A 113,217-nucleotide genomic window follows, 5' to 3' on the forward strand; every position below is an offset into this window, starting at 1 on the left:
ACAAGATAATTCAAGAATGATTATGTGCGTATCGTTAGCTCAAGAAATTAATCGAGTTTCTTGATGTGGGGAATAGCACCTAGTGACTGAGTGGCATCTACAAGCAACAGGGGCCCATTCTCTCTGCATATCCTTCCTAAAGCTTTGATATCCAGGCAATAACCTGTCTGATACTGTACATGACTCACTGCTACCACCTTGATCTTTTCCTTTCTGATCATAGCAGCTGTCTTTTCCAAATTGAGGCTTCCATCTTTCTCCCAACCCTGATAGTATAGTTTATATTCGTGTAACTGCCAGGGTAAGCACAATGAAGGATAATCATGATCAAGTAGCAGCACCCTATCCAGAGAAGTAAGCATTTGAACAACGTAATTCATGCCTACCGAAAAACTGGTAACCAGTGCAATTTCATCATGAGCTGCATTGATAAATTCGGCGAGCTTTTCTTTCAGGCTTATTATCTTGCAATACCAATCACGCCGTTCCTGCCCTCCGTGCTGTAAAAAAATTTGATAATATTGCTGCGCGCATTCAGCAGTTGCTTTGGAAATTAATCCGCAGCTTGGAGTATTTAAATAAGTATATTTTTGGGTGGCAGGATATTGCTCTTTAATGGATGACCAGTTTGTCATTATTCAAAAAACTTCTGCAAAAAAGATATTAAGGCACATAAAAAAAGCAGGCCAAATGGCCTGCTTCTGATGCGATGATCTATAGTGAATTAATAACGTTGATTGCTAAATCTACGACCACCACCGCCGTTTCCTCCTTCAGTCTTAGGACGAGCTTTGTTTACTTTGATAGCTCTTCCCTGAACTTCTGCTCCGTCAAGTTCCTCAATAGCAGTAAGCGCATCGTTTTCGTCAGGCATTTCTACAAAGCCAAAACCTCTTGATTGACCAGTTTCGCGGTCACTGATAACTTTGGCAGAAGATACCTCACCGTACTCTTCAAATAATTCTCTTAGATTTTCGTCTTGAACCTTATAGTTTAGGTTCGCTACATAAATGTTCATGATACTGAAATTAATAAATAAGCACTATTAGACAGGAAGTACAGAGGGTGAATAAAATCTGATTTGATCATACACAACACAGCCATAAGTCCTGGCTAAAACAAATGTAAGTCTTTTTCTCAGACTTTTATCAAGTAAGTCAAATATTTTTATGATATTTTTTACATGTCAAATACCGCTCAATCTCTATAAAATCTCATATATGGATATAAAGTCAAATTAAAATACATTTCATTTTTTATATTTTTACCTGAATGAATCAGAAAATAGGTAAAGCCACAAACACCTTTACCCCTTAAATTATAATGGTACTACCTTTATCCGGTAAGGTGATGAATGGCAAAAAAATGTGCTGAGCTATTGTTCAAGCACTTGGTTTTTGATATCACATTTTTTGAAAGCTTTAAGCCCTTGGGTGTTGGTTGTGCAATCGTTTTCAGTGATTTCAATTTACAAATATCATTTTTTTTATTATCGCCTTATCAACAGTTCTGTAAAATCAAGGATTTATTGATTCAAGTAGCTGACAATTTGACGTTTAAGACTGCTCATAATTTAATTCTTGAAAGTAAATATTTTAAGCTGATAAAATTACAGTTGGGGTTTATCTTTCAGATTATCCTGGCAATATTAGTAAAGTCTGTTCGTTCGAAATCGTAAAAAAAGGAACCCAAGGGCTCCTTTAATACATTGTTTTACTTTTAAGGTTTCTTCATAGAAAAGGGAAAGTCTTCCGCATCTGTACCTCTATCTTTAGCTGGCTGCTCACTCATCTCCAGCTCAAGTGTACCGCCTTTCAGAATCTTCTCATGTTCTATATAGTTATGCGTATAAATTTGTCCATTTAGGCTAGCCTCCTCAATGTAGGGCGTATCCATTTCATTACCCTCAGCATCAATCATGAACGTTTTGCCATTGGGCAAGTGCAAAGTGACTTTCTCAAATATAGGACTTCCCAAGACATATTGCTGTGTACCAGGTGTAACCGGATAGAATCCCATAGCTGAAAATACATACCAGGCTGAGGTTTGTCCATTATCCTCATCGCCACAGTAACCATCAGGATGTGGAGTATACAACTTATTCATTATGTTACGCACATGGTACTGGGTTTTCCAGGGCTGCCCTGCATAGTTATAAAGATACACCATATGCTGGATGGGCTGGTTGCCATGTGCATACTGCCCCATATTGACAATCTGCATTTCACGAATTTCGTGAATCGGAAAGCCATAATATGAATCATCAAAAATTGGGGGAAGGGTAAAGACAGAATCCAGCTTTTTCACAAGAGCATCATGACCTCCCATCAGTTGACTCAGGCCTTCAATGTCCTGAAAGACCGACCAGCTATAGTGCCAGCTGTTTCCTTCAGTAAATGCGTCACCCCATTTAAAGGGATTAAAAGGCTGCTGGAAAGTGCCATCTTCATTTTTACCCCGCATCAACCCGGTTTCCTCATCAAAAAGCTTGTGGTAGTTTTGGGCCCTTTTTTCGTATAACCCTATCTCTTTTTTGGGTTTACCCAAAGCTTTAGCCAGTTCAGCGATGTTAAAATCAGCAAAAGCATACTCAAGAGTACGGGCGGCATTTTCATTGATACCTACATCATAGGGTACATAGCCTAACTCATTGTAGTAATCAGCGCCATAGCGGCCTACTGAATGAATAGGTCCTACACTTTTGGTATTCTTGATCATGGCTTCGTACAAAGTCTCAATATCATAACCGCGAATACCTTTCAGATAGGAGTCAGCGATATTCACAGCAGAGTTAGAGCCAATCATACTACCTCGGTGGCCGGGGCTTGCCCACTCAGGAAGCCAGCCGCTCTCTTGGTAGGTGTTGACCAGGCCCCGCATCACTTGGCTGTTGAACTCAGGGTACATAAGGGTAAAGAAAGGAAATACTGCACGAAAGGTATCCCAGAAGCCATTATCCGTGAACATGTATCCCGGAAGCACTTCTCCATTATAGGGGCTATAATGCACCATCTCATCCTGTGAATTGAACTCGTAAAACTTGCGGGGGAACAATAAAATCCGATACAGGCAAGAGTAAAAAGTAGCTTTCTGTTCTCTAGTACCTCCTTCTACTTCTATCCTGCTCAGTTCATTGTTCCAGCGATCCTCTGCCCTGCTCAATATGGTATCAAAGTCAGCATCTCCAACTTCGCGATCAAGATTCAGTGCTGCTTGTTCAGGACTGATGAATGAAGAAGCTACTTTCACGGTGACTACTTCACCTTTGGTGGTAGAAAAGCCAACAAAACCTCCGGTATGATTTCCTTCCGCAGAAGTACTGTTTTCCTGCATTACACTATCTTCCCAGGTGTGTGTGAAATCAAAGTCTTTGCTAAACTCCGCTACAAAATAATTATGAAAATTATCAGGCACACCTCCCGAATTATTTCTGCAGTAGCCGGTAATCTTTCTTCCTGCTTTATCAATATTCACTTTTGAACCTTTATTAAAAGCATCCAGCAAGATGTAAGAAGTATCGCTTTCAGGAAAAGTAAAGCGGAATACTGCTGCTCTTTCAGTAGGAGTTACTTCTACCATCACGTCATAGTCAGCCAGATAAATACTGTAGTAGTGAGGCTTGGCGACTTCAGCTTTGTGAGAAAACCAACTTCCTCTCTCCTCTTCATCAAAAATAGGCTGCCCGGTCATGGCCATTAATGCAAAGGCGGCATAATCATTGATCCAGGGACTGGGCTGATGCGTCTGCTTAATTCCTCTGATCTGGTAATCGTCATATTTATAGCCCCAGCCATCCCCCATATCACTGGTTTGTGGTGTCCAGAAGTTCATCCCCCAGGGCAGGGCAACTGCCGGATAGGTATTGCCATTGGAAAGCTTAAATTCAGAATCAGTACCCATCAAAGTATTGACATAATCAAGCGGCTGTTCACTCTGCTGCGCCTGCGCTGCAGTAAACAGACATAGAATTGTAAACAGAAAAGCAGTGTATGTAGAAAATTTGAGGATGTATTTCATGCGTGTTTATATTTGAAGATTAAGCGCTTTGTCATTCATTAATCAAATACGCTGAAAGTATCTTTTCAGATCATTAAGGTCTAAATTAAGGACACGGTACACTTTAGTTTGATCCTATTAAATTAAGTGGCATGAATGAGCCACCTATAGCCTCACATAATGTAGCAGAACGACTGGGTATGAAATTTTTGAACTACTTATGGAAGATGGTAAGCCTACTGTTTTCTACAAGATTGATAAAAACCCAAAAACCTAACAGCTTGGTACAGTAAACAAAATACCGCCACCCTGATCAGGATGACGGTATCTAACATAAAGTGGTATGTGCTTATTCAGTGTATCCTTCGTTTTGTTCAAGCTGAGGATTTCTTTGCAGCTCTCTCTGAGGAATAGGCAATAACATATGCTTCTCCTCATAGGTCTGACCCCAGGTATTTTCGTGTCCTACTAATGGCGCAAATTCAATTTCACCATTAGCTTCTTGGGCTGTCTCAGGATAAGTTCTGGTTCTGATCATGTCAAACCACAATTTGAAGTCAAAAACCAGTTCGCGATAACGCTCTTCCCATACTTCTTCTACAAACTCATCAACTGAAAGACCGGTCAATTCATCTCTGATCTCACTGATATCCTGCTTCCAGTAAGCTCTGCTTCTCACCTGAGCCAGGTAATCAATTGCTTCGGCATTTACACCCTCCGAAAGGGCAATTGACTCAGCCGCTGTTAGCAGTACTTCAGAATAACTCAATGCTCTGGCATCTTTTCCGGAAGTAGCAGTTTGGAAAAGCGCCTCATCATCGTGCCAGATATAGGGTGTGGGAGGGAAAGTTGAAGTTGATCCATCTCCGTGCGTAAAAGTTGTATGGAAATACTGCTTGTTCTGAGCACGTAAGTCATTCTCCTGATCATAGCCCCACATGAATTCATCCACGGGCTGGTAAGCACCGTTGGTGATGGCATACTCTACATCGCTGGCATAAGCTACCGGATAAGACCACTGAGGATAAGTAGAGGTCTCAATACCTACCAGATATTCAACGAGGTAGATGTATTCTTCAGCCAAAGCTTCTTCTCGTCTGATCTTGTTATAAGCAGAGTTTTCAAAGTCAATTTCTCCCTCTACCATATCATTTTGTACCAGTGAATATGTTCCGCTATTGATGACCATACGCGCCATTTCAGCGGCATCGGCGTAATGATCTTCCTGCAATGGATATCCACTCATGGTAAGATAAACTTCTGAGAGTAAAGTCGCCGCTGCTCCCTGAGTTACCCGGAAAGCATTGTTCACCATGGCTGCCTCTGAAAGTCCACCTTCATTTACAGCAAACTCCAAATCACTTACGATCAGGTCATAAACGTCAGCAATAGGGCTGCCAGGTACGTAGATGTCTTCAATAGCTTCGTAAGGCTCTACTATCAAAGGTACTTCACCGTAAAAGCGTACCAGGTAAAAGTAAGCGAAAGCACGAAAGAAACGAGCTTCTGCCATCAGCCTGTTTGCATCGCTATCAGATAAGCCGGGAGTTTCGGGGATATACTTGATCGCATTATTTGCTCTGGCAATAGCCAGGTATAGGTCTGACCATATACCATTTGAAAAACCGTCTATGTTGGTTCCGTTCAATGTAAGCTGCTGAGCAAACTGGATATAAGGCTCCTGTCCTTTATACTCATTATCAAAGAAGCCTGATAAATATGGTCCGTACATTCCTCGTTTACCGGAATATACTCCTCCGGTAGAGTACATTTGAGGAGCACCTACCCGGTACAATGCATTCACCGCATTTTCAGCGTGTGCAGGTTCAGTGAAAAACTGGTTTAAGCTTATCTCATCTCTGGGAACTTCCTCCAGAAAATCGTCGCAGGAATAGAAAAGCGTCCCCGCGATCATTAGCATGAATACTTTAGATATATATTTCATGTGTCTGTAATTTATTTATTGAAGCCACATGAAATGAGCATTTTCCTTTCATAATCCATTGCTTCATCTATGCTCATTTCATGCCTGTTCATTGTGTTGATTAGAACTGAAAGTTTACGCCCACAGTATAAGTTCTGGGACGAGGGTACTGGAAAAAGAACATGTTCTGTCCCCATTGATTACCTCCCCAAGATGTAGCCTCAGGATCAAGTCCCTGGAAATCATCAGAACTGATTACAAAGGCATTCTGAACGCTGGCGTATACTCTCATGTTTCCAATATTTAATCGCTCCATCATGGCATTATCAAAGTTGTAACCGAGTGTAATCAGGTTTCCTCTCAGGTAAGAACCATCTGCTACCCAGCGGCTATCCACCTGGCTGTTCTGACCAGCATAAGCCTGATTTCTGATTTCCTGTACCATAGTATTCTGGTTTTCAGGAGTCCATCCTTCGGTAAGGATTGTTCTCAGACCGTTGGCAATTCCTGAACGGTCTTCAGTAGAGTGATAGAACTGCTGAAGGATATCAACATCGTATACAAACTGAAGATCTACTGTGAAGTCAAAGTTGCCGTATCTGAAGTTGTTTATGAAGCTACCTGTCCATTTTGGCAAACCATTTCCAATGATTTTCTGCTCAGCAGAACGCTTGGCTTCACCGGGAACAGCACCTACAGCTTCAGCCTCATCAGCCTCATCAAGGTTCCAGGTGCCTAATCTTTCGTATCCCCAGAAAGAGCTCAATGGCTCACCAACTCTCAGGATGGTCTGGCTACCAGATACCCAGTTAGGACCAGGGAAGATATCCTCATCATTTTCACCCAGCTTTTCAATGCGGTTCTGGTTGTAGTTAAAGTTGAGCGTGGTATTCCAGCTAAACTGATTGTTCTCAAAATTGGTGGTATTCAGCATTACTTCTATACCACGGTTAGATACAGATCCTATATTATCAAATACAGAAGCAAATCCGGTAGTCTGAGGTAAAGGTCTGTTGAGCAACAAATCAGTAGTAAGCTTATAGTAGTAGTCAAACTCCAGTGAAACTTTGTAGTTAAACATTGACAAGTTGAAACCGATGTCAAACTGTTCAGTTTTTTCCCATTCCAGATTAGGATTTGAAAGTCTGTTTACCACACTTGATGTAGCACGCTGTCCGTTGAGTAATACTGTTCCTGAAGAAACTGTAGCCAGTGACTGGTAAATAGGAATCTCAGTATTACCGGTGATACCGTAGCTAGATCTCAGTTTTAACTGACTGATAAAGTCTAAATTTTCCAGGAAGGATTCTTCAGAAAGCATCCAGCCTACCCCTACTGAAGGGAAGAAACCGTACTTGTTGTTTTGTCCAAAACGAGAAGAACCGTCTATTCTACCCGTTAGTGTCAGCATGTACTTATCTGCATAGGTATAGCCACCTCTTAAGAAGTAAGAATTCAATGTCCATTCGTCATAGTAAGAAGTAGGAGCATCGGGCTGACTGGCCGCTCCCATATTATAGTACCTGAAGAAGTCGTCAGCAAAACCGCGAGTAGTGATGCCAAAACCTTCTTCTATACGCTGCTGCCAGCTGAGACCCAGCACCCCATTGATACGGTGTTGTCCAAAGTCTTTGTTATAATTAAGGAAAGTCTCTTCCTGCCAGTACATTACTCTTTCATTGGCCTGATTAGCTGTACCTAATGGATCAGAAATATTGATCAGATCTGTAGGGCTATAGTTTTGGAACAATCTGTCGTGCTTGTCAAAACCAAATTGAGTTCTGAGGTCAAGTCCATCCGCGATATGGAATACGAAATATGTGTTTCCAAATAGCTGAGTACGCTTTCTGATTCTATCCTGTGTTTCCAGCACATGAACCGGATTAGCCATTGCCTCCAGGTTGTAAGGATCAGAAATCATCTGGCTATTACTGTAGGTGCCGTCAGGAAATCTTACCGGGAAGATAGGAGGCATCTCAATCATGGTACGGCGTGGCATCTGGTATCCACCACCTTCGTCAAATTCGTTTTCTTTGGTGTAGTTTGCCAAGAGGTTGAAACCGAACGTAAACCAATCTTTAGGTTTTCCTTCGTAAGCAATTTTACCATATACACGATCCAGGTAATTGTTCAGCATGGTACCCTCCATACGAGAGTAGTTCAGGAAAGCACCGTATGAAGACTTTTCGCTTTTCTGACGGATAGAAAACTGATGGTTGTGCGAAACTGCAGTACGCGTAGCTTCTTCCTGCCAATCCGTATCGTATAACGGATTTCCGTTCTCATCAAAAAGATCAGGATCATTGGTAGTGAAAACCGGATTGCTATCAGGACGATATTTAGGGGTATTTTCCATACCGATTCTTACCACATCCAGCCATTCTTCAGCATTCAGCAGGTCCATTTTCTTTCTTAATGTACCTACACTGACATAGCCATCATAACCTACGATCAAGCCTTCGGTATTTGCTCCTCTTTTGGTAGTAACCAAGATCACTCCATTGGCACCTCTTGAACCGTAGATCGCAGTGGCAGAAGCATCTTTTAATACTTCCATGCTCTGGATATCATTAGGATTTAGGAACTGAATATCTTCCATAACAACTCCATCTACTACGTAAAGCGGAGAAGAATTAGCATTGATGGTTCCTAAACCACGGATAAGTACGCGAGGGCTGCTGGTAGGTGAGCCTGAGTTCAGGAAAACATTCACACCAGCTACCTTTCCCTGTAGTCCTTGTAAAGCATTATTAACCGGAGCTTTAAGCAACTCTTCAGAGCTTACCATTCCTATCGCACCAGTTACATCAGACTTTTTCTGAGTACCATAACCCACTACCACTACTTCACTGAGTGATTGGATGTCTGGCATCAATTCCAGGTTGATAGTAGTACGGTTGTTAATAGCAACTTCTTCTGTTGTATAACCGATAGAAGAAAAAACCAGCGTAGTCACATCATCGGCTACACTTAGTCGGTATTCACCATTCATATTGGTGACTGTACCCGTAGTAGTGCCCTGAGCAAGAATGCTTACACCGGGAAGCGGATCTCCGGTTTCACCGTCGGTAACTACACCACTGATAGTCTGTTGCATCATGATAGGTGCAATATTAGCATTCATGGAAGTCAGAAAAGCGGGAGCTTTCGGCTTCTCTACTACGTCAGACTTGGTCTCAATCCTATTGATATTCTGTTCCTGTGCCTTTTGAATGATATAATGTTTGTCGCTAACCCTTTTATATTTCAGTTTAAGCGGAGTCAAAGCATCATCCAGCACCTTTTCCAGGTTCTCTTCATTCTCGCTGTTTAAATTTACCTGTTTGTCCTTCACCAGATTACCATCGTAGGCAAAGCTGATTGCATATTCTTTTTCCAATTTAGATAAAAAGCTATCCAAGGAAACCGGATTGTTTTGCTGATCATCATCAGCATCTCGGTTGCCTTCCACCATGTCCATTGCAGCCAACTTATAAGAAGGAGCAACATCTATTGCATTCACTTCCGTGGCCGATGCCCAACCCTGGGCTTGTACTAAAGGCGGGGCAAAAAAATGTAGCATCATTAAAAATGCCCCTGTAACTCTGGTAAGTTTGGGTTTCATAACAAATAATTTAATTAGAATATGATAGTAGTGGCCCACATCTTTATGCAGGCTTAAATAGGTCCTTTGTTAATACTTATTTTTTACAATCAACACTTCTCCTTCCTTTTCAATTTTTAGCTGGAATGCTTCCTCAATCAAGGTTTGCAGTAGAGGCAGGTTTTCGCGAGAAACTTCGGCTGTAAAAATGTAATCGCGCATCTCAACTTCTTCAAACTCAATCTTAATACCATAGTACTGATAGATTTCCTCGGCTATCTTGCCCAGGCTCTCATTTTCAAAAATGAAGAAGTTATCCTGCCAGGCCAGTTCTTTAGATTCTTTGGCCAACTCCTTTCTGATCTTTCCTTCTTTCTCATTCAACTCCACAGCTTCACCGGGGGCCATGAGCAAATTTTCACGAGTATTAACATTGGCTACTTTCACCGAACCTTCTTCCAACATCACTCGGGTATTGCCATCACGACTTTTCACATTAAAATGTGTTCCCAAAACCTGCACATCCAGGTTTGGCGTATGTACGATAAATGTACTAGCCTCCTCATCCAGTTTGAGTTTGTTGACCTTAAAAAAAGCTTCACCTTCCAACCAAACCTCTCTTACATCATTGTTATGAAGGTTTCGCTGTACTTTAAGACTGGAATTTGCGTTAAGTAAGACCTCAGTACCATCTGCCAGCTGAAAAGTCTGATTTTCCTGATAGGCAGTCTCATAGTGATCAAAGGGCATGACAATAAATAGATAGTAGAGCAGCCCACTCAAAACCATTAGCGCAGTGAAAGAAGCAGCAAACTTCCACCTGACAGTGAAGAAATTAGGTTTTATAACTTTGGCTTCATCGGCTCTCTGATCTACCTTGAGGTAGATTGCTGCCAGGCAATTTTCTTTTTCAGTATCTGAAAGCTTCTTCTCGGGAACACTTAACGCTCCTGTCATCAGGAGAGCTTCATTAAAAACATCTTTCTTTTCAGGATATAGCTCTAAAAAATGATCCCAGAATCGGTCATTACCTCCCTGAACCCAGGCCTGGAAGCTTTCATCCAGGATGAAATCGTTGAGTTGGTAAGTTTCGTAGTTTTCTTTATTCATGAGTCTGTTGCTGTAATAAGTAGTTACAGCAATGCTCCATTGTGCCCCATGACAAGACGAAAAAATTTATTTTTTACATTATGATCAACGAAAAGAACTTATTGTTAAAAATTACGCAATGATTAATAAAAATCATTAACAAATCAACCATAAAAACAGCAATTGCAAGGCGGGTGAATAAGGAGAAATTTGCTCTTTCAGCAGGTCAATAGCCCGATAAGCAAGTTTATACACTGTACGGGTTTGCACAGACATTACCTCAGCAATTTCATGAAAGCTTAGTTGATTGTAAAAACGTAAATAGATTACCTCTTTTTGCTTTTCTGTGAGCTTGCCAAAGGCAGTGGTAATTTGCTGTACCTGTTCTTCTGCTAAAGTTTCATTGGCTTCTGTTACCTTTAGCAAGTGCATCTCAAAAAAACTGCTATACTCCTCTGTGTCATAAACATATTCGCGATCGCTGTAAATCTTTCGCAGTAGTTTTCGGCGCAATCCACCCAATAGATAAGACCGGAGAGAAAGTATGGTATCCAGTTCTTGCCTTTTTTCCCATAAGTCAGCAAAGAGGTCCTGGATACAGTCTTCTACAAGTTCGCGATTGGCATTAAACTTCGTACCGTAATTATGGAGTGCATCAATATGCTGATGGTATACTTCTTCAAACTGCCGCATATCACTGGAAGAAGATTGATTAGTATATTGCTGTATATGTTTTCTATCCACTCTCACAAATTTTCCTAAATCTATAAAATACTGCCGACTATCTATAATTTACTAAATTTTTAGCAGTAAACTTAGTTGATTTTACTCTTTTATCAATAGTACTTTTACAAAAGTATTTTGTGCATCTATCAATAATTCAAAACAATAAATATAGCAGTAAACCTTAGAAAGAGGTTAGAATATTGGCATTCGTATTTATTTCGCTTTAATCTTTCATTTCTTTTCTGACTATAATTTTACAGACTACTTTATCAATCTTCGTTAAAATTGATTTACAAAAAAATTTACTGCTACATATTAATGTGCGATAAAATTCCAATAAAAAAAAGGGTGGCTTATTTTAACTCTTATTCTTATCCTGACAATCATGTCTATCATTATGATTCCTTTTTATCAATCAAACTATACTGCGGCATATTTTCTGATATTGGGCTGTTGGGCCTCGGCGGTCTCCACAAACCGGAAATGTATTATGCAATTAAACTCAAATACTTATTACCTTCTTTAGTGAAGTAAAAAAATTAGGGTTTCCGCACCAAAATATGGGATTGACCTTTTCTAGCTCAGAAACAAAGATTTTAATTTTTGTCTCTATTGAGAAGCAGATTCAAAAACTGCGTTTATTGCTTGTATAGCTAATCTGCGAAATTTGGTGCGGAAGCCCTATAAAAAAATCTATTCTTTTCATAGACGCATGTCCTTTTTCTATTTTTGTTAAGGCAAAATTCTTTAAATCAAAGCTTTATGGAAAAATTCAAGCTATCACCATTTGAGGCCATATCTTCTTTACACGAAAGTGGTCAGGTATTTACCAAACTTTTTGAACATGGTAGCCTCTCTGTTGAAATCTATAAACCTGATCAAACCGATCAACAAAAACCTCATACGCGCGATGAAATCTACGTGATCATATCCGGCAGTGGAAAATTTATGCTGGAAAATGAGACTGTCAACTTTGCCCCCGGTGACTTCCTCTTTGTTCCTGCCAGAAAAGCCCATCACTTCTTTGAATTTAGTGATGACTTCTCCACCTGGGTGTTTTTTTATGGCCCTGAGGGAGGTGAATCTCCTTCTCACTGATCAGAAATACTATTCTTATCAATTCTTCTTACTCTGATTGAGACGATAATTAAGTGTAAGATTGATCTGACGGGGGCTACGCAGTGAATTACGTCTGGTATAGAAAATGTCACCTTCAGTAATACTTCGGTCACGATTGCTCCTGAATACATCCACAACATTTAGCGTCAGTGTACCATTATTATTGAATACATCTCGGGTAATAGCAAGGTCAAGAAAAGCAATCGCCAGTTGTCTTCCCTGAGGGGTTTGCTGCGGAGCCTCGTAGCTGGCTCGTAATTGCAAATCAGTATTGCCCCATAAGGTAAAGCGAGAGTTGAGTCTACCAAACCAGGTGTAGGTATCACTTTCAAAAGACTGGTCCAGGTTGGTACCGTCTATGATGGAGCGATAAAAATTCAGATTCAGGTCCATCTTCCACCAGCCTATTGGCTGATAGGAAGTAATAAATTCTGCCCCGTAGGCATCTTCCATGACCAAATTAAAGGGACGGGTAGTAGAATTCCCTTCTTCATCTACTTCACGAATTCGCAGTATCTTATCATCCGTATGCCGGTAATAAATTGCAGAGCTAATAGACGCGGTTTCAAAATACTTAATATGCCCCGCCTCAATAGAATGTGTATACTCAGGATTCAGGTCAGGGTTACCACTGAAAAAATTACGGTTATCAAAAAAAGTGACGAAAGGCGTTAGGTCATTGTAGGTAGGACGGTGAAGACGTCGGCTGTAGCTAAGTTGTAAAGCGTGCTCATTAGGTAAATCATAGGTAAAATGAGCTGATGGAAAGAGGTTAAAATAGTCTCTTTTGTTGACTTCATCTGTTTGCAACAATTCGGTAGCCAAATCTGTATACTCCCCTCTCAATCCTAGCTGATACCCTATTTTATTAGTTTTGTTGCCCACGATCATGTAAGCAGCATAGATATTTTCATCGTAGTAAAAATCATTGTCCAGCCCTTCTAGCGGTATCCACTCATTATCACGCAACTCAGTAACCAGGTAATCATTGGTAATATCTCTAAGTGTATTTCGAATTCCGGTTTCAAGTTTGCCTTCTACGCCAAAAGGATAAACATAATCTGCCTGCAATAAGAGTTGCTTTTCAGTTTCGTAATTTATAGACTGCTGAAACTCATCAGGTTCACCACTGGGCGTATTGTCAGACAAAAAAGACTTCTGGGTATACAACTGGTCCGAATCCTCCCAATTGTCTATATACGTTAAGATAGCGGTAAGCTCATGGTCCTCCTTGCCAAAATTCCGCTTGTAGTTGAGCGAATATTCCAGGTTGGGCTCAATTTCATCTTCATCCTGATACCTGCGGGTAATGGATTGCAAGTTTTCATTAGTGAAAAAATAGTCCATATATTCTATTTCCGTATTTCTTGTACCCTTGGCATGGCGATAGGTAAAAGAGGTCGTTAGAATATTATTCTCATTGAAAAAGTAGTCAGCACCAAACTGTATATTATTGTTCAGCACAGTCTGACGACTGATATTATTCTGCCGGGTGATAAAAGTAGTGTCTACTGTATAAACTTCCTGATAGAGGCTGTTGTAGGGGTTTTCAATATTACGGTAGATCAAGCCGTAATTAATGAAGAAATTGAGGTTTTCACGACGGTAGTTAAGATTAATCGCCGCACCATAATTATCAGGCTGCCCTACCGTAAAATCAAAAGAACCATTGATTCCTTCACTCTGCTCTTTTTTGAGCACAATATTGATAATGCCAGCCATCCCTTCTGCCTGATAGCGTGCTGATGGATTAGTAATGATCTCTACATTATCAACCAGACCTCCCTGTAGTTGTCTTAACCCCTCAGCACCATCAAAACTCAATAAGCCAGACGGTTTACCATCTATCAGAATTTGCACATTATTGCTTCCTCTCAGACTCACGTTCCCCTCCCCATCTACCGTAATTGAGGGTAGGTTACCCAGAATATCGGCAGCGGTTCGGCCGGCATTGATTGGGTCCTGACTTACGTTGAACACTTTCTTATCCAGGGCCAGTTCAACCAGATCTTTTTCTCCCTCTACGATCACTTCCTCTAGGTCAGTTGATTGCGCCTCTATGGGTATTTCTCCCAGATTCATAGGCCCCTGGCCTGCTTTAAGGGTGAGGTCATTCAGGCGCTTAGCAGCATAACCCATAAAATTGACGGTAGCATAATAATCACCAGCACTAGCTTCCAGGCTAAAAGCACCATTTTGATCAGTTATTCCTCCACTAATCAGACTGCTATCCTGCAAATGAAACAGACTTACGGTAGCATAAGGAAGAGCTTCCTGAGTGTCAGCGTCCACCACTTTACCCCGAATGGCTATTTTTGTCCCTTGGTCCTGGGCCCATAGCGGAGTAGAAAAAAACAATCCATTGCTAAAAAAGAGAACAAGAAATAAGACTTTAAGATAAATATGTCCTTGCCCGGCTGAAGTCTGCATACTGATAAAGAGTAGGTTTAGGTTGTCTGCTTTTACCACGCAAAATAGCATATGATGTTGAGAAAAGTAGATTTTAAGCCTAAGTATCCTAAAAATTAGATTAAACCTCTTTGGCAGTAGACAAAAAAATATGAGTAAGAAGCATTTTAAAAACCCTGAGAATCATTTGCGATACAGCAGTGCTAACTGTCAAACGCATTTCTTACTTAAGTGGAAAAGTAACAGTAATAAGCCTGTAGTGTAATTTTAAAAAATGCTTCATTAGTATGCTGAGAAAAATAGCAAAAAAAATCCTCAGCATCTGTTGGTGCTGAGGACATCGGTTTGAAGGAGTAGTTGGTAAAACCTTTAATTACGCTGATTGAGCATACTTAGCATTGTTGATTTCATTCAGCCATTGTATTGCATCTTCCCGCTTATCAAAATACTGCATACTCAAGTGTGACTTTTCAACATGTTTGCGAACACTGTCCACATAATATTTTTTGAACACATCTTTTGAAACCAGTACTGCAATATTTCGCAATCCTTTTTGTACAGCAGTAGGGATCATTTGAGACTCTAACCATTTTCTATCTTCCGGTGAAACCAGTCCCTGGTCAGTAGTATCAGAAAGCCAGTTAGAAATTTTGTGTTTTTCTAAAGCTTCCACCCCTTTAGTAAAAATATCACGATACATCTGGCTACTAGTACGCTGTTTCCAGATCAGTTCAATTGTTTTTACATCTTCCAGATAGTTGATCTGTGCAAATTCATTTTTAAAATATTCCATTTTACTCTTTTTGCTGCCAAAGTAAGGCAGTCAAAATATGAATTACTTTGACAAAATACATCTTTACTTTCCCCGGTAAGATTTTGAGTAATTATGGTGTTAGGGGTAATAGTGATATCAAATATGTTTACTAAATGATATTGAAACTTCAAACCATAACACTTTTCATCACCTTCACTCTCCGGCTATATTCCCTAAAGCATTATTGTCAAACGTATTATCTGTCGCATCCAATGCGTTTCCATTATTAACAAAATCTATACCCCAGCCTCCACTATCTATGATTACACAATTTTCAACTTTAAGGGTGGCCTCACATTGCATCACGATATTACCCTGACCACCAGCATTGTACATCTGCCCCGCTCCTCCGCCAGAGATTTCACAGAATTCCAGGTGATTGAGCGAAGTACTGGAATTGATGCCTATACCCTGCCAGGTGCCCTGCCCTTCACTCACTCCTTTGAATATGATAGGGTTTTCAGCTGTTCCCACTGCATTAAACGAACCTGTATTATCAACACAATCAGCACCCGGATTACCAAGTTTGATTCCCGAAGAAGTTTCAAACTCCATCACTACACCCGGCTCAATAGTAAGCGCTCTTTCTACATAAGGAATACGTCCGTTATTGGCTACACTGATGCGATAAGGTACCTCCAGAGCGGCAACTGTCATATCGTTATCTGCCAGTACGCTTCCGGTAACATCTATGTAAGGATTGGCATTTCCTTCTTCAAATAGTGTAGTAGCATCCAGTTGATCAAGCTGATGAAAGTACAATGCTACAGGCGCAGCATTATTATCTGTTAATATATTATTTGTGAATTCTTCCAGCTCTGCGTCTTCATCGTGAATCACAATGCCATGATTACCACTCTGAGAGATAGTAGTATTCTGAATTTTAACCCTGCTTTCACACTGCAAAACTACGTTGGCAGGCTCATGACTGGCATTATATATTTTGGCAGCACCCGCACCACTGATATTACAATAAATCAATTGGTTATTAGGACTGGATGAGTTAAAACCAATGCCCAGCCAGCTTCCACTGCCCTCAGTAACTCCCCGGAAAGTAATGGGAGCATTTTCTGTACCTACGGCCTTCAAAGATGCGGTAGTAAGGCTACAATCAGCGCCTTGTTCACCTAATCTTAAAGCTGCGCCGGATGCAAACTCCAGAATCGCCCCTTCCTCAATAGTCAGTGAACTTTGTACGTAATAAGCATTATTTTCTACAAATCTATAGGGTACTTCCAAACTAGATATTGTACCATCGGTATCAAATACATTTCTTCTTACTTCTATATATTCCTGACCATTATCAGGAGAATATGTGGAAGTAGCATCCAGTAAGCTCAACTGACCAAAGTAGATACCAACCGGGGAAAGCTCATTGTCTGTAATTATATTTTCACTAAACTCTTCCAGGTCACTATCTTCTGTGATGAAAACACCATATCCATCATTATCTTCTATTCTGCAATTGACGATACTGGCACGTGATTCATCTTCGCGACTAAGCTGTACTGCTGCTTTTTCATCAGATTGGGCAGAAGCAGTTCTTCCCGCGTGCATGACTTCCACAAATTCCAGCCGGTTTTCAGGATGAGTTGACCCAAAATAGACTCCTTTCCAGACTCCTTTTTGCGCAGTGGTTCCAATAAATTTAATCGGATTTTCTTCACTCCCCACAGCTTTCAAACCGCCTCCATCACTGGTAAATAAACCGCTCTCTTCTCCTTCAAAAGCGATAATTACGCCTGGTTCAATGGTTAGCAACGCATCATTAGTGATAGAAATGGCACACTGTATCACGTAATCAACTTCATCTCCCTCTGCCACATCTTCCCAGGTAATTGAAGCGGTAATCTCGTTTTCATCGCAGTTATAAATATTATCCGGTACTTCCTCTTCTACTGTAAACGTAGGACCGGTGGCTGTCATATTATTTACTGTCACACTAACTACTCCGGTGGTGGCACCGTTGGGCACGTCAACAATTAACTCAGTAGAAGTAGCTGATTTGGCAGTAGCGCTTGAATTATTGAATTGTATTTGATTTTCAGAAATGGTCTCACTAAAATTTCTACCGCTTATACTTACTTCTGTACCAATCGTACCACTAGTAGGATTGATAGCTGTAATTACCGGAGGTTCTGGATCTGGTGTAGGATCATCATTCCCATCATCATTGCATTGAATGAAGAGAAAGAAAAATAGCAAAAGAAATAATGTCTTGCTTAGGGGCTGTTGCGAGTTCAGAAGTATCATGGCACATAATGTGTTTGGTTGAGTACATCTTAAAGTTACATCAGGCCTTATAGACCTTACCTTTGTACCTGAGCATTGTGCATGCTTACCCCGAAAGCCATGATGTAGTCACATCTATCTTCCCGCTGAATTGATTAACAACTTATCTGCATACTTCTTTGGGTTAGACGAATGACCAGTTTGTGTACTTATAAGTTAGTATTTTTTGGCGTAAGAATTGTAACCTGAGGATGAGAAATAATTTTAGCAAAGGGAAAAATGGGTGGAAGTAGACTATTGCTAATTATTTCAGCTATACATTTTGCATAAAAAAACCGGAAAACAGTGAAATCACCATCTTCCGGCATATAAGCTGAACTCACTTTATTGCTTAATTCGTATTAAACGGCTTATATCTTGCTTTTACAATCTGGAATACGCCATAACCGGCCAGACCAATCGCTACTACTCCCATCAGCCAGGGCCCGCCCGTGGAACTTAAAAAGCTGAAGACTTGGTCTGTACCGCCTGCTTGAGAAGAACTTGCAGTGATGGCAGCCCTGAAAAAGAAAAATGCTATAATGGAAAATACAACACCTCTAGCTATATATCCTGCCTTACCTAGTTTCATATATAAGTTTTTGATCTCTCTATTTACACCTCCATCTCTCACATCATCACCAAACTTATCTGCCCAACCTTTGTAAATTTGATATATTCCGTAAGCAAACGCTAATAAAGCCAATATACCTACCAGCCATTGTCCGGCAGGCTGTGCCAATAATTTAGCCGCGAGAGTCTGTTCTCCACCGCCTCCACTACTTCCTCCGGATCCAGCGATCATTTTAAAAGCTTGAAAAGCAAGGAAACCATGGATTACTCCACTTAATACATACCCTACTCTTTTAACAATACCTTCAGTATCATTTCCCTTATGTTCAGCATCTTTGACAGCTGCCACAAATCGCCAGATAGCGTAGCCTACAAAGCCTACAGCAACAATTCCCAAAAGAATTTTTCCAAAGGGTTGCGAAAGAATTTCCTGAAAAATTCCTGTCGTACCTGAAGTCTGCCCTCCAGCGCCAAAAGCTGCCATAGCAGCTAAAACCCCTATAAGTATGTAAATTGTACCTTTGGAAGCATAGCCAAAACGGGCAAGTTTCTCAACCCATTTTTCTGTTTCCGGAAGATTACCTTGAGCTTTCCTGCCAGCAGATTTGGCAGCTGTGGTAATATCATTCATGGTTAAAAAGTTTAGTTAGTAAAAATTAAAAAATGTCAATATTACTGTGATAACTAGTAATACTTGCTTAGTAGACAAATTGTTTTAGAATTTTTTGCTTTTCTTTATGGATTAGGGCTTCCGCATCAAATTTCGCAGATTAGCTATACAAGCAATAAACGCAGTTTTTGAATCTGCTTCTCAATAGAGACAAAAATTAAAATCTTTGTTTCTGCGCTAGAAAAGGTCAATCCCATATTTTTGTGCGGAAACCCTATATATAGATAGCCTTCCAGTTCTTTTTAACCTGGTTTTACAAATATTTTTGATCAGAGCTTCATGATATGCTCCGCCCATTGATCAATATCTTTCTGATAATGTGTCACCAGTATCAAAGTTTTTTCTTCATCCAGATATTGCTGCATATACCTGCTTACCAGCGCTTTTTGTTTAGGGTCCAGAAACTGAAACGGTTCATCCAGCAGCAAAAGCTCTTTTTCGTCCAGAAAGCATTGAATAAGTAATATAAGTTGCAACTGCCCCGATGACAATTGATGAACTGGCTTATTGACAAAGGAGTCTGACTGAAAGAAAGAAATGATATGTTTTAATTTCTCTTCATTATACGTTTTATAGTTCTGCTTAATATAGTCTAAAGCTTTACTTCTGATTCCTTGAGGATTCATAAAGCTGATCAGCTCCGGCCCCAGGTAGTTGATTCTTCTTTTGATATCCCAGATAGATTCTCCGCTTCCTCTTCGTTTACCGAAGAGGTAAATCTGCTGACTGTAAGCCAGCGGATGATCAGCGTAAATCAGACTGAAAAGAGTAGTTTTGCCTGAGCCATTCTTGCCCACCAGTGCCCACCTTTCTCCCTGATGAACGCTCCAGTTGAAGTCTTTCAGGATAACTTTCTCACCATACTGAATACGCAAGTCTTTCATTTCTACCACTGGGCTATCTGCTTTTGAGTGGATAGGTTTGTCTCGCTTTTGCGTGCTTACTTTTTCAGCAGGAGCAGAATAAAATCCCTGAGTCTCTATCTTATAATCATTGATTACTAATCTGCGATTGATTACTTCCGGTAATTCATGATAATGATCGCTAAGAATGACCTGCAGTTGCTGGGTAAGGGCTATATGGTCAATAAACGTACTGAGATGCTCTCTGCTCTCGTGATCTAAACCTTCAAAAGGATAATCCAGTAGCAAAAGGCGCGTATCTCCCTCCAACAGATAGAGGATGATCAGCACTTTTTTAAATTGGCCGTTGGATAGGCGGGTCAAAGGTAATTCCAGCAGATTTTTGATGCTAAAGCTACCCGGAAGCTCAAGGGCATCTACAAGCTTCAGCTTATCTTCAAAAACATCTTTCACCAGAGGAATACCTTCGTTAAAAGAACCGTAGTATCGCTGCTGATAAAAGAGCCCTTGATATTTTTTTAAGAGAGCATGAGCTGCATGAGCAGGAATATATCTTATCCTGCTGCGAAGTGCGTCAAAATATGCATTCCAGTCTTTTTCCTGTATAAAATCATAGATTACTTTTCCTTCAGAAACTTGTGCTTTGCCTGCCAAAAGTTCCAGCAGCAAAGTTTTGCCACTCCCGTTGTTTCCGCTGATAACCCAGTGCTCCCCCTCTTCAATCTTCCAGTTAAGACGATCAAATGTTTTCTTTCCTTGTTTAACTACGCTTACGTTTTGTACTTCTACCATTGTGCAAAGATAAACCTTCGTAGTAAAACCATAGTAAGCAGACAACTTACTGATCTATCAATTATGAAAGCGTGGGCAAATACCATTTATACCTTACGGCGAGTACGCGTAAAAGAATCACAAATACCATAGATCCCAGTGTACAGATCAGCTCGTCAATACCCAGGTACTGTAGTAATAGAAATAATAAGCCTCCTGAGATACAAGCGGTGGCATAAATTTCATTTCTAAAAATTAATGGAATACGATTAGAAAAGATATCTCTGAAAACGCCCCCGAATACGGCTGAGACAGTACCCATCATCACTGCCACAAGAGGAGAAAGTCCTGCCGCCAGCGTTTTTTGCAGGCCCAATAAGGTAAATAGTCCTATGCCAATGGCATCAAACAAAAACATGGTCTTGTGTAACTTCATAATCTGCTTCTTCAGAAAAAAAGTAAGCAGTATTCCTGCGAAGATGGCGTAGAGATAATGGAGATTCAACATCCAGCCTACGGGTATGCTTCCAATCAGTACGTCACGGATAGTGCCACCTCCTACTGCGGTAACAAATGCGATTACCGCCGCACCAAAGGGGTCCATCTTTCTTTCACTGGCAGCGATGGTGCCACTTACTGCAAATACTAAAGTACCTACAATATCCAGTATATACAGAAGGTTAGTCATAGGGGCGCAAGTTTAAGCATTCAAGTGCATTTTTGACGAGCAGAACAATAAAAAATTATCAGCAGCGGTCTTAATTCTATCTTTTTTCTTTCATCTTTATGCCAATTAAATTTGCCTAATCTTTATTTAAGCTATCCAGGTTATGAATAAGTACTGCTATAAAATTATTGCCATATCTTTCTGCTTTCTCTTCTTTGCTTATGCTTCCACTGTACAAGCACAACAAGCTGCCAGAAAAGTAATCATTGACGCGGATACCGGTAATGAGATGGATGATCTCTACGCTATTGTGATGGCGATCTTATCGGATGAAATGGAAGTGATAGGACTTAGCTCGGCGCATTTTAATAATGCCCAATTGCTCACCGATAGTCTGTGGCATATCTACCCAACTAAAAATATTAACACACTGGAGATCAGTCAGCAGCTGAATGAAGAGTTATTGCGGGCCTTAGGGAGGGAAGACATACCTCATCCCCGCGGAGCCAATCGTATGCTGGGCTATGCCTGGGGATATTATGAAGGTGCTCCCATTCCTTCTTCTCCTGCCTCTGACTTTATCATTGAACAGGCTACTAAAGTAGCTGAAGGAGAAAAATTAGCGGTGCTTTGTCTGGGTGCAGTTACCAATGTGGCTACTGCGCTGGAATTGGCTCCTGAAATCACTGATAAAATCACTGTTCACCTGCTGGGTATGCAATACAATGCTGAGGAAGGCATATGGAACAAGAATGAATTCAATGTGCGCAATGACCTTAATGGTTTGGACCGCCTACTTGCCAATGAAGCGCTTGAACTCCATGTGATGCCTGCTAGCATCAGTAGTACTTTGAAGTTCAGACATGAAAAGACTTTGGAAAAACTGGCAAATATTTATCATCCGCTTAGTGAGATCCTCTCCCGGCGCTGGGCAGAAGTGAGTGCCGGTCCACAATGGACGATGTGGGACCTTGCACTGGTGGAAGCGATGATTTATCCTGATGCTGCCGAACTGGAAGAGCGGCTGGCTCCTACCGAAAATGGCGGACGTCCGATACAGACTTATGTTTCCATCAAACCTAAAGTAATGGAAACACATTTTTGGGATTTATTAGAAAATAAGCTGGGCAAATAATTATTTGCTAGCGGGCGTGCTCACCCCACTATCTTTAGTTTGCGTTTGCAAGGCTTTACAGGTACTTTAGAAACCGTAATTTGTTTTGTGTTAATACTTATAGGTAAAATGTAGTTGATCAACGCTTCAGAATAATTGATCCAGCTGAATTTGATCCAGATACCTCGTGAGGTTGGCATGCTTCATTGTGGGATTGATGCTTGCTATTTTTTGAGTCTTTTTATTGTAAATCAGCTCTACAAAAAAACCATCAACGGCATATAAGTGATAACTGTAATCTTCCTCAATGCAGCTTATCAGTAATTTTCCGTGCAGCCAGGTATATTGGGTCCGGTAGCTTTCCGACTGATGGCAGAACCTGCTTAATTTTAATTTTATCTCTTCCATATCGCTGTCAAATTAGGAGTTTCAATACATTAGCTGGCTACATTTGCCAGCTTTATTGGTGAAAAGCCTATCAATACTTCCTGCATAATCATTTGTAAGTCGTATTGTTTAAAGCTTAGTATGAGTTTATGCAAAAATGTAACCATTATCCGTTCTTCTGTTATTGATTTGTACATTTTGCTTAGAGTCTTTCAGAAACTTAGCTTCTTTGCCGGGTAATTTTCAGCTATAAAGCTTTTACAGTAGTTTATCCCGCACTTACGTCGTTACTTGTTACTGGTTTTCCAGGCTTTTTCTTTACTGAGGAGACTTTGATGCCGTAAGTTTCCAGCGCCTGTGGAGTATCTTTGAATGCAATACGGGCGATCTTACGAAAATCCCCATACCATGCTCTTAATGCTTTGATCGCTCTATCACGTTCTTCAGTGCTATTCTCCGCATCCCCCTTTTTCTTCAGGCGTTCAGCCTTCAGCGCCAACAATGCCCCTATTGCTTCCTTGTTCTGCTGAAACAAGGCTGCGCTGACACCAAATTGCTCCAGTTTCTCCATATGTAGCTCAGCCTTAGCGTAAAAATCTTTCGCCTGCAGTACCCATTTCCATTTGCTGGTGGCCACTTTAGTCACTTTAAGCTCCTGAATGATGTAAGGTGCTTTGCGAAATGCGGTTTTGGCAATGGCCACATGCTCTCTGAAGGCTTCCAGCGCAGCCGCACAATCCTTACTGATCTGTAAAGTAAGATAACGTGCCGTATTGTAGTGTGACTCCTGTGTGCTATAATGCATACGGGCATATTCTAATAAGGCATTGCCTTCCTGCATGCGCTTTGGGGTGTATCCAAATATTACCAGACGCTTTTGCATGTCTTCGTACGCCTGCGTATTGTATATTGCCAGGTGTACCGCTTCAAAAAGCCCGTGAATTGACGTAGTTTTCATACAATCTTGAGTGTTTTACTTTGTGTACATCAAAAATAAGTTGTTATTGTTGAGTGTTGGCTACAGGAAATAAAATTCGCATTACACGTGTAATTTGTGAAGCACTTAAACATACATTTCCTGTAGGGAATCAATTCATTAAAGAAAATGCCATACATCATCATGGCAAAATGACAACAAAAGAGCAGTTCAGGGATGTCTGATTATTTGCTAAGATGCAGGATCATCTCATATTATTTTCCTGAAGGCTATTGAGTATTACGATCATGTACATTTCAGCACGCAAGAGAAACGCTTGCGCTGGGTTTTGTTTTTTGAAGTTCTTTATAACACTTAATTGCAAATAGGCTTGACTGAAATACACTGCATTAGTTTAGGTGGTACAATTTACCCGCACAAGCGAGACGCTTGCGCTGGGTTGTTGCAAATAGGCGCAAATGTTCTGCACACACTTGCGCAAGCGTCCTGCTTGTGCATTATACCCACTTGCACTGTATATTTTCTATTCAATAATAACAATAGCTATCTCACTCTTTCCTGTTCCCCAATAATCCTTAGCACTACTATAAGTCCACATTTCCGGACTTTCCACAAAACCAGCTTTCACAGGATTCATGTGAATATAATTTAGCTTTTGATCCATCAATTGATTGGAACTCAGCTCTATGGGGTGGTTGTGTTGCCGCCAAAACTGGAAATCCTTGTTATTACTATTCTTCTGTCCCGCCTGTTTCATCATCACAAGCATCCAGTCCCTTCTACTCTCAATATTATTCCTGTCTTCCAGTAATTTACGAATACTTCGGGAAGTAAAGCTTTTCAGATCTCTAAGAATATCTTCAATATTCATCGTTCCATTGCTGCCAATAATGAGATGGATATGATTAGTCATCATGCAGTAGGCATACACCTCTAATCCCTTGTTTTCCTGACAATATTTTACACTTTTGATACAGACATCTCTGTAAGACTGACGAGTAAATACATCTATCCAGTTGACAACAGTAAGCGTTACGAAATATAATTTTGTCTGATCGCGTATTTTATATTTTCGGCTCATGGATTCAAATTAGTGAATGGAAAGGAAAAAGAAGTACGGAACATGCAGACATTTAAGCGCACAAGCGAGACGCTTGCGCTGGGTTTGTGTGTATTATAGGAATTGAGAGGAATATTAATCTTTGCGTTTCCACTTAGCAGTGATTCCATGACCCCAGTGAATTTGTAATGTGTCTGCCGGACCAATTTCCAGATTTCCTTCGTACGCTTGGACCAGAGTATCCATCAATGTTTCATCTATAAGTGCGTCTGCGTAGACTATAGCCTCCCCACCTTTTAATTTCACCTGAAGCGCCTGCCCAATAAGAAAATCTGTGCTGTCCGCATTGCGAATATAAGCAGTAGAGTCATTTTCAAAGCGGAGAGTAGTATAAAAAGGGTGAGGTTCTGCGGCGATTATGCTATTTTCTTTTACGACAGTAAATTTCCATATACCACTATCGGTCACTACATCATAAGCATGGGTATCCATTGATATGATGCTATCACTTTCAAAGAAATATACTTTAAGCGTATCCTGTTGCAGCTTAGTATCTTTCCAGTATCCCAAAAATTCCCAGCGGCCCTCTAAATGCTTTCTTGTTAATTCCTTTTCTACCGGTGTACAGCATAGTAATCCTTCCAGGAAAGCCATACCGCAGATAAATATTGTTATTCTCATGCATTAAAATATCATGTGGCCGTGTATTTACATCAAAAGCTAGCTTGAAAACAAACGTTTGTGCCATTAACGGCATTAGCATTACAATATCCACGGTGACAACACACTCGGGTTACCATCTTCAGCCGGATAATAATAAATTCCAATCAGCCACTTTCTACCGACTTCTTCACTTGTCTTCTGACTTGTAAATTTATATGCAGAGCTTTCTAAAAGCTTGATCAGTTTTTCATCAATATTTGCTTCAAAGCCATTTATCAAATTCACTGATTGAACATTTAGTTTTTTGTCTAATACTAATTCAAAAATTGCGATGTCATTACTCAGTGTAATTCCATGATAGGCTTCAAGTTGTTCAGATAGATCAGCATTGGATAGATGAAGTTGCTCATAAGGATAAGTATAATCAAGCTTGTATCTTTTTAGTATTTTTAACTGCCGAATCTTCCTATCCATATAAGCCTTATGGTTTTCCAAAGTTACTTTAGAAGAAGGGAAGGTGGAATGTTGATATTTATCTATCTGCTCTGAGTCTGAACAATAATTGATCTGAAAAACGCCCTCTTCTGTTTGCTTAGCATAAATAAGCCAGTGCGTATCCTTTTTTATGGTTTTGACGCACATGCCACCTCCGGTAACTTTCAAAGAATCAGGTGTTTTCCCTTTAAATACTTCTGTGGGACTGATTTTTATCCAATATTCAGGCATATTGAAATCAGTAATGCCCAGTGTATCCTTAAAGCCTTCAACAACTATAGCGGTAGCAACAAAATCACTATGCATATAGTCATTAAGTTCATATTCAATGCTACATTCACATGCTATGCTCTCAAAAACTGTAAGGACTAATAATAGGCTTATAATAGAATGCTTCATAGAATGAAAAATAAAGTAAATTTGACTGAAATACACTACAATAGATTAGTTTATGCAATTAGCCACGCACAAGCGAGACGCTTGCGCCAAGTGTTTGTATTAGGTTTACTAGAACCAAAGCAGCAATCCCGCGCAAGCGTCTCGCTTGTGCCAGCCATTAACTGACAACAGTTCCCTTATTCTGCCGGAAAATAATATATTCAGACTAACTATATCTACTCACTTCATCACTTGGCTTTTTCCCTCATTCGCACCTAATATCCCGTATTGCTTAAAACCATATTATCATCTTATAAACTAGTGCAAGCGTCTCGCTTGTGCCGCATTTGTACCTATCTACTGCTTCATATTTCACAATATCTTTCCTCAAAATAACATTTTTTCCTATATGCTAGCGGATTAATCATTATTAACGAATGGTAGGTGTTGATTTATCAACACAATGCTGACATAAGCGAGACGCTTACGTTAGTTTGTGCAATTTAGCCGCTTTAGCCGCACAAGCGGGACGCTTGCGCTGGTTCAGTGCTTGCTATGGATTTCTATGTAATTGTATTTATTGAAACGTACTTGAAAGCCTGCATCCTAACATTTATTAAAGAAAAAATGATGATGTGATGTAACATCCTTGCTTTTGCCAATGAAAAAATGAGAAAGTGACGTGATTTTCTGATTTTTTAGTTAAACAAAATGAGCATGTGAGGGCATTTCCTGACTTTTCAGTACTTAAAAATGAAGATGTAACGTGACATTCTCACTTTTGCCAGGGCAAAAATGAAGATTCGTCCTTACATCAAGACTTTTATCAAGCAAAAAACAAAAATGAGACGTTCTATGCTGCGCAAACGAAATACTTGTGCCAGATTTTGAGGACTTTTCTACTGTGTAATGGTGATCAAATCAGCATTATCCAGCTCTTCTCCATTGAGAAAGGTTTGGGTAGAGTAAGTTCTCATCCCACAACATCTTTCGCTTTTTTGTTGTGCCAACGCAAAGCGTAGTGTGTCTACACTGCCATCTTCTAATTGAAGATAATACTCCGAATACTCCCTTTCTAAAATAAATTGTACCGTGCCTGAAGTCTCATCACTTTCCAGCGGGAGGTACTGCTGATCAGAAACGAGCAATTGCGCACTTTCAGGATTATAGATAGCCTCCTCGCCAAACCAAAGATTGTTTCCCGATTCATCCTGCAACAGTATGCGCTTACTACTGGCATCAAGACAATCATCACATTCATTACAAGCGGCAAATAATACTATCATTATGGAAGTCAGTACGGCTGTTTTCATTACCCTTAGTTTCATAGCAACTTAGTTTTATGATCAATACTTGTTTGGAAATATTATTTCTTTGCTTGCCTGATGCAAGTATACTGTAATTCAGGTTTATCGTGCTTCCTTAAGTACTCTATATGGTAAATTTACCAACAGCATGTGGCTGATGGGAGAATAATGGAGGTTTGATCTATGCTAATCCTAAGTTAGGTAACTGTTTTACCCGGTGATATGTTAGCGCCGCACGGATGCATTTTTTTAATGCTTCTTCCGGTAGTGTGTCGTTCTGCTGAAAAACAATAGCACGATTCCCTTCATAGCGGAACAAGTCCTGATACACTTTTTTGAAAGTGGAGACCAGTTTGCTGGTGCACTTGAAGTAGAGGGCATATTGCTCAGGTGTTTTCGGCTTCCAGTCCATGCGTAGCGTACTTCCTTTCTTGACTACATAGCTGGGTTCTCCCCATTTCAGACATTCTTCTACCTGGGTGATCCCTTCTGTCTCTTCTGCAGTTGATAGTACAAGCTTACGAAGCTTAAGCATTTTCTCTCGCACCACATCAGGATAGTTGTTGAATACCGCTTCTACTTCAGGACTGCTTTTGAGTTGTATATTTTTCACCGGAGGATTATTAAGACTTTGCGAGGGCATAGGATAATGGTATTTGAAGATTAACTTATGTTTTGAAGCATTGTCATCAAACAAAGGCTTCTTTAAGCTTTCCTTTACAGAATCACTTTTCAAAATAAATATTTTTGGCGGCTCTACCTCATCATAGACCAGAAAGCTCATCCTAAGTTTCCTCATAATCTGTGCAAGCGTCTCGCTTGTGCATTATTTGCACCCTTTCCAATTCTCGCTTATGCCTATTCCCACACCGCTACTACTATGCTCAACTTAGATAAGGGATAAGATGCCTGACTACATGTACATGACCTGATACAGGAAAACAAAAACTATATTTGTATTTTATCAGTCTGAAATAATATCAAAAACATAAACATTCACCCATGACAAAGGAAGAAGCACTGGTACTGAAGCAAAAGCTCCGTCAGGCTTGTGTAGACAGTCTGGAAAAACGATTAAAAGACATCAAAACTGCTTTGGAAGAAGCGCAGGAGGCGGCTAATCAGGAAACCAAGAGCAGCGCGGGTGATAAACACGAAACCGGCAGGGCAATGATGCAACTTGAAACTGAAAAGCTCAGCCGACAACTACAGGAAGTGTTGAATGAACAGCAAGCACTCCAGATGATCCGCGCAGATCAACCCAAACAGTCGGTAGACAGAGGCGCATTGGTCATTACCAATCACCTGAAACTGTACATGGCCATCAGTGCAGGGCGTCTGCTACTGCAGGGAGAGGAATACTTTGCCATCTCTCTCAATACTCCACTGGGATTAGCACTAAAAGGAAAAAAAGCTGGAGATACAGTAGTTTTTCAAAACAAAACCCATGAAATATTGCAAATATTTTAATAAAAGAGCATTTTTAGGAACTTTAAGCTAGCCTGACTGCTTATTTATTTTTTTTACTGTTTTACCAAAGGCCAAACTACTAAAAGAGCTTATGAATTACATCCGCCTGGCACGTAGCTATCCTAATTACCTGGGCTACGGCATGCTGCACTATTTTTTTTCCTGCATGGGGCAGACTTTCCTGATCAGTACCTTTGTACCTTACTTTGTAGATAGTCTTTCAGTAACCAATAGTTCTTTCAGTCTCATCTACGGACTGGCTACGGTAAGCAGCGCGATGATTTTGCCTTTTGCCGGTAAGCTGATTGACCAGTTTCGCCTGCGTAATCTCAGTGTGATCGCCGGAATAGGATTATCCCTTGCCTGTCTCCTCACTTCTTTTTCTGCCAACATCTTTATTCTCTTTTTTGGGCTGCTCATCCTGCGCTTTTTTGGTCAGGGTATGATGGTATTGATTGGTTCTACTTCTATCGCACGTTATTTTGACCTCACCCGGGGCAAAGCATTATCACTTTCCAGTATGGGCCTGCCTATCGCCGAATCTTTCATGCCGGTCGTGATCATTTCCCTGATACAGAGCTTTGGATGGCCTGCTACCTGGCAGATACTCGCCGCAGCTACGCTGATTGTGTTTGTGCCTACGGCTATTATGCTGGTGAAGAGTAACAATCCTTTCCAATTTGTGCCTCAGGAAAAAGATCCCGCCCAACAAAAAGGAAATATAGAAGGAAGTCCGGTACAAAATGCTACCCGCAAGGAGGTATTGCGTGACTGGAGATTTTATTTGCTGGTGCCCGGCCTCATTTTTCTCCCTTTATTCATTACCGGCATCTTCATTCACCAGAATTTACTTGCCGAAGCCAAAGGCTGGACGATGCAGTGGATGGCCAGTTGCTTTGTGGGCTTTGGCATCGCCCGTATCAGCACCAATTTCATTGCCGGCAGCCTGATTGACAGTTTTTCCTCCCGCAATGTCTTTATCTTTTACCTGTTACCCATTGCTTTGGGGCTCGGCACCCTGCTGCTGGGCAACCATCCCTGGCTGGCGATGATTTATATGGTACTGGCGGGTATTACAGCCAGCTTAAGCGGACTTACCAGCGCATCTTTGTGGGCAGAAATCTACGGCGTGCGTCATCTGGGTGCCATCAAAAGCATGACGACTACGCTGATGGTGCTGGCCTCGGCAATCGGGCCGATCATCGTAGGTTTTGGGATGGAAAGAAATCCCAATGCTACACTCATAGCCTCAATTGCAAGCATAGGCTTGATTACCATAATGAGTTGGGTAGCCATTCGTGCTACCGAAAGCAGTAAAAAGCAGGTAGCAAAAGTCTAACGGTTAAAAGGGTACTCGTTTACCCAATGGAAGCCTCGGTTGGTCAGCAGAAAGTCATCATAATCCTTACGCTTAAGCTTTACAAAGACCGAGTCCGAGAGGTTAACGCCTCTGAGGGTTAAAAGATCGGTAGAATCTAGCCTATAGGTAAAGTCATAAAGGGGCTGATTGTCTTCATTCTGATTCATGATGGCGAAGCTATATTTGCTCGTATCCGCTTTGATCTTATAATAGTTGAAATTCCCTCTTATATCCTGGATATGAAATCTATTCTGCGTATCCACAATCATATTCTTCCATCGGGTCTCATAACTCCCATCCGCGGGAATGGTATCCTGATTGCGGATATATTCCTGTACCTCATAAATGCCAAAAAGAGGCGGTTCACTTTGATTTTGCATAGAAAGGCTAGTGTAATACTGAAAGCTAATGCTTCCCAGAAAGACAAGCAGTACAATAACTTTGGCATAACTGGCCAGTTGAATCATTCGCTTGCGCTGGAAAGGCACATAAATCTGCATTGGCTGTACCGTACGGTTAAAGAGTAGCAGATTCATCACTCTCCGGCTGTCCAGCAGAAAAAGAATGATGCACATCAGAAGCAAGTGAGAAGAAAAAAGCTTAACCGGTACATCAAAGGTAAAATTAAGAATCACTACATTACTGAGTACGGCAATCAGTATCATTGCTCCCAGTGTGGTTGTTCTGCGAAAGAATAACAGCACTCCGCCAATCACTTCTCCCATGCCGGTGAAAATATTATAGGCCAGAGAGTAGCCCATAAACTTCCACAGCAATCCCATGGGCGACATCTCACCAAAAGTCTGCAGCATTTGTAATAAAGACGGATCTGCAAACTGGATTTTGAAAACTTTGGCTAACCCATACGCAAACATCATAACGCCCAGCATATAGCGTATCCCTACTGTTAGGTAATACAACAATGTACGGTACTGCTTTCGCTTATGATCCAGTAAAGTCCAGATAAGAGTAGAGAGAATTGCAATGCAAAGCATGGTGAAGACTTCCACATAATTATAAGTAGTATCACCACTGCCATTGGACATGATATTGATCTTACCGGTATCCAGAATCGTCTCGCCAACCCATAATACCAAAGGTTCCATCAGGTTTCCAGGATCGGAGATTACGATACTGATAAATAAGTAGACTAAATTAGGAAGTATGTAGAGGGCTAAATAAGTAAAACCGAAGCGGAAAAGTAGTTTTTGCCCATTGCTCCAGTTTTCTTTCGTCCAGATAGTATCCTGCGGTAAGGACTTGCTGGTGGAAGGAGAAGAAGTCATATACTGAGTAGTTTAGGTAGTACTCAGCTAAAATAATAATATATCTTATTTTATCACGTCCTGATATGAGGGATTTTTCCTAAAGACTGAGCTGGCAAAAGGGCATAATGGCATGATTTTCTTCTTATTTTCTCTTGCCCACAGTACCGCTGCCTCTACCAGGGCCTGTCCTGCTCCTGTTCCTCTTAAGGCATCGTCTACTTCGGTATGGTCAATAATGATCATGGTATCCCCTGCTTTGCTGTAGGTCATTTCTGCCAGTCTGCTGCCATTATTTTCAATGAAAAAGCTTCCTTTGCTTTCTTTTTCTTCCTGCTGAATATTATGCTGCATAGGAATTGGGATTACACAATTACATACTCCTGATTTAACTAAAAGGTTTTAGGGATTTTGCTAAGCATTAAAGCAAAAACACAAAAGCCCTGATGAAAATCTTCAGGGCCTTTGTTAAAGCTGCAAATTTTCAGCAACTATTAAACACTCATTGTATGAAACTCAATATCCAGGATTATTTTCAGTAATCGCACTGTTACGCTCTACTTCCTCCTGAGGTAAAGGAAAGTAAAGATGTTTGTTCACATCAAACTGTACCGGTGATGCCAATTCGGTACTAAACTCATCATCGCTTCCATCCCAGCCTGTCAGATCCATATCTCCTGCGATATGCCACCTTTTCAGATCCCAAAAGCGTTGTCCTTCACCCGCTAATTCAACAAATCGTTCATCCATGATCCACTGCATAATGGTTGCAGGATCAGACTCGGCTGAAGAATGATCTGCAGGTATCACTCCATCTCCATAGTCGGAATTTGCTCCCCATACTCTGGCCCTTGTTCTTATGTCGTTGACCTGTTCAATCGCTGCGCTGGCGTTACCTGTTTTCAGAAAAGCTTCAGCAGCAGCAAGCTTTACATCTGCATAGCGCAGTACTCTTTCGTTGTTGGCTGACCCTCCATGAAAACCAGTTATCTCATTAACACCGGCAGGCAGATTATACTTCTGGAATATTTTACCATCAAAGCCATCCTCAGGATTTAGAAAAACACTAATTCTGGGATCGTCACCAAAGTCCTGTAGCAGCTTATCGGTAACCAGAAAACGGCTGGCAGCAGAAGGGTTAAAAGCACCGGGATCTCCGGGCTCCATCATGTATCCACGGTACACTGTCATATTTTCTACTCCTCTCCAGGCGCCATCATTATGCAAAATCAGATTACTGTTGCCACTATTGGATACGGTAGCTTGTATTTCAAACAAAGACTCTTCATTATTTTCAGTATATGAGCTAAAATTGTCAATATAGTCAGGTACCAGTTCGGCAGTCATCGCATTAAAAACACTGAGCGCTTCAGTATAATCGGCATTGTTTCCGGTGTAGTTTCCCCTAAATACCAATGCTTTGGTCAGTAGGCCTCGCGCTGAGTTTTTGGTAGCTCTACCGGCATAAATATCTTCCCAGCTTTCAGGCAGAATATCAATCGCCATACGAAGATCTTCAATCACCTGACTTAACACATCCAGAGGAGGACTTTTGGGAACGTTAGTCTCCGCTTCATCCTGAATTCTTTCGGTAACTATCGGCACGCTTCCATAAATATTAAATAACTTATAGTAAGCATAAGCCCTCAGGAAAAGGGCCTCACCTTCCATATAGGTAATTTCTTCAGCTCCTTCAAAAGTTGAATAATCTACTGTTCTTACCTTATCAATCACCACATTGGCTCTACCCACAATTTTATATGAAGCTTGAAAGGTAAACTGAATTTGGGTATTATTCGGGTTGAGACTACCATCAAATAATTCCACACCAGATCGTGCACCATTGTTTGCAGTAAGGTCGTCTCCCGGCAACAACCAGGTAGCTGTCACCCATCCGTTAAAATTAAATGAAGGAGCGGCAAAATGGTAGTAATCATACAAAGCTCCGTATGCACTGGCTAAGTTCTGCCTAAATTCAACATCATTGTTGAAAAAGGTTTGTTCTGTAGGCCCCAAAGGAGGTTCATCCACTAAATCAGGATCACAGCTGATAAAAATGAAAGCAAAAGCGACCAAGTATATTTTAATCAATATTTTCATTTTTTTAGAATTTAAATTCATCATTAAAACCTGACATTGAGACCTGCATTGTACGATCTGGGCAACGGAAAAGAATCATTCACCGGATCAATACCTGACCATCTGAACGCATAAATATTATTCTGTCCACCGACATACACTCTCAATGACCTAATGAATCCACCCATATTTTCCAGTACTGTACTAGGAATGGAATAGCCTATCTGCCAGTTGTTCAACCTAAAGAAGGCGGAACTTTCTACCCAGCGATCTGAAAATCGGTTGTTGCCTGCTGGATCTCCCTGTACTGCCCGGGGCATACTGGTAGAAGTATTTTGTGGTGTCCAACGGTTCAAGACGCTGGTAAAGGAATTATTGCCGGCACCAGTCAAAGCTTCAAATCTTCTCCTTACTTCATTGACCCGGTCTACATCTCCTTCACCATAAAAATTCATAGAGAGATCTAGTCCTTTCCAACCAAAATTCAGGTTGATACCATAAGTATATCCTGGTATAGTATTACCGATCTCAGTCTGGTCAAAACTGTTGATCAGGGCATCAGGCGTAGTGCTATAAAAGGGCTCATCTTCGGTTGGATTCCCTCCTACATTTTGAAAATATAAATCACCAGGAGCGAGATAATCCTCGTTGGCGATAGTCTGGTCTTCCAGACCGTCAAAATAAGCATCAATTTCATCCTGGCTCTGAAAAATTCCGCCTACTTTATATCCCCAGATGTGCCCGACTGACCTTCCCACTTCTACCCTACCAAAATCTGTAGAAAGAGGCTGGTCCTGATACAGGTTGGTGACTTCGTTTTCAAGGAAGCTGATATTTCCTGAGATACCGTAAGTAAAATCTCCGACTCTATCGTTATATCCCAGTTGTAAATCTACCCCTCTGTTTTCTAACTGTCCTATATTAAAAAGCGGATCCAGTGTCCCGACAGAGTACGGCAGATTCACCCTTTGTAAAATACCATCCGTAGCCCTGTTATAAACTTCAACTGTTAAATTGATTTTATTATCAAACATCAAAGCATCAAAGCCAGCATAAGTAGTGGTTACCACTTCCCAGGTAAGCCCAGGATTAGGAAAGTCAGCTACCAATGTACCGGGCACATAGTTACCTATAGGATCACCATTACCAGATCCCCAGCGGTAAGAAGATACGCCTGATGTGCCGGAAAGAAATGCATACTGACCGACGGCAGCCTGATCATTACCTGCTTCACCCCAACCTCCTCTGAATTTCAGGTCATTGATGAAAGGTATTTGAAAGAAATTTTCTGAAGAAATCCTCCATGCTCCCGATACAGAATAAAAGTTACCCCAGCGATATTCATCGTCAAAGCCATTGCTGGCATCTCTACGGTAAGATACATCCAGATAATATTTACTGTCATAATCGTAATTAATTCTACCGACTAATCCGAACCAGAAACGACGGTCCCAGCCATAAATACTATTGTTATTTGCTAAATCACCGCTGTAACCATTCATCAAGGGATCCTCATCATTAATGTTTTGCAGGTTATCACCGCTAAGATTCACCAACTCCCGCTTATGTCTTTGATCCTGCACTGCTGCAGTGATGGTCGTGTTGTGCTTATTGGCAAAGGTTCTGGTATAAGTGGCAGTTAAGTCAACCTGATAATTGAATATGTTGTTGATTCTATGTCCCAGTCCACCCAAACTATTAGGTGCGGCAGGAGCTTCAGTGGCTGGATCCAGGCCGGTAGGTTTAAAGATGTTTGTTCTGGACCAGGTATCAAGCGTATATCTGTCCTGCTTGGTGTAATCCAGATTGAGACTACCTCTTAAGCGAAATCCTTCAAAGGGGGAAAGTTCAGCATAAAACTGGCCCAACTGCCGGTCAATTGTAAAACTGCGGTAATCCAGATCTGCCAGTGCCAGGTAATTTTCGTTTGAGCCCTGTCCGTAGATTTTAGCAGCTGTCCAGGTATCTCCAAAAGCATAAGGTGTGATCACTTCGGCATAACCATATCTATTACTGGGATCGCGCAGAGGCTGCCAGGGTGAAACGTCCGCATAATCCTGTAACTCCCCCCTGTCATTTAGCTCCGACTCCTGGTGAGTATACTTATAATTTACCCCCACCTTCAACCAATTGGTGATGTTGGTATTCACATTAATTGCACCGGTATATCTGGTTAATTCGTTTCCCAACAGCATTCCTTCCTGATTGAAAAAGCCACCGGATATATAATAATCAACATTTTCAGTAGCGCCACTCACTTTCATATCATAGGACTGGTTGATTGCATTTTTTTTGACCAGTTCATCCTGCCAGTCGTAAGTAGTACGGTCACTGATGTAATAAGGACTTTCCGGATCAAACTGAGGGTTAAAAGCGATCAGTCGGGTAGCATCAGACGGCTCATCTCTACCATAAAGCTGGTTTTCAATGGTAATATCCGGATTGAGATTATTCTCATACATTTCCTGGGCTAGATCTACAAACTGCTGGGTGTTCAGCATATCATAAGTAGGAATATTCTGAATACCCGAACGGGCGTTGAATTCTATAGTTGGTGCGCCCATTTTACCTTTCTTCGTAGTAATCAGCACTACTCCATTTGCGCCACGACTACCATAAATTGCTGCAGCCGAGGCATCTTTTAATACAGTAATGGACTCAATATCATTAGGGTTGATCAGGTTAAAAAGATTAGGAGGTGTATCTCTTCCCAAGCCACTTATCACATCTTCATTGCCTGCCCTGGGAGGTTCAATGATTTGTCCGTCAATGACGTAGAGTGGCTGGGCATCTCCGTTCCAGGTACCAATACCTCTTACAAAAATCTGAGGAGCTTCATTGGGATCACCACTGGCATTGACTACCCTCACGCCGGCAGCATTTCCCTGAAGTGCGAATTGGGGTGAGGCTGTCTGTACTTTTTCTATTTCCTGCGATCCCACCGTTGAGATAGAACCTGTAAGATCCTTTTGCTGTCTTTCCCCAAAGCCTATTTTTACAAATTCTCCCAGTTGGGTAACTGCCTGTGTCATTGAAACATTAATAGTAGTTTGGTTACCTATGTTTACCTCTTGACTTTGGTAACCAATGGATGAAAATACCAGCGTTTCCGCATCATCAGGTGCAACAAGACGGTAGTTTCCATCAATATCGGTTACTGTTCCTATTGTGGTGCCTTTTACTAAAACATTTACTCCGGGAAGCCCGGAATTATCTGAGAGGTCTGTGACTTTTCCGGTGATGGTCATTTCCAGAAAAACCGGTTGAATGCGGTTTGCATAGCTGGCACCTACCTTTGAGATAGGTTGAAAGCGTGTACCATTACCCTTATCTTCATTTTCCTTAATCTTCTGCCGATCAATTTTTCTAAATGAATTTTTTTCATCCTGAGTTATGAAAATCAATTCTTCACTTAGCTTTTCGTACTTAAGCCCAAGAGGTTGGAGCAGATTTTTGAGTGACTTATCAAGATTTTCTTCACTCCCAGCATCTTCCCTTACATATTTGTCGTTTATCAGCTTTGCTGCGTAATTGAACCTTACGCCATACGTTACTTCTAATTGTTGTAGTACTAACTTAAGGGATTGTTTCTTTACATCCTGTGAGCGATAAGCAGGCGGCAAATCGCCCGACAAGCGGTTAATCGCCACGTCCTGTGCATGGACAACAGATGAAATTAGCCATAAAGCCATTACAAATGAGATCCAAAATTGTGTAATAGGTACATTTTTAAGCATATTTGAGTAGTTTAAGTGAACTAATCCGGATGCCTGTCAGGTCGCTAAAGGTTCCAAGCTCAGGCCTGGGGGCATCCTACCTTTTAAAAAAATTGATATCGTTTCCGCTTTGCTCTATTTTCAAACCAAATGATCTTTCAAGCATAGGCAGGAGTAATTCTATTTCATCAGATCTTATTTTTCCGGTAAACTCATAGTTTGCTACTTCAGCCTGCTCAATACTGATACTATATCCATAAGTCTCTTCAAGAATTTGCGCAATCTCTTTGAGTTTCATTTCATCAAAAATCAGTTCCTGATTACGCCATGAGGTATATATTTCAGGATTAATATGTTGAATTTTCCACTCCTGTCTGTCCGTTGAGTAAGCCAGCCAGTCGCCGGGTAGCATAGCAATGGGCGCTACTTCCTGAGTTTGTTTGGGAGTTACACTTACTTTTCCGGTGTTCAACACCACTTCAGAATAACTTTCCCGATCTTTTACATTAAAAGTAGTCCCTAATACCTCTACATCCATATTGTGGCTATGCACGACAAAGGGGAGCCGCATGCCACTGCTATCGTCAGCGATTGGAATTTGCTTTACCTCAAAAAAAGCTTCTCCTTCCAGCCAGATCTCACGAACCTTCTGCTCTTCCCAATCGGTAGTATAATGAATTGTAGAGTTAGCATTAAGTGTAATTACCGAGCTATCCGGCAGGAGGATAGTCTTCGTTTCGCCATAGGCTGTTTGGTAACTTACCTGATTACTCAGAAAAAACAGAAAATAGATGCTCATTCCTGCAACAAAGAAGAATACTGATGCGGCCAGCCAGTATTTATTGGTTAGCAGGCTTATGCTTTTTTCTGAGTCATGCTGAGGCGCTGTATTGGCATACACCTGCTCCCAGATATCTTGCTGAAGACGAGTGGGAGGCGAATCTTTTTTTACCTGCATCAAAGTCAATAGCTGCCTCGCCTGCTGTAATTTTTCTTTATGTTCAGGGTTTACCAGCAGCCAGTTTTTCCAGTAACGATCCAGGGCAGGATTTGGAGAAAATATCCACTCCTGAAACTTTTCGTCGGCAGCTAATTGCTCTATTGTAACTTTGTGATCAGCCATAATTTTACCTTCTAAGGGTATAAAGGCTGAGTCAGCTTAAATCTCGTCTTTAGCTAGCAATTATTTTTTAATTTTTACAAATGATATTGAATAACTAGGCTGTTATTGCGTATTTTATATAATACTGGTATGCCATTAAAAAAATTAAAACAATAAGGCAAAAGAATTGCAAATCATAATAAAAGTAATGACCGAAGAAGAAAGTGAAGGCGAGATACGTGCTTTATTGATCTTTTTGCGAAGCGATCCCAAAGCTTTGTACATCAAATCATAAACCTGAGAATTACTGGCACCGGTAATTTCACTGATTTCAGCATAAGAGAGTCCGTCGTAAAATTTGAGGTAAATTACTTCTCTCTGTTTTTCACTTAACATACTGATAGCAGATTCCAGATCTTCAAGTTGTTCAATATCAAGCTGTTCCTGAATCAAATGATCTTCGTGAGAAATACTTACAGGAAAAGCTACTTCTGATTCAGAGGTGATATCTCCATTCTTTTTCCTGAGCCTGCGCAGTAATGATCTTCTGAAAGATTTATAGAGATAATTTTTGATGTGGTCTGTAGGGCCAAGCCTAGCTCTTTTATGCCAGATCTCAGTAAAAAGTTGCTGCAGGGTATCACCTATGAGAGCATCATCATAGGTAAATTTTTTTCCGTATGCGTAAAGTACTTCAAAGTGAGCCTGGTAAATATGAGCAAATGCATCGTGGTTTCCATTACGGAATGCATTCCAGGTTGTAGTGTCGTCAATATGTAAAAAACGACTTAGCATTCATTGTTGATTTAGCTTAGGTTGTTGTTTGAAGTGATCATTTTTATTCATTTTAAAGAAAAATATACCTATGAACACTTCAGTAAGAGATATTAACTTATCCCCTTCTTCTACCAATTTAAGAATATATTCTTGAGATATACAAACTTAAGCTCCTACTTACTTGTATATTAAAGTACAGAGCATAACATTTTTTAAGCTAGCAGAAGATAATATTTTTTGGAATATGATTAAGAATCGTGAAGAAGCAGCTATTGCTTTGAGCCATAAATTGAGCCACCTACCGGCGGAAAAACTTGTCATTTTAGGCATTCCGCGGGGAGGTGTAGTAATGGCCAAAATCATTGCAGAACAGCTTTCGGTGCCATTTGATGTGGTGATGACCAAAAAAATTGGTCACCCAAGAAATCCTGAACTGGCAGTAGGAGCGGTAAGTCTGGATAGTGAAGTTGCCATGAGTAAACTTGCTATTCCTGAAAAATACTTTAATGAGAAAGCTGAAGAGATAAGAAAGCTTCTTCGTGAACGCTATGAGAAATATACCGGTAAAAGAGATTGCACCTCCTGGGGTGGTCATACCGTTGTATTGGTAGATGATGGAATAGCCACTGGTAATACTATGATGGCAACAATTAAATTGATAAAAAAACAAAAGCCTGATAAAATAGTGGTTGCTGTTCCATTGGCTCCTCCTAATATAGTAAAGAAAATAGGTGAAGCCGTAGATGAATTTATAGTGTTAGCATGTCCAGAAAATTTTTCTGCCATAGGTCAGTTTTATGAAGAATTTCATCAGGTTGATGATGAGGAAGTTATTTCTTTATTAAACGCTTAATTTTTTAAAAATTTAACATTATGGAAAAGACAGTATCTTTTAATGATAGCATTAACATAAGTTCTCAAAACAAAGTAATGGAAGGTCATCTGATCATTCCGGAAGAAAGTCAGGCAATTATCCTTTTTGTTGATGAAACCGGCAAGGTCAGGCAAGATGAAAGAAGTCTAAAAATAGCCGAAGTATTACAGCATAAAGGGTTTGCTACCTTATTTGTAGACTTACTTACTCCTGAAGAATCAGCGAATCCTACAGATGCTATGGATATCTACAAGCAATCGGAGCGCATCTCTGACATCAGAAAGTGGGCAGAGGAAAATCCCCAGACAGAGCACTTAAGTGCAGGATTATTTAGTTTTGGTAGTGGCACCGCTTCTGCTCTGGAGGCAATAGCCAATCGTGACAGCAAAATCAATGCAATGGTATCTTTGGGGGGTAGACCTGATCTGGCATTTGATGCGCTAAAACGGATAGATATTCCATTACTATTTATCTGTGGAGATATGGACAACGCAAATGTTGTGCAGCATGAGAAATCGTTACCGTATTTTAACACTTCATCAAAAATGGAAGTGCTCAACGATGCTGGCAAAGGGTTTACCACACCATCAGCAATAAATGAAGTGATCAAACTGAGTAGAGAGTGGTTTATACAGCATCTCTAAAATACTGAAAAGCTGATCAGCACTAGTCCTTGTAAAGGCAATAGTGTCATAGTAATTCTATTTCATTATTGTCTTTCACCTTAATAATATAATATGCCCTCAGGAACAGATAGAAAAAGACAAAAGCCTAATGGAAAAAACAACAAGTTTATTTCCTTAGCAGAAAAATTACGTTTTCTGAAAAGAGGTCAGCATTATTCAGAAAACCCCAAAAGAGTATTTAACAAAGAAACTCACATGTCCTGGGTCTTTCTTACGGATGTATATGTGTACAAACTTAAGAAACCGGTACGTTTTGACTATCTGGACTTCAGTAGTGTTAAGAAAAGAAAAGAGGATTGCGAGCGTGAAGTAGAACTCAATAGCCGACTGGCTCAAGATACCTACCTGAGGGTAATTCCTCTTTGCCTGGATAATCAGCAGCAACTTCAACTTGATGGAAAGGGTAAAGCCGTAGACTGGCTGGTAAAGATGCGCAAACTTGATGAAAACCTCATGCTGGATACCCTGATCAAAAATGGAGAAGTAGAAAAAGCACAGGTGCAGAAAGCAGCTGAGCATCTTACGCAATTTTATCAGGGATTGGAAGCCGAAAATATTTCTTCATTTGATTACTGGAATAAAATCATGCGTGGCGTGAAGGAAAACTACGCAGCACTGCTGGACCCGGCCTATCAACTATCTACTGATCTGATCAAGGAGGTGATTACTGCATTACAGCTTTTTCTTACTGATCATGACGATTTGCTGGAAGCAAGGGTAAGTGCGGGTAAGATTGTTGAAGGTCATGGCGATCTGCGCCCTGAACACATCTGTCTGGACATAAAACCTGTGATTTTTGACTGCCTGGAATTTAACAAAGAACTACGTACGGTGGACATGGCAGATGAATTAGCTTTTTTGGCTATGGAATGTGAAATGTTGGGAAATACTGAGGTTGCACAATGGTTTACAGACATTTATCAAAAAAATACGGAAGACAACTTTTCTGAAAAGTTATTTAAGTTTTACCAATGTAATCGGTCCTGCTTGAGAGCAAAACTATCTGCCCAACATATCTATGAACCGCAGTACCAAAACGATAAGAAATGGCTGGAGAAAGCAAAAGCCTATCTAAATCTGGCTAATCAATATGCTGAAGCGTTGAGAAAATAACTCAAATAGCCCTTTTCCCTACACTTTCTCTTTCGTGTTAAAAAACATTTAGCAATACTACCATTAGGAATTTGTTATAAAATTTTCTTTATTACAATACTACAAATAAGAGATTGCTTTTAATAAGCTTTTGACTTAGCTTACAATTCAACAACTATTGCATGAAAACATATCCATTAGGGGAATTTGAAGAAATCGTATTGCTCACAGTAGGGATGCTCTACAATGAGGCTTATGGAGTAGCGATCAAAGACACAATTGAAGAAAAGGCACAACGAAATGTGAGTGTAGGTGCATTGCAGTCCGCGCTGAAAAGGATGGAGAAAAAAGGTTATCTGGAGTCCAGAGAAGGGGACGCCAATGCCCAGCGGGGCGGCAAACCCAAACGCTTTTATACCATCACCGCCTTTGGCAAACGGGCATTGCAGCATAGCAGAGACATCCGCACAGAACTTTGGGAGTCCATTCCCAAACTCGCCCTTGAATTCAAGTTCTCATGATCAAAAGATTTGCTAACCATCTCTTCCGCTGGTTTTGCCATCCTGACTACTACGATGAAATTGCAGGAGATCTGGAAGAGATGTATCAGCGTAATCTTGATGAGCGTAAGCGCTTTGTACAGTGGGTTTATCTCTTTCAGGTCATAGGTTTGTATCGTCCTTCACTCATTCGGTCTTTTCCTCAACACTTATTAATCCATCCCGGTATGTTTAGAAATTACTTCAAAATCAGCACCCGTAACCTGCTTCAGCACAAAATGTACTCAGTCATTAATATTTTGGGACTTGCACTGGGGCTTTCAGCATTTCTGCTCATCAATGAATATATACGCTTTGAAGAAAGCTACGACACTTTCTTTTCAGATTCAGAGCAAATTTACCGCCTCTCCACGGTACAGGTGGTGAATGGAGAAATAGGAGTGAAAGATGCCATGACTTACCATCCCGCTGCGAAAGTCTTAAGTGATGAACTACCGGAGGTTGAAAATTATACCGTAACCTACAAATTCGGTGAACTTATATACCGTCAGGGAAAAGAACTCACTCAGGAGCGAAATGTAATTTCTGCTGATGCAAATTTTTTTGGTGTTTTTGACTACGAAGTTTTGCAAGGCTCTCCTGATGAGATGCTGTCTGAACCCAACTCTCTGGTACTTACCCAAAGCAAAGCTGATTTTTACTTTGGTGAAGCGGATCCAGTAGGAAAAACGCTGGAAATTCTGGGACAGTTTAACCGAACTTTCAAAGTTACCGGAGTCATGGAGGATGTACCTGAGAATACACATTACAAATTTGATATGCTGATTTCAGACGAAAGCATCAAAGCACAATATGAAAGCGATGACTGGAATGGCTTTAATTATTATTCGTATCTGAAATTGAAGGAAGGCACCCAACTTTCTGATCTGGATGAGAAATTGGAGGGTTTGTCTAAAAAATATCTGGGTGGGGATGCAGATATTCGCTTTGACCTTTATCCGATTACTGATATCCACCTTAACTCGGACTATACCTTTGAAGCGGAAATTCCCGGTAGTGAAAAATCTGTGACATTTACCCGAATCATAGCGTTGTTCATCATATTCATTGCCTGGATCAACTACATTAACCTATCTACTGCTAGAGCGGTGAACAGAGCTAAAGAAGTAGGGTTGAGAAAAGTAGTAGGAGCCTATAAGATACAACTTATGGGACAATTTTTGTTTGAAGCCTTGCTGGTCAATCTCCTGGCAGCATTGATTGCCCTGCTAGTATCTGAGTTATCTCTCCCCTATTTTCGTCAACTGATTGGTAAAGAACTGCTCACAAACGTATGGAATCACTATACTTTTCTGCTCAGCTTACTATTGTTTTTTGTGATTGGTACGCTGGCCTCAGGTTTCTATCCGGCATTGGTACTTTCAGGATTCAAGCCAGCTGCCGTGCTTAAGGGAAAATATCGTAACTCAAAAAGTGGAACCTTACTCCGAAAAGCGTTGGTTGTCACTCAATTTACTGCGTCAATGGTTTTAATAGCAGGTACCTTTATCGTTTATCATCAATTGCAATACATGCAAAATAAGGACCTGGGGATTTCCACCGATTACGTCGTAGGTTTCAGGATGCCCAGAGGAGAGCAAAACGAGCAAGCTACTAATCTGATGAACACCAAACTGGAATCCTTCAGAGAAGTGCTCCGCAAACACTCAGCTATTGAAACTGTAGGGGGTACCTCTAATCTGCCGGGTGGGGACGGTTCTGATATTAATTCTGCTGCCGGAAAACTACGGATCGTAGGTTTGACAGAACGACAGACCGGAACTACTTATATTCAGTATAATGATGAACATTTTCTGGATGCAGTAGATATGGAGTTGCTGGTCGGAAGAAATTTTGACCAGGAAAGAACTGCGGACTCCTTGGTAGTGATGGTAAACCAGGCTTTTCTCAGAAAATTCAATATTAATGAAGAGAACCAGGTATTGAATGAGTACGTGCAGTTTGGAGAAGATGACACCAACCGCAAGTATGAGATTATAGGTGTGGTAAAAGACTTTAACCGCACCTCGCTAAAGTCCAGTGTTGAACCCACTTTATATTTTCCTGACTTCAGCCCTTACTCCACTGTGGTAAAACTTGAGCCTGGGCAGTATCAGGAAGGCCTGGAATATCTGAGTGATACCTGGAATGAATTTTTTCCCGATACACCCTTTGATTATACCTTTCTGGATGAGCGTTTTGCTGCACTCTATGAACAGGACCGACGTTTCGGCGAAATATTTGGAACACTTTCAGCATTAGCGATCTTCATTGCAATACTAGGTCTTTTTGGCTTATCCTCCTTTATGGCAGTACAACGTACCACTGAGGTAGGCGTGCGAAAGGTACTGGGAGCTTCTATCCCCAACATCATCGGCATATTCTATAAAGAATTTTTAATACTCCTCTCAATTTCTGGGCTGATTGCAATACCTGCCACCTATTGGGGGATGAACTCCTGGCTTAAGAACTATGCCTTCCGCATTGATTTTCCCTGGTTGGTAATCATGTTAGCACTGTGTATAGTAATGCTTTTTGCACTGATCACAGTAGGTTACCAGATTTACCAGGTAGCCATTCTTGATCCGGCTAAAACCTTAAGAGATGAGTAAGGCGGTTATTCACATGAGCTGTGAAAAAAATTAAAGCAAATGATCAAACAACTGGCCAAGCGCTTTTTCCGATGGTTTTGCCATCCTGACTACTATGATGAAATTGCAGGAGACCTGGAAGAAATGTATGAGCGGAATAAAGTAGAAGGTTATCGCTTGGCTCAGTGGAAATATTTCTTTCAGGTTATGGGTTTGTTTCGTCCTTCCCTCATTCGGTCTTTTCCGCAACTCAACTTAAATCAGCCTACCATGTTCCGACATTACTTTAACATCAGCACCAGAGTTTTGCTTAAGCATAAATTTTATACAGCGATCGACATCCTGGGACTTGCGGTGGGTATGGGGGTGTGTCTGCTGATCTATCAGTACATTCATTTTGAACTCAGTTATGATCAGTTTCATGAGGATGCGGAAAACATTTACCGCCTTACCCAAACCACCATTAAGAATGGAGAAAAGCAGGGAACCGGCGTCTATACCACATACGGGCTTGGTCCAAGTGGAAAAGAAAATATACCAGGGGTAGAGGAATTTGTAAGAATACGAACTATCGTAAATGAAGGACCTATTATCATTAACCCTGAAAGCCAATTAAAATTTCTGGAAAATGAGGTTTGGTATGTTGACAGTACTTTTTTAAAAGTATTTAACTTTCCCTTGATCTATGGTAAAAGAGAATCCGCACTCAATCAGAAACACAATATTGTAATCTCCAGAAAAATGTCTGAAAAATATTTCGGAGAGATCAACCCCATTGGCAAAGAGCTAAGAATTAGTTTAGGATTAATGAGTGGAGATTACATTGTCACAGGAGTTTTAAATCAATTGCCTGTCAACAGTCATCTACAGTTTGATTTTCTTATCCCTATGGCCTTTTTCCGAGAAAATTATATTCCTTACTATGTAGATGATAGCAAAGGATGGGCGTTAGCTGATTATGTAACATACCTTAAACTTCATGAAAATGGGGATATAGGTCAGGTAAGTGATAAACTCAGTCAGTTGATGGCTACTCATGCCCTTAGAGATGCTGAAAGGCCAGAGGATTGGAAGATTGAGTTGCAGCCACTTACTGATATTCATTTAAAGTCAAATTTTCCCAACGATCCGCTCAGCAGTCCCGGAAGCATACAGAATGTAGCGTTTTTTTCGATAATAGGCGTGTTCATACTCTTGATGGCTTGGGTAAACTATATCAACCTTTCCACTGCAAGAGCCATGCATCGTGCAAAAGAGGTGGGTGTTAGAAAGACCATGGGTGCAATTAAAAGTCAATTGGTAAGTCAGTTCATGACTGAATCTATCGTGATCAATGTTCTTGCTGCTTTACTCTCCATAGGCATTGCCTTTTCTATGTTGCCTATGCTCAACAATATTCTTGGAAGAACAATATCCTTTACTATATTTCAGTCCATGGAGTTCTGGGGATTTTTCTCATTAGCAATCTTAGTAGGGTCATTGCTTTCAGGTTTATATCCAGCCTTTGTTCTGTCGTCTTTTAAGCCAGTAAGTGTGCTTAAATCATCATTCTCAATGTTCAAGAGAGGGTTTGACTTACGTAGAGGCTTAATCGCGTTTCAATTTTTAATTTCGCTACTGCTCATTTCAGGTACTTATCTGGTATACCAACAAATTACTTTCATGAAAAATCAGGACCTGGGCATGGATATGGAAAAAATACTGGTACTGAATGGACCAAGGTTGTTTAGGGAAACCCTAAAAGAAGCTGGACTGACAGAAGAAAGTAAACAGGAAGTATTCAGAAACAAACTGCTTGCCCATCATTCCATTACTTCTTTTTCGTTTGCTAGTTCAATCCCGGGTAAAGAATATTTTACTACGGAGGGTTTCCGCAATGCTGGGAAAACAAAAGTTGTAGAGAATGTAAGTACTGTGATTGTGGATACAGCTTTTGCAGATACCTATGAACTAGAGTTTCTAGCAAGGACCGTTTTTGATGTTTCCTCTTCTGTTGATCGAGCCATTGTTAATGAAGAATCAGTAAAAGCTTTTGGTTTTGGATCAGCCGAAGAAGCACTACATCAGGTTTTAATCAACAACTGGGGTGAGGGTGATTCTATTGAAATCGTTGGCGTAGTGAAAAATATACATTGGAGTTCATTAAAAGATGCTCACGCTCCAACTCTGTTCATTTTGCATAATTACGCAGCTTATTTTTCTATCCGCATGAACATGTCGGACATACCAGCATCTATTGCACATATTGAATCAGCCTATCACGAAGTTTTTCCTGACGATCCCTTTGAATATTTTTTCTTAGATGATGCCTTCAACCAGCAATACCAGGCTGATCTTCAATTTAGGAATCTGTTCTCTGCTTTTTCGGCACTGGCCATCTTCATAGCCTGTATAGGATTGTTTGCGCTGGTATCTTACTCAGCTACTTTGCGAATCAAAGAAATTGGCATCCGAAAAGTGTTGGGAGCAGGAGTAGGTCACCTGATGATGCTTCTATCTCGTGAATATCTAATGTTATTGCTCTTTTCTATTGGTCTTTCTGTCCCGGCTATTTTGTTCGGTGGAAAAGCCTGGCTGGAAAACTATGCCTACCAGGTGGGTATCAGCATTGATCTCTTTTTAATTCCCGTACTCACGCTATTGCTCATATCGTTTTTAACGGTATGCTATAGAACTTATGCTACTGCCAAAGCTAATCCGGTTGATGCTCTGAAGATGGAATAAAAGCATGTATCTCCCGAGATTTTTTAGGGAGACACATGCTATACTTATTTTTTAATAAACCTTATGAGTTGGGGGCGGGTGAACTTGTCTTCTTTAATACTGAGAAAATATACACCCTGCTTCAGGGAAATGGTGGAAAAATCCAGAGAAATAGTAGATGCATTAAAATGATTGACCTGAACATTCTCAAGTAAGATTCTTCCGGTCTGGTCAATCAGTGAAGCCTCAACCTTAGGACTAAAGCTCTTAGAGCTTTGTACTTTCAGAAAGTTGTTATCTTCTAAAGCGTTAGGATAAGCACGTAGTGAAAGAACCTCATCTTTATTATTAATTTCTCCGTTGCAATTACTTGCACTTTCTCCCACCCCACTCGGGAGCGAACCAGTAAGGTTTAGGTGTAATTTGTCTAGCTGGGTACCACTTTCACGGTAAGCCATATCTATTGTATTTTCACCAGCCACAAAATTGAAGGGGCTGCCTGCCGTTTCATTCCAGTTAAAACTATTGCCTAAAGCCATATTTTGCCACCATTGAATCCAACTGCCTCCGTTGATACGAATAAAAAAGGAGTCGTCACTGCTGGAGGGTGCACGTACCCTTGCAAAAAGGTAATATGAGCCACCTTCACTAAGCAAGAATGTAAAGCGAATACGATTGCTTGGTATATCTGAGGGAGGGCTATAACTATTTAGATTGGGAACTACTACGTAATTCCCGCCGGAAGCAGCACCATCTAATGCTACAATCCAGTTACTTCCTACCTCTCCACATTCTGCCTCCAGCCAAACTTCCTGAACTGAAGTTGGAGAATTAACATTGATATTAATAGTTGCTTGTCCTTCCAGACCCTCAGCATCAGCTACTGTAAGTTTAGCGGTATATTCTCCTGCATTTTCATATGTATGATTCACAGTCTCTCCACTACCTGTGGTGCCATCTCCAAAGTCCCAGCTATAACTTACAATTCCCTGATCATCGCTGGAACTACTGCCACTAAAGGTAACTGTTAACGGCGCTGTCCCTGATTGAATATCTGCACTGACCGAGGCTAGAGGAGCTTCGTTTGGAGAGTCTCCACAATTATCGGCAGCTTCTCCTAAGCCGGCGGGCAATGCACTGCTAATACTTAAAAACAGCTTATCCAGATCTGTTCCGTCCTCACGGTAAGCAACATCAAGGGTATGACTACTACCTGCAGCAAAATTTGGCATCAACCCACTAACCTTCCGCCAATCAAAAGTACCAGTACGTGGGGCGACATTCCACTGTAACCAATTACCTCCGTCTACCCTCACCCAGAACGAGTCATCGGCACCAGATGGAGCACGTACTCGGGCATATAGATGATAGTCTCCTGCCTGCGGAGCAGTAAAGGTGAAAGAAACATGACTACTAACTGAACTTGGTGCAGCACCATAACTATTTAGTCCGGAACGGATAGTGAGGTAACTCCCAGCGGATGCTTCACCCAGACTTTCAGTATTCCAGTTATTTCCCACCTCTCCACATTCCGCCTCCAGCCAGATACCTCCATCCGATGTTGGGGAATTAACATTAATTTTAACTGTTGCCTCTCCTTCCAAACCCTCAGCATCAGCTACTGTAAGCTTAGCGGTATATTCTCCTGCATTTTCATATGTATGATTTACGGTCTCGCCACTGCCAGTGGTGCCATCGCCAAAGTCCCAGCTATATTTTACAATTCCCTGATCATCGCTGGAACTACTACCGCTAAAGGTAACTGTTAAAGGAGCAGTCCCAGCTTCATTATCTACAGTTAACTGAGCAGTAGGTGCCTGATTTTCTGAGCTTCCCTCACAGTTATTTGCACCTTCACCTATTCCACCAGGCATTAAACCACTCTGATTCAAATGCAGCTTATCCAGTTGTGCTCCATTTTCACGATATGCTATATCTATGATATTATTTCCAGAATTTAATGTCAAAGGGCTACCCTCCACTTCGTTCCAGTTGAAAGTACTTCCTGTGCTTATATTTTCCCACCACTGCACCCAGTTCCCACCATTGATACGAATAAAAAATGAATCATCTCCACTTGTAGGAGCTCTGAGCCTGGCAAATAAGTGATATTTGCCTCCATCATCTAGAGAGAAAGTAAATCGCACTCGGTTAGCTGGTACATCCGATGGAGGACTATAGCTGTTCAGGTTAGGTACTACCACATAACTACCACCAGAGGCTTCACTATCTTCTACTTCAATCCAGTTACTACCCACCTCGCTACATTCCGCTTCCAGCCAAATTCCTTTCTGACTCGTAGTGCTTCCGATGGGAGTCCGATAAGTTGTAGATGAGTTACGTCCAGTGGAGTAATACATTACTCCGTCCACGATACCAGCTATTCCTGATGAGCGTACTGTTGGCATATCCGAATACCTTATCCATTCATTTGCAGCTGGATTGTAAGCCAATACAGATTTTGAATATGGCCCTAAAAACTGATATTCACCTCCTAATACAAAAATCTTGTTGTCGTAAGCAAAAGTAGCATTTGTGATATGACCTTTGCCGGGTGTAAGATTATCAGGCACTTCATCTATGTCTGGCAAATCGGTAACTTTAGTCCAGGTTTCGGTAGCAGGGTCAAACATGTGCACATCATCCTGAGTAGTAAGGTTATTATCTTTTTGATGCTGACCACCTACAACGTACAGCTTTCCATTGATCACTGCTGAGCCCAAATGATTGCGCGGATTTGGTAGCGGGCTGTCTGTTAGATTTGTCCATCCGGCATTCAGATTATGTAAATCAAGAACAAATAAATCTCCCTGATCTTCATTACGAGCAGCATTTTCACCACCCACGTAGTATAATTTTCCGTCAATATACTCAAGTCCACCGGAGGCTCTTGCCAGGGGTAAGTCGGGCAGTCGCTCATAACTATCACTTGCTACTATGTATTTGTAGACATATTTAGTACCGAAAATTTGCCCATTTCCATTGGCACTGGCAGCATACCCCCCGGCAAAATATATGTTTGCACCATCAGTAGTAAAGCCCGCATGCGTAACACCTCCATGTGCTGAATTTGGATGCATCTTAGGCATAGGATTGAGCAATGTCCAGCTATCAAGCTGTGGATCGTATACGTAAACTCTTTCAGTAGGGGTATAAGACGGTCTTTTTTCAATATCAAAACCGCTGAAGGAATATAATTTCCCATTCACAACTTCGGATTGACCTTCGCTATTTCCAAGAGGCTGGGGAGTGCCTGTAGACCATGAAAGGCCCTGACTCAAAGAGGTTTGTACTACTTTATCGTTGATGTTAACTTGTACATCAGCCGAAGATTTTTCACTTTGAGTATTGGTCACTTCTATTGTTAGCCTTATTGGTCCTACCACTGCCAGCAGGTACGTGGGATCATTGACCGTAATCTGCCCATTATTGTCAATAGTAAACATCGCCAATGCATTGATAGGTGAATCATTAGGTGGAGTCCCTGTGCTCAATGCGTCTGCGTCAGTAATCGCAAATCCTGTAATGCTTTGCGCATCTGAAGCTGCTACAGTACCTACAGCAGTACCGGTAGGGCTACCTTCCAATACCTCAAACTCTTGCCCAGCCTCAACAATGGGTACAAAAGAATATGCGGAAAATGAATTATTTACATCATTTGCCTCACATAAAATAGGGTTATGGAATAAGGCAATAAAAATTCCATAGGAAAATAGTAAAAATGTTCTCATCCTCTAAAAATTGGTTAAGTTGTTTAGCTTCAAGAATTTTCTATCAAAAAAATCTTAATGTCTAAAGAGAATTATATCAAACTTGATATAGTGACAATTACCTTATCAAAATATTAATCTTAAAAAGCATATATCACTATTTTTAGATACTTACTCAAATAGTGATTAAGGATAGTAAATTAAATAAATTAGAGGAATTTTTAGAATAATACTCCTAATTTTTGATACAATAAAAAGGAGTATTTTTCACTTCAATTTTACTTTTTGAATCTCATATTTTAACATTATTCGCCTTGATGCACCAGTCGCTGCTGATCTTCTTCCAGTTTACTTCTCAAAGCCTGATAGTCAATCTCCTGCACAGGTTGGTTGGCGTCAATAGCCTGGGCAGCAGCGGTGGCGGCAGACTGACCCAACACCATGAATACCGGCTCCATACGGATGGATCCAAAAGCGATGTGGCTGGCAGATAAACAGACCGGCACCAGCAGATTTGTCACTTCTTCCTGTTTAGGGATGATGGAGCGATAAGAGATGGGATAAGGAGGAAAACCACCCACCTCAACATTCCCTTCATTTTTTACCTGAGGACTTCCATTTTCATTCTCCACAACTATGCGCTGGCAGTTGTGGGAGTCCATTGTATAGGCAGCCAGGCCAACAGGATCATCGATTTCCTCTTCGCCTACGCAATTGGCCTGCGTCATCACATATTCACCGATCAATCTACGGGCTTCTCGCACATAGAGCTGTGGCGACCAGTTACCATTTTCCTCATACTCATCTTTGGGATAGCCCCATTTTTTAACTTCATCCTGAAGTTCGGCAGGAACACGGGGATCGGTAGTATAAAAATAGAGTAATCCTTTGGTATAATCTTCATGGGCTTTAATGATGGAATCACGTTCCGCATAACTGGCCTCCGGATAGGCATGGCTCCAGTTGATCATATCGGTGGAGAAGCCTCCCCGGTTATTGATATCGGTTTTGTCATTGGGCATCAGGCTCCAGATGAAATACTGGTTAATACGTCTCATGTCAGGCTGTGCTTCAAACAGACGGGCCAGCAATTCATAGCGGCTAGCGTCATAGTTTTCCGGCTCAGTGATAGGAATCATGTTTTCCTCGTCACTGGTGAGGCATATCCGGAAATTATACGTCTGCACCAGGCTATCCCCACTTCCCTGAGGTTCCAGTTCTGCATCAGTAATTCCCCAGAGTAAACCACTATTCGCATCACCAGGAGTGACATAGGGATCAACACCATCGGGAAACTGATGGCCCTCCAGCATCTGTACACCATTGTAGGTCTCTCCGTACATACTGTTAGGCTCACGTCCTACATAATAATCTACTTCGGCAGCCGCCATCAAGTCACCCTCGTAGGTAGCATCAATAAACATTTTTCCGTTGTAAGTCGTACCGTCTTCCATTGCAATGGCAGTAATGGCTGTACCTTCTTTGGTTACACCATTTTCACGGTTCAGTTTCTTTCCTCGTACTAATTCAATGTTTTCGGCAGCGATCATTTCTTCATACACGTCAAGAGCCGCCGAGGGCTCAAAAGTCCACATCGCATCCTCCCCTTCCTCCGTGCGGGTCTGTCCTCCATCCTGATAGGACTGTCTGCTCTGCCATTCCCAGTTCGCTGAATCCTCATAATACTTGCGGATGTTCTGATAAAACTCTCGGGAAATCCCTCCGATAGCACTTTTGTTTCCAATATCTGTCTGCCCCAGCCCTCCGGTAGTCATCCCTCCTATTCTTTGGTATGGTTCAATGAGTACTACCGATTTATCCATGCGGGAAGCCTGTATGGCGGCAGCAATGCCTCCTGAAGTACCTCCATAAATGACAATGTCATATTCGGCAGCTTGATTATCTTCCTGAGCAGTTTCGGTTGAGGAGCAGGCCAGGGTAAAAAATGCCAGCCCCAGTAAAAGTAGTTTTTTCATGGTTTGGTTATCGGTCAGCTAATTGATTGTCATCTAGGGTAAGTCTCTGATCGTCTTGATGGAGTTGGGTTTTCAATTTTTCATAATCCACATCCTGCACCGCCACTTCATCTTCTATGGCCTGTACCGCAGCAGTGGCGGCACTTTGTCCCAGAATCATGAATACCGGCTCCATACGGATGGAACCAAAGGCGATGTGAGAGCTGGAGACGCAGACAGGAACCAGCAGGTTTTCGCATTCTTCTTTTTTAGGCACGAGTGAGCCGTAGGCGATTTCATAAGGTTCGGGCACTTTAACGCCGATATCTCCTTCATTTTGCACGAATCCATCCGGTTTTACATAACGCTGAATATTATGCGAATCCATGGTATAAGAACCCATGCCCACTGAATTAGGTGTTTCTCTTTTGTCCAGAATATCGTTTTCCGTCATTACATAGTCACCAATCATGCGGCGTGCCTCGCGCACATAGATCTGGTGGGGCCAGTTGCGATTGTCGGTAAACTCATCTTTGGCCAGGCCCCAGGTTTGCATTTCGGTACGAATTTCCTCCGGCACCCGAGGATCGTTGGCGGTAAAGTACATCAGCCCTTTCTGGTAGTTTTCATGTTCTTTGATGATCTCTTGGCGGCGTTCGTAGGATGCCTCTGGATAATCGTAGTTCATTCCGATATAATCTGTACTTACAGGCCCATGATTATTGGTATCGGTTTTGCGATTCGGGATATTATCAAATTTATTGAAGGTAGCTCTCCAGCCTTTATCATACACCCTGGCCAGCAGTTCATAGCGGCTGGAATCATAGCCTTCGGGACGAGGAAAAGGCACCCGATTGTCAGGATGATTGCTCAGGCACATGCGAAAACAATAAGCCTGTATTTTGTCATCTCCCTGACCATATTCACCGGGATCTTCATCTGAGATGAGAGGCAGCAATCCACTGGATGGATCACCGGGCACTACATAAGGATCAATATCTTCTTCAAACCAATGCGCATGGTGCAGTACGCCGGTTTGTATGCCGTTCCATTCTTCACCGTACACGCTATTGGCTTCCCGGCCCACATGATAGCTTACGCCTGACTCAGCCATTAAGTCGCCTTCGTAGGTAGCGTCAATGAACATTTTGCCCTGAAACAATTTTCCGCTTAGCGTTTCAAAGCTGGCAATGCGACCGTTTTCCATCTTCACACTACCACCATCCCTATTCAGCCACTCATCACGATACAGCTCAATTTCATGCTCTTTGATGAAATCCTCAAAAGCCATCTCAGCAATGTGAGGCTCAAAAATCCACATCGTACGGTTTTCTCCGTCCAGGGCAATGGTTCCCTGCCCTTTATTGCCAAATTCATCTCTTTTCTGCCACTTCCAGGTTTCAGGTTTCTGGTACTCCTGATATACTTTATGGTAAAATTCCCGGGAAAGCCCTCCGATCACTTCCTTGTTACCGGTATCGGTAAAGCCTAATCCACCCGCACTTAATCCGCCCAGATGCGTATCCGGGGATACCATGATGACAGATTTACCCATGCGGGCTACCTGTACGGCAGCAGTCACCGCCGCTGAAGTGCCTCCATAGACAATGACATCGGCTTCATAAACATTCGCTGTATTTTCTGCCTGTTTGGATTTATTTTCTGAACAATGCGTAAATAATGTCAGAAGTAACAGAAAAATAAAGGAAGGAAAGGTTTTAATTGTAATATGTTTCATGCTTTAGGTTGTATGGTTCTAAAATGAGTTTGTTTTTTTGTTTATCAAAGTTTCCTTCTATGAAATTGTATTCAACAATCAGCCTTTTCAACGTAAAGGCACTTTTAGTTCGGTAGCCCTGCCTTCATCTGCCTGAGCCTGCATCCAGTCAGCTAATTTATCATCAAGTGCATTCATCGCTTCTTGATAAGTCGGATCATAGGCGAGATTGACCAACTCATAAGGATCATTCCGGATATTGTATAATTCTATTGCCGGACGATGCTGATAGCGTTCTAATATCATCTTTGCTCTTTTGTCATCTGCCGCTTCATTACGCCATGAATTCATCCACCATAAATACGAAACTCTAGTGGGTGACCATTCTTCCGGATTCATCAACAAGGCATTCTCAAAGCGATTTTCAGGAAAGAGGTTGACAATATATTTTAATGAATCGTTCCTAACCGAACGAATGCCATACGCCTGAGAAGCCGCATTGATACCGCGTGTAGTTTGTATACCGTAAACATATGCTTTGTGTTGATCCGTATTGCCTAACAGCACTTGTTTGAAACTTTTCCCATCCAGTGCTGAGACTGCATTTGTATTTGCCAGATCCAGGATCGTCGGGACAATATCCACATACTCTACCATTGCATCGCTTTGCGTACCTGCTTCTACCATACCCGGATACCTGACGATCATTGCACTTCGCAGACCGGCATCATAGCAGGTCCACTTTTCAAAAGGAAATAGACTGCCTTGCTCGCTCAGTACAATCACCACAGTATTACTCTTCAGCTCTTGATCATCTACCAACTGCAGGATTTCTCCTACCTGCCGATCAAAATAGGTGATTTCAGCAAAGTACCTGGTATATGCTTTGCGCGTGTCGCGGGTATCAATCAGGTAAGGGGGTAAGCGTATATTTTCAGGTGGGTATTGGGTAGTATCGCCATAAGTCCAGGGGGCATGAGGAGAACTGCACATGGCAAAAAGACAAAAGGGTTGTTTCTTTTCTTTACTGTCGCTGACAAACTTTTTAATAAAATCAACATCCGGATCGCTGGTATTTTCTGAGTATACAAATGGATACACAGATTCAGGGCCAATATGACGTTTACCGGTCAGTGCCAGTTGATAGCCAGCAGGACTCAAGTGGTGCACAATGCTCTTTACATGCTCATATGACTCACTGTGATTGGCATAAGCTCCATTTTTTACCGGGTAAAGTCCAGTCAACAGATTTTGACGTGTGGGAGCACACATAGCAGTAGCCTGAAAACAACGGTTGAACTTCATCCCTTCACTAGCCAGTGATTTCAGGTTGGGGGTCTTGGCCTGTCCACCATATACTTCCAGGTCACGGAAAGTACAATCATCGGCCATAATTACGATAAAATTGGGCTTTATTTCTTCCTGAGCACACATTGGATAGGTCAACAATATCAACAGGGACATCAGCATGCAGGATGAAAAAAAGCGAGCAGTGCTGTTTTGCAAAAGGTTATGATATGTTACTTTTGAATTACTCATTGCTCATATCACTTTCCATAATTTCAGCTAATTTTTGCTTCATTTTTTCAACCATATCTGGTCGTTTAGCATAGAGATTGGTAGTTTCGGATTCGTCCTCAGATAAGTTGTATAGTTGTCCGGGAACAGTTGAGGAGCCATTTTCCGGCTCATCTATATATTTCCACTGGTTCCATCTTAAGCCGTAGGCCGCTCCACTGGATTGCACGACTACACTATTTCGTACTCCGTCATTTTCACCTTTCAGTACATTCAACAGATTGTAACTATCTTTTGCTGAGTGTGAAGGTATTTGGTAACCTAGCAAAGCCGCCAGACTTGCCATCATATCGTTCAATGAAAAAAGGCTGGCATTCTTTTCTCCAGCAGGAAAGTGACCGGGCCAACGGGCGAGAAAAGGTGTACGAACTCCTCCCTCCCAGGCATCCCGTTTGGTACCTCTCAAATGCCCATTGGGATAGTGAACCTTTTCAAGTTTCATACTTTCATCTATTTTGAAAGGGCTATTGACAGCCTCCTCCATGGCTAACTCATTGGCAGCCATAGAAAAATGAGAACCATTATCGCTGGCAAAAAAAATGATGGTATTTTCTTTAAGCCCCAGTTCATCCAGCGTATTGAGTATCCTGCCAATATAGTGATCCAGTTCGTGTACATAGTCTCCGTATAAGCCAGCATCTGTTTTGCCACGAAATTCTTTATTCACAGCCAGAGGTATATGAGGCACATAAGGAGAGAAGTACAGAAAAAAAGGCTTCTCACGCTGAGTTTCAGCATGCTCCTTTAAATAACTAATACTCTCATCAGTGATATAAGGTAGGTATTCCTCTAGTTCGTAATATTTGATATGGTCTTTATTCTTAGCCGCTTCTGTGGTGTAAAAATCATGTCGGAAAGCAGCGGTAACCATTTTGTCCTCAAATATCCAGCACTCACTGGCACAGCTAAAGCCCAGCCAGTGATCAAAACCATGATCCATGGGTCCATCGCTTACTGGCTTGGAGAGGTCCAGGTTAGCGCCATTATCATCAGCACGAAACTGACCATAACCGGCAGGCTTTTTCCCATCTAAGGTTGGGAAAGTGGTCCCCAGATGCCATTTGCCAAAGCCTGCGGTGGTATAGCCACTATATTGTAACATTTCGGGCAGTGTGACTTGCTCCTGAGTCATCAGGGAGGGTTCATAATTACCCAGTACTCCTCTTTTGTTAGAGCTTCTAAACGGATAATTACCAGTCATTAATGCATATCGGGTAGGTGTGCACACTGCTGCCGGGCAGTAGGCATTCGTAAGCTGGATACTTTCCTCAGCCAATTTATCCAGGTTAGGCGTAGGAATAAGTGATTCCTTATTGTATGCCTTTAAATCACCATAGCCCAGATCATCAGCCAGAATCAAAACGATATTGGGCTTTGGCTGTTCTTGTGCAGCTATATATTCAATTCTGAAAAAGGCAAACAACAAGCACAATATAAATTTATACAACATATATATTCTCATTCTCATATTATTTCTTGTTCTCAAAAAATCTGGCTGAAAAGGCTAAAAGTCTTCTTTTGAAGGCCTTTAAAGCCTTTCATTATCCTACATTGATTTCAAATTCAATAATTGTCCTATTCCTAAAGGTATTGAAATTAACAGTTGTAATTCATATTACCATCCGGGATTACCATCCGGGATTCTGGCTTTCCTGACTCATTGACTCATTGTTATCAATTTCCTCGGCAGGAATCGGCCATTTCAGATGTCTTTCTTCAATATTGGCCTTGACGGGTCCCGCATTACCTATCACTTCTAAGGCAGTACCGGTACGCAACAGGTCATACCATCTTTTACCTTCCATCACAAACTCCTTGGCTCTTTCCAAAAGAATCTCATCCTGAAAAGCTTCGGCAGACAGTCCGGCAGGAAAATCTGCTTCAGTATCGGGCGTACTCAGATTTCTGCCGTAGGCTCTCCTTCTAATCTGGTTAGCTGCTGCATATGCATCAGCCGTAGGACCACCATTTTCCATAGCTTCAGCTTCAGCATAGATCAGCAGAATTTCTGCATACCTCAGTACTGGGAAATCATTGCCGGGAGGGTCAGATTCGGTATCTCTGAATTTTTTGAACAGCATAGGAATTTCAGGACTTAAAAACTGTTCATCAAACTCACCATTGTACAGCCAGTCGTTAGGCCTCAAATCCGGACCATCCAGCTGGCCAATCCATTCTCCCAGCCAGGAGTCTAGGTTACCATACCAGGCATGGGCATTACTGCCTATTGAATATCCGGAACCTGCCCGGTGCATCAGCCATAAAGGTTGGAAACCAAACCCCTCAATTCGGGCGTGTTTGAGAGAAAAGATTTCCTCAGAACTGGTAAGGACATCTGGACCAAAAATCTGCTGGAAATCAACCGGCTCATCCACTTCTACGAGGCTAAACTGTCCCGAATTCATCACTTCCAGTGCTTTATCTGAAGCCTCAGCCCACTGACCCCGCGTTAGATATACTTTGGAGAGCAGACCGGTGGCTGCCCAGCGAGAGGCTCTTCCCAGTTCAGCAGTTGAGTATGCATCCGGCAGATTTTGTTCGCCAAATTCAAGGTCTTCTATGATCTGGTCATATACTTCAGATTCAGGAGAACGCTCTATGGCAAAGTTTTGAGTTTCTGGCACAGTACGCAAGGGTACATCACCAAATAAACGTACCAGATGGAAGTAAGCCAATGCTCTTAAAAATCTGGCTTCCCCAATCAAGCGGTTGTTCAGCGCATCATCTACACCATCAATCTCTGTATTCTCCAATTGATTGATCACGATATTCGCACGATTGATGACCTGGTATGCGCCTCTCCAGATATTACCAATACGCTGAATACTGGTAGCATCCAGCTGATAGCTACCCGCAGGAGACTGGCTTCCCCTCCCGTAGATGTAATCCGAAAACATTTCAAGATTGCCCAACAGCCACCAGCCATACAGATTTTGTCCACTGAAAGGAGAATAAATACCAGAAGTTGCGGCTATGGCTCCTTCACGTGAGGAGAATACCGCATCCTGCGACAGAAAGGTCCTTGGCTCTTCCTTCAGTATTTCTTCACTACTACAACCCAGCATCAATACTGTAAGGCAAAGGATGAAGCTGTATTTCAATATTGTTTGTTGTATATTCATTTTCATAGTTGTTGCATTTAATGGTCTACATATGCTTACCGCTCGCACTACAAGCCAACTTTTAATCCAACAGAGATGGTTCTGGCAGCAGGATAAGTCCTCTGGTCAATACCAATCCTCAAATCCCCGCTACTAAAATTATTGATATCCGGTGTGTACCAGCTATATCCAGTGAAGGTAAAAAGGTTTTGCGCACTCAGAAATACACTGGCTGATTTCAGTGTCTGAATGTTCATCTGAGATACTGGCAATGTGTAGCTTATTCGTACATTCTGTATCCTTAAATAATCTGCATTTTCCAGATACCAGTCTGAAGGAGCCTGGTTAAGCGCGCTGGTAGCTTTAGGATAGGGAGCGTAGGGATTAGGATTTTCTTGTGTCCATCGCTCGTAGAAAACTTCTCTGATCTGGTTGGAGCCACGATGGAAAGAGTTCATGTGTCGGTACTTATTACTGTTCCAGATGGTTTTCCCCAGTTCACCCTGTAAAGAAACTCTCAAAGAAAAATTGCCGTAGTCAAGATTGGTTGAGATTCCGTAAAACAGATCAGGATAGGGACTACCCAGAATGACCCGATCATCATCATTGATCTCACCATCTTCATTGGTATCAACAAAGTTAAACAATCCTTCTTCGGTTAGACCATCAGTCTTCAATCCATAAAAAGCGGCAAGCGGTTCTCCCTCCCGTACGATATTCGCCGAACCCACAATATCAATGGTCTGGGCGATAATATCCTGTCCTCCGGCCGTTTCAAGCACTTCATTCACATTGCGCGATGCGTTTACCGACAAATCCCAGTTCAGCCTATTACTTCTGACCAGATCGGCTCCAAGCATCAGTTCAAAACCTTTGTTCTGCGTAGAACCAATATTCTGAATATTGGAAGTAAAACCGGAAGTAGGAGGAATGTTTACTCTTGCTAATAAATCATCTGTGGTTTTGATATAATAATCAGCGCTAAACCATACCCTATGATCCCATAAGCCTAGTTCCAGTCCGACATTAAACTCACGGGTAGTTTCCCATTTCAAATCAGGATTGCCAAGATTGACTGCTGCAAAGCCTGTAGTAGGCGTACCTCCGAAAGCTAAATTCGTACTGGAAAAACGCTGTAATGATTGATAAGGGCTAATTGCCTGATTTCCTGAAAAGCCGTAGCTTAGCCTCATTTTGAGATTAGAAATCTGACTCAAGTTGTCTTTAATAAAGTTTTCATCAGATACTCTCCAGGCAAAAGCTCCCGAGGGAAAGAAACCCCACTTATTACCCTCACCAAACCTGGAAGATCCATCGGCCCTACCTGAAACTGTAAAAAGGTACTTATCTTTCAGAGAGTAGTTTACCCGAGCCAGCCAGGAAATTAATGTCCAGTCATTATAATCTGTTCCGGGTGCTGCAAATATCTCTCCTGAACCCAGAATATTGTTTTCCAGCTCATCATTAACAAAGTTACTGGAAGAGCCTACCAGGTTTTCAAATTCTTCGGTCTGCCATGTAAATCCTGCGGTAACATTCAGGCGATCATTTTCTCCAATTTCTTTTACATAATTCACCGTATTTTCATTCAGAAAAGATGTGGAATTGGCAAACGCCTTTTCGCCACTACCGGCAGGGAGACCTGATTGCAGGATTCTGGGAGAATACAAGTCTCTTTTGGTACCCACCTGGTCAACACCCAGCATAACATTGAGCGTTAAGCCATCCATCAGCGTGTAGGCACCATTAACATTTCCCAAAACACGGTCAAATCTTCTTCTATTGAGTTGCTCCAATGCTACGGCTACCGGATTATCTCCTGAACTGGGGCTAAAGGGAAATTGCTTCAATACATCTCCACTCACATAAGTACCATCGGGGTTTCTTACCGGGAAGAAGGGAGGGCTGTTCAACGCACTTTGTAAAATCTCATTGTCATTAACTTCATTGTTTAAAGATCTGGAAAAAAATAGCCGGGAGGTAAGTTTAAATCTTTCGCTGACTTCCTGGTCCAGGTTGACCCTCAAAGAACCCCTTTTGAAATCAGACCCTATGATAATTCCTTCTTCATCAAAGTAATTACCAGATATCAGATACCTGGTTTTTTCATTACCTCCTGAAAACCTGATGGTATGATTCTGAATCAGGGCATTTCTGAATATTTCATCCTGCCAGTCAGTGTTGATATTAGTCAGTGTATCTATTTCGTTGAACACCGGATCAAGTCCGTCATTGATATTCCGTTCATTGGCGATAGTGGCAAACTCAAAGCTGTTGAGCATATCCAGCTGCCTCACTATTTCTCTGGTTCCGAAAGAGGTTTCAAATTCTATCATACCTTTACCACTTGATCCCTGTTTGGTAGTAATCAGAATTACCCCATTACTACCTCGGGAACCATATATTGCGGTAGCAGAAGCGTCTTTCAGCACTTCAATAGAAGCAATATCACCAGTGTTAAGGGTGGAAAGCAAATTGGTACTTCCATTGGTGCCTGCCTGAATAGGCACCCCATCTACCACATAGAGAGGATCATTACTTCCAATGACAGAGTTATTACCTCTGATTCTCACCATCATATTGCCTCCGGGAGCACCGCTGCTGGTCGTTACGTTTACTCCCGGTACTTTTCCCTGCAGTCCCTGGCTGATATTCGTGATGGGTTCGTCTTCAAATTCACTGGCATCTACTGAACTGACCGCCCCGGTAATATCTCTTTTTTCCTGTGTACCGTAGCCAATCACTACTACTTCTGACAATGCCTGTACATCAGGGTCCATCTGAACATCAATTACCGAACGATTATTAATTGCTATCTCCTGAGCTGAATAGCCCACGGATGAAAAAACCAGCGTAGTAGCATCATCATTTACAGTTAGCCTATAGTTACCATCAATATCACTCACGGTGCCAGTAGTAGTACTTTTCACTACGATATTGACCCCGGGTAAAGGTTCACTATTCTCATCCGTTACGGTACCCCTAATGGTTTGATCCAGTACCATTGCATTGATATTCAGACTGGTGGTGATACGCTGGATGTGATCGTTACTTCTTTCCTCACTTTCCTGGGGGTCAGTATTGATTTTCTCCAGCACCTCCTTTTTTTCAACATCCTCTCCTTTCTTTTGTATCACATAATAGTTGTCATACACTTTTTCAAAAGTCAGATCGTAAGGACGGAGTAATTCTGCAAGGAGCACTTCCAGGCTTTGATTCTTTTTTTCTTTGTTGGTGTCATCTTCTTCTGACTCCAGCACTACCTTGTCATCAACCAATCCGCTCTCATAGACAAATTTTATCTGATAGGTATCACCCAGCTCGTTCAAAAATTCAGATAACTTTTTGGATTGTTGGTCTTTAGGGTTATCATTTTTAAAAGTACTATAAGCAAGGTTTTGCGCTCCCAGGCTGCTGGACACAAAAAGCATGTATCCCATACAACAGAGTAAACACCACATACTTAGCCTTTTGCCGCCTCTGGATTGAGGGGGTTTGTTTTTAGGTTTGAATTGCATAGTTTTAGAATTTATTAAACACAGTATATCCTCAAACTGCCAATCTGACTATTCACGCTGGCATATCTATTTTGATCGCTTTGATTAGTAAAAGTGAATGCAAAGCGAAATGCAGGGTCAATATGATTGGGTTGGCAGTTTTTTTATTCCAAATAAATTTTGTTATCCTCTTTAATTAAATTGATGCCAAATGTTTTTTCAATAAGCGTCATCATTACATCCAGATCTCTTATCACATCCTGGGCATTTATTTCCTTATTCAGCAGCTTTTGATCCTGAATTTCAACGCTTAGACCGTAGGTGTCTTCAATAAGCTGAAATACCTCTCGTAAAGGTGTATGATCAAAGACAATGGTTCCTTTTCTCCATGAGCTGTACACCTCAGGGTTGACTACTTTTCTCTCAATTCTATCCTCCACCTGGGAATAGCTTACCTTATCGCCCGGCTCCATCAGCATACTTCTCTCCTTATTTTGTTCAGGCAGATCCAATCTCACTTTTCCGGTGTTTAGTACAACATCGGTTTTCTTCCTGCGGGTATTTACATTAAATTCAGTGCCTAGTACATTTACCACCAGATCCACAGTATGCACTTTAAAAGGAGCATCATCAGTAGTATGCTGTACTTCAAAGAAACCTTCGCCTTCCAACCAGATTTCTCTGGGCTGATCTAGTGAATAGCTCAGGTTGGAATTGGCATTCAAAAAAACGATAGAGCCATCGTTCAGTTCAATTTCCCTGGTTTCACCAAAAGTTGTTTCTACCTCTACCATATTAGGCTGAAGCATAAACCATATCAAGGAACTCAGGAGTAGTAAGCTGATAGCAGCAGCAACCCAATATTGGAGAAAAGGTTGATGCGGTATTCTTTTTTCTTCTTTTTCTATTTTCTGATATATTTTGTTCAGTAGATTAGTTTCATGCTGATCTCCGATATAGAAAGCTGTGTTTTGAGCATATAACTTTATCTCTTTGTCCAGATGTTGAGCATAATATACCTGACCCTCAGGAGTAGCCAACCAATCAAGGACAAATTTAGCCTCTTCAGGGCTACAAAGATTCTTAAAATAGCGTTCAAGGATGTCAGATGAGGGTCTTCTCATGTGTAGTATTTTGCTTTTTATTATATACTACACAGCTAACTCTTAATCGTATATGCGGATTTTAAAAAAAATTTTTTTCTGCCTGAAATGATCAAGGCAGAATATTAAGAAAAGATAAAATGATAAACTTAACTCCATGTAAGTCAATTAACTTACGAAGCTTGCGGGAGGATTGACTCAGATACATTTTTACAGTGTTGATAGATACATCCAGTTCGTGAGCGATTTGTTCATTGGACAGACCTTTATAAATACTCAGCTCCAGAATAGTCTTTTTGACTGGTGATAGCTGACTTACTTCCTGATTAATTCTGGATTGAATTTCCTCACTGATTACTGTATCTTCGGTACTATTGAAAGCCTGAGGTTGAGCATGGGCAAACTTGTAGTTTTTCAGAATTTCATTTTTATGCGTTCTGATAAGGTTTAAGATATGGTTTTTGAGACAGGTAAAAAGAAAGCCTCTTAAAGAAAGCATGGGTTCCAGACTTTCTCGCTTGATCCATAATTTACAAAAAACCTCCTGAACTGCATCTTCAGCCAGTGCTTCACTCTTAAGCTCCTGTAACGCAAAGGCTTTAAGAGGAGCACAAAAATTATAGAATACTTCTTCAAAAGCAGATTTTTCACCCTTCTGCAAGCGTTTTACCAAGCTAAAATTATCAAAAATGTCTTGCTTAGTTTTTTCTTTCATTGAGGTTGAATCAGATTAGTAGGCTATAATTTTTATAATCTTAAAAAAATAAGGCTAAATATTCAAAAGACATTATCAAATTTTTATTTGCAGGAAAAAGTATGGCTAATACTTCACCACCTTGATCGTATGGACAAGCTACTGTAATTAAACCTTCATCAACATGACTTAATTAATGTCCATAATGCTTTACTTCGCCTCAATAACTACTCTTTTATAGCGGGTCAACGATGGCTCTCCATCGTCATTTACCTCACAAATCAGGTGTATCGTTTCACCACTGTTCATATCCGCAGGAATTGTAAAAGAAATCTCTTCGGAATCAGTAGTTTGCAAATTTACCTGGCCAGAATAAGTACCCACTTCTTCGTAAACCCACCACTTAAAATTAAGCGTATCTTCGTCAGGATCTATAGAAGCAGCAGCACTTATCCTGATCTGGCTTCCTGCTGACTTCAGTAATTTTTCATCACAATCCAGGGCGACTTTAGGAGGATGATTGGCCTGCTCAAAATTTGAACTCACACACCAATCTGCCCTCGCAGCCCAGTCATTCTGATAGGCGGGTATCCAGCGGTAGATAGATTTAAAGATATTTCCATCATCTTCAGCGCTAACCCAGGTACCATTTTCATAGACAAAGCGTCCTCCCCACCCTCCCCATTCAGGGTCTTCCGTACTTCTTAATCCAGTATAGATTTCATGCATAAAAGCCGGAGAATCACCCTCAGAAATAAAAGCACTGCTTTGCCTGGCTTTGTGCAGGCTTTCCCGGTAAATATCCATCAGCGGCCCATGATTTAACAGCACATGTTCATCCATCCAGGATGCCGCATAATATTTTTGTAAATCTTCAGGTACGCGCTTTTTCCATGGGTAGCCAATGCTGGGGAAGGCAGTACTTAACATGGTAGTAAGTTCCGGCCAATGAGGTTTAATGTAGGATTCGTAAGTGGTATCCTGAAGCAGGATTAAAAAAAGTCTGGCTTTCTTTGCAACTGTATCTTTTTTTTCAGGATATTTCTCTTCAATGGTTTTGAGTGCCCTGGCAATGGTATTGGAACCTCCCCAGGCCTGTAGCCAGATGGGTGAAGGATTAGGGTCTAACAATACTTTCACAATATGATTGGAGCCAGCGGTTTCTTCCTCCATCTCTCCTGCCAGCTCAATATTGCCTACATGGACTCTTTTTCTCAAATAATCTGCCGAAGGATATTCCGGGCTATGGACCAACAAATTAGGAAGTACCTGATCGTATACATCCAAATAATGGTCCATCCAGGATACATCATTCCAGAGGTGCCCTTCTACCTGTTCATTTCCCTTCCAGTGAAATTTTGAACTGGAATGAACGACGCCTTCTACATCAAACTCATTGGCATACATCAGAAATCTAATCATAGAAAAGCGGTCATCTATTTCTCCATCGGTAGTGACGATGACGCGTGGTTTTTCAGGTTGCTGAGCAAACAGAGGCAAAGTAGCAGCAAATAGTAAATGAATTACTAATAAAGAGCCTGTAATTTTAGTTTGTACTTTCAACATCATATTGGTTTACATCACCCCTTAAACTCCACATTAAGCGGCAGAAAAAAAAATACTTTATGCTTAGATCTCGCGTAAAACCGTATCCCCGTATATCCAAACAAATTTGTCAATCTCTTTGAATTTGTATTGATTTATTCAAAGCTATTTTCTGAGCGTGAGCATACACTTTTTGAAGGTCGGATAATCTTTGATTTGCTGTTCTGTCAGCTTTTCACCTAAGACATGCTCAAAGTATAGCTTCAATATTTTCCAATAGCAATATAATGTAAGGGGAGGTCATTTTGACGGTGAAGATTGTAGTATCGAGAGGCAAAATATGTTTTTGTTCAAGTTTCTGGCTAACAATTTCATTGACAAAGAGGACTTCCTCTTGTTAAGAATCACGTCAATTTGTAACACTTCGGTCACATTAGTATTTAGCGGATGACTTTAGAAATAACCCATCACCACAATGTCATCCTCAAAATAACCTTCTTCTCTGCTGAACTGACTCATATAGGTTTTCAAGGTATTGAGCAGCTTTTCAGATAATATCATAGGTTTTCCATTTTAATTAACGAATGTTGAAGCCCAGACTGAAGAAGCCGTACCAGCGCCTGGAATTTGCGCGATGGGCTAAAGATAACTGAATTGGCCCAAGTATTGATTTATAATTTAACCCAATCCCGTAACCTAATACACTCTGCTCAGCTATACTTCTGGTATCCAACGTATCAATTTCAGGGATTATCAGGTTGACAACACTCTCGGCATAAAAATCGGGAAGTATCTCAAACCGCGCACTTTCTCTGATCATAAGAGTGTTACTTACACTAATTTCGTAAGGTTGGGCTCCCCAAAACGAAAAACTGCGTCTGAAAATAGGGTAAAAGCCTCCTGCCTGATATACGTCGTACGGTGAAAGTATATCTGCTGAAGAGTAGAGTGCTGTCAGCTCTGACTGCAAATTCCATCTGCTGCCTAGTGGAGTATAGTTTTGAATCTCTATGATTCCTCGGGTTGTATTTTCAAAAAATTGAAAAGCATCATTGATTAACTCTTCCTCAAAAGTAGGTTCAGAAAAATAATCCACCCTCATTTTGACTCCTGTAATATAATCCAGGTTGGCATTTACATGCCAGCCATTCTCAGGGAAAATTGGTTTATCAAGCGTATTAAGCTCGGCATAAACACCAAAATGATAGCTGTCGTAGGGAAAACGCCTGACTCTCTCCAAGTCTAGTTCAAAACCTGCTCCTACCAGATTATTAGTCACCGTGGGCCGCAAGCTTGCGGTTTCAAGTCCAGCATTTACCCCTAGCATCCAATCCTGAAAGCGACTGGTCTGTATACGTAAATAAGGATTGAGCCAAGAACTTCTAAAAACAGAATTTGCCCGATTACTGCTTTCTCCAAAGCCCGCCCTTAAATCATTGAGAATATAGTCTACTCCCAGTATGGCAGCAAAGCGCTGTTTTCTTCCCAGGTATTTGAAATAGTTGAAAAAAACTCTGGGGTTTTCAGCAAAATCCGCTTCTACTGTAAGACGTGAGCTGGGCAAAAAAACGTTCCGGTGGACATAACTAAGAATGAAACCTGCCCCATTCTCTGTGTCAAAGTGGAGCGCAGGACGCAAATACGCACTGGGGGCTTCCTCAACCTTGATAAGGAGTTCCTCTCCGTTAGCGCGAAGCTCGTAGGTAATTTTGTTAAAAAAACGTGTGCCGTACAGCAGCTCAATGTTTTTCTCTATCTCATCAATCTGAATGTATCTGCCTGACAACACATTTAGTTTTCCCTTGATGTAGGAAGAAGGAATATTGTCATTGCCAGCTACTGTAATACGCTGTACTCTGAAAGAATCCTCAACGGCCGGTCGCTGAGGAATAGCAGGCCTGGAGCGTAGCGCATAAATAGAATCTGCCAGCTTAGACAAATTATCTTTTTGAATCAGTGCGGCGGTATACCCCAGTTCAATGATCTCTTGTGAATTATAAAAGCTTCCTGCACCATAAAGTCCCAGATCCGGCTGTATCAATAAATCCACTTTTTTGATTTGCTCTTCGGTATCCAGATTACTCATCATAAAAGAAGACTGCAGCATCACGTCTACCAGGGTTTGTATGCCATCCACATCTACAAATCCTCCGGAGACATCTACCCCGATGACAACATCTGCTCCCATGTCTATAACCTCCTGTACCGGAAAGTTGCGGGCCAGCCCTCCATCCACCAGTAGGGTTATACTATCAGTAGCTACCGGGGTAAAAATAGATGGAATTGCCATGCTGGCTCGCATTGCTTCAGGCAATGAGCCCTGATTTAGTATGACTGGTTTGCCATCAGCAATATTTACAGCTACCGCAGCATAGGGAATGGGAAGTTGAGAGAAATCTTCAATATCGTGAGCGCCCAAAGTGAGTTTACTGAATAATTCTGAAAGTCTTTGTCCCTCCAGCACGCCTCGGGGCAATGAAACTTTGAGACCATTAACAGGAAGCTCTACCAGATAACGGCCATAGTATGGTTTTTCCTCAATCGTTACTTCGCGCAGGGGTATATTATCTGATAAAACCTGATCCCAGGACATATTTATCAGCAGTTCCTCCATTTCTTCAGCGGTATAGCCCATGGCATATAAAGCACCTACCAATGAGCCCATACTGGTTCCTGTGATATAATCAGGGACGATGCCAACATCTTCCAATACTTTCAGGGCACCTACATGTGCCATTCCTTTTGCACCACCTCCACTCAAAACCAATCCTACCTTAGGGTAATTTTCACCTGTTTGTTGAGCAGATAAGGGTAAATGACTAAATACTAAGCAGGAGAAAGCAAAGATGATTGTGAGGCTGTGCATGATATCTAACTTACACGATGAGGGTGATTTTCATGAAATTATGCAACTAAATCCGGACAGTAGTTTCTAGTTGACATATAAATATGAAACTAGAAAAAAGATCTAATTTAAGAAACACTTGAGGGAAGTTTGTTAAGTGTAATAACCAGGCCAATTTTTTAGCTAAACATTTTTTCACAGGTAAAAACAACTAATTTTTTTTGAAACCATAAATCAGGTTAGACTTTTCCTAATACGACTCAAAAAATCACTTCCTTTTATTTTCAAAAAATCATCATTTTTTTTGAAAATTCATTAACCCAAAACAAATGAAGTCGTAAACCATTCAATATTGTGTGCTTTTTACACACAATATTGAATGGTAGCTTTTACATAGAAAAAGCTATAGACATTGTAGGAGAAGGCTAAAGTAAATCTTTTTGATCTGCGTTTTTTGTGAGTAAAATAGCTCTTTACAAGTTTGTCGCGATAGGTGTCTTAGCTGAATTCAATCAATAGCTTTTATTACTGACAATATCATATTACATGAAAACCTTTTTGGATCTGGTGCCCCTTCTGTTAGTTTTTTTTGGTGTAACAAATCCTCTAAATGCGCAGGTCAATGCCGATACTGTGGCGGGAAAGTTTAGCCTGGCGTATTGTGTGGACTATGCGCTGTCGCATAAACCTGCTGTGCAGCAGGCGATGATAGATGAAGCGATCGGGGAAAGAGAAATCAAAGCCAACCTGTCCGCCTGGCTTCCCCAGATTTCAGCCCGCTACAATGCATCTCATAATTTTAAGCTGCAAACAACCGCCTTCGGGGATCAGCTAATTACCATCGGAAGAAAAAATAACTCAAATATTATTTTACAAGCTGATCAGACAATTTACAGCAGAGACGTACTGCTCGCCTCCAAAGCTGCCAGCTACACCCGCGATCAGCTGGACCAAAATACGGAGGAAAGTAAAATCAATACTGTGATGAATGTGAGCAAAGCTTTTTATAACATTCTCCTAACCCAGCAGCAACTGGAAATACTGGACGAAAATATTGTCCGTCAGGAAAAGCAATATGATGATGCGCTCAGCCAGTACAGGAGTGGCATAGTAGACAAGACAGATTACCAAAGGGCCAGCATCACCCTGGCCAATACCCGAGCCGACCGGAAAAGAACGCAGGAGTCGTTAGGTGCAAAATATGCGTTGCTAAAAGAACTGATGGGTTATCCGGTAGACAGAGCGCTGGACCTGGTGTATGATTTTGAACTTATGGAGCTGGACATCACGGTTGACACCACCCAAGCGTTGGAGTACAGCAAACGCATTGAATATCAGCAGCTTCAAACCCAACGTCAATTGCTTCAGCTCAACACCAGCTATTACCGATGGGACTTTTTACCTACCGTTTCTGCATTTGCCAATTACAACTGGATTTACCTGAGTGATGAAATGTCGCAACTTTACGACCAGGCTTACCCCACTTCAGCGGCGGGTCTGCAGGTAAGTCTTCCTATCTTTCAGGGTACCCGGAGGGTGCAGGAATTACAGATCGCTCAATTGCAGGAAGAAAGACTGGATATAGATATTGCTGACACCAAAAGGGCTATCAATACCGACTATCAGGCAGCATTGGCAAGCTATAAGAGTGACTACACCGAATGGCAAACGCTCAAAAAAAATATGCAGGTAGCTGAAGAGGTATATGATATCATCAAGCTGCAATATGATGAAGGGATCAAAGCCTACCTGGACCTGGTACTCGCTGAGACTGACCTGAGAACTGCCCAGCTCAATTATTATAACGCACTCTACAATGTGCTGGCCAGCAAGCTGGATTTGCAGAAAGCACTGGGAAATATTGACTTCAATTAAAATCTAAAATGTATATTCTAAAGAAGAAAAGATTGTTATGGCTATTAACAGCCTTATCTACACCATTAGTATTATCATCGTGCGGTGATTCTAGCGGAGCACAACAACAGTCTGCTGGCTCTCAGGCTATTTCTGTAAATGCATATACCGTAAACTCAGAAGAAGTGACTGGAATAGATACCTATCCGGGTACGGTAGTGCCATTGAACGAAGTTGAGCTACGCCCTCAGGTTTCTGGCTATATCACAGATATTTATGTAGAAGACGGTGAAAAAGTAGAAAAAGGAGAAAAGCTATACGAAATTGACCGAAGAAAATACCAGGCCGCATATCAGCAGGCCAAAGCGAACCTGGAAAGTGCTCAGGCTAATCTGGAAAAGGTAAAAAAAGACCTGGAAAGATATGAAAGACTGAATGAGCAGGAAGCCATTGCTTCTCAAAGAGTAGATTATGCACGTACTGATATGGAGACTGCCAAAACTCAGGTGGCAGCTGCCAAAGCTCAGTTAGAAAGTGCCTCAACCGATCTTACCTATTCAGTGATCAATGCACCCTTTTCAGGTACTGTGGGGATATCACAAGTAAGAGTAGGCGCGCAGGTATCTCCTGGTCAGCCTTTACTCAATACCCTATCATCTGACGATCCGATTGCGGTAAATTTTGTGATCAATGAGAAGGAGATCCCTCGCTTTAACAGGCTTATGCAAAACAAGAGCGAACAGCCAGACTCACTGTTCACCATTATACTTGGCGATGGCAGTACCTATCCTTATACGGGAAAGTTCAGTACCATTGACAGGGCAGTTGACCGTCAGAGTGGTACCATCAACCTGCGACTTACCTTTCCTAACCCTGAACGACAATTAATTGCCGGAATGACTGTAACAGTCAATGTGCTGAATCAGGATATCGGAGAGCAACTCGTAATTCCCTATAAAGCGGTGACCGAACAAATGGGTGAGAATTATGTGTGGATTATAGAAAGTGACTCCGTTCGGCAGCAGAATCTAAAGTTGGGTACCCGTTTTGGCAAATCCATTGTGGTTCGTGATGGCCTTTCCGAAGGCCAGGATATTGTAGTAGAAGGAATTCAGCGCCTGCGGCAGGGAGCAAAGGTACAAGTAGCTAATATGCAGGAAGCCATTTCTTCCCCCGCCTCCAGTAAATGATCATTTTTTGACTTAGATTTTTTCTGATTAACACAATATGATTTCAGATGTATTTATCAGGAGGCCGGTAACCTCCATGGTTATTTCTATAGTAATTGTTCTGGTGGGACTTATCTCTATGATGAACCTTGCTGTAACTCAGTATCCAGACATTACTCCACCAGTAGTATCTGTGTCAGGTAATTATACCGGAGCAGATGCGCAGACAGTAGAGCAGACGGTAGCCACTCCGGTAGAGACACAGATTAACGGAACCCCGGGCATGGCTTATGTCAGCTCAACCAATACCAGTACCGGTCAGATGCAGATGAATGTGACCTTTGAGGTAGGAACTGATGTGGATATCGCTACCATGGATGTACAAAATCGGGTGAGTATCGCTGAACCTCGTCTGCCGGAAGCAGTCCGAAGACTAGGATTGACTGTAAGGAAAAGAAATCCCAGCATTATGATGATCGTGGGCATCTACTCACCCAAAGGCACGCACGACGTTAAATTCCTGGACAACTATACCAATATTTTTGTAAGGGATGCGCTATTACGGGTTCCCGGAGTTGGAGACATTACTGCCATCGGGCAGGATTTTAGTATGCGTCTCTGGCTCAAACCTGATAAACTTGCACAGTACAACATCAGTGCCCGGGAGGTAAACGCTGCCATACAGGAACAAAACCAGCAGGTAGCAGCCGGTACCGTGGGTGCCATGCCCCAGTTTCCTACACAGTCTTTTGAATATCCAATTACTGTTAATGGTCGCCTGTCAACCCAGGAGGAGTTTGAAAATATCATTGTACGCACAAATCCGGCGGATGGCTCTATCGTGTATCTGAAAGATGTAGCACGCATTGATTTTGGCAGATTTGACTACGGAAGAACGACGATCGTAGATGGTAATCCTGCTTCCATATTACTGATTTATCAGGCTCCGGGAAGTAATGCTCTGGAAACAGCAGCAGGAGTGAATGCTGCCCTGGAAGAATTACAGGCAGGCTTTCCGGCAGATGTAGAATCGGTGGTTTCTATGGAGACTGCCACTGTAGTAGAAACTTCCATTGAGGAAGTGGTGCATACGCTAGCAGAAGCTTTGGTGTTGGTAATTCTGGTGGTATTCCTGTTTTTGCAAAGCTGGAGGGCTACTTTAATTCCTATTCTTGCCATTCCGGTATCTATCATCGGAACCTTCATCTTTTTTATTCCGCTGGATTTTACCATCAATACCCTTACGCTTTTTGGCTTTGTGCTGGCCATTGGCATAGTGGTGGATGATGCCATTGTTGTGGTTGAAGCAGTACAGCATAATATTGACGAAGAAAAGCTTTCTCCTATGGACGCCACTCGTAAGGCGATGAAAGAGATCACTGCTCCCGTTATCGCTATTGCATTGATTCTGGCAGCGGTATTTATTCCGGTAGGTTTTATTCCAGGAATTGTTGGCCGACTTTATCAGCAATTTGCCATTACAATTGCGATTTCAGTTTTGATCTCCGCATTTGTTGCCCTTACGCTTACGCCGGCACTTTGTACGCTCATTCTTAAACCTTCCAAGCCGGAAAAAGAAGCCAAGGGACTGGCGAAGTTTTTCGTTCGTTTTAATCATTGGTTCAACAAAACTACCGAAAGCTATACAGCAGGTGTTCGTAAAAGTATCAAAGCTACTCCACTGGTATTCATCATTCTGATCTGTGTGTATGTTGGAACATTCGGCTTATTCCAGACCAAACCTACCGGCTTCATTCCTACTGAAGACGAGGGACGAGTGTTTATTTCACTTGAGCTTCCTGAAGGAGCATCATCTACCCGTACCAACGAGGTGATGGAAGATGTAGCTGAGATTATCAATGAAATCCCCGCCATTGAGCACTATAATGCTATCGGTGGACTAAACGGTATCAACTTCTCTTTCAAACCCAACAGTGCAACCTTCTTTACGCAGATGAAACCCTGGAGTGAACGCACTGATCCCTCTGAACAACTACAGGGGGTGATGGCAAGGCTCAGGCAGAAGTTTGCTTCAATTGAAGAAGCAGATATTGTTGTAGTATCTCCACCGGCGATTCCCGGTTTGGGACAGTCAGGTGGTTTCACCTTTGTACTTGAACAACGCAGAGGTGGAGACATTCAAGAGTTTGAGCAGGTGCTAGGTCAGTTTTTGGCGGCTGCAAATCAACGGCCAGAGATAGCAATGGCTTACAGTTTTTTCACTGCCCAAACACCCGGCTACCATGTAGAAGTAGACAGGGAGAAAGCTAAAAAACTAGGCGTAGGCCTGGGCGATGTTTTCAATACAATGTCTTCTTACATGGGAAGTCAGTATATCAACGATTTTACCCGCTACGGCCGTAACTTTAAGGTAGTGGCACAGGCAGACACTTCTTACCGTAATGACATACGGGATATGGAGCAGTTTTATGTAATGAATCATCAGGGGAATGCCATTCCTCTGAGCGCACTCGTCAGATATAATATTGTGGAAAATGCTCCGGTGATCAATCACTATAATCTCTTCCGGTCTACAGATATCAATGGCAGTGCCGCTCCCGGTTACAGTAGTGGTCAGGCCCTGGAAGCCTTGGAAGAAGTAGCTGCGGAAGTTCTTCCCGCGGGCTTTGGGTATGACTTTTCCGGACTCAGTCGGGAAGAAAAGAAAGCAGGTAACAGTACCATCACCATATTTGGTCTGTCTATTATTTTAGTACTACTGCTTCTGGCAGCACTTTACGAAAGCTGGTCAGTACCTTTTTCCATACTATTTGCCATTCCCTTAGGTTTATTTGGGGCTATACTGGCACTAACCTTTTTGCCTAAACTGGATAACAATGTCTATGCCCAGATTGGAATGATCACGCTGATTGGTTTGGCAGCTAAAAACGCAATTCTGATTGTAGAATTTGCCAAGGAGAGAGTGGATGCAGGTATGGAATTAGTTGCAGCAACTTTAGAGGCTGTGAAGCTAAGGCTTCGCCCCATTATCATGACTTCTATGGCGTTTATTTTGGGCGTAGTACCGCTTGTCCTTGCAAGTGGAGCGGGTGCAGTAGCTCGTCAAACCATTGGCTGGACAGTGATTGGTGGGATGCTGGCAGCTACCTTTCTTGCTATTTTTGCAGTACCGGTACTTTATGTGGCCATCACAAGATTAGCTTATGGTAAGAAAAAGCTTCAGGAATTGCAGGATAATCCAAATACAAGTCAGGGATAATAGATGGGCTAAATAATGATTATAAATATGAAGAAATACCTGCCTCAAATGCAGGTATTTTTTTTATGCAGGTTACTTGAAAATCCTAAACACCACTACATAAATATTGCTCACCTGCTGTACAATTGGATTTTCTTGCTTGCATAAAATTATCTTAAGCTTGAAAAGTTGCAAATAAAGAATCATAGATTAGCAGAATATTATTTTACAAAATCTACCTTCACGAAATATTAAGGAAACACTCTGCATTGAAAAAAAATATATGTTAAGAAATGTTCTTCAATTTTCAGTTTCTAAGAACATTGCGTCTAAAGCAATACTACCCAAATCCTTTTTTTTACGAACAAATTAATTTTTTCAGGATTAATTGAGTAGACAGAATAGCGGATTGTTACTAAATATACCAGATAAATACATATTATTTCATTAATAATTTTTTACCTATGAACAAGTTTTTTAGATATTTTTTATTCAGCTCATTGGCGTTATCAGTAATTTTTTTAACCTCCTGTGAGGAAGATAGCGAAACTCCGGATGGTCCTTTGAGTATTACTATTGACCCATCTGACAACTTAATCGCTGCTCCCGGTGACACAGTTTCAGTAGAAGTTAATATTATCAATGGAGCTACTGATACAGAAGCAACAGTAACTGATGATGCCGACGGTGGTTTTGTGAGTGATGACAATACCGCTACTTCCGGAGAGTCTATTCAGTACATCGTTTCTGAAAGTGCTGCCAGTGGGGATGTAATTACACTAACCTTTACCGCTGCGAACGGTAGTGATACCGCCACTGAAGATTTGGAAATTGAAGTAGCCGTCGGTTCAATAATAGACATTGCTACCCGCAGCGACGATTTTGAGACACTCGTACTTGCCTTGCAAGAGGCTGAGTTGGTTGATGCTCTGGGACAGGATGGTCCATTTACTGTCTTCGCTCCTACCGATGATGCTTTTGACGATATATTCATCAATTCTGATGATGATTTTCCTACTCAGGATAGTCTGATTGAAATCCTACAGTATCATGTGATTCCTGGTGTAGCAGCATTGTCAACCGAAGTGGAATCAGGTTACTATGAAACACTCAGCGGCGACAGCCTATATATTCTATCTGAAAATGGAACAGTGAGTGTAAATGGTGTAGAAGTGGCTACCGCTGATTTGGAGGCAGATAATGGTGTGATTCATGCTATTGGAGAAGTATTGCTTCCTGACCTGACTTTCTATGAAGCGTTCTTACTTGCCGCTCCTGACAGTGATTTGATGTCAGAAACATTCTTTAGTTCAATTACCGGAGATGTTTTTACTTACAACGAAGTAGCAGGTACTGATGATGCCATATCCGCGAGTATTGATTTTGGATATTATTATGGAGAAACAAATCTGGCTACGCTGGCTTCGCCTGACGCATGGCCAACCAATGCAGCACTTTATGGAGGATTGGAAGAATGGGGGACTCGTAACAATACAGACTTCAGACTTACAAACTTAACCACCGAAGGTTTTGATATCATTGCAGCCTCTCAGGGTGAACGTGTTGCGGCTGAGTATGAAATTGGAACACCTTATACAAATACCGGTCGTGCTACAGCACTTGATGAAGGTTTAGTGGTTGCTTTCCAGACCGAAGGTGGACAATTTGGACTCATCAAAGTAGTAGAAATTATTGGAACTGATGGCTCTGATGACGGTATCCGTCTTGAAGTTAAGGTGACTGAAGATTAATTTATTGTACATCACAAAATTTAAGCTCTCCATTGCTGGAGAGCTTTTTTTTATCTTACAACCATCAAGCCTAAAAATACCGGCTGAATCCTATCCCGATAGAAATGTAGTTAAGATCTACCGGAGTATTATTATTGCCAATTTCTATGTCACGAGATAAGGCACGATATCGGATACCTGGCATCAGGCGCCAGTTTTCTCCCAAAGGTACTGCTACCCCTGCTTCAGCCTGCCAACCTAGTCCATGACCTGAATCAGCTGTAATGTCACCCTCATCATTTTCCAGCTCTATATGGTTATAAATTCCTCCTCCTCTTACAAAATAAGACATGGGTGTAGAGCCTAACGGATGGATAAATTGCAAACCGAAAGTATAACCGGTTTCTTCCACATCTATATTGGCTCCGGCAAAAGATTCATCGGCAGTAAATTGCTGCCATCCCCAGCCGGCATAAGCTGCCAGGTGCGGCATAAAACGATAGGCAAAAGTACCTTCAATGCCGAATCCGGTATTGAGACTTGCATCACCAAGTTCTTGTGTTGCAAATCCAATGTCAGGTCGGATTTCAAAACTCAATCGGTCTTGTGCTAACAGTGAATGAAAGCTTAACAGCATGACCAAAATCAGAATATTTTTCATGATCAGCTCCTTTTTACAGGTTTAGGTGTTTTCAATGAACTACTCAAAGGTATTTCATTTGACTAACATCATGAATGACCTGTATCATCAGAGATTATGATCTTTCTCAGTAAAATCAAAGTATAGGTAACTAAACCCTGAGCAAATGATTGTCTATCCGTAGCATTTTTATATTTACTCAAATGTATTTCCGTTACAGTTGTGATCAATCTCATCCTGAACTTCAGCCGCTGAAGGATGTATGGCTGCGCTATTGTCATCGCAGTCCTGCATATTGCTGACATATCCATCCGGCAAAACACAAGCCTGAAGAGGCTTGCTCAGATCACCATAGCCATCGCCATCAGCATCTGCAAAATAGGTAGCCAGACTTTCTTCTTCGCAATCTTCAGCATTTAATACCTGATCTACTGCTCTGAGCAAAGACAGTTCACCGACTGCATCCTGGCCCAACTCCCAGAACATGACACCATTCACTTTTTCCTGCGCTAAACGGGTTTTCTTCACAATGGTTGGTATTCCGTTATAATACAGCTGTTCTATTTCATCCTGATAGGCATCAGCGGGATTTTCGCTTACGATTTCGCTATATCTTTTTGACCTGATCACACTAAAGTCATATCCATAAAAAGGCATACCAAGCACCAGTCGTTCCGCTGGAATATTTCTTTCTTTTGTCCAAAACTCAATAGATTCTTCTGCAAATTCGTAAGTGGAATGAGGTCCCGGATCATCCGGTCTCCAGGGACCCGTAGCATCATACACCATGATGTTAATAAAGTCATATGCCTCCAATGCTTCCTGTGTCATATCTTCATGGAGCCAGGCCCCGGGTAGTGCAGCTGTAATGGCTTTTCCCCTGCTATGCAGTGCGTCCTTCAATTCCAGCACAAAAGGGGTATAAGTATTGCCAATGGTAGGCATAAGATTACCTTCAATGTCTACATCTACGCCATCCAAGTTATTTTTTTCTACATAAGCTATGATCTTGTCAATAAAAGCTGCTCTGTTTTCTTTCTTCAATACTCTTTTCCAATAAGGTTTTTCTTCTACCAAACCTCCACCCCCGGCCAATGAAAGTAGTACCTTCACGTTCTGCTCATGGGCTTTTTCTACTATTGGGCTAATATTTTTTCCTCGGCTAAAGACAAGATTTCCCTGAGCATCGGGGTTTGCGAAGGCCAGATTCAGATGGGTAAGCCGGTGTAATTCTATTTGATCTATGATCTCAAAACTACCTGCACTCAGGTAGCCAACTACTTTAAAACTCGGTTCTTCTATATAGCTACCTCCAGCGTCCTGGTAGATTTCCTGTTTACAGGAAATACCAGTTAAAAGAAGTAAGAATGAAAATATTGAGGGTTTCAGCAAGTACATAGACAAGATAGTTTGATCAGATAATGACCATCAATATAGAGAAAATGTACTTGAAATATGATTTGAAGGGAGAAAGGATAAATTTATGTTCTGTCAATAGTCTGTTTACTTCCGGATTTAAAAAAAGGGAAAGTAAGTCTATTGGATTACTTTCCCTCAAAGCAAATTGATAATTATTTTTTGGGTGGCTGAGATGGGCGCACCTCAATTTTACTGGGCAGTGTGCGCGGATGCATCTCCATCAGGTCTACTACCATTTGCCCCAGATCTTCAATCTGAATTTTCCAGGCATCCTGATCATTAGGTTGATGGTTGTTAAAATAAGTCGCTACCGAACCCGGCATGATGGTCGTTACTTTGATTCCATGCTGTCGCAGGTCTAACATTACTGATTGTGTGAAACCAGTTAACCCGAATTTGCTGGCATTATAAGCTGATCCGTTTGGGAAAAAGTTGGTTCCTGCGAGGCTTGAGATCGTAATGAAATATCCTTCTGATGATTTCAGTGCCTTAAGACCAGCTTTGATGGTATAAAAAACACCGGTAAGGTTGGTGTCAATGGTTTCGTTCCACTGTTCAGCAGTCATTTCCTCTATGGAAGCAAAATGCCCTAAGCCGGCATTGGCCACTAACAGATCCAGTTTCTCCCATTTTTGTATAAGTTGGTCTACCGCCTTCTGCTGTGACTCAAAATCACGCACATCAGCGGCAATCCCTAGTGCTTCACCTTTTCCGGATTTGTTAAGTTTGGCGGCAGCATCATCAGCTTTGGACTGCGATCGGCTGGTGATGGCTACTTTCATGCCTTTATCCATTAGGGCGGCAGCGATACCATAGCCAATTCCTTTACTACCTCCAGTAATTAGTGCTGTTTTATTTTCCAGGTTTTGCATTTAATTATGTGTTTAAAAAATGAAACTTCTACTATTGCTTACTTAATTCACACTAGAATGTTTCTGCTAGGCAAACCATTCGCCTTGATTTTCTGACTACTTAAAATTGAAAGTAGCAAAAAAATTTTGCCCCAATATTATTTCCTTGCCCTCAGCAATACGATGCTGTAGGGTGAAAGCCTTAGGTCTGACTTTGCCTCAGTCCAAGGTGAAGCGATAAATTCATCAAAATGAAGGGCCATTGTTTCAAAGTTTTCTTCATCCAGTGTTTTTCGCTCAACTTCTTCAAACCACTGTGCTACTTTTACTTCTACCTCAAAGGGCTGATAGTTTGCCAGAAACATATATTGTTGTCCAGCCGCTTCCCAGATCAGTCCATCCGCCTGATGAGGATCACTGCTCTCAGTTTTTATCAGTTGGATGTTTTTGTCTTGTAATAAATTGTAAAACACCCAATACAGTGGATACACCATACCCTTCACTGCAACAAACTTTTCGGGAAGTAGAGGCTCAAGCTCTCCCTGCATCATTCCTCTTCGGCCCAGCGTTTCAAAGTATGTCACTGATGCTATTTTACTTTCTGCCAGGTATTTGATACTGCCGATGGTCCATCCTGCAGTAAAAAGTGACATCTGTCGGGTATCCACCTGCGGAGGTAACTCTCCTTCAAGTGTATCAGGTTCAGGACCGGTAGCATTGGGATTAAAGCGCATTTTGAGAGTAACAGGTGAAATCTCAATGGGCAAATTATTTGAAAACTGCCGTGCGCTTTCTACGGTATAGCTTTGTGCAGCTAATGTCTCTACCAGAGATTGGTTATCAAACTGATGCACCTGCGGATTAAGTGAATATGTAAGGAAATCCAGGCCTCTGGTTTTTACCCTTTCACGATTGAGTTCAGTAAAAAAGCAATCTGTTCCTGCCCCTATCTGTGCTTCTGGAAACATGGTTCTCAGGTCAGGCAGGACCTGTTCCAGCAGCGTTGAAGGCGTGGTCTTATGGCCTTTGGAAAAGATGAGCAACTTTTTGATATTTGGCTTATTTGCTTCCATCAAATCTTTCAGATTTCCCAATTCTCTGACGGTCTCTTTGCCGAAGTGTAAAGCCAACTCTAATGGTAAATTCAACAGCTTAGATTCTTCCGTAGCACGCATCCAATTATTCTCCAGGTCTCCGCGATACAAATGTAAATCCATCCGATAGTGAGAGAAGGCAAGCCTGCTAAAATAAGCTAAATCCTTTTCAGTCATTTGACTGATTTCTGAAGACTGACCTACTCCAATTTCCGGTAATGCATAACGATTTGCACCTACAGTTAACTCAACAATTTCATCAGATGAAGAGTCATTAGGCTGAGCATTTTCAAGGCTAAGCTTCACTGACTGTCTGATCTTCTCCCCTTTTTCTAATTGCACTGGAAAAGGAATAGCAAGGGGCGTACTGTAAGTCTTAAAGGATGCATCCGTCCAGTTGCGCTGGTCCTCCATCTCAAAAATATCACCCTCAAACTCCACTTTCGCCCATAAATCATCAAGCTGCCAGCGAATGTATCGCATATCCATAAAGGGTTGATGAGGACTGATGTAGACCGGAAAGGCTCCTTTTTCTTCTTCATGATTAGTATGACCCACCACTATCTTTGATCCCGCTGCTTCAGGTGGATGCAGCACATTGAAGCCGATACGGTTTTTGCGAAATGACTTAAGACACTTCCCTTCCATCTCAAAACTCACTTCTCCTTTGGATGTACCTAAGATGTGAAATTGAGCCTGAAAAGAGACTTCCCTACTTTGGTAAAGACAATCGTAGCTGATTTCAAAGTGCTCGGGCTCATTTACGATCTTCTCATTACTAATCTGCGGAGCAATGGTACCCCAGTTGTGGTCTCTTACTGCAGGATAAATCATTCTCAACAACTCTTTCTCTCCGGCTTTCAGGTAACGAAGATAGCCTGACTCATACTGGCAACGCACTGGCCCGGCCTTTAACTGAATGATTTCAGGAGGCCGATGCCCGGCTCCACCGTAATATTTCTGTTCTTTAGAAAAACTAAAGTCTGCCATTGGAGAGATATTTTTTCTGTTCAAAAAATTTATTTTATCACGCTTAGCTATCCAATCAGGTGATTGCCTTGATCTGTTTCATTACGTTATCCCACTCAAAGATATCTTTCCAGTTCTCTTTAAATAGTAGTGGCTTACCCAATTCTATGGCTTTCATGGCAGCATCAGAAAACTGCCCCCCCGGCAACTGACCGAAAAGCAAGGCTAATTCAATGTTGATATGTCCCAGAAAAAAATCGTAAGCGGCTTCTTTAGGCACCCCTTTTTCTACCGCTGTATCTACTGCTTCTTTCATGATGGTCACCACTGCCGCAGCAAAGGTTTCAGATAGTGCTGGCTCCAGTATACCCATCTGTTCAATGGTGACCCGATGTGCTTTGACCACCGGCTTATACATATTTTTGGACAGAATCTCACCTACAGCATAATCTTCTTCTGGTCCCTGAATCAAGGCACAGACAATACTTTGCTTGGCGGCTATTCCTCCAAAGTAGTCAAAATGAGCTTTCTCATTGGGCTCCCAATTAAACACAGAAGGATGTGAAGGGTGAGCAGCAAAATAGGTAACATCTTCCCTCTCCGGCAGATGTCCGGCACAGGGCGCAGCAGGGTCTAGGGTCACCAGCATCGCACCGGATTTAAGCTGAGGTACTACATCAGCAGCGATTCCTTTGATCGCTACATCGGGTACTGCCAGAATGACGATGTCTACTTCGGGAAGAATTTCTGTAGGGATTGATACTTTGATGCCTACTTCCTTCAGGCGATTTATTCCCTCTTCGCTGACTTCCAGATACGACATTTCATAATCAGGACTGTCCCGCAGGTTGGCAGTAGTTCTCCAACCCATTTTGCCTCCTGCTCCAATTAGTGCTACTTTTTTCATGTTGTTGAATTTTGATTGAGTAATTTTTTAACTGATATCCTTGCCATGTAAAATTGATCCGAAAAAATCCTGCTTACCATTCTGTCCGCCTTTCAGGCAGATTTCAAGTCCGTCAAAGTCAGGATGATGAGAATGGGCAGTACACAAAGGTGCTCCCGGCGCTATGGGCATAAGGGTTTCTAGCGCAAAAATGCCTAATGCTCTGGAGACATAGCCGGAAGTATCACCCCCGGCAACCACTACTCTTTTTTTTCCAGCTTTTTCCATCACTTCCTTTAGCAGCCTTCCCTGTGCTCCGGCCAGCAATGCGCTGCTAGGCATATCTTTTCTTCCCAGTTTTTCCATCTCCTGGTGTGTAGCATTAATCGCTGGATCATCCGGCCCTAATGCTGTATAGAGAGCCATGTTTTGCTTCTTTTCCAGTGCCTCAAACATCTGTTGCCGGGCTCTATTGATCTGAGATTCCGCTTCATCAGGGTTCACCAGTTTTACAGTATTTAAGCGGATATCTGCAAAACCCTCACCTATTGCCCATTCCAACTGACGCTGGGTGGGAGGAGAACAGCTTCCCCCTACTACAATTAGCTGCTCCGCTTTTCCGGGAGAAGCGGGTATACTGGGTCTCTGAAGCTGATCATTTTCCTGTAAATACTGGCAAATTGCATACTCTATTCCCGAAGAACCTACCAGCAACTGTTGCTGCTCCTTGCTGTAGCGATAAATGAGCTTACCTACGCTGTTTAGGTGAATGTCATTGTATATATCAAAAAGGATATACTCACCTTCTTGAATCGGGAGACTTTCCACTTTTTCATATTGTGTCTGCTGATCTGCTTCCAGCGTGAACAAATCAATCAGATGCACTTTCCGATCAGTCTGCTTGGCCAGGTGCAGGCGAATATCACTTTCATCCATAGGGGTAACCGGATGGCGAGACATCGTGGGGTGACGATCCAGCCGGTAAGTAACGCCATCTACACGTGCGAAAAGGTTACCGAAAATACAAAAACGGTTGAGGGAAGGGGCACCAATCAAAAGTGGAATCATCCGGGAAGGGAAATATTGATAGGCGATGTCAATAGCATGACCAATGCTGCCGATACTGGGAGAAGAGTCAAACGTTGAGCAGGTTTTGTAATGAAAAAAGCGAGTGGTGACTTTACTGAGCTTTTCAAAAATAGCAGGGAGTTCCTCATCCATCTCTCGGGGCGTAAGGCTGCGGCTGATACCTGCCACACCAAAAGCCTGCAAGCGTTTTCCTGACCCGCTGACGTGATTTTTTAACCTGAATGCTTCTACTTCCTCCTGGCTTGGAGTTTGTAAAAAAAGAGCAGTAGGAATACCATTCAGCGCCAGAGATTCCATTACATCTGTAGAGCCGGTAAAATCATCTCCGTAGTAGCTTAGCAGTAATTCTTTCATTCTTCTGAAGGTAAAATGTTTAGAATTACTCTTTGATAGCGGGTAAGCGATGGAGTACCTTCATCTTCTACCGTAAGTATCAAATGCATTGTCTTGGGCAATGCCACTTTTGGAGTTTCAAATGTAATTTGCTGTTGGCTTGCCTCTTTCAGGACAAAATTCCCCAGATAAGTACCTGCCTCAGGATACCAAAACCATTCAAAGTTTATTGCATCATTGTCGGGATCAGTCGTAGGACTAGCATCCAAAGTAATTTGTTGCCCGCTATGCACTGTCATCATCTCTTCATGAGTCAAAGCGGGCTGAGGAGGATGATTGGCTTGCTCAAACTCAGGGGTATTACTCCAATCCATTCGAGCAGCAAAATCATGCTGATAAGCTTTTCTCCATCTCCAAATAGTCGCTTTATTATCTGCGTAAATAACTCCGTCATCTCCCTTCACTCTGTCTATAGCATCTGTCCATATCGGTCTAGTCTCTGCTTCATAAAACCAAGCTTGTGTACGCGGGGTATATAACTCATATCTTCCACCCCATCCTCCCCAGTCGGGATGCTGCGGATTGTTCAGACCATTGTTGAGCAAAGAAAGAAATGATGGCGTATCTCCCTCCATCGCATAATCTACCAGAGGGTACTCTTCGCCCAAAGGGCCATGATTTGTCCTGATATGCTGAGTCAGCCAGGGATTTTGTACAATACTGGTATCTGCACCGGAGGGAAACCCATAATGTGGTTCACCCGAAATACCTGACCATGTAGCATAAAAATAAGCTTCTCCTCCATTTTCATGGTAGCCCGGACTTACCACATAAAATAGGTCAGGGAAATTTTTACGTATCCAGGGACCCGAATTATCCTGATCAGAGATTGTATATACTCTGATTTTATTGATGAATGCTTGCAGGTCCTGTGGTGAACGAGTCTGACGCACTTTCCACAATGCCTGGGCTAAGCAATTGGCTCCTCCCCATACGGTAATCCATACCGGACGATCATCCGATTGATCTACCACTTCAATCACCCAGTCAGAACCTTCAGAATCTTGTCCTTTTCCTACGCCCTCCATGCCAAACTTGGGCAGTCCTTTTTTGACTTTCCCTTCCAGATATTGCTGTGAGGGGTAGCCTAAAGCATGCTTCATCAAGTTAGGCTGCACTTTCCCATAAGCACTGATTATCTCGCGTATTCGCCAGTCGGCAATTTTATCTTGCTGCCAGATAGATGTGGTAGCTACCAGCCCTTCTATTTCAAGCTCATTAGCATAGGTGAGCAAGCGCACCAGAGACTGTGCATCATCCGGTTCATTTTCTATATCGGTCAGCACCAGTATACGAGCCTTTTCTTCCGGCTCAGGCAGTTGTGCCCAAAGCGTCTGCCCCTGAATGAGCAGCCAAACTCCTAACAGTAAAGCATATAAATATTTATTTCTCATAAAATGTAATTGCCTGTTTTAATTCAGGATGGTCATCCTGCATATCATAAATTGTTTTACCTTTTGTAGCTCCTTCCCAGGCCAATTGTATACTTTTAACTCCGGCAGCCATACCTCCAGGATGTCCGGTGATTCCTCCTCCGCAAAGGTACATCAGGTCAGTACTTTGAATCTGCTGATAGGTGTCGTGGGCTTGCTCTGCCCACTGTCCGGAAGATACCACCGGCATTACCGGGTAGCCTCCTCCCTGCGGATGAAGGCAGGCACGAATAGAAGCAAGCACTGATGCGTCCGATTCACAAAATTTGTTTCGGATGCCATTGGTATGGATATGATCTGCACCGGCCATGCTGTAGATCTTATGAAACACCTGAAAGCTCATGCCAATAGCTTCGGAGCGGGAAAACAAACCCCAGCCATTCCGATGACCATGAATAGGCAGTTGAGCATGCTGACTGAGTTTGACCATAGCACTGATACCGACCCAATTAAGACTAGCCATTACGCAGGTTCCACCCTTTTCCAGCACATAATCATGGCGGTAGAGCATATCATCTATATCGCCACTGAGATTGAAGGCGAACATAGCTTTCTTCCCGCTACGATCCGCATACTGGTTGATAACCTCCATCACTGCATCTACTCTTTTGGTAAAGGGTGAGTGAGGTGAATCTCCCATCAGTTCATCATCTTTGATGAAATCCAGCCCCGCTTCAATTAATGTTTTCACCTGTCTGGCTGTTTCCTCAGGACTTAGGCCTACACTAGGTTTGATAATGGTACCTATGATGGGCCGATCTTCCACGCCACAAAGCTTCCGGGTACCTGAAATACCAAATTTTGGTCCCTGGTACTTTGCTTGATAGGCTTCAGGTACGGTGACATCTAACAGTTTCAGTGCGGAAAAGGGAGAAAGCTCAAAAAGATTTCCTGCCACGGTAGCCATCAGATTGGATAAGTTGATGCCTGCATTTTCCAGTGGCCAGGCGATATCTATATATGCCCGGCGGTAAAGCGGCTTGATTACCCCCTTCGGTAATTTGGTGCCGGGCAAAGAAGGTTTAGTATTTTCTTCAATGACTTCTATATCCTCAATTATTGCCGCATGCTTTTCTTTCAATTCTTCGGTTTCACCAGGCGTTTTGACAAATGTACCGGATGACTGCTCACCTGCCATAATCTCCGCTGCTTTTTCCAGCGGGTGAGCGGTTTCTATCAGATATCTGGCTTTTAAGGGTCGCGCCGTTGGCATAGACTGTTCAGATTTGAGGTTAGGTTTGTATTACTGTTAATATCCGCAATGTTAGCGAGGTAACTAAAATACCTGTTCATCAATTTTTACAACTTTACCACTTTGGGCCGAATCATATCCAGCATAGACCAGTTGCATGGTCCGGTAATTATCCTCTCCGGTAATTTCAGCTAATTTTCCTTCCTGAAAGGCTTTCAGGAAATCGCCGTTGAGTTCTACCATGCAGGATTGTACCAGAGTGTAATCAGGATTTACCCAGTCGTATACCGGAGGAGCTACTCTGATCATCTCTACTTCTCTTTCTGAAGAAACTTTGATCACATAGTCATGCTCCAGCCGGATAGAACCCTTACTTCCTTCAAGCAAAATCAGCGTCTGTGGAAATGCTTCCTTCTCAAGGATTGAAGCATAAGACATTTCTACCAGACAATGGGCTCCACTTTTCATTTCCATCAGGACAGTCGCCACATCTTCCCCCTTGATCCTGGGATTAACTCTTTTGGTCAAACAACGCAGGTTATCTACTTCACCCAGCAGATATCTCGCAATATCCAAGACATGGGAGCCAATGTCGGCAATGATAAACTTATCAATTTCAGCGAGAAAAGGTTGGTTGTCAAAAACCGGAAAAGCTGACACAAACATCACTTTGCCTTTAAATACTTCGCCTATTTTTCCGCTTCGCATGATCTCCTTCACCTTACGGATAGGGGCCTGCCAGCGGAAATTTTCGTGCACGAATAATGGGACCGCTGCACGCTTACAAACCTGCACCATTTCTCTGGCGGTTGCCAAATCTGGAGCTAATGGCTTCTGACAAATGGCTGCCACACCATATTCAGCAGCCATTTTCACAAAATCAGGGTGTGTTTCCACATTGGTGATAATATCTACGAAGTCCAGATTTTCGTTTTCAAACATCAATCTGGCGTCGGTGTATTGTCTTTTTGCCCCAAACTTTTCCGCTGTTTGAGCAGCTTTTTCACCATCCAGATCACAAACCGCAATCAGTTCGGCATCGTGAAGCTCTTTCCAGGCAGCGATCTGGTATTGCGCCCAAAATCCACAGCCGATTATGGCAAATCTTTTAGTCTTATTCATCATTTCAGTTTTGAGCATTATTTGGTTTAGATATTTTCCTCCGTAAACAGGTGAATATTGTCTTTGGTAATCTTAAGCAGGCCGGTATTGACCGAAAATGGTATATTGGTAATGCCTGCTTTATCATCATTGGCAGAGAGCGGATTGGTATCATGCACCATATCAAATAGGAATTGCGCGCCATACCAGGTAAATAATTCCCGCTTCTGCCCGATCAGAACATCTATTACACCTTCCTGCACCAGCTTAATGTGCTCAGGCTCCCAGTCCACAGTAGTTACCTTTACTTTCCCCACTTTGCCTGCCTCTTTGATGGATAAGCCTATACCCGGACCGCTCATGGCATCAAAGCCACAAATGCCTGCCAGGTCAGGATGCGCACTCAGGAGATCGGAAGTGATTCGGGCTGCTTCTTCCACATTGGAGCCATCATCATACTTGCCTACTACTTCTATTTCAGGATAATCTTTTAACACATCCAATAGTCCCTGAAAGCCCGCCTCCATATTGGTCATTCCTAAGATACCCATATAGGCGATCTTTCCTTTCCCTCCTATCAGTTCTACCATCGCTTCCCCCTGCAACTTACCGATCTGGTACCAGTCTGTGCCCAGGAAGGCATGGCGATTACTGTTGGGGATATCCGAATCGTATACAACCGTAGGAATTCCCGCCTCAACGGCTTTGTTGATAGCTCCGGCAATGGCCGGGTCTGTGCCATTGATGAGTAGTCCGGTGGGTCGGGTGCCAATCACCTGCTCTATGGTAGCGATCTGGGCCTGCACATCCCACTCTGAGGGACCAAGGATGGAAGTTTTCACCCCTTTGGCTCTTCCCCACTTGAGAAAAGCAGCCTGGTCATGGTTAACATACATTGGAAAATTGACGATCGTAGTGATCATCACATACTCTTCATCTTCATTGATCTGTACCGCCTGCATCTGCTGCTGTTCCTGCTGACGCTGCTTATACAGCGCACCTTTTTTAGGATCACATCCCGGCAGTATGATAATCAGTAAGAGTGTTAAGTGTATCGTAATTTTCATGCTTCTACTTTTGGAGGTGTTACTTCAGAGGCTTTTTTCACATATTCACGGGGCGTAGTTCCGGCTCTTCTCTGGGCAAGAATATCCACCGCTACTGCAAGTATCAGAATAACGCCCAATACAATTTCCTGCCAGTAACCGGAAACCCTCGCCAGAATCATAATGTTGCTCACCAACCCCATAAAAATGGTACCCAGCAAGGCGCCGATGATCTTACCCTGTCCGCCCAGCAGACTCGCTCCGCCAAGAATGACTGCCGTAATGACCCGCAATTCCATGCCTCTACCTGAGGTTGCCAAAGCCGCTCCCAGGCGAGAGGCAAGTAATATGCCTGCTACTCCTGCCAGCAGGGAGATAAGTACAAAGCCAATGATCTTAACCCGCTCTACCCTGATACCCGAGAGCCGGGCAGCTTTTTCATTACCTCCGATGTAGTAATACTGCCTGAAAAAGACAGTACGGGAAACCAGTAGGCTAAACAGGGCTACAATGATGATCATGAACCAAACAGGGGTTTGCAATCCCAAGATTTTGGATTGACCAATCGCATTAAACCCTAGAGGAAGGTTTTGAATTCCCGCTCCGGCTACCATTAGAGCCAAACCCCGAACGATACCCATCATGGCCAGCGTCTGGATGAGAGGGTTGATACCAATTTTGGCTACAAACAAACCATTGATCAGCCCAATGAGGGCAGCAAAACCCAGCCCGACCAGAATGGCAACTGGCACATACATGCCGTACCAATACATGAAATATGCAGCTATACTCCCGGCAAAAGCTACTACTGAGCCTACCGAAAGATCAAACATGCCGGAAATGAGCAGGAGCATCATCCCCACCGCCACGATAGACTCTATGGAAAGATTGAGCAGTACCAGTGAAATATTGTCAAAAGTAGGAAAAGTAGCAGGCCAGATGATGCTACATACAATGAATAGAATAGCGATAGTTACTGAGAGCGTGAAGACTCTGTCCTGGAGCAGTTGGGTTATTTTATCTCTCTTCATAGCTCAGGCAAACATGGTTTTGGTTCCGGAAGCATAGTGCATGATCTCTTCTTCTGTGGCTTCATCACGACTTAGTTCAGCGGTAAGCTGACCATTCCACATTACCAGGATGCGGTCACTGATCGCCAGTACCTCTGAAAGCTCAGAGGAAATCAAGAGTATGGATACCCCCTGACGGGTAAGATCTTTGAGGATGGCATAAATTTCTGCTTTGGCTCCCACATCTACACCATGGGTGGGTTCATCTACCATAAATACTTTGGGCTGGCGCAAAAGCCACTTGGCCAATACGATCTTCTGCTGGTTGCCCCCACTCAGATTCATTACCTTCTGATGGGTTGAAGGTGTAATGATGCGTAGCTTTTGAATGTACTCCTCCGCGGTCTTTTTCACCCTGGCCTGCCGTATGAATCCTCTTTCCGCAGCATAAGGTAAGTAGGCTGAGATAATGTTATCCTCCACACTCATATCCAGAAAGAGTCCGTTAGATTTTCTTTCTTCCGGCAGGTAACCTATCCCCAGCCGGGTAGCAGCTTTGGGGTGATCTATTTTTACTTTTTTACCTTCCAGCAATATTTCTCCTCCCCTGACAGGATCAGCGCCCATGATAGCCCGGGCTACTTCTGTCCTACCGGCACCTACCAATCCCGAGAGGGCAAGGATTTCACCTTTCTTTAGTTGAAAACTGACATTCCTGAAGCGGAAGCTGCTCAGATTCTTTACCTCCAATACTACTTCCTGCCGGGTATCTGACAGGAATTCCTGCTTCTCCAGTTTGCGCCCTACCATCATGCGGATAATTTCGTCTACGTCGGTTTCGCTTACCTGTCTGCTGCCCTGGTACTTTCCATCTTTGAGCACACTTACCCTATCGGCGATCTCAAAAATCTCTGCCATGCGATGCGAAATATAAATTACCGCAACCCCCTGAGCACTCAGATCACGGATAATTTTGAAAAGAATGCGGGTTTCTGTTTCGGTGATAGATGCGGTAGGCTCGTCCAGAATAAGAATGTCAGGATTTTGAGAAAGGGCTTTGGCGATTTCCACCATTTGCTGCCTGGCAGCAGAAAGATGCCCCACTTGCGTCTGCGGTCGGATATCTGATAGATTCAAGCGGTCCAGCAGTTCCTGGGTTTGACGATAAAGCTTGTGATAACTGATCAGCCCAAAACGGTTGGTAGGCTTATTAGTAGTAAAAATATTTTCAGCTACGCTAAGCGACTCCACCAGACTTCTTTCCTGATACACGATAGCAATGCCTAAAGCCTGAGCATCCAGCTGATTGTTAATCTGCACCTCATGACCAGCTACCAATATTTGCCCCTGATCAGGCTTAAAGTTGCCGGATAAAATATTCATCAGTGTACTTTTGCCCGCTCCGTTTTCACCACAAAGCGCATGGACTTCCCCCTTCCTGATATCAATGCTTACTTCATTTAAAGCTTTCACACCGGGAAAAGCCTTTGATATCTGCCTGATTTCTAGATTATGTTGCTGCAAATTATGTGTAATAAGGTTAAAGCAAAAAATATCACTTTATGCGTTATTGGCAATTTCAACTCATTATAATAAGTCAAAATTTAAAACATTTTATCAATCTTAAGATAATGTATAAAATTTATTCTATAGGACATTTTTTTAAAAAGAATATGAAGAAGTATTTTGGAAAGCTGATTTTAATAAGCTTCTGCTCAGACTTATCCACGAAGTATCACCGCATAAGCTATTAATTATCAAGACATTGCCTACTCCTGTAGCCTCTGATTTTGTGCGATAAACATGATGTATATATTTTGATGTTTGCTGACAAAATAGAAACAGATCATGAAAAGCCAGGCTCAGGTAAAAAGTACCAAATAGGGTCCTAATATCTAAATTATAAACATCAGAGGTGATAAGAGGGTTGAAATATCAGTGGCCGTACTTAAGACTGGAAAACTCACTATGAAAACCGAACCCTATACAGGGCTGAAATATGTCCATACAACAGCTAAACTTTTTGATGGTTTCAAAGCAACACATTGTTGTTTAGTAGTGAGTTTTCAGCGCTTACTTTTCTTCCTTTCGTTAACATACATTTTTTCTCTTTCTGCTTGTTCTACCAAAACAACTCAGGCAAGCCTTCCGATAGATACACCTGAATCCTTCTCTTCCACCGGTGATCTTATCCCTGCCGATGAGTGGTGGACCAGCTTTAAAGACCCACGTCTGAATACCCTGGTGGAGCAGGCTATTGATTCCAATATGAACCTGACTGCAGTATGGTACCGCTTCAGAGAAGCACAGGCAATAGTAGACCGGCAGTCATCTTTTCTGCTGCCCGATGTGGAAGCTTCATTAAGAAGTAGCCTGAATCGTCCGCAGCCCGACTTTGTAGGTGGTGAAAACGTGCAGCTAGGCCTTTCTGCTTTTTATGAAGTAGACCTCTGGGGAAGGATTAGTGCTCTGGTAAAAGCTGAAAGATTCCGGACAGAGGCCAGCTTCGCTGATTATCGTGCCGCTTCTATCTCACTTTCGGCTGAAATTACCAGCACCTGGTATCAGTTGATGGCAGAATGGCAACAACTAGAGCTTATTGAAGAACAAATTAATACCAACCAGAAGATTCTGGATTTTATTAAAGCACAGTTTGGCAGCGGTCAGATCAGAAGTGTGGATATCCTACGGCAGCAACAACTGGTAGAAGCCACCCGGGAACAAAGAATTCAGACAGAATCCAGGATAGAAGTGCTGGAGCATCAATTGGCAGTATTGCTGGGCAGGCCTGCCCAAAACGAAATAGCTTATGCTCCTGACAGCTTACCCGAACTCCCTCCCCTGCCAGATACCGGAATACCTGCAGCGCTATTGCAAAGACGACCTGATGTACAGAGTGCTTTTCATCTTTTGCAGGCATCAGATCGTGAAGTTGCGGCTGCGATTAGTAACCGCTATCCCCGTTTAAGTATTTCAACTTCAGCACAGTTAAGGGCCAACAATTTTGATAACCTACTGGAAGATTGGGCATATTCCCTTGGTGGCAATCTGGTAGCCCCTTTGTTTTATGGAGGAAGGCTCAACGCTGAGGTGGACAGAACGCAGGCTGTCAAGAATCAACGTCTCTACGAATATGGTCAAACCGTGCTGGTTGCTTTCCAGGAAGTAGAGGATGCCTTAATACAGGAAAGGAAACAACTTGAAAGTATAGAGGTTTTAGAAGAACAGGTTGAACTTGCCACCAGCGCTTCCCAACAACTTGAAATTGAATATTTTAATGGATTAAGTGATTATCTCGCTGTCCTGACAGCCCTGAATCAGGAGCAACAATTGCGCAGAGACCTTATCACCGCCAATTCATTACTCTTGGAATATCGTATTGCCCTTTATAGAGCTCTGGCAGGAGGCTTTGAAACGGCAAGAGAGCTTGAAACTGAATCATAAACGAATGAGCAACAAAAAAAAGCTACTCATCTGTCTGATCATCTTAATAGCTGGTGGGGTAGTTACAACTTTAATTTTTCTAACTGAGCCTACTGCACAGCGGACAGGTGCCACGAAAGAGACGGCCATGCTGGTGGAAGTTACTAAAGTGGAGAGAGGCACATTTAAACCTAACATTGTTGCCACGGGTACGGTACAACCTTCCAAAGACATAATGCTGAGTCCCAGGGTAAGTGGGGAGATCGTTCGGCATTCTCCGTCTTTTAACCCTGGTGGCTTTGTACAAAAAGGAGAAATCCTGCTCCAGATTGACCCGGCAGATTACAGAAATACACTAGAGCTTAGAGAAAGTGACTTGCAGCAAGCTATTTCTGATCTGAATATTGAAATGGGACGTCAGGATGTTGCCCAGAAAGGCTACCAGCTTGTAGATGAGGAAATGGCAGAGATGAACACCAACCTGGTACTGCGTGAACCACAATTGAATGCTGTCAAAGCCCGGGTAGAAGCTGCCCGTGCTTCTTTGAAACAAGCTGAACTCAATCTACAAAGAACTAAAATCAGAGCTCCTTTTGACGCCCATATCCTTAGTCGCAATGTGAATGAAGGCTCACAGGTAGCCATGGGCGATAATCTGGGGCGGCTGGTAGGTATGGATGAATACTGGGTAATAGCCAATGTTCCTATTTCAAACCTTCGCTGGCTTACTTTTTCTGAATCTGAGAATGAAAAAGGTTCATTAGTGAGAGTGAGAGATCGTAAGGCATGGGGAGATGATGAGTACCGTACGGGCTACCTCTACCGACTCATAGGAGCACTTGAGGGACAGACCCGACTGGCACGTGTGTTGGTATCAGTACCCGATCCACTAGCCTATCAAAATGACTCCCTGCCTACCCTGATGATAAACGCTTTTGTAGAAGTAACTATTGATGCCGAGGAAATAGAAGATGTAATCCGCCTCAATCGTGATTATGTGCGTGAAGATGAAACTGTATGGGTAATGGATGATGGTAAACTGCAAATTCGTGATGTTGATATTCTTTTCAGCGATCCTAATTATGCCTACATAAGGGATGGTATTAGTGAAAACGAACAGGTGGTGATGACTAATCTGGCAACGGTTACTGAAGGAGCCGAGTTAAGGCTGGAAGGCTCCGGTTCAGGCGCAGTCCAGAAAACCAATGCAGATACTACTATGGAAAATCAGGTACAAACAAAGTCAGAAGGGACGCACTAAATGGATAACTCAGATCAAAAGGAAAAGAATACATTCAGCGGTCCAATCGCTTTTATGGCCCAAAACTCTCTGGTAGCCAATTTACTGATGATCATCCTGCTCGGAGGAGGTTTCTGGACCATGTCCAACATACAGAAAGAAGTATTTCCACAGTTCCAACTGGATATGGTTGAGGTCAGAGTAGTCTATCCGGGAGCCGCACCAGCAGAAGTGGAGCAGGGCATCCTTATGCCGGTAGAAGAAGCAGTGAGAGGCATACAGGGTATCAAGGAGATTGTCTCTACTGCTAATGAAGGTTCGGGAGAGGTAATGATTGAACTGGTGGCTGGCGCAGAGCGCATGAACGTCTTTCAGGACATTGACCAGGCCATTAGTCGGATCGTCACTTTTCCTGACGAAATTGAAGAGCCTGAAGTCCGCCTGCAGGCCAACCAGAGGGATGTCATGGAAATTGGTCTGTTCGGAGATGTTGATATCTGGACACTTAGAAAACTGGGCGAACGCCTGCGTGATCGCCTTTTGAACGAAGAAAACATCACCCAGGTAGAGCTTGGCAATGTTCCTGAATATGTGACTCACATAGAGATTCCACGTCATCGCCTGCGCGAGTATAATATTACCCTGGGGCAGATTGCCGATATCATTCGTCAGTCTAGTGAAGATGTACCTGCCGGTGACGTATCTACCAATAGCGGTGAAATACTACTACGGATGAAGGAGCGAAAGCAGTGGGCCGAAGAGTTTGGTCAGATTGAGATTATCACCGCAGAGTCCGGAGCTACGGTTACGCTGGGTGAAATTGCTAAAATTACCGATGGTTTTGAAGAGACAAATTTCCACTCACAATTTAATCAGCAGCCCTCGGTAGAAATATCTATCTACCGGATAGGTGATCAGTCACCGCTGGATATTGAAGAAAGCGTAAAACGGATTCTTACAGAATTTGAAAGTTCGCTTCCTCCGGGAGTACAATACCGTATTGAAGGAAACCGCGCAGAAGATTATCGTGAGCGGCTGGGCTTACTTACTGAGAACGGCCTGCTTGCCATTGTGATTGTATTGTTCATTCTTACACTTTTTCTGGAATATAAGCTGGCTTTCTGGGTGATGATGGGTATGGCGATCTCTTTTATTGGAGGCATGGTACTACTGCCCCTCATTGGAGTGAGTATCAATATGATTTCCATGTTTGGCTTTCTGGTGGTACTGGGTATAGTAGTTGATGATGCCATTGTAGTTGGCGAAAACGTATATGAATATCGGCAGCAGGGTATGAGCTTTATGGAAGCTGCTATCAAGGGAACGCAAAATATTTCCAAGCCGGTTATTTTCAGCATTCTTACTACCATCATTGCCTTTGTCCCCCTCCTTTTCCTTCCCGGCACTACGGGTAAGTTCTGGTGGCCCTTACCCGCAGTGGTTATTGTGGTGCTTGCGGTTTCCTTACTGGAAGCCTTGTTCATTTTGCCCTCACACCTTGCCCATAGCACTAAAAAGGACCGCTTCAAAATTAGTAAGTACCTGGGACGCTGGCAGCAATTTTTTTCCAAACGCTTTGAAAGATTTGTTGACAAATACTACCGTCCTCTACTCAAAGTATGTCTGGCCAACCGATACATTACTTTTTGCTCCGCAGTAGCACTCCTGGTAGTCATAGGAGGCTATGGCTACAGTGACCATATGGGAATTATCCTGATGCCCGAAGTAGCTGCTGATGAAATTGAAGGAGCCGTCAGGCTTCCGGTAAGTACTACTCCCGAGCAGGCGGCTGAAGTTGCCCATCAGATTACCAGATCCACGCTTGAGATGTTTGAAGAGAATGAACTCTATGAAGTAGCTGAAGGGGTAAAAACCAATGTGAGAGGACAAAACTTCATTGATATAGAAATTGTGATGAAGCCGCCAGACCAGCGGGATATGACTGCCCAGCAGGTAATAGAGCTATGGCGTGACGAAATTGGCGACATCTCCGGGGTAGACCAGATCACGTTTGAAGCTGAACGTGGACCCGGAGGAGCAGCGCAGGATATCAGTGTAGACCTCAGTCATTCTGATATAGATGTGCTGGAAAAAGCAAGTCAGGAATTTGTGAAGCAGGTGGAAATGTTTGCCAACACCCGTGATGTCAACGACAACTACAACAAAGGTAAGTTACAGCTTGATTTTAAGCTGCTTCCCGAAGGACGTAATCTGGGATTAACATCTAATGAAGTGGGTCAGCAGATCAGAGATGCCTTTTTCGGAGCATTGGCTATGCGACAACTTAGGGGAAATAACGAAGTAGAAGTGCGCGTAAAGCTACCCCTTGAGGAACGCAGAGATATATACAATCTGGAAGACTTTCTCATCCGTACACCTGACAGTACCGAAATACCATTGCTGGATGTTGTCACAGTAGAAAGAAGAGAGGCTTTTACTTCCATCAATCGTAGGAATGGCCGACGAGTAGTGACTGTAGGAATGGATGCGGAACCCGCCAATGCCGTAACGCAAGTGCTGGAATCATTGAACCAGGAAGTACTGCCTCAACTGAGAGCAGATTTTCCGGGTATCACATGGAGCTTTGAAGGTAGCCAGGCAGATATGAGAGAGTCTACCCAAACGCTTTGGGGAGGATTTGCACTGGCGATGATGATTATCTATGCCCTCCTGGCAATCGCATTCAACAGCTACATACAACCTTTGATTGTGATGATCGCCATCCCTTTTGGTATTGTTGGAGCAGTCATTGGTCATATTATTTTAGGGTATGATTTATCACTGGTAAGCTTGATGGGTGTTATTGCATTATCAGGTGTGGTAGTGAATGACTCGCTGATTATGGTAGACTATGCCAATAAGAAACGCAATGAAGAACCTGTTTTTGATGCTATTTTTGAAGCAGGCATCCGCCGTTTCAGGCCTATTATGCTTACTACCCTGACTACTTTTGGTGGATTAACTCCCATTATTCTGGAAACATCCCGTCAGGCCAGGAATCTGATACCCATGGCCATATCGCTCGGATTTGGGATTGTTTTCGCTACCACAATAATCCTTATTCTGGTACCCTGTCTGTACATGATACTGGAAGACATTATCAGCTCTTTGAAAAAAACCAAAGAAAAAGTAGTGGCTTCATAAAGACAGTCAATTTTTAATTAATCAGTAAGATGCTATCTTATCAAAACTAGTCATACATATGGCTGATCCGAAACAGTTCATGAGGATTAAGTACCGAAATCACCTGCCCATTGGTGGTGATAAGCTGCTCTGTTTTAAACTCGGAGAGCAAACGGATGACGGTTTCCTTTGCGGTACCCAGCAGACTAGCCAGATCACTTCGGCTGATTTTGATGAAGCTTTCTTCATCGCTGTCTTCTTTTTCGTAAAGATTATCCAGTGACAACAATGCTTCTGCCAATCGGCCTCTCACTGGCTGATAAGACTGGGCTACCAATCTTTTTTCAACATTCACCAGGTCATTGCAGAGAAGTTGGGTAAAATAGCTTACCACTTCAGTATCCGTACCCATGAGATCAAAAAAATCTTTACGAGGAATGAAAGCAACGGTTGCTTCTTCAATCACTGAGGCAGTAACATGGTACTTCATCTGATTGAGTAATGCGGTATAGCCGATAAATTCATGCTTTCCGGCAATACGGATGATCTGTTCTTTGCCATCACTTCCATATTTATAGATTTTGACTTTTCCTTCCTGAATGTAGTAAAGGCCCAAGGGTGTATGACCTTCATGAAAAATCATCTGACCTTTGGAATATACTGTAAGTTCGTAGTGATCTTTTAGATGCGACATTCCTTTGCTTTTGCTAATGTCTCTTTTTTCAAGAATATTTTCATGGATCAGTGGAAAGGGGGTTAACATAGGGTTCATGGCTGTAATGGTTTAAGGCTGATGATAATGACAGTATAAATTTAACCACCACATAGAGTAAGCGTAAGACGAAAAAGGCGTATTTTGAAAAATACGCATTGCGCGTAGAAATCTACGAGAATTGCGTAGGTAAAATAGCAGACTGGTTCATCAATGGTATGCTAATATCCATTAGCGGTTTAGTTACTATTAAATTACTTTCTCAGCCATTTCACTTTCATCAGGCAATCCCAAAAGATCACTAGCTCCCAGCAGCATAGCTTTATGAGAAGAATAGAGTTCCCGATTGACATTAAAAACGGTTGAGATACTTACTTCATCCAATGCTTTTTTATCCATAATGCTATTGATCTCTACCAATAAGTGATCATAGTTTTTCTGTATCATCACCATAAGTTTGCTCTGATCTTCAAAAGAAGTGAGGTGTTCAGCGAGCAATAGCTCAAGCAGGGCCTCATAAAATGCTTGTGTAGTATCTCTGAATTGATGAAGCAAGCGCTGAAATTCATCCAAAGTTCTGCTCTCAAAGTCAAGAATATTATGTTCAATATCTTTCAATCCTTTTACCGAATGCATAATATTTTGGATGATACTCATTAGTTTACTCAGGCTTTGGGATTCATCCGGATCAAGAGACTGTTTTTGAATTTCCGCACAAAATCGCAGCATTTCTCCCTCCAGCTGTTTTACAAATTGATACGCTTTGGGATAAGAAAGCCGGTAAATCTTTACCTCCTGCCCTCTTTCACTCTCTACCAGCTTGCGACTGAGTTTTTCATTGGTAACTCCTAGCCCTTTGAGATTTAAATAAAGACTAACCACTATCAAGCGGTGGGTTTCTTTTTGTAAGGCTTTGATGGCGGCTTCGGGAACTTGGGTGGTTACCAAATGAAGATTTTGATTGATATTAACTTTTTTGGCTACAAAAACCTTTTCCAGCCATTGACTCAGTAGCCTGGTAAATGGCAAAAACAGCAGCACACCTATGAAGTTGAAAAGGGTATGAAAAATAACCAGTGCCAATAATGTATCCTGCACTTCCATCACCTCTCTGATCAGCATGAGCAGCCAGGAGAGCACCAGCAAGGCTACTCCGGCAGTAATGATGTTGAACAGAAAATGTGCAAAGGCTACCTGTTTTTTTGCAGGTATGCCTCCCAGTGAACCTAAAAAAACTGTAGCAGTAGTACCTACATTGGAACCTACTACTATCGCCATTGCAGCAGAAAGAGGAAGCAAACCCGTATGAAGCACACTCAAAGCGATTACCATAGTAGCTGAACTGGATTGTATTAAAGCAGTGAGGATGGTTCCGATAATGAAAAAAACGAAATGACCGTACTGAGTATATTCAGTCAAATCAAAACTTTGCGCCAGCGCTTCTACACTTACTTTCATCATTTCCAGACCTAAAAAAATCAGGCCGAAGCTGAGCAGAAACCTACCGGTATTAAAAAAAGATAAATTATTGCGGAAGAAGAATAGCATAATTCCACCCAGTCCAATAATTGGCAGAGCGATGTCTTCCACTGGTAATTTAAACCCCAGCAAGACGACCAACCAGCCTGTAGCGGTTGTACCTAAGTTGCAGCCAAAAATTACCGGTAAAGCTTGATTCATGCTTATAATGCCCGCTCCTACAAATGCCAGCAAAAGCAAGGATACTGCCGAGCTACTCTGCAACACTGCCGTAAGCAGCACACCACTCAGCAAACCCTGGAGTGGATGTTTGGTATTGGCTTTAAGGAATACCTTAAAAGAACGACCCGCCAGAGCAGTAATAGCTTCTTCCAATTGCTGCATGGCAAACAGAAAAAGTCCTAAACCCGCTAATAGCTGCCAAAGATCTACATAGCTTGTCATGTCCAAAAATAAAATATTTAAAGCTCCACATGATTGTTAAAAGTCATATTCTGAGATGACCTGTGTCATTGTTTGAGCAGTGATTTATCACGAATTTGAGTTGAAACAATACCGATGAGCCATGAAAATTTTAGTTCCCATAGACTTTTCAGCAGATGCTTTTGAAGCGCTGCGCTATGCGATTACCCTGGCACGACAGTGGAACACTGTAAAGCAAGATAGTCCCGAACTATTCATTTTTCATGCTTTTCATCTGCCGGTGGGAGGGGATGCGACCTTCTTTATAGACAATGCAATGCTGGAAAGAGAAGAACTGCATGTGCAAAACAAAATGCAAAGCGTAATCAATAAACTTCCCGAAATTCAGGCACTCCCTTATCAGCTGATCACCAGGATGGCAATGCCTGCGGAGGGGATCAGGCAGGTGGTGAAAGATGAGAAAATACAGCTGGTCGTGATGGGTAATCATGGCATGGATGATCCTCTGTCTAACTGGCTGGGCAATACAACTTTGCAGATGATGAAACATCTGCACTGTCCGGTACTGGCTGTACCACAAAGCACTGCAACGCTTCACCCTAAGCAGGTTGGTTTTGCTACCGATCTGGAAAATGCTGGAGAAAGTTTTTCCTTAAGCTTGTTTAAAGAACTGTTACAAATATGGAGGGCTGATCTACATATCATTCATGTACATCCAAAACCTTCAAAAATTGGCGTTGCTCAGGCAGAAGAAGCCTTGAGCCTGGACCACATCTTCCATGATGTGCCCCATACTTATGATTTCCCTGAAGATAAAGATCCGGCACAAGGGATTAGCCATTATTTACAGGAACATAAGTTAGACTTACTGGCAATTACTCCCCGTAAGCATAATGCCCTGGAAAATTTATTTCATAAAAGTGTTTGTAAGTACTTAGCATCTCATACCACTGTTCCTTTAATCTCATTACCTAACAACAATAGTCATGAAAACTGATCGTGATATCCCCGGAAAATACGAGAAGGTGTTTACCATTAACCTTAATTCTCTACTTACTCTTGAAACCATAAAAGCAGATTTGCTTACAATTGAGGGCGTAGAAGATGTACTTTTTGATGTAGAAGTAAGCCCTTCTGAAATGACGCTTTTTACCGATAATGAAGTTAGCGATGTAGTCATCCAACAAATTGTTGCCAAACATGGACATCAGGCTCAACCCAAAAAATTTCTCATTTCTTAATGTTGGATACCATGAAAACCATTCTTGTTCCTACTGACTTTTCTCCTCAGGCTGAATATGCCCTTTATGCTGCCTGTCAACTGGCAGCCAGGTTTAAAGCCACAGTACACCTGGTACATGTACTGGAATTTCCAATGACAGATGAGGAAGCTATTGTTACCCGTGTGGAGGTGTTGCCCGTAGAATATTTGCGCAAGATAAAACGTGAAACTGAGGAGCGACTGCGTAAAGTTGCTGTGAAAAAGCAAGAAGAAGGCCTGAACATTACTTATGAAGTACGGGTAGGAAATCCTTACCGCAGCATCAGTAATGCTTTACTGGCTAAAGAAGTGGATTTGGTGGTAATGGGCTCTAAAGGAGCCAGTGGAAGCAAGGAAATTTTACTGGGGTCTAATGCCGAACGGATGGTCCGATTTGCCCATTGCCCGGTACTCATTATCAAAGATAAGACAGACCTTTCCAACATCAAAAACATAGTGTTTGCTACCGCCCTGCTTGACGAAGAAAGTGAGGTAATAAAGGCCCTGAGTAAACTTCAACACACTTTTGAAGCACATTTGCACGTAGTGCGTATCAATACTTTAAGCAACTTCCTGGATGATCCTTCAGTAATGCAAAAATTACAAAAGTTTGCCAAGACTCATCATTTAAAAGACTATAGCCTGCATACTTTCAGTGATATAGGGGAAGAAGACGGCATTGTCCATTTTGCTAATGAAGTAGGCGCTGACCTCATCGCTTTGGCTACGCATGGCAATCGGGGTATTTTACATCTACTTGAAGGTAGCATTGCCGAAGATATTGCCAACCATGCCAAATTTCCTGTCTGGACGATGAGCCTGCGTAAGCACCATTCCAGAAAAAAGTAAACTAATGCAATGTTATGAAAATGAAACATCTCAGTATCAATAAAATAAATACTGAGATGATTTTTTTACTACAGATACTTACCTCTAAGAATTAAGGAGGAGATAATTTAATCATCTCCCCCCACTTATTTTTTATAGCCAAAGTCTAGGATGAATACATATAAATCAGGGCAACAATTACCAAAAGAATGATCATCAGGAAGAATATGCGAATGAACTGTTTCATGACCATCAATAATTTAAAGCTTTGTATTATTTTTTATATTGATTTTAAACTATCAAACTACAAGCTGACCTGAGGTTCATGCTTTTGCTCTGCCTGCTGCATATTTTTGATACCTTTGATTAACGCGTCCGGATTAAAAGAAATGCTGTGGATGCCTGCATCTACCAGAAACTGTGCAAAGGCCGGATCGTCGCTGGGTGCCTGTCCGCATAAACCAATCTTGGTATTGGTCTTATGGGCTGAAGCAATGACCATACTAATCATTTTCTTAACTGCCGGATCATTGGCGCTGAACATATCGCTAAGCAGGTCAGAATCACGGTCTACTCCAAGTGTGAGCTGGGTGAGATCGTTGGAACCAATGGAGAAACCATCAAAATAGCGGGAAAATTCTTCTGCCAGTATCACATTGCTGGGTATCTCTGTCATCATATACAGTTGCAGTCCGTACTCTCCACGTTTTAAGCCCTGCCTTTCCATCACAGCAATGACTTTTTCAGCCTCTTCCAAAGAACGGCAGAAAGGGATCATCACCTTGACATTTTCTAGTCCCATGTCTTCTCTTACCATTTTCATGGCCTTACATTCCAGTTCAAAACCGGGCTGATATTTAGGATGATAGTAACGAGAGGCTCCCCTGAACCCCAGCATAGGATTGGCTTCCTGCGGTTCAAAATATTGGCCTCCTATCAGGTTAGCGTACTCATTGGACTTAAAATCAGACATGCGCACAATGACATCCTTAGGGTGAAAAGCTGCTGAAATGACAGCTACTGCCTCGGCCAGTTTGTGAACGAAATATTCTGCCTTATCAGGATAATGATGGGTGAGATTTTCAATTTTTTCTCTTACCACCGGATCGCTGACTTTGTCAAACTGTATCAGCGCCATGGGATGAATCTGGATGGCATTGTTGATGATAAACTCCAGTCTCATCAGGCCAACTCCGTGGTTGGGATAAAAGGACAGACGAAAAGCCTGGTCCGGGTCACCCAGTATCATCATCGCCTGGGTTTTGGGCAGCTGAATATCATCAATAGCAGTTTCATGTTCTTCCCATTCCAGCCTACCTTCATAGATTATTCCCGTTTCACCTTCTGCACAGGATATGGTTACCTCCTGCCCTTCCATGATGGCGCTGGTAGCATTTCCACTGCCTACTACTGCTACCGCACCTACCTCCCGCGCAACAATGGCGGCATGGCTGGTACGTCCACCCTGGTCGGTGATGATACCGGCAGCTTTTTTCAGGATTGGGTCCCAGTCGGGATTGGTTTTGCTGGTCACAAGGATTTCTCCTTCCTGTAGTTTATCTATTTCTGCAGGCGAATGTAGTACCCTGGCCTTACCGGCGGCTATCTTATTACCCAAGCCTATGCCACGGCACAGTTCCCTGCCTTTCTGTTTGAGCTTATAGGTAGTAATTTTCAGATGCTTATCCCGGCTGAAAACAGTTTCCGGCCTGGCCTGAACAATGAACAGCTTACCGCTTTCGCCATCTTTTGCCCACTCAATATCCATTGGTCTGCCGTAATGCTCCTCTATGCGCACTGACCAGCGGGCCAGAGTAATGACTTCCTCATCGCTTAGCACATATTGCTCCTGTTTTTCAGGAGGTGTAGGCAGATTTACCGTACCCGCCTCTCCTTTTGCATATACCATAGTCTTGGCTTTGCTGCCTAACTGCCGTGAAATGATAGGTTGTTTCGCCTGATCCAGACTAGGTTTATATACATAGAATTCGTCTGGATTGACCGTACCCTGTACAATGTTTTCACCCAGTCCCCAGGCCCCGGTAATCAGGACTACCTGCTGAAAACCGGAGTCAGGATCAAGCGTAAAATTAACACCAGAGGCAGACTGATCAGCTCGTACCATCAGTTGCACCCCCACTGACAGTGCCACCTGGTTGTGGGCAAAGCCATTGTCCTCGCGGTATTTGATGGCACGATCAGTATAAAGTGAGGCATAACATTTCTGACAGGCATTTGACAGGCCTTCATAGCCTTTTACATTGAGATAAGATTCCTGCTGACCGGCAAAACTCGCTTCGGGTAAATCTTCTGCCGTAGCGCTGCTTCTTACCGCCAGAGAAATCTCAGCGCCATATTTCTGGGTCAGGTAGTCATATCCCTCCTCTAATTCATTTTTCAGAACAGAAGGAAAGCTGGCTCCCAGGATAGTAGTGCGGATCTGTTTGCCAATTTCACTCAGATTTGTGTACTGCTTGTGATCCAGTTCGCTGAGTAGCTGATCAATCTCTTCCTGCAAATGGTTCTCCCGCATAAAATACCAATATGCTTCAGCAGTAGTGGCAAAGCCATCAGGAATGGCAATTCCCTGAGGGCTGAGCTTTTGAAACATCTCTCCTAAGGAAGCATTTTTACCCCCCACTTCGGACAGGCTGCTCAGGTCTATCTCACTAAAATATTTAATTAGCTTTTCCATAACTATTCACTTATTGGGCTGTATACCCTCCATCAATGACCAGTTCTGATCCGGTGACAAACTTAGATTCATCAGATGCCAGGTACACCACTCCATAGCCTATGTCATCGGGCTCACCTACATGGCCTAGCGGATGCAGGCTGTCCAGGTATTTTTTTCCTTCTTCTACACTTCCCTGCTTTTTCAGATAATTCTCTACCATCGGAGTCCAGATATAGCCAGGATGGATAGAATTGATACGAATGCGGTATCCTGCTTTGGCACAGTGAAGAGCGGCAGACTTGGTAAATAAGGTAACTCCACCTTTACTGGCATTATAAGCTGGTAGATTAGGATCACCTACGATGCCTTCAATAGATGAGAAGTTGATGATAGAACCACCTTCACCATGTTCACGCATGGCTTGTATACCATATTTTGTTCCTAAAAACACACCATCCAGATTAATAGCTATGAGTCTTTTCCAATCTTCAAGGCTAACTTCTTCCACATTACCACCCACCCCTATCCCTGCTGAGTTGGCTACGATATGCAGTTTGCCATAGGTATTGGAAATGGCTTTCATGAGATCTTTCCAGGAGTTTTCTGAGGCCACATCCTGTTTAATAAAGATAGCGTCACCTCCTTCTTCCTGTATTTGTTTTACCACTTCATGTCCCTGGGCCTCATCCAAATCGCTGACTACTACTTTGGCTCCTTCTCTGGCCAGTAATATAGCGCTGGAACGACCTAATCCTGATGCTCCTCCAGTTACCAGAGCAACTTTGTTATGTACACGTTTCATTTAAGTATGATTTTATATGAGTAATAAGCAGCCTTCAACAATACAATCTTCATATTCTCATGACTGCCTTTTATTTTATGCATAATCATTATTTTCGCCATTGCCCGATTGGATGTTGAAACTCCAAACCGGGATATCAATGTGATTGATCACTCTTTCAGTGACACTACTATTCATCAGCCTTGCAAAACCTGTTCTACCGTGGGTAAGCATGGCTACCATATCTATTTCATTTTCTTTGCAGAAAGTCAGTAAGCCTTTTTCAAAACTAAAGCTATTATAAACACTGCACTTTTCTATCAGGGAAGGCTTGAGCTGAGAATATTCTTCCAGCTTATGGTGTATTTCTTTACTTTCTTTAAAATTTAATGGGGTATTGATATACAGAAGTTGAATCCTGGCACCTAGCATTTCAGCAAAATCGGATAGTGCCAAAAAATATTTTTGAGCAGGTTCCTCAAAGTCATAGGCAAACACTATCTTCTTGATGTCCATGGACTGAGGAGCCTTTTTGATGACCAGAACCGGTACGGAGGAAAGACGTGCGATTTTTTGTGTGTTGGAGCCTATGAATAATTCTTTGATCCCCCTGACACCATGCGAACCCATAATGACCAGATCAATCTGGTGCATTTCAATGTAATGCATTATGATGGAATAGTCTTGATTGTACTCAATATCAGCTTTGGCCTTTACAGAAGCTTTCTCAGCCCGATCTACTAGTTTGTTTAGTTCGTTTCTGGCATGTTTTACTTTCCTGCTGACGTCGGGATATCTTTCCTCAAAGTCAATTCCGGAATTCATCCAGTTGACCGGGGTGTCCATTAAATGAACAAAGTGAAGAGTGGCTCCACTTTTGGCAGCCAGATGAATCGCTACATGAGCAGCTTCAATTGCACAATCAGAGAAATCGGTAGGAATCAGTATATTTTTCATAATGTTCTGGCTTTTCGCTGATAATTACCTCATAGGAAAACCTGGTCTTTATGCAAGAAGTATCGTCTGGTGTACCAGCATGTCTGCTTCTATAGCGGTTTCCTCTTCCTGTGCGTATTTTTGCATTAATTTAGCTTCCATGCCACATCCATAATTGAGAAAGTAACTTCCCACAATATTGTAAGCAGATCGCATATAATAATGAACCAGCAATAATGCATGAATCACTAGCAGATCTTTATCTTCATCATTTTCATGTTGATTGATCATGTTCAGGCCATGCTGGAGAATTCCACGAATTTCTCCGCAACTGGCAGCGGTATTTTGATAGCTGTCAAAAGATGAAAGTATTGCCCTCAACCTCTTGTTTCTGGCTTTGATAAGATGACGCTGTCCAAAAATTTGCCATTTGAGATCATCTGAGCTGGCGTAATGTTGCAGTACTTTCAAAAAGTCAAGAATCAGCAGCTCTGAGCGGTAGAGATTAGCCAGCTGGACTAAAGCCATACTGAGTAAAATTTTATTGTTTTTCATAGCAGTGGTTGTTAGATAATCAATCTAGTCACACAATTATTGATAAACTATGATTTGGATTAGCTTCCCGGATGACTTAAGTCATTCCTTTTTCGTAGCTTTTCGCCCATATTGAGTATGTATGGATAAGGAGAAATGAACAATTCGCTAAAAATCCTTCAAATAGTATTTTTTACAGCGGTCATCCTATACATAGGTCAGGCACTTTGGGTCACCCTTAGTTTTGCACTGCTGTTAAGCTTTGTGTTATATCCATCTTGTCATTGGCTGGAGCGACATCGTGTGCCACGGATTTTTTCCATTACCATCGTCATCATCAGCTTTTGTATTCTTCTTTCTCTACTGCTGGCACTTCTTGTGCAGCAATTTTATAGCTTTCTGGAACAGTGGCCGGAATTATCACAAAAAATAAGACTCCAATTCAATAAGTTGCTGGTTACAACTGAGCTGTTTTTTGACTTGGATAAGCACTGGTGGCGTAACCTCTTTACTTCCACTTCTCAAAACATTTTGCAGCGGCTTCCCCAAACCCTGTTTGATACTTCAGTGTCCACTTTGCTATTTCTGTTGGTACCGGTATTTACTGCGCTAATCTTATACTACCGTGACCTACTGATCGCTTTTGTTTTTCGGATCACGCCCAAACGCTGGAAAGTAGATTATCAAAGTGTTCTCAAAGAAGTGCTGCACACTTACTTTTCATTCGTGAAGGGTATGACCTTAGTATATCTGATTGTTGGTATTCTCAACAGTTTGGGCTTGCTGCTGATCGGTATTCCCCAGGCCTTTTTCTTCGGATTTGCAGCTTCTATTCTCACTTTTATCCCTTACGTAGGCATTACGGTAGGAGCTTTGTTGCCTATCGCAGTAGCTTGGCTTACCTACGATTCTGTTCTTTATCCCATAGGGGTAATACTTGTTTTTGTAATCGTGCAGATTCTTGAGGCTAATATTATATTCCCGGTAGCTGTTAGCTTTAAGCTGCGCATTAACACCCTGGTAACTATGGTCGCTATCGTAGCCGGTGGAATCCTCTGGGGGGCAGCTGGCATGATCCTTTTTATTCCTTTTCTTGCTATACTGAAACTCATCGCTGAGAAAGTAGATGACTTACATCCCCTGGCCATTCTCCTGGGCACTACCGATGATCTGAAAAAATATAAAAAACCAGATAAGCCCAAAAACAGAAAAAAAACGCATCAAATGATCACTGATAATCAATAGTTTATGATCTATACCCAGAGTTTATATATCTATTAAATGTTGGCTGATAGCATATTTTACCAAACCGGCGGTGTTTTTCACATTCAGCTTTAGTATCAGGTTTCTACGATGTGTGTCAACCGTCCGTGGACTGATAAAAAGCTTCTCGGCGATTTCCTGATTGGTGTACTCCTCTGCTATCATTATCAGTATTTCTACTTCCCGCTTGGTCAATTCTCCCAAACCTTTTCTGAAATTAGGTTTAGTTTTCTTTCTCACAAACTGGCTCATTAAAATTTCGGATACATCTTTGCTGAAAAAGCTTTCACCTACGGCCACAGTTTTTATAGCTTCTACCAAATCGCTCATCCCCTGGTATTTGAGCATATATCCGATTGCACCAGCCTGCAGCATTTTGATTACATGCATCTCCTCGTCATGCATTGAAATAGCAAGAATCTTCACTTCCTGATATTTGTCTGTAATTTTTTTAGTCACACTAATTCCATCTTCTCCTTCACCAAGACTGATATCCATTACAACCACATCAAGATCTGGGTGCAGTGCTAATTTAGCCAAAGCTTCCTGAGCAGAGGCAGCTTCATCCAGCACCTGAATGTCGGTGGCACCGAAGAGAGAAGCCTTAATACCATCCCTTATCATTTTATGATCATCTACGATGAGTATCTTGATAGGCTTCATAAGCTTTTGGTTTCGTAAAGAGGAATTTCTACAGTCACTGAAGTTCCTTTCCCGGCATGGGAATCTATAAAAGAGCAGCCGTTTAGTGTTTTTACTCTTGTCTCAATATTTTTTAAGCCAAATCCATTTTCATTCATGGAGTGATTATCTTCAAAACCTACTCCATCATCTTCTACCATCAGCATTACACTCTTATGGTGTCCAATGAGTTGTACATGTACCTCAGAAGCTTTACCATGTTTTAGAGCATTGTTAAGTAATTCCTGTGTGATTCTGTAAAGACCAATACTCTGGGAGCTATCTAAAGTTCTATTCATTTGGTAAGCATGAAAATGAACTTTTATATCATTAAGGTCACTCAGAGAATGACATAAATACTCTAAGCCCTTTACCAATCCAGAATTTCTAAGCACGCCTGGCATTAGGTTACGGGCAATGGATTTTACATCCTGGGTGGTATTGAACAGTATGGTTTTCAATTGCTCAAACAATTCTTTGGCATCAGGAGTGATACGCTCACAATGGCTCTGTAAAGCATCCAGGTTCAATCGCATGGCAGTAAGCGACTGGCCAAGGCCATCATGTAGTTCTTTGGCAATGCGTTCTCTTTCTGCCTCCTGTCCTTCAATAAGCGCCTTCATAAGGTCTCTTTCTGCTTTTTTCTTTTCAGTAATATCAACCCCGGAGCTCAATACGGCTACAGCATGACCATGCTCATCCTGAATGAGGGCATTTTGCCATTCAATCAGTTTTTCTTCTTTTGCTTTGGTCAACACTGGGTTCACAAAATTTTCTACCTCGTGCAGGTTACCATGAATTAATTTGTCAAAAACACCTTTCACTCTTTCCTTGTCATGCACCGGTAAAAAGTGATCAAACCAGTTTTTTCCTTTTACCTCATCCTCCCGATAACCCATAATCTGGGTGCCTTTGCGGTTGATCAATACTACTTTTCCTTCTCTATCAATTACCAAAAAAATTGATGCTGCAACATCCAGATATTGCTGAGCCACTGCTTTTTCCTTTTTTAGTGCTAACTCAGCATTTTTACGCTCACTGATATTCATGATAAAACCAATGGCAAACTTTTCTCCTTCCACCTCCATATGACTCAGGCTTACTTCTACCGGAAAAATATCACCTGATGAATGCCTTCCCTGTAGCTTTCTTCCCACACCCATAGGTCTGTTTTTAGGGTTTTTGAAAAAGCCTACTCTATGTCTGGCATGTGTACTCTTTAGCTCAGGGCAAATCATTACTTCTAAAGGCTTACCAATCAACTCAGTATTTGTGTAGCCAAACATATGCAGGCAGGCAGGATTAGCCAGTACGATTTCACCCCACTCATCTACTACAATAATACCTTCGGCAGCAGACTGGAAGAGTGCCCTAAGAAGTTTTTTATGGGAGGAAAAATTTTCCATAAGCTTGAGCTGTCTAGGACAGTAAGTTAAAAAAATTAAGCTCAGCTTACTATCATACTTTCATAATGAAGTATTTTTTTACTTAAACTTTGGGCAAGTGCAAAGTGATATTTGGGATAATCATTCAGAAATTGCTGCAACTCATCTTTTAGGATCTCTAGTATATAAACCTTGGACTTAGCAATCGCTGAGGTATTATGATTTGTATGGGATACTACTGATGCAAAACCTAAGATTTCATTTTTTTTTAATGTCTCCATCAATCCAAATTGCTGGCTGTCCTTACGCTTGATGAGCAGTACTTCTCCTTTGCATAATAAACATACGGTCTTTGCTTCATCTCCTTCTTTGAAAATGATTTCATTTTTTGAGAAAACCCTCAGGTGAACATATTGAGCAAATTTTTTATAAAAACTCAGGGAGTGCTGCCCTGAAAGAAAAGCCCTCATCAGCTCATTGATGTATCTTTGCATTCGTATTTCATTTATGGTTACCCAAACTCATGATAGCATCTCATTATTTATACTATCCATATTCTATTCATTGAATGTAAACATGCATTTCTTGAGTAAAAAAAATAGCATCACTACAAAGTGATGATGCTATTTGATGTACCTTTCTTAACTACCAACACAATCAAATTATTAGTAAACAAAACAATGCTCAGTTCAGGCATGAATACTCAGAAGAGGAATCTTTTCCTGAAAGGCTGCCTGCCGGGTAATCCGCTTCTGAAAGATGCTGTCAAAGAATGAATGTGACCTTGGTAGCAGAACCAACAAGTCAATGCTATTTCTTTCCACATGCTTTTCAATGCTTTTCTCTACATCCACTGCATGGATATGAAAAAACTGATGAGGCACATTGCTAAATGCTTGTTCAATCAATGGTTTCAATTTTGTGGAGTCTATGGCAACCGGAGCTTCGCTCACATGAACGATATCAACCTTAGCAGCAAATGCCTGGGCAAAGCTTTCTACATAACGAAAAATATCGCTTTTGGTCTCCTTGAGGTCAATGGCTATGGCCAGGTGATGAAATTTCTGGAATGAGATATCTTCAGGTACTGACAACACCGGACAGTGGGCATGTTCAATTAGTTTGACAGTATTGCTCCCTAGAATATTGGTCAGGAAGCCCCCACCTTTTTTTCCCATAACTACTAGGCCAATGTCTTCCCGGTCTATAAGCTTATTGACTTCGGTAAGCAGATCTCCGTAGTTCATGACGAACCTGGCTTCTTTAAGTTCGCTATGTTCCTCTTTGAGCTTTTCAAACTGCTTGTGCACCTTTTTCTTATAATTTTCTAAGGCATCAATCGGGATATATACTTCCCCGGCAAAATTTGGCGGGATGTAATAGACATATTGTATCCACACTTCAGCACCGAGGTGACGAGATAAGGCTAGCCCGTAATGCATTAAAGACATGGAAACCTCACTGAAATCAACAGGTATTAATATTTTTTTAGTGTGCATTTGAATAAGATCATGTTTAAAAATTCTATTTGGTATTTACGCCAGTCGGTTGATGATAATTTGACAGTTTTGCCAAAGTAGC

General features: G+C 42.1%; 80 protein-coding genes. 21 read left to right on the forward strand and 59 right to left on the reverse strand.

Annotated features, from left to right (window positions below; genetic code table 11):
- Nucleotides 1-47 precede the first annotated feature (47 nt).
- The 7 genes from WJR50_RS22000 to WJR50_RS22030 form a co-directional block, all read right to left on the reverse strand.
- Nucleotides 48-635, reverse strand: coding sequence for an aminotransferase class V-fold PLP-dependent enzyme (locus WJR50_RS22000; RefSeq protein WP_341295483.1), 588 nt, complete (start codon nt 633-635; stop codon nt 48-50).
- An 89-nt stretch (nt 636-724) separates the two neighbouring features.
- Nucleotides 725-1,018 carry an RNA-binding regulator gene (gene rbp, locus WJR50_RS22005; RefSeq protein ID WP_341295484.1) on the reverse strand — a complete coding sequence of 98 codons (294 nt, stop codon included), beginning with the start codon at nt 1,016-1,018 and terminating at the stop codon, nt 725-727.
- 701 nt (nt 1,019-1,719) lie between these two features.
- Nucleotides 1,720-4,017, reverse strand: coding sequence for a GH92 family glycosyl hydrolase (locus WJR50_RS22010; protein WP_341295485.1), 2,298 nt, complete (start codon nt 4,015-4,017; stop codon nt 1,720-1,722).
- Between the two features lie 328 nt (nt 4,018-4,345).
- The gene (locus WJR50_RS22015) at nt 4,346-5,941 is read right to left on the reverse strand and encodes a RagB/SusD family nutrient uptake outer membrane protein (protein ID WP_341295486.1); all 1,596 of its coding nucleotides are present in this window, start codon (nt 5,939-5,941) and stop codon (nt 4,346-4,348) included.
- Nucleotides 5,942-6,041: 100 nt separating this feature from the next.
- Nucleotides 6,042-9,524, reverse strand: coding sequence for a SusC/RagA family TonB-linked outer membrane protein (locus WJR50_RS22020; protein ID WP_341295487.1), 3,483 nt, complete (start codon nt 9,522-9,524; stop codon nt 6,042-6,044).
- 69 nt (nt 9,525-9,593) lie between these two features.
- Nucleotides 9,594-10,613 carry a FecR family protein gene (locus tag WJR50_RS22025; protein ID WP_341295488.1) on the reverse strand — a complete coding sequence of 340 codons (1,020 nt, stop codon included), beginning with the start codon at nt 10,611-10,613 and terminating at the stop codon, nt 9,594-9,596.
- 135 nt (nt 10,614-10,748) lie between these two features.
- The gene (locus tag WJR50_RS22030; RefSeq protein WP_341295489.1) at nt 10,749-11,336 is read right to left on the reverse strand and encodes an RNA polymerase sigma factor; all 588 of its coding nucleotides are present in this window, start codon (nt 11,334-11,336) and stop codon (nt 10,749-10,751) included.
- Nucleotides 11,337-12,080: 744 nt separating this feature from the next.
- Between WJR50_RS22030 and WJR50_RS22035 the strand changes: the two genes are divergently transcribed.
- The gene (locus WJR50_RS22035) at nt 12,081-12,416 is read left to right on the forward strand and encodes a cupin domain-containing protein (RefSeq protein WP_341295490.1); all 336 of its coding nucleotides are present in this window, start codon (nt 12,081-12,083) and stop codon (nt 12,414-12,416) included.
- Between the two features lie 18 nt (nt 12,417-12,434).
- On the opposite strand, the gene WJR50_RS22040 is transcribed toward WJR50_RS22035, so the two are convergent.
- The 6 genes from WJR50_RS22040 to WJR50_RS22065 form a co-directional block, all read right to left on the reverse strand.
- Nucleotides 12,435-14,867, reverse strand: coding sequence for a TonB-dependent receptor domain-containing protein (locus tag WJR50_RS22040; RefSeq protein WP_341295491.1), 2,433 nt, complete (start codon nt 14,865-14,867; stop codon nt 12,435-12,437).
- A gap of 352 nt (nt 14,868-15,219) precedes the next feature.
- Nucleotides 15,220-15,639, reverse strand: a complete 420-nt coding sequence (locus WJR50_RS22045; protein WP_341295492.1) for an STAS/SEC14 domain-containing protein — start codon at nt 15,637-15,639, stop codon at nt 15,220-15,222.
- A gap of 174 nt (nt 15,640-15,813) precedes the next feature.
- Nucleotides 15,814-17,913, reverse strand: a complete 2,100-nt coding sequence (locus tag WJR50_RS22050) for an IPT/TIG domain-containing protein (RefSeq protein WP_341295493.1) — start codon at nt 17,911-17,913, stop codon at nt 15,814-15,816.
- Between the two features lie 370 nt (nt 17,914-18,283).
- A complete protein-coding gene (locus WJR50_RS22055; protein WP_341295494.1) occupies nt 18,284-19,135 on the reverse strand; it encodes a DUF1206 domain-containing protein in 852 nt (283 codons plus the stop codon).
- A 308-nt stretch (nt 19,136-19,443) separates the two neighbouring features.
- Nucleotides 19,444-20,829, reverse strand: a complete 1,386-nt coding sequence (locus WJR50_RS22060; protein ID WP_341295495.1) for an ATP-binding cassette domain-containing protein — start codon at nt 20,827-20,829, stop codon at nt 19,444-19,446.
- Nucleotides 20,830-20,890: 61 nt separating this feature from the next.
- On the reverse strand, nt 20,891-21,496 hold the full coding sequence (locus WJR50_RS22065; RefSeq protein WP_341295496.1) for a trimeric intracellular cation channel family protein: 606 nt from the start codon (nt 21,494-21,496) through the stop codon (nt 20,891-20,893).
- Between the two features lie 142 nt (nt 21,497-21,638).
- Between WJR50_RS22065 and WJR50_RS22070 the strand changes: the two genes are divergently transcribed.
- A complete protein-coding gene (locus WJR50_RS22070) occupies nt 21,639-22,610 on the forward strand; it encodes a nucleoside hydrolase (RefSeq protein ID WP_341295497.1) in 972 nt (323 codons plus the stop codon).
- A gap of 126 nt (nt 22,611-22,736) precedes the next feature.
- On the opposite strand, the gene WJR50_RS22075 is transcribed toward WJR50_RS22070, so the two are convergent.
- The 7 genes from WJR50_RS22075 to WJR50_RS22105 all read right to left on the reverse strand — a co-directional run bounded on the left by WJR50_RS22075 (nt 22,737) and on the right by WJR50_RS22105 (nt 28,615).
- Nucleotides 22,737-22,997 carry a hypothetical protein gene (locus WJR50_RS22075; protein ID WP_341295498.1) on the reverse strand — a complete coding sequence of 87 codons (261 nt, stop codon included), beginning with the start codon at nt 22,995-22,997 and terminating at the stop codon, nt 22,737-22,739.
- A gap of 247 nt (nt 22,998-23,244) precedes the next feature.
- Entirely contained in the window at nt 23,245-23,934 is a 690-nt protein-coding gene (locus WJR50_RS22080; RefSeq protein ID WP_341295499.1) for a PQLLE family protein, read from the reverse strand.
- Nucleotides 23,935-24,436: 502 nt separating this feature from the next.
- Nucleotides 24,437-24,994 carry an REP-associated tyrosine transposase gene (locus WJR50_RS22085; RefSeq protein WP_341295500.1) on the reverse strand — a complete coding sequence of 186 codons (558 nt, stop codon included), beginning with the start codon at nt 24,992-24,994 and terminating at the stop codon, nt 24,437-24,439.
- Between the two features lie 114 nt (nt 24,995-25,108).
- Nucleotides 25,109-25,654 carry a hypothetical protein gene (locus WJR50_RS22090; protein ID WP_341295501.1) on the reverse strand — a complete coding sequence of 182 codons (546 nt, stop codon included), beginning with the start codon at nt 25,652-25,654 and terminating at the stop codon, nt 25,109-25,111.
- An 81-nt stretch (nt 25,655-25,735) separates the two neighbouring features.
- Nucleotides 25,736-26,530 (reverse strand): hypothetical protein, encoded by a 795-nt coding sequence (locus WJR50_RS22095; RefSeq protein WP_341295502.1) that lies wholly within the window; start codon nt 26,528-26,530, stop codon nt 25,736-25,738.
- A gap of 878 nt (nt 26,531-27,408) precedes the next feature.
- Nucleotides 27,409-27,837, reverse strand: a complete 429-nt coding sequence (locus tag WJR50_RS22100) for a hypothetical protein (protein ID WP_341295503.1) — start codon at nt 27,835-27,837, stop codon at nt 27,409-27,411.
- A 160-nt stretch (nt 27,838-27,997) separates the two neighbouring features.
- Complete coding sequence (locus WJR50_RS22105; RefSeq protein WP_341295504.1) at nt 27,998-28,615, reverse strand: DUF1801 domain-containing protein; 618 nt, start codon at nt 28,613-28,615, stop codon at nt 27,998-28,000.
- 203 nt (nt 28,616-28,818) lie between these two features.
- On the opposite strand from WJR50_RS22105, the gene WJR50_RS22110 reads away from it, so the two are divergent.
- Both WJR50_RS22110 and WJR50_RS22115 read left to right on the forward strand, forming a co-directional pair.
- Complete coding sequence (locus WJR50_RS22110) at nt 28,819-29,286, forward strand: 3-oxoacyl-ACP synthase (RefSeq protein WP_341295505.1); 468 nt, start codon at nt 28,819-28,821, stop codon at nt 29,284-29,286.
- Nucleotides 29,287-29,377: 91 nt separating this feature from the next.
- The gene (locus WJR50_RS22115) at nt 29,378-30,625 is read left to right on the forward strand and encodes an MFS transporter (protein ID WP_341295506.1); all 1,248 of its coding nucleotides are present in this window, start codon (nt 29,378-29,380) and stop codon (nt 30,623-30,625) included.
- Here the strand turns inward: WJR50_RS22115 and WJR50_RS22120 are convergent.
- From WJR50_RS22120 to WJR50_RS22145, 6 genes are all read right to left on the reverse strand, one after another.
- Nucleotides 30,622-31,932 carry a DoxX family protein gene (locus WJR50_RS22120; protein ID WP_341295507.1) on the reverse strand — a complete coding sequence of 437 codons (1,311 nt, stop codon included), beginning with the start codon at nt 31,930-31,932 and terminating at the stop codon, nt 30,622-30,624. The genes WJR50_RS22115 and WJR50_RS22120 overlap by 4 nt on opposite strands.
- Before the next feature lie 45 nt (nt 31,933-31,977).
- Nucleotides 31,978-32,265 (reverse strand): GNAT family N-acetyltransferase, encoded by a 288-nt coding sequence (locus tag WJR50_RS22125; protein ID WP_341295508.1) that lies wholly within the window; start codon nt 32,263-32,265, stop codon nt 31,978-31,980.
- Between the two features lie 162 nt (nt 32,266-32,427).
- Nucleotides 32,428-34,011 carry a RagB/SusD family nutrient uptake outer membrane protein gene (locus WJR50_RS22130; RefSeq protein WP_341295509.1) on the reverse strand — a complete coding sequence of 528 codons (1,584 nt, stop codon included), beginning with the start codon at nt 34,009-34,011 and terminating at the stop codon, nt 32,428-32,430.
- Nucleotides 34,012-34,034: 23 nt separating this feature from the next.
- Entirely contained in the window at nt 34,035-37,727 is a 3,693-nt protein-coding gene (locus WJR50_RS22135) for a SusC/RagA family TonB-linked outer membrane protein (protein WP_341295510.1), read from the reverse strand.
- A gap of 76 nt (nt 37,728-37,803) precedes the next feature.
- Entirely contained in the window at nt 37,804-38,829 is a 1,026-nt protein-coding gene (locus WJR50_RS22140; protein ID WP_341295511.1) for a FecR family protein, read from the reverse strand.
- 144 nt (nt 38,830-38,973) lie between these two features.
- Nucleotides 38,974-39,603, reverse strand: coding sequence for an RNA polymerase sigma factor (locus WJR50_RS22145; RefSeq protein ID WP_341295512.1), 630 nt, complete (start codon nt 39,601-39,603; stop codon nt 38,974-38,976).
- A gap of 163 nt (nt 39,604-39,766) precedes the next feature.
- Here WJR50_RS22145 and WJR50_RS22150 point away from each other — a divergent pair, with 163 nt between their 5' ends.
- From WJR50_RS22150 to WJR50_RS22175, 6 genes are all read left to right on the forward strand, one after another.
- Nucleotides 39,767-40,438, forward strand: coding sequence for a phosphoribosyltransferase (locus WJR50_RS22150; protein ID WP_341295513.1), 672 nt, complete (start codon nt 39,767-39,769; stop codon nt 40,436-40,438).
- A gap of 20 nt (nt 40,439-40,458) precedes the next feature.
- On the forward strand, nt 40,459-41,103 hold the full coding sequence (locus WJR50_RS22155; RefSeq protein WP_341295514.1) for a dienelactone hydrolase family protein: 645 nt from the start codon (nt 40,459-40,461) through the stop codon (nt 41,101-41,103).
- A gap of 93 nt (nt 41,104-41,196) precedes the next feature.
- Complete coding sequence (locus tag WJR50_RS22160; RefSeq protein ID WP_341295515.1) at nt 41,197-42,258, forward strand: hypothetical protein; 1,062 nt, start codon at nt 41,197-41,199, stop codon at nt 42,256-42,258.
- 161 nt (nt 42,259-42,419) lie between these two features.
- Nucleotides 42,420-42,758 carry a PadR family transcriptional regulator gene (locus tag WJR50_RS22165; RefSeq protein WP_341295516.1) on the forward strand — a complete coding sequence of 113 codons (339 nt, stop codon included), beginning with the start codon at nt 42,420-42,422 and terminating at the stop codon, nt 42,756-42,758.
- Nucleotides 42,755-45,388: an ABC transporter permease gene (locus WJR50_RS22170; RefSeq protein WP_341295517.1), complete on the forward strand. Its 2,634-nt coding sequence runs from the start codon at nt 42,755-42,757 to the stop codon at nt 45,386-45,388. Before WJR50_RS22165 ends, WJR50_RS22170 begins: the two co-directional genes overlap by 4 nt.
- Before the next feature lie 39 nt (nt 45,389-45,427).
- Nucleotides 45,428-48,091 (forward strand): ABC transporter permease, encoded by a 2,664-nt coding sequence (locus WJR50_RS22175; RefSeq protein WP_341295518.1) that lies wholly within the window; start codon nt 45,428-45,430, stop codon nt 48,089-48,091.
- A 44-nt stretch (nt 48,092-48,135) separates the two neighbouring features.
- Here WJR50_RS22175 and WJR50_RS22180 read toward each other — a convergent pair whose 3' ends face one another.
- From WJR50_RS22180 to WJR50_RS22230, 11 genes are all read right to left on the reverse strand, one after another.
- A complete protein-coding gene (locus WJR50_RS22180; RefSeq protein ID WP_341295519.1) occupies nt 48,136-51,801 on the reverse strand; it encodes a PKD domain-containing protein in 3,666 nt (1,221 codons plus the stop codon).
- 284 nt (nt 51,802-52,085) lie between these two features.
- Nucleotides 52,086-53,756, reverse strand: a complete 1,671-nt coding sequence (locus WJR50_RS22185) for an FAD-dependent oxidoreductase (RefSeq protein ID WP_341295520.1) — start codon at nt 53,754-53,756, stop codon at nt 52,086-52,088.
- Between the two features lie 7 nt (nt 53,757-53,763).
- Nucleotides 53,764-55,473: an FAD-dependent oxidoreductase gene (locus WJR50_RS22190; RefSeq protein ID WP_341295521.1), complete on the reverse strand. Its 1,710-nt coding sequence runs from the start codon at nt 55,471-55,473 to the stop codon at nt 53,764-53,766.
- Between the two features lie 87 nt (nt 55,474-55,560).
- Nucleotides 55,561-56,991 (reverse strand): sulfatase family protein, encoded by a 1,431-nt coding sequence (locus tag WJR50_RS22195; RefSeq protein ID WP_341295522.1) that lies wholly within the window; start codon nt 56,989-56,991, stop codon nt 55,561-55,563.
- Entirely contained in the window at nt 56,984-58,498 is a 1,515-nt protein-coding gene (locus WJR50_RS22200) for a sulfatase family protein (protein ID WP_341295523.1), read from the reverse strand. The genes WJR50_RS22195 and WJR50_RS22200 overlap by 8 nt, the downstream gene beginning before the upstream one ends.
- 160 nt (nt 58,499-58,658) lie before the next feature.
- Nucleotides 58,659-60,158, reverse strand: a complete 1,500-nt coding sequence (locus tag WJR50_RS22205) for a RagB/SusD family nutrient uptake outer membrane protein (protein WP_341295524.1) — start codon at nt 60,156-60,158, stop codon at nt 58,659-58,661.
- Between the two features lie 41 nt (nt 60,159-60,199).
- Nucleotides 60,200-63,649 (reverse strand): SusC/RagA family TonB-linked outer membrane protein, encoded by a 3,450-nt coding sequence (locus WJR50_RS22210; protein WP_341295525.1) that lies wholly within the window; start codon nt 63,647-63,649, stop codon nt 60,200-60,202.
- Nucleotides 63,650-63,792: 143 nt separating this feature from the next.
- Nucleotides 63,793-64,752, reverse strand: a complete 960-nt coding sequence (locus WJR50_RS22215; RefSeq protein ID WP_341295526.1) for a FecR family protein — start codon at nt 64,750-64,752, stop codon at nt 63,793-63,795.
- Between the two features lie 91 nt (nt 64,753-64,843).
- Nucleotides 64,844-65,446, reverse strand: coding sequence for an RNA polymerase sigma factor (locus WJR50_RS22220; protein WP_341295527.1), 603 nt, complete (start codon nt 65,444-65,446; stop codon nt 64,844-64,846).
- Nucleotides 65,447-65,635: 189 nt separating this feature from the next.
- Nucleotides 65,636-66,994, reverse strand: coding sequence for a DUF1593 domain-containing protein (locus tag WJR50_RS22225; RefSeq protein WP_341295528.1), 1,359 nt, complete (start codon nt 66,992-66,994; stop codon nt 65,636-65,638).
- Nucleotides 66,995-67,547: 553 nt separating this feature from the next.
- Nucleotides 67,548-69,836: a patatin-like phospholipase family protein gene (locus WJR50_RS22230; RefSeq protein WP_341295529.1), complete on the reverse strand. Its 2,289-nt coding sequence runs from the start codon at nt 69,834-69,836 to the stop codon at nt 67,548-67,550.
- A gap of 525 nt (nt 69,837-70,361) precedes the next feature.
- Here WJR50_RS22230 and WJR50_RS22235 point away from each other — a divergent pair.
- The 4 genes from WJR50_RS22235 (at nt 70,362) to WJR50_RS22250 (ending at nt 77,788) form a co-directional block, all read left to right on the forward strand.
- On the forward strand, nt 70,362-71,690 hold the full coding sequence (locus WJR50_RS22235; protein WP_341295530.1) for a TolC family protein: 1,329 nt from the start codon (nt 70,362-70,364) through the stop codon (nt 71,688-71,690).
- 8 nt (nt 71,691-71,698) lie between these two features.
- A complete protein-coding gene (locus WJR50_RS22240) occupies nt 71,699-72,859 on the forward strand; it encodes an efflux RND transporter periplasmic adaptor subunit (RefSeq protein WP_341295531.1) in 1,161 nt (386 codons plus the stop codon).
- A 37-nt stretch (nt 72,860-72,896) separates the two neighbouring features.
- Nucleotides 72,897-76,058: an efflux RND transporter permease subunit gene (locus WJR50_RS22245; RefSeq protein WP_341295532.1), complete on the forward strand. Its 3,162-nt coding sequence runs from the start codon at nt 72,897-72,899 to the stop codon at nt 76,056-76,058.
- Between the two features lie 443 nt (nt 76,059-76,501).
- Nucleotides 76,502-77,788: a fasciclin domain-containing protein gene (locus WJR50_RS22250; protein ID WP_341295533.1), complete on the forward strand. Its 1,287-nt coding sequence runs from the start codon at nt 76,502-76,504 to the stop codon at nt 77,786-77,788.
- A 70-nt stretch (nt 77,789-77,858) separates the two neighbouring features.
- On the opposite strand, the gene WJR50_RS22255 is transcribed toward WJR50_RS22250, so the two are convergent.
- From WJR50_RS22255 to WJR50_RS22310, 12 genes are all read right to left on the reverse strand, one after another.
- Nucleotides 77,859-78,428 (reverse strand): outer membrane beta-barrel protein, encoded by a 570-nt coding sequence (locus tag WJR50_RS22255; protein WP_341295534.1) that lies wholly within the window; start codon nt 78,426-78,428, stop codon nt 77,859-77,861.
- 174 nt (nt 78,429-78,602) lie between these two features.
- A complete protein-coding gene (locus WJR50_RS22260) occupies nt 78,603-79,805 on the reverse strand; it encodes a glycosyl hydrolase family 18 protein (RefSeq protein ID WP_341295535.1) in 1,203 nt (400 codons plus the stop codon).
- A gap of 173 nt (nt 79,806-79,978) precedes the next feature.
- Complete coding sequence (locus WJR50_RS22265) at nt 79,979-80,698, reverse strand: SDR family oxidoreductase (protein ID WP_341295536.1); 720 nt, start codon at nt 80,696-80,698, stop codon at nt 79,979-79,981.
- Nucleotides 80,699-80,835: 137 nt separating this feature from the next.
- Nucleotides 80,836-82,785, reverse strand: a complete 1,950-nt coding sequence (locus WJR50_RS22270) for a D-apionate lactonase family protein (RefSeq protein WP_341295537.1) — start codon at nt 82,783-82,785, stop codon at nt 80,836-80,838.
- A 31-nt stretch (nt 82,786-82,816) separates the two neighbouring features.
- Nucleotides 82,817-83,647, reverse strand: a complete 831-nt coding sequence (locus tag WJR50_RS22275; protein WP_341295538.1) for a phosphogluconate dehydrogenase C-terminal domain-containing protein — start codon at nt 83,645-83,647, stop codon at nt 82,817-82,819.
- 27 nt (nt 83,648-83,674) lie between these two features.
- Nucleotides 83,675-85,069: a four-carbon acid sugar kinase family protein gene (locus WJR50_RS22280; RefSeq protein WP_341295539.1), complete on the reverse strand. Its 1,395-nt coding sequence runs from the start codon at nt 85,067-85,069 to the stop codon at nt 83,675-83,677.
- Nucleotides 85,066-86,502 carry a DUF1593 domain-containing protein gene (locus WJR50_RS22285; RefSeq protein WP_341295540.1) on the reverse strand — a complete coding sequence of 479 codons (1,437 nt, stop codon included), beginning with the start codon at nt 86,500-86,502 and terminating at the stop codon, nt 85,066-85,068. Before WJR50_RS22285 ends, WJR50_RS22280 begins: the two co-directional genes overlap by 4 nt.
- Complete coding sequence (locus tag WJR50_RS22290) at nt 86,492-87,754, reverse strand: RuBisCO large subunit C-terminal-like domain-containing protein (protein WP_341295541.1); 1,263 nt, start codon at nt 87,752-87,754, stop codon at nt 86,492-86,494. The genes WJR50_RS22285 and WJR50_RS22290 overlap by 11 nt, the downstream gene beginning before the upstream one ends.
- 63 nt (nt 87,755-87,817) lie before the next feature.
- Nucleotides 87,818-88,858, reverse strand: a complete 1,041-nt coding sequence (locus WJR50_RS22295; protein ID WP_341295542.1) for a Gfo/Idh/MocA family protein — start codon at nt 88,856-88,858, stop codon at nt 87,818-87,820.
- Between the two features lie 23 nt (nt 88,859-88,881).
- On the reverse strand, nt 88,882-89,901 hold the full coding sequence (locus WJR50_RS22300; RefSeq protein WP_341295543.1) for a substrate-binding domain-containing protein: 1,020 nt from the start codon (nt 89,899-89,901) through the stop codon (nt 88,882-88,884).
- Complete coding sequence (locus tag WJR50_RS22305) at nt 89,898-90,911, reverse strand: ABC transporter permease (RefSeq protein WP_341295544.1); 1,014 nt, start codon at nt 90,909-90,911, stop codon at nt 89,898-89,900. The genes WJR50_RS22300 and WJR50_RS22305 overlap by 4 nt, the downstream gene beginning before the upstream one ends.
- Nucleotides 90,912-90,914: 3 nt before the next feature.
- The gene (locus WJR50_RS22310) at nt 90,915-92,363 is read right to left on the reverse strand and encodes a sugar ABC transporter ATP-binding protein (protein ID WP_341295545.1); all 1,449 of its coding nucleotides are present in this window, start codon (nt 92,361-92,363) and stop codon (nt 90,915-90,917) included.
- A 495-nt stretch (nt 92,364-92,858) separates the two neighbouring features.
- Here WJR50_RS22310 and WJR50_RS22315 point away from each other — a divergent pair, with 495 nt between their 5' ends.
- The 3 genes from WJR50_RS22315 to WJR50_RS22325 are packed head-to-tail and all read left to right on the forward strand — an operon-like array spanning nt 92,859 to nt 98,697.
- Nucleotides 92,859-94,334: an efflux transporter outer membrane subunit gene (locus WJR50_RS22315; protein WP_341295546.1), complete on the forward strand. Its 1,476-nt coding sequence runs from the start codon at nt 92,859-92,861 to the stop codon at nt 94,332-94,334.
- Between the two features lie 4 nt (nt 94,335-94,338).
- Nucleotides 94,339-95,574: an efflux RND transporter periplasmic adaptor subunit gene (locus WJR50_RS22320; RefSeq protein WP_341295547.1), complete on the forward strand. Its 1,236-nt coding sequence runs from the start codon at nt 94,339-94,341 to the stop codon at nt 95,572-95,574.
- Complete coding sequence (locus WJR50_RS22325) at nt 95,575-98,697, forward strand: efflux RND transporter permease subunit (RefSeq protein WP_341295548.1); 3,123 nt, start codon at nt 95,575-95,577, stop codon at nt 98,695-98,697.
- A 46-nt stretch (nt 98,698-98,743) separates the two neighbouring features.
- Here WJR50_RS22325 and WJR50_RS22330 read toward each other — a convergent pair whose 3' ends face one another.
- Nucleotides 98,744-99,448, reverse strand: a complete 705-nt coding sequence (locus WJR50_RS22330) for a Crp/Fnr family transcriptional regulator (RefSeq protein WP_341295549.1) — start codon at nt 99,446-99,448, stop codon at nt 98,744-98,746.
- Between the two features lie 189 nt (nt 99,449-99,637).
- Nucleotides 99,638-101,311 carry a Na/Pi cotransporter family protein gene (locus WJR50_RS22335; protein WP_341295562.1) on the reverse strand — a complete coding sequence of 558 codons (1,674 nt, stop codon included), beginning with the start codon at nt 101,309-101,311 and terminating at the stop codon, nt 99,638-99,640.
- Between the two features lie 121 nt (nt 101,312-101,432).
- Here WJR50_RS22335 and WJR50_RS22340 point away from each other — a divergent pair, with 121 nt between their 5' ends.
- Genes WJR50_RS22340 through WJR50_RS22350 form a run of 3 tightly spaced genes read left to right on the forward strand, consistent with a single transcriptional unit; the run spans nt 101,433 to nt 103,400 of the window.
- The gene (locus WJR50_RS22340; RefSeq protein WP_341295550.1) at nt 101,433-102,287 is read left to right on the forward strand and encodes a universal stress protein; all 855 of its coding nucleotides are present in this window, start codon (nt 101,433-101,435) and stop codon (nt 102,285-102,287) included.
- A complete protein-coding gene (locus WJR50_RS22345; protein ID WP_341295551.1) occupies nt 102,277-102,531 on the forward strand; it encodes a hypothetical protein in 255 nt (84 codons plus the stop codon). The genes WJR50_RS22340 and WJR50_RS22345 overlap by 11 nt, the downstream gene beginning before the upstream one ends.
- Nucleotides 102,532-102,542: 11 nt before the next feature.
- A complete protein-coding gene (locus WJR50_RS22350; RefSeq protein ID WP_341295552.1) occupies nt 102,543-103,400 on the forward strand; it encodes a universal stress protein in 858 nt (285 codons plus the stop codon).
- A 283-nt stretch (nt 103,401-103,683) separates the two neighbouring features.
- Here the strand turns inward: WJR50_RS22350 and ppsA are convergent, their stop codons facing one another.
- The 4 genes from ppsA to WJR50_RS22370 form a co-directional block, all read right to left on the reverse strand.
- Nucleotides 103,684-106,074, reverse strand: coding sequence for a phosphoenolpyruvate synthase (ppsA, locus tag WJR50_RS22355; protein WP_341295553.1), 2,391 nt, complete (start codon nt 106,072-106,074; stop codon nt 103,684-103,686).
- A gap of 10 nt (nt 106,075-106,084) precedes the next feature.
- A complete protein-coding gene (locus WJR50_RS22360) occupies nt 106,085-106,858 on the reverse strand; it encodes an SDR family oxidoreductase (RefSeq protein WP_341295554.1) in 774 nt (257 codons plus the stop codon).
- A gap of 75 nt (nt 106,859-106,933) precedes the next feature.
- Nucleotides 106,934-107,794 carry a universal stress protein gene (locus WJR50_RS22365; protein ID WP_341295555.1) on the reverse strand — a complete coding sequence of 287 codons (861 nt, stop codon included), beginning with the start codon at nt 107,792-107,794 and terminating at the stop codon, nt 106,934-106,936.
- Between the two features lie 48 nt (nt 107,795-107,842).
- Nucleotides 107,843-108,328, reverse strand: coding sequence for a DUF892 family protein (locus tag WJR50_RS22370; protein WP_341295556.1), 486 nt, complete (start codon nt 108,326-108,328; stop codon nt 107,843-107,845).
- Nucleotides 108,329-108,463: 135 nt separating this feature from the next.
- Between WJR50_RS22370 and WJR50_RS22375 the strand changes: the two genes are divergently transcribed.
- Entirely contained in the window at nt 108,464-109,552 is a 1,089-nt protein-coding gene (locus WJR50_RS22375) for an AI-2E family transporter (RefSeq protein WP_341295557.1), read from the forward strand.
- Nucleotides 109,553-109,573: 21 nt separating this feature from the next.
- Here the strand turns inward: WJR50_RS22375 and WJR50_RS22380 are convergent, their stop codons facing one another.
- The 4 genes from WJR50_RS22380 to WJR50_RS22395 all read right to left on the reverse strand — a co-directional run bounded on the left by WJR50_RS22380 (nt 109,574) and on the right by WJR50_RS22395 (nt 113,135).
- Nucleotides 109,574-110,233, reverse strand: a complete 660-nt coding sequence (locus WJR50_RS22380; protein WP_341295558.1) for a response regulator — start codon at nt 110,231-110,233, stop codon at nt 109,574-109,576.
- On the reverse strand, nt 110,230-111,657 hold the full coding sequence (locus WJR50_RS22385) for a PAS domain-containing sensor histidine kinase (RefSeq protein ID WP_341295559.1): 1,428 nt from the start codon (nt 111,655-111,657) through the stop codon (nt 110,230-110,232). The genes WJR50_RS22380 and WJR50_RS22385 overlap by 4 nt, the downstream gene beginning before the upstream one ends.
- A gap of 41 nt (nt 111,658-111,698) precedes the next feature.
- Nucleotides 111,699-112,130 (reverse strand): Crp/Fnr family transcriptional regulator, encoded by a 432-nt coding sequence (locus tag WJR50_RS22390; protein ID WP_341295560.1) that lies wholly within the window; start codon nt 112,128-112,130, stop codon nt 111,699-111,701.
- A gap of 195 nt (nt 112,131-112,325) precedes the next feature.
- On the reverse strand, nt 112,326-113,135 hold the full coding sequence (locus WJR50_RS22395; protein ID WP_341295561.1) for a universal stress protein: 810 nt from the start codon (nt 113,133-113,135) through the stop codon (nt 112,326-112,328).
- Between the last annotated feature and the right edge of the window lie 82 nt (nt 113,136-113,217).

Origin of the sequence: Catalinimonas locisalis, assembly GCF_038039535.1 — a bacterium.
Lineage (GTDB): Bacteria > Bacteroidota > Bacteroidia > Cytophagales > Cyclobacteriaceae > Catalinimonas.

What these genes read in the sequence shown, in the direction of transcription:
- WJR50_RS22335 (WP_341295562.1), bottom strand. Translation starts at nt 101,311, where the DNA reads ATGACAAGCTATGTAGATCTTTGGCAGCTATTAGCGGGTTTAGGACTT.
- WJR50_RS22320 (WP_341295547.1), top strand. Translation starts at nt 94,339, where the DNA reads ATGAGCAACAAAAAAAAGCTACTCATCTGTCTGATCATCTTAATAGCT.
- WJR50_RS22345 (WP_341295551.1), top strand. Translation starts at nt 102,277, where the DNA reads ATGAAAACTGATCGTGATATCCCCGGAAAATACGAGAAGGTGTTTACC.
- WJR50_RS22260 (WP_341295535.1), bottom strand. Translation starts at nt 79,805, where the DNA reads ATGTACTTGCTGAAACCCTCAATATTTTCATTCTTACTTCTTTTAACT.
- WJR50_RS22025 (WP_341295488.1), bottom strand. Translation starts at nt 10,613, where the DNA reads ATGAATAAAGAAAACTACGAAACTTACCAACTCAACGATTTCATCCTG.
- WJR50_RS22375 (WP_341295557.1), top strand. Translation starts at nt 108,464, where the DNA reads ATGAACAATTCGCTAAAAATCCTTCAAATAGTATTTTTTACAGCGGTC.
- WJR50_RS22360 (WP_341295554.1), bottom strand. Translation starts at nt 106,858, where the DNA reads ATGAAACGTGTACATAACAAAGTTGCTCTGGTAACTGGAGGAGCATCA.
- WJR50_RS22115 (WP_341295506.1), top strand. Translation starts at nt 29,378, where the DNA reads ATGAATTACATCCGCCTGGCACGTAGCTATCCTAATTACCTGGGCTAC.
- WJR50_RS22155 (WP_341295514.1), top strand. Translation starts at nt 40,459, where the DNA reads ATGGAAAAGACAGTATCTTTTAATGATAGCATTAACATAAGTTCTCAA.
- WJR50_RS22175 (WP_341295518.1), top strand. Translation starts at nt 45,428, where the DNA reads ATGATCAAACAACTGGCCAAGCGCTTTTTCCGATGGTTTTGCCATCCT.
- WJR50_RS22190 (WP_341295521.1), bottom strand. Translation starts at nt 55,473, where the DNA reads ATGAAACATATTACAATTAAAACCTTTCCTTCCTTTATTTTTCTGTTA.
- WJR50_RS22195 (WP_341295522.1), bottom strand. Translation starts at nt 56,991, where the DNA reads ATGAGTAATTCAAAAGTAACATATCATAACCTTTTGCAAAACAGCACT.
- WJR50_RS22140 (WP_341295511.1), bottom strand. Translation starts at nt 38,829, where the DNA reads ATGGCTGATCACAAAGTTACAATAGAGCAATTAGCTGCCGACGAAAAG.
- WJR50_RS22245 (WP_341295532.1), top strand. Translation starts at nt 72,897, where the DNA reads ATGATTTCAGATGTATTTATCAGGAGGCCGGTAACCTCCATGGTTATT.
- WJR50_RS22085 (WP_341295500.1), bottom strand. Translation starts at nt 24,994, where the DNA reads ATGAGCCGAAAATATAAAATACGCGATCAGACAAAATTATATTTCGTA.
- WJR50_RS22330 (WP_341295549.1), bottom strand. Translation starts at nt 99,448, where the DNA reads ATGAACCCTATGTTAACCCCCTTTCCACTGATCCATGAAAATATTCTT.
- WJR50_RS22275 (WP_341295538.1), bottom strand. Translation starts at nt 83,647, where the DNA reads ATGAAAAAAGTAGCACTAATTGGAGCAGGAGGCAAAATGGGTTGGAGA.
- ppsA (WP_341295553.1), bottom strand. Translation starts at nt 106,074, where the DNA reads ATGGAAAAGCTAATTAAATATTTTAGTGAGATAGACCTGAGCAGCCTG.
- WJR50_RS22290 (WP_341295541.1), bottom strand. Translation starts at nt 87,754, where the DNA reads ATGCCAACGGCGCGACCCTTAAAAGCCAGATATCTGATAGAAACCGCT.
- WJR50_RS22250 (WP_341295533.1), top strand. Translation starts at nt 76,502, where the DNA reads ATGAACAAGTTTTTTAGATATTTTTTATTCAGCTCATTGGCGTTATCA.
- WJR50_RS22170 (WP_341295517.1), top strand. Translation starts at nt 42,755, where the DNA reads ATGATCAAAAGATTTGCTAACCATCTCTTCCGCTGGTTTTGCCATCCT.
- WJR50_RS22000 (WP_341295483.1), bottom strand. Translation starts at nt 635, where the DNA reads ATGACAAACTGGTCATCCATTAAAGAGCAATATCCTGCCACCCAAAAA.
- WJR50_RS22110 (WP_341295505.1), top strand. Translation starts at nt 28,819, where the DNA reads ATGACAAAGGAAGAAGCACTGGTACTGAAGCAAAAGCTCCGTCAGGCT.
- rbp (WP_341295484.1), bottom strand. Translation starts at nt 1,018, where the DNA reads ATGAACATTTATGTAGCGAACCTAAACTATAAGGTTCAAGACGAAAAT.
- WJR50_RS22315 (WP_341295546.1), top strand. Translation starts at nt 92,859, where the DNA reads ATGAAAACCGAACCCTATACAGGGCTGAAATATGTCCATACAACAGCT.
- WJR50_RS22305 (WP_341295544.1), bottom strand. Translation starts at nt 90,911, where the DNA reads ATGAAGAGAGATAAAATAACCCAACTGCTCCAGGACAGAGTCTTCACG.
- WJR50_RS22080 (WP_341295499.1), bottom strand. Translation starts at nt 23,934, where the DNA reads ATGAAAACTACGTCAATTCACGGGCTTTTTGAAGCGGTACACCTGGCA.
- WJR50_RS22235 (WP_341295530.1), top strand. Translation starts at nt 70,362, where the DNA reads ATGAAAACCTTTTTGGATCTGGTGCCCCTTCTGTTAGTTTTTTTTGGT.
- WJR50_RS22120 (WP_341295507.1), bottom strand. Translation starts at nt 31,932, where the DNA reads ATGACTTCTTCTCCTTCCACCAGCAAGTCCTTACCGCAGGATACTATC.
- WJR50_RS22090 (WP_341295501.1), bottom strand. Translation starts at nt 25,654, where the DNA reads ATGAGAATAACAATATTTATCTGCGGTATGGCTTTCCTGGAAGGATTA.
- WJR50_RS22010 (WP_341295485.1), bottom strand. Translation starts at nt 4,017, where the DNA reads ATGAAATACATCCTCAAATTTTCTACATACACTGCTTTTCTGTTTACA.
- WJR50_RS22300 (WP_341295543.1), bottom strand. Translation starts at nt 89,901, where the DNA reads ATGAAAATTACGATACACTTAACACTCTTACTGATTATCATACTGCCG.
- WJR50_RS22325 (WP_341295548.1), top strand. Translation starts at nt 95,575, where the DNA reads ATGGATAACTCAGATCAAAAGGAAAAGAATACATTCAGCGGTCCAATC.
- WJR50_RS22095 (WP_341295502.1), bottom strand. Translation starts at nt 26,530, where the DNA reads ATGAAGCATTCTATTATAAGCCTATTATTAGTCCTTACAGTTTTTGAG.
- WJR50_RS22060 (WP_341295495.1), bottom strand. Translation starts at nt 20,829, where the DNA reads ATGGTAGAAGTACAAAACGTAAGCGTAGTTAAACAAGGAAAGAAAACA.
- WJR50_RS22205 (WP_341295524.1), bottom strand. Translation starts at nt 60,158, where the DNA reads ATGAAAATGAATATACAACAAACAATATTGAAATACAGCTTCATCCTT.
- WJR50_RS22350 (WP_341295552.1), top strand. Translation starts at nt 102,543, where the DNA reads ATGAAAACCATTCTTGTTCCTACTGACTTTTCTCCTCAGGCTGAATAT.
- WJR50_RS22165 (WP_341295516.1), top strand. Translation starts at nt 42,420, where the DNA reads ATGAAAACATATCCATTAGGGGAATTTGAAGAAATCGTATTGCTCACA.
- WJR50_RS22280 (WP_341295539.1), bottom strand. Translation starts at nt 85,069, where the DNA reads ATGAAAGAATTACTGCTAAGCTACTACGGAGATGATTTTACCGGCTCT.
- WJR50_RS22035 (WP_341295490.1), top strand. Translation starts at nt 12,081, where the DNA reads ATGGAAAAATTCAAGCTATCACCATTTGAGGCCATATCTTCTTTACAC.
- WJR50_RS22135 (WP_341295510.1), bottom strand. Translation starts at nt 37,727, where the DNA reads ATGCTTAAAAATGTACCTATTACACAATTTTGGATCTCATTTGTAATG.
- WJR50_RS22365 (WP_341295555.1), bottom strand. Translation starts at nt 107,794, where the DNA reads ATGAAAAATATACTGATTCCTACCGATTTCTCTGATTGTGCAATTGAA.
- WJR50_RS22105 (WP_341295504.1), bottom strand. Translation starts at nt 28,615, where the DNA reads ATGAGGAAACTTAGGATGAGCTTTCTGGTCTATGATGAGGTAGAGCCG.
- WJR50_RS22100 (WP_341295503.1), bottom strand. Translation starts at nt 27,837, where the DNA reads ATGAAACTAAGGGTAATGAAAACAGCCGTACTGACTTCCATAATGATA.
- WJR50_RS22265 (WP_341295536.1), bottom strand. Translation starts at nt 80,698, where the DNA reads ATGCAAAACCTGGAAAATAAAACAGCACTAATTACTGGAGGTAGTAAA.
- WJR50_RS22395 (WP_341295561.1), bottom strand. Translation starts at nt 113,135, where the DNA reads ATGCACACTAAAAAAATATTAATACCTGTTGATTTCAGTGAGGTTTCC.
- WJR50_RS22240 (WP_341295531.1), top strand. Translation starts at nt 71,699, where the DNA reads ATGTATATTCTAAAGAAGAAAAGATTGTTATGGCTATTAACAGCCTTA.
- WJR50_RS22230 (WP_341295529.1), bottom strand. Translation starts at nt 69,836, where the DNA reads ATGCACAGCCTCACAATCATCTTTGCTTTCTCCTGCTTAGTATTTAGT.
- WJR50_RS22285 (WP_341295540.1), bottom strand. Translation starts at nt 86,502, where the DNA reads ATGAGAAATAAATATTTATATGCTTTACTGTTAGGAGTTTGGCTGCTC.
- WJR50_RS22130 (WP_341295509.1), bottom strand. Translation starts at nt 34,011, where the DNA reads ATGAAAATATTGATTAAAATATACTTGGTCGCTTTTGCTTTCATTTTT.
- WJR50_RS22295 (WP_341295542.1), bottom strand. Translation starts at nt 88,858, where the DNA reads ATGATGAATAAGACTAAAAGATTTGCCATAATCGGCTGTGGATTTTGG.
- WJR50_RS22220 (WP_341295527.1), bottom strand. Translation starts at nt 65,446, where the DNA reads ATGAAAGAAAAAACTAAGCAAGACATTTTTGATAATTTTAGCTTGGTA.
- WJR50_RS22070 (WP_341295497.1), top strand. Translation starts at nt 21,639, where the DNA reads ATGAATAAGTACTGCTATAAAATTATTGCCATATCTTTCTGCTTTCTC.
- WJR50_RS22075 (WP_341295498.1), bottom strand. Translation starts at nt 22,997, where the DNA reads ATGGAAGAGATAAAATTAAAATTAAGCAGGTTCTGCCATCAGTCGGAA.
- WJR50_RS22015 (WP_341295486.1), bottom strand. Translation starts at nt 5,941, where the DNA reads ATGAAATATATATCTAAAGTATTCATGCTAATGATCGCGGGGACGCTT.
- WJR50_RS22160 (WP_341295515.1), top strand. Translation starts at nt 41,197, where the DNA reads ATGCCCTCAGGAACAGATAGAAAAAGACAAAAGCCTAATGGAAAAAAC.
- WJR50_RS22045 (WP_341295492.1), bottom strand. Translation starts at nt 15,639, where the DNA reads ATGGAATATTTTAAAAATGAATTTGCACAGATCAACTATCTGGAAGAT.
- WJR50_RS22180 (WP_341295519.1), bottom strand. Translation starts at nt 51,801, where the DNA reads ATGAGAACATTTTTACTATTTTCCTATGGAATTTTTATTGCCTTATTC.
- WJR50_RS22020 (WP_341295487.1), bottom strand. Translation starts at nt 9,524, where the DNA reads ATGAAACCCAAACTTACCAGAGTTACAGGGGCATTTTTAATGATGCTA.
- WJR50_RS22215 (WP_341295526.1), bottom strand. Translation starts at nt 64,752, where the DNA reads ATGAGAAGACCCTCATCTGACATCCTTGAACGCTATTTTAAGAATCTT.
- WJR50_RS22055 (WP_341295494.1), bottom strand. Translation starts at nt 19,135, where the DNA reads ATGAATGATATTACCACAGCTGCCAAATCTGCTGGCAGGAAAGCTCAA.
- WJR50_RS22185 (WP_341295520.1), bottom strand. Translation starts at nt 53,756, where the DNA reads ATGAAAAAACTACTTTTACTGGGGCTGGCATTTTTTACCCTGGCCTGC.
- WJR50_RS22145 (WP_341295512.1), bottom strand. Translation starts at nt 39,603, where the DNA reads ATGCTAAGTCGTTTTTTACATATTGACGACACTACAACCTGGAATGCA.
- WJR50_RS22065 (WP_341295496.1), bottom strand. Translation starts at nt 21,496, where the DNA reads ATGACTAACCTTCTGTATATACTGGATATTGTAGGTACTTTAGTATTT.
- WJR50_RS22390 (WP_341295560.1), bottom strand. Translation starts at nt 112,130, where the DNA reads ATGCAAAGATACATCAATGAGCTGATGAGGGCTTTTCTTTCAGGGCAG.
- WJR50_RS22225 (WP_341295528.1), bottom strand. Translation starts at nt 66,994, where the DNA reads ATGATGTTGAAAGTACAAACTAAAATTACAGGCTCTTTATTAGTAATT.
- WJR50_RS22040 (WP_341295491.1), bottom strand. Translation starts at nt 14,867, where the DNA reads ATGCAGACTTCAGCCGGGCAAGGACATATTTATCTTAAAGTCTTATTT.
- WJR50_RS22125 (WP_341295508.1), bottom strand. Translation starts at nt 32,265, where the DNA reads ATGCAGCATAATATTCAGCAGGAAGAAAAAGAAAGCAAAGGAAGCTTT.
- WJR50_RS22380 (WP_341295558.1), bottom strand. Translation starts at nt 110,233, where the DNA reads ATGAAGCCTATCAAGATACTCATCGTAGATGATCATAAAATGATAAGG.
- WJR50_RS22370 (WP_341295556.1), bottom strand. Translation starts at nt 108,328, where the DNA reads ATGAAAAACAATAAAATTTTACTCAGTATGGCTTTAGTCCAGCTGGCT.
- WJR50_RS22385 (WP_341295559.1), bottom strand. Translation starts at nt 111,657, where the DNA reads ATGGAAAATTTTTCCTCCCATAAAAAACTTCTTAGGGCACTCTTCCAG.
- WJR50_RS22050 (WP_341295493.1), bottom strand. Translation starts at nt 17,913, where the DNA reads ATGATACTTCTGAACTCGCAACAGCCCCTAAGCAAGACATTATTTCTT.
- WJR50_RS22200 (WP_341295523.1), bottom strand. Translation starts at nt 58,498, where the DNA reads ATGAGAATGAGAATATATATGTTGTATAAATTTATATTGTGCTTGTTG.
- WJR50_RS22210 (WP_341295525.1), bottom strand. Translation starts at nt 63,649, where the DNA reads ATGCAATTCAAACCTAAAAACAAACCCCCTCAATCCAGAGGCGGCAAA.
- WJR50_RS22255 (WP_341295534.1), bottom strand. Translation starts at nt 78,428, where the DNA reads ATGAAAAATATTCTGATTTTGGTCATGCTGTTAAGCTTTCATTCACTG.
- WJR50_RS22340 (WP_341295550.1), top strand. Translation starts at nt 101,433, where the DNA reads ATGAAAATTTTAGTTCCCATAGACTTTTCAGCAGATGCTTTTGAAGCG.